This window comes from candidate division KSB1 bacterium (assembly GCA_034506335.1).
GTDB lineage: Bacteria > Zhuqueibacterota > Zhuqueibacteria > JANLFK01 > Oleimicrobiaceae > Oleimicrobium.
On record JAPDPR010000002.1, the window covers coordinates 57,672 to 173,014 of the forward strand.

The 115,343-nt window shown below is 57.8% G+C and carries 85 protein-coding genes (2 of these 85 cut by a window edge); 63 read left to right on the plus strand and 22 right to left on the minus strand.

The genetic code is table 11. The features are described 5' to 3' along the window. The 7 genes from ONB25_01425 to ONB25_01455 all read left to right on the plus strand — a co-directional run. Positions 1-2,662 carry the 3' portion of an AsmA family protein gene (locus tag ONB25_01425; protein MDZ7391548.1) on the plus strand. 632 nt of this gene lie to the left of the window's left edge, so only the last 2,662 of its 3,294 coding nucleotides appear in the window; its start codon lies off the left edge, out of view; it ends in the stop codon at positions 2,660-2,662. Positions 2,663-2,691: 29 nt separating this feature from the next. After that, entirely contained in the window at positions 2,692-3,273 is a 582-nt protein-coding gene (locus ONB25_01430; GenBank protein ID MDZ7391549.1) for a YdbL family protein, read from the plus strand. A gap of 9 nt (positions 3,274-3,282) precedes the next feature. Beyond that, complete coding sequence (locus ONB25_01435) at positions 3,283-11,541, plus strand: CHAT domain-containing protein (protein ID MDZ7391550.1); 8,259 nt, start codon at positions 3,283-3,285, stop codon at positions 11,539-11,541. Further along, on the plus strand, positions 11,538-12,854 hold the full coding sequence (gene dgt, locus ONB25_01440) for a dNTP triphosphohydrolase (GenBank protein ID MDZ7391551.1): 1,317 nt from the start codon (positions 11,538-11,540) through the stop codon (positions 12,852-12,854). Before ONB25_01435 ends, dgt begins: the two co-directional genes overlap by 4 nt. Continuing rightward, positions 12,851-13,696 carry an ATP-binding cassette domain-containing protein gene (locus ONB25_01445; GenBank protein ID MDZ7391552.1) on the plus strand — a complete coding sequence of 282 codons (846 nt, stop codon included), beginning with the start codon at positions 12,851-12,853 and terminating at the stop codon, positions 13,694-13,696. Before dgt ends, ONB25_01445 begins: the two co-directional genes overlap by 4 nt. 324 nt (positions 13,697-14,020) lie before the next feature. Next, positions 14,021-15,112, plus strand: coding sequence for a sigma-54 dependent transcriptional regulator (locus tag ONB25_01450; protein ID MDZ7391553.1), 1,092 nt, complete (start codon positions 14,021-14,023; stop codon positions 15,110-15,112). A gap of 4 nt (positions 15,113-15,116) precedes the next feature. Continuing rightward, on the plus strand, positions 15,117-15,725 hold the full coding sequence (locus ONB25_01455; protein MDZ7391554.1) for a hypothetical protein: 609 nt from the start codon (positions 15,117-15,119) through the stop codon (positions 15,723-15,725). 4 nt (positions 15,726-15,729) lie between these two features. Here ONB25_01455 and ONB25_01460 read toward each other — a convergent pair whose 3' ends face one another. The 5 genes from ONB25_01460 to ONB25_01480 form a co-directional block, all read right to left on the minus strand. Further along, a complete protein-coding gene (locus ONB25_01460; GenBank protein MDZ7391555.1) occupies positions 15,730-17,946 on the minus strand; it encodes a hypothetical protein in 2,217 nt (738 codons plus the stop codon). After that, positions 17,939-18,934 (minus strand): hypothetical protein, encoded by a 996-nt coding sequence (locus ONB25_01465; protein MDZ7391556.1) that lies wholly within the window; start codon positions 18,932-18,934, stop codon positions 17,939-17,941. Before ONB25_01465 ends, ONB25_01460 begins: the two co-directional genes overlap by 8 nt. A 233-nt stretch (positions 18,935-19,167) precedes the next feature. Beyond that, positions 19,168-20,907: an NAD+ synthase gene (locus ONB25_01470; GenBank protein MDZ7391557.1), complete on the minus strand. Its 1,740-nt coding sequence runs from the start codon at positions 20,905-20,907 to the stop codon at positions 19,168-19,170. Beyond that, the gene (locus ONB25_01475; protein MDZ7391558.1) at positions 20,904-21,857 is read right to left on the minus strand and encodes an SDR family oxidoreductase; all 954 of its coding nucleotides are present in this window, start codon (positions 21,855-21,857) and stop codon (positions 20,904-20,906) included. The genes ONB25_01470 and ONB25_01475 overlap by 4 nt, the downstream gene beginning before the upstream one ends. A gap of 7 nt (positions 21,858-21,864) precedes the next feature. Then, a complete protein-coding gene (locus ONB25_01480; protein MDZ7391559.1) occupies positions 21,865-22,083 on the minus strand; it encodes a hypothetical protein in 219 nt (72 codons plus the stop codon). A gap of 149 nt (positions 22,084-22,232) precedes the next feature. On the opposite strand from ONB25_01480, the gene ONB25_01485 reads away from it, so the two are divergent. Continuing rightward, entirely contained in the window at positions 22,233-22,685 is a 453-nt protein-coding gene (locus ONB25_01485) for a 23S rRNA (pseudouridine(1915)-N(3))-methyltransferase RlmH (GenBank protein MDZ7391560.1), read from the plus strand. 134 nt (positions 22,686-22,819) lie between these two features. On the opposite strand, the gene ONB25_01490 is transcribed toward ONB25_01485, so the two are convergent. Continuing rightward, a complete protein-coding gene (locus tag ONB25_01490; protein ID MDZ7391561.1) occupies positions 22,820-23,050 on the minus strand; it encodes a KH domain-containing protein in 231 nt (76 codons plus the stop codon). A 472-nt stretch (positions 23,051-23,522) separates the two neighbouring features. On the opposite strand from ONB25_01490, the gene groES reads away from it, so the two are divergent. The 43 genes from groES (at position 23,523) to ONB25_01705 (ending at position 73,257) form a co-directional block, all read left to right on the plus strand. Then, complete coding sequence (gene groES, locus ONB25_01495; protein ID MDZ7391562.1) at positions 23,523-23,807, plus strand: co-chaperone GroES; 285 nt, start codon at positions 23,523-23,525, stop codon at positions 23,805-23,807. 56 nt (positions 23,808-23,863) lie between these two features. Continuing rightward, a complete protein-coding gene (gene groL, locus ONB25_01500) occupies positions 23,864-25,483 on the plus strand; it encodes a chaperonin GroEL (GenBank protein ID MDZ7391563.1) in 1,620 nt (539 codons plus the stop codon). Between the two features lie 171 nt (positions 25,484-25,654). Next, positions 25,655-26,011 (plus strand): dihydroneopterin aldolase, encoded by a 357-nt coding sequence (gene folB, locus ONB25_01505; protein ID MDZ7391564.1) that lies wholly within the window; start codon positions 25,655-25,657, stop codon positions 26,009-26,011. Beyond that, positions 25,995-26,546 carry a 2-amino-4-hydroxy-6-hydroxymethyldihydropteridine diphosphokinase gene (gene folK, locus ONB25_01510; GenBank protein MDZ7391565.1) on the plus strand — a complete coding sequence of 184 codons (552 nt, stop codon included), beginning with the start codon at positions 25,995-25,997 and terminating at the stop codon, positions 26,544-26,546. Before folB ends, folK begins: the two co-directional genes overlap by 17 nt. Then, complete coding sequence (locus ONB25_01515; protein ID MDZ7391566.1) at positions 26,543-27,178, plus strand: deoxynucleoside kinase; 636 nt, start codon at positions 26,543-26,545, stop codon at positions 27,176-27,178. The genes folK and ONB25_01515 overlap by 4 nt, the downstream gene beginning before the upstream one ends. A 4-nt stretch (positions 27,179-27,182) precedes the next feature. Then, the gene (locus tag ONB25_01520; GenBank protein MDZ7391567.1) at positions 27,183-27,389 is read left to right on the plus strand and encodes a hypothetical protein; all 207 of its coding nucleotides are present in this window, start codon (positions 27,183-27,185) and stop codon (positions 27,387-27,389) included. Between the two features lie 57 nt (positions 27,390-27,446). Continuing rightward, positions 27,447-29,300 carry an ABC transporter ATP-binding protein/permease gene (locus ONB25_01525; protein MDZ7391568.1) on the plus strand — a complete coding sequence of 618 codons (1,854 nt, stop codon included), beginning with the start codon at positions 27,447-27,449 and terminating at the stop codon, positions 29,298-29,300. Next, complete coding sequence (locus ONB25_01530; GenBank protein ID MDZ7391569.1) at positions 29,297-30,511, plus strand: O-antigen ligase family protein; 1,215 nt, start codon at positions 29,297-29,299, stop codon at positions 30,509-30,511. Before ONB25_01525 ends, ONB25_01530 begins: the two co-directional genes overlap by 4 nt. 143 nt (positions 30,512-30,654) lie before the next feature. Then, complete coding sequence (locus tag ONB25_01535; GenBank protein MDZ7391570.1) at positions 30,655-31,038, plus strand: RidA family protein; 384 nt, start codon at positions 30,655-30,657, stop codon at positions 31,036-31,038. Then, positions 31,031-31,543, plus strand: coding sequence for a DUF5683 domain-containing protein (locus ONB25_01540; GenBank protein MDZ7391571.1), 513 nt, complete (start codon positions 31,031-31,033; stop codon positions 31,541-31,543). The genes ONB25_01535 and ONB25_01540 overlap by 8 nt, the downstream gene beginning before the upstream one ends. Before the next feature lie 35 nt (positions 31,544-31,578). Further along, positions 31,579-33,138, plus strand: a complete 1,560-nt coding sequence (locus tag ONB25_01545; GenBank protein ID MDZ7391572.1) for a sodium-dependent transporter — start codon at positions 31,579-31,581, stop codon at positions 33,136-33,138. A 7-nt stretch (positions 33,139-33,145) separates the two neighbouring features. Continuing rightward, positions 33,146-33,694 (plus strand): HDIG domain-containing protein, encoded by a 549-nt coding sequence (locus tag ONB25_01550; GenBank protein MDZ7391573.1) that lies wholly within the window; start codon positions 33,146-33,148, stop codon positions 33,692-33,694. After that, positions 33,695-34,087: a hypothetical protein gene (locus ONB25_01555; GenBank protein MDZ7391574.1), complete on the plus strand. Its 393-nt coding sequence runs from the start codon at positions 33,695-33,697 to the stop codon at positions 34,085-34,087. A 12-nt stretch (positions 34,088-34,099) separates the two neighbouring features. Further along, positions 34,100-35,524: an amidophosphoribosyltransferase gene (purF, locus tag ONB25_01560; protein MDZ7391575.1), complete on the plus strand. Its 1,425-nt coding sequence runs from the start codon at positions 34,100-34,102 to the stop codon at positions 35,522-35,524. A 32-nt stretch (positions 35,525-35,556) separates the two neighbouring features. After that, the gene (locus tag ONB25_01565; GenBank protein ID MDZ7391576.1) at positions 35,557-36,504 is read left to right on the plus strand and encodes a UbiA family prenyltransferase; all 948 of its coding nucleotides are present in this window, start codon (positions 35,557-35,559) and stop codon (positions 36,502-36,504) included. A 5-nt stretch (positions 36,505-36,509) separates the two neighbouring features. Further along, positions 36,510-36,707 carry a 4Fe-4S binding protein gene (locus ONB25_01570; GenBank protein ID MDZ7391577.1) on the plus strand — a complete coding sequence of 66 codons (198 nt, stop codon included), beginning with the start codon at positions 36,510-36,512 and terminating at the stop codon, positions 36,705-36,707. After that, complete coding sequence (locus tag ONB25_01575; GenBank protein ID MDZ7391578.1) at positions 36,691-37,860, plus strand: NAD(P)/FAD-dependent oxidoreductase; 1,170 nt, start codon at positions 36,691-36,693, stop codon at positions 37,858-37,860. The genes ONB25_01570 and ONB25_01575 overlap by 17 nt, the downstream gene beginning before the upstream one ends. A gap of 13 nt (positions 37,861-37,873) precedes the next feature. Then, positions 37,874-38,482 carry a CDP-alcohol phosphatidyltransferase family protein gene (locus ONB25_01580; GenBank protein MDZ7391579.1) on the plus strand — a complete coding sequence of 203 codons (609 nt, stop codon included), beginning with the start codon at positions 37,874-37,876 and terminating at the stop codon, positions 38,480-38,482. Beyond that, positions 38,479-39,393: a signal recognition particle-docking protein FtsY gene (ftsY, locus tag ONB25_01585; GenBank protein ID MDZ7391580.1), complete on the plus strand. Its 915-nt coding sequence runs from the start codon at positions 38,479-38,481 to the stop codon at positions 39,391-39,393. The genes ONB25_01580 and ftsY overlap by 4 nt, the downstream gene beginning before the upstream one ends. Next, a complete protein-coding gene (rimO, locus tag ONB25_01590) occupies positions 39,390-40,745 on the plus strand; it encodes a 30S ribosomal protein S12 methylthiotransferase RimO (protein MDZ7391581.1) in 1,356 nt (451 codons plus the stop codon). The genes ftsY and rimO overlap by 4 nt, the downstream gene beginning before the upstream one ends. A gap of 82 nt (positions 40,746-40,827) precedes the next feature. Further along, positions 40,828-42,126, plus strand: coding sequence for a GWxTD domain-containing protein (locus ONB25_01595; protein ID MDZ7391582.1), 1,299 nt, complete (start codon positions 40,828-40,830; stop codon positions 42,124-42,126). A gap of 13 nt (positions 42,127-42,139) precedes the next feature. Further along, positions 42,140-43,093: an LD-carboxypeptidase gene (locus ONB25_01600; GenBank protein ID MDZ7391583.1), complete on the plus strand. Its 954-nt coding sequence runs from the start codon at positions 42,140-42,142 to the stop codon at positions 43,091-43,093. A gap of 20 nt (positions 43,094-43,113) precedes the next feature. Continuing rightward, positions 43,114-43,752: a phosphoribosylglycinamide formyltransferase gene (purN, locus tag ONB25_01605; GenBank protein ID MDZ7391584.1), complete on the plus strand. Its 639-nt coding sequence runs from the start codon at positions 43,114-43,116 to the stop codon at positions 43,750-43,752. Between the two features lies 1 nt (position 43,753). Beyond that, positions 43,754-44,425, plus strand: coding sequence for a D-alanyl-D-alanine dipeptidase (gene ddpX / locus ONB25_01610; protein MDZ7391585.1), 672 nt, complete (start codon positions 43,754-43,756; stop codon positions 44,423-44,425). Then, the gene (purH, locus tag ONB25_01615; GenBank protein MDZ7391586.1) at positions 44,422-45,972 is read left to right on the plus strand and encodes a bifunctional phosphoribosylaminoimidazolecarboxamide formyltransferase/IMP cyclohydrolase; all 1,551 of its coding nucleotides are present in this window, start codon (positions 44,422-44,424) and stop codon (positions 45,970-45,972) included. The genes ddpX and purH overlap by 4 nt, the downstream gene beginning before the upstream one ends. 64 nt (positions 45,973-46,036) lie before the next feature. Then, positions 46,037-47,053, plus strand: a complete 1,017-nt coding sequence (locus ONB25_01620) for a rod shape-determining protein (protein MDZ7391587.1) — start codon at positions 46,037-46,039, stop codon at positions 47,051-47,053. A 27-nt stretch (positions 47,054-47,080) separates the two neighbouring features. Beyond that, a complete protein-coding gene (gene mreC, locus ONB25_01625; GenBank protein MDZ7391588.1) occupies positions 47,081-47,893 on the plus strand; it encodes a rod shape-determining protein MreC in 813 nt (270 codons plus the stop codon). After that, on the plus strand, positions 47,890-48,396 hold the full coding sequence (mreD, locus tag ONB25_01630; protein ID MDZ7391589.1) for a rod shape-determining protein MreD: 507 nt from the start codon (positions 47,890-47,892) through the stop codon (positions 48,394-48,396). Before mreC ends, mreD begins: the two co-directional genes overlap by 4 nt. Before the next feature lie 2 nt (positions 48,397-48,398). Continuing rightward, complete coding sequence (gene mrdA, locus ONB25_01635) at positions 48,399-50,219, plus strand: penicillin-binding protein 2 (protein ID MDZ7391590.1); 1,821 nt, start codon at positions 48,399-48,401, stop codon at positions 50,217-50,219. 2 nt (positions 50,220-50,221) lie between these two features. Then, a complete protein-coding gene (gene rodA / locus ONB25_01640; GenBank protein MDZ7391591.1) occupies positions 50,222-51,427 on the plus strand; it encodes a rod shape-determining protein RodA in 1,206 nt (401 codons plus the stop codon). A gap of 19 nt (positions 51,428-51,446) precedes the next feature. Further along, on the plus strand, positions 51,447-52,262 hold the full coding sequence (lgt, locus tag ONB25_01645) for a prolipoprotein diacylglyceryl transferase (protein ID MDZ7391592.1): 816 nt from the start codon (positions 51,447-51,449) through the stop codon (positions 52,260-52,262). Between the two features lie 649 nt (positions 52,263-52,911). After that, the gene (locus ONB25_01650; GenBank protein MDZ7391593.1) at positions 52,912-58,827 is read left to right on the plus strand and encodes a fibronectin type III domain-containing protein; all 5,916 of its coding nucleotides are present in this window, start codon (positions 52,912-52,914) and stop codon (positions 58,825-58,827) included. Between the two features lie 351 nt (positions 58,828-59,178). Continuing rightward, positions 59,179-61,128, plus strand: a complete 1,950-nt coding sequence (locus tag ONB25_01655; protein ID MDZ7391594.1) for an SLBB domain-containing protein — start codon at positions 59,179-59,181, stop codon at positions 61,126-61,128. Then, on the plus strand, positions 61,125-62,435 hold the full coding sequence (locus ONB25_01660) for a Wzz/FepE/Etk N-terminal domain-containing protein (GenBank protein MDZ7391595.1): 1,311 nt from the start codon (positions 61,125-61,127) through the stop codon (positions 62,433-62,435). The genes ONB25_01655 and ONB25_01660 overlap by 4 nt, the downstream gene beginning before the upstream one ends. Positions 62,436-62,446: 11 nt before the next feature. Continuing rightward, positions 62,447-63,535 carry a UDP-N-acetylglucosamine 2-epimerase (non-hydrolyzing) gene (gene wecB, locus ONB25_01665; protein ID MDZ7391596.1) on the plus strand — a complete coding sequence of 363 codons (1,089 nt, stop codon included), beginning with the start codon at positions 62,447-62,449 and terminating at the stop codon, positions 63,533-63,535. Then, complete coding sequence (locus ONB25_01670) at positions 63,513-65,261, plus strand: capsule assembly Wzi family protein (protein ID MDZ7391597.1); 1,749 nt, start codon at positions 63,513-63,515, stop codon at positions 65,259-65,261. The genes wecB and ONB25_01670 overlap by 23 nt, the downstream gene beginning before the upstream one ends. Beyond that, the gene (locus ONB25_01675; protein MDZ7391598.1) at positions 65,258-66,547 is read left to right on the plus strand and encodes an oligosaccharide flippase family protein; all 1,290 of its coding nucleotides are present in this window, start codon (positions 65,258-65,260) and stop codon (positions 66,545-66,547) included. Before ONB25_01670 ends, ONB25_01675 begins: the two co-directional genes overlap by 4 nt. 2 nt (positions 66,548-66,549) lie before the next feature. Then, the gene (locus tag ONB25_01680) at positions 66,550-67,632 is read left to right on the plus strand and encodes a glycosyltransferase family 4 protein (protein MDZ7391599.1); all 1,083 of its coding nucleotides are present in this window, start codon (positions 66,550-66,552) and stop codon (positions 67,630-67,632) included. Continuing rightward, positions 67,629-68,786: an O-antigen ligase family protein gene (locus ONB25_01685; protein ID MDZ7391600.1), complete on the plus strand. Its 1,158-nt coding sequence runs from the start codon at positions 67,629-67,631 to the stop codon at positions 68,784-68,786. Before ONB25_01680 ends, ONB25_01685 begins: the two co-directional genes overlap by 4 nt. Further along, a complete protein-coding gene (locus ONB25_01690) occupies positions 68,779-69,765 on the plus strand; it encodes a glycosyltransferase family 2 protein (protein ID MDZ7391601.1) in 987 nt (328 codons plus the stop codon). Before ONB25_01685 ends, ONB25_01690 begins: the two co-directional genes overlap by 8 nt. After that, a complete protein-coding gene (locus ONB25_01695) occupies positions 69,762-70,913 on the plus strand; it encodes a glycosyltransferase family 4 protein (GenBank protein ID MDZ7391602.1) in 1,152 nt (383 codons plus the stop codon). The genes ONB25_01690 and ONB25_01695 overlap by 4 nt, the downstream gene beginning before the upstream one ends. A gap of 3 nt (positions 70,914-70,916) precedes the next feature. After that, the gene (locus ONB25_01700) at positions 70,917-72,095 is read left to right on the plus strand and encodes a glycosyltransferase family 4 protein (protein MDZ7391603.1); all 1,179 of its coding nucleotides are present in this window, start codon (positions 70,917-70,919) and stop codon (positions 72,093-72,095) included. A 181-nt stretch (positions 72,096-72,276) separates the two neighbouring features. Then, complete coding sequence (locus ONB25_01705; protein MDZ7391604.1) at positions 72,277-73,257, plus strand: undecaprenyl/decaprenyl-phosphate alpha-N-acetylglucosaminyl 1-phosphate transferase; 981 nt, start codon at positions 72,277-72,279, stop codon at positions 73,255-73,257. Positions 73,258-73,547: 290 nt separating this feature from the next. Here the strand turns inward: ONB25_01705 and ONB25_01710 are convergent, their stop codons facing one another. Beyond that, a complete protein-coding gene (locus ONB25_01710; GenBank protein MDZ7391605.1) occupies positions 73,548-73,739 on the minus strand; it encodes a hypothetical protein in 192 nt (63 codons plus the stop codon). Positions 73,740-74,301: 562 nt separating this feature from the next. Here ONB25_01710 and ONB25_01715 point away from each other — a divergent pair. The 4 genes from ONB25_01715 to ONB25_01730 all read left to right on the plus strand — a co-directional run bounded on the left by ONB25_01715 (position 74,302) and on the right by ONB25_01730 (position 80,344). Continuing rightward, positions 74,302-75,471: a T9SS type A sorting domain-containing protein gene (locus ONB25_01715; GenBank protein MDZ7391606.1), complete on the plus strand. Its 1,170-nt coding sequence runs from the start codon at positions 74,302-74,304 to the stop codon at positions 75,469-75,471. 92 nt (positions 75,472-75,563) lie between these two features. Continuing rightward, on the plus strand, positions 75,564-77,636 hold the full coding sequence (locus ONB25_01720; protein MDZ7391607.1) for a T9SS type A sorting domain-containing protein: 2,073 nt from the start codon (positions 75,564-75,566) through the stop codon (positions 77,634-77,636). 448 nt (positions 77,637-78,084) lie between these two features. Continuing rightward, positions 78,085-79,647, plus strand: coding sequence for a T9SS type A sorting domain-containing protein (locus ONB25_01725; protein ID MDZ7391608.1), 1,563 nt, complete (start codon positions 78,085-78,087; stop codon positions 79,645-79,647). Between the two features lie 61 nt (positions 79,648-79,708). Continuing rightward, positions 79,709-80,344: a hypothetical protein gene (locus ONB25_01730; protein ID MDZ7391609.1), complete on the plus strand. Its 636-nt coding sequence runs from the start codon at positions 79,709-79,711 to the stop codon at positions 80,342-80,344. Between the two features lie 486 nt (positions 80,345-80,830). Here ONB25_01730 and ONB25_01735 read toward each other — a convergent pair whose 3' ends face one another. Beyond that, the gene (locus ONB25_01735; protein MDZ7391610.1) at positions 80,831-81,868 is read right to left on the minus strand and encodes a transposase; all 1,038 of its coding nucleotides are present in this window, start codon (positions 81,866-81,868) and stop codon (positions 80,831-80,833) included. A 1,180-nt stretch (positions 81,869-83,048) separates the two neighbouring features. On the opposite strand from ONB25_01735, the gene ONB25_01740 reads away from it, so the two are divergent. Beyond that, entirely contained in the window at positions 83,049-86,216 is a 3,168-nt protein-coding gene (locus ONB25_01740) for a tetratricopeptide repeat protein (protein MDZ7391611.1), read from the plus strand. A 31-nt stretch (positions 86,217-86,247) separates the two neighbouring features. Here ONB25_01740 and ONB25_01745 read toward each other — a convergent pair whose 3' ends face one another. From ONB25_01745 to ONB25_01755, 3 genes are all read right to left on the minus strand, one after another. Further along, complete coding sequence (locus tag ONB25_01745) at positions 86,248-86,628, minus strand: four helix bundle protein (protein ID MDZ7391612.1); 381 nt, start codon at positions 86,626-86,628, stop codon at positions 86,248-86,250. A gap of 201 nt (positions 86,629-86,829) precedes the next feature. Beyond that, positions 86,830-87,621, minus strand: coding sequence for a zf-HC2 domain-containing protein (locus ONB25_01750; protein MDZ7391613.1), 792 nt, complete (start codon positions 87,619-87,621; stop codon positions 86,830-86,832). Between the two features lie 110 nt (positions 87,622-87,731). Further along, positions 87,732-88,322 carry a sigma-70 family RNA polymerase sigma factor gene (locus ONB25_01755; GenBank protein ID MDZ7391614.1) on the minus strand — a complete coding sequence of 197 codons (591 nt, stop codon included), beginning with the start codon at positions 88,320-88,322 and terminating at the stop codon, positions 87,732-87,734. Between the two features lie 308 nt (positions 88,323-88,630). On the opposite strand from ONB25_01755, the gene ONB25_01760 reads away from it, so the two are divergent. The 6 genes from ONB25_01760 to ONB25_01785 all read left to right on the plus strand — a co-directional run bounded on the left by ONB25_01760 (position 88,631) and on the right by ONB25_01785 (position 102,930). Beyond that, complete coding sequence (locus ONB25_01760) at positions 88,631-90,370, plus strand: tail fiber domain-containing protein (protein MDZ7391615.1); 1,740 nt, start codon at positions 88,631-88,633, stop codon at positions 90,368-90,370. 107 nt (positions 90,371-90,477) lie between these two features. Then, entirely contained in the window at positions 90,478-91,785 is a 1,308-nt protein-coding gene (locus ONB25_01765) for a right-handed parallel beta-helix repeat-containing protein (protein MDZ7391616.1), read from the plus strand. 233 nt (positions 91,786-92,018) lie between these two features. Then, positions 92,019-94,406, plus strand: a complete 2,388-nt coding sequence (locus tag ONB25_01770; GenBank protein MDZ7391617.1) for a T9SS type A sorting domain-containing protein — start codon at positions 92,019-92,021, stop codon at positions 94,404-94,406. 26 nt (positions 94,407-94,432) lie between these two features. Next, positions 94,433-96,577: a T9SS type A sorting domain-containing protein gene (locus tag ONB25_01775; protein MDZ7391618.1), complete on the plus strand. Its 2,145-nt coding sequence runs from the start codon at positions 94,433-94,435 to the stop codon at positions 96,575-96,577. 315 nt (positions 96,578-96,892) lie between these two features. Then, positions 96,893-99,343, plus strand: a complete 2,451-nt coding sequence (locus ONB25_01780; GenBank protein MDZ7391619.1) for a hypothetical protein — start codon at positions 96,893-96,895, stop codon at positions 99,341-99,343. A gap of 17 nt (positions 99,344-99,360) precedes the next feature. Beyond that, positions 99,361-102,930 (plus strand): PQQ-binding-like beta-propeller repeat protein, encoded by a 3,570-nt coding sequence (locus ONB25_01785; protein ID MDZ7391620.1) that lies wholly within the window; start codon positions 99,361-99,363, stop codon positions 102,928-102,930. Between the two features lie 169 nt (positions 102,931-103,099). Here ONB25_01785 and ONB25_01790 read toward each other — a convergent pair whose 3' ends face one another. Both ONB25_01790 and ONB25_01795 read right to left on the minus strand, forming a co-directional pair. Next, on the minus strand, positions 103,100-103,624 hold the full coding sequence (locus ONB25_01790; protein ID MDZ7391621.1) for a hypothetical protein: 525 nt from the start codon (positions 103,622-103,624) through the stop codon (positions 103,100-103,102). A gap of 12 nt (positions 103,625-103,636) precedes the next feature. Continuing rightward, positions 103,637-103,987 carry a hypothetical protein gene (locus ONB25_01795; protein ID MDZ7391622.1) on the minus strand — a complete coding sequence of 117 codons (351 nt, stop codon included), beginning with the start codon at positions 103,985-103,987 and terminating at the stop codon, positions 103,637-103,639. A 424-nt stretch (positions 103,988-104,411) separates the two neighbouring features. Here ONB25_01795 and rpsT point away from each other — a divergent pair, with 424 nt between their 5' ends. Further along, positions 104,412-104,666, plus strand: coding sequence for a 30S ribosomal protein S20 (gene rpsT / locus ONB25_01800; protein ID MDZ7391623.1), 255 nt, complete (start codon positions 104,412-104,414; stop codon positions 104,664-104,666). Between the two features lie 92 nt (positions 104,667-104,758). Here the strand turns inward: rpsT and guaB are convergent, their stop codons facing one another. The 9 genes from guaB to ONB25_01845 all read right to left on the minus strand — a co-directional run. Continuing rightward, the gene (gene guaB / locus ONB25_01805; GenBank protein MDZ7391624.1) at positions 104,759-106,228 is read right to left on the minus strand and encodes an IMP dehydrogenase; all 1,470 of its coding nucleotides are present in this window, start codon (positions 106,226-106,228) and stop codon (positions 104,759-104,761) included. A 23-nt stretch (positions 106,229-106,251) separates the two neighbouring features. Further along, positions 106,252-107,781, minus strand: a complete 1,530-nt coding sequence (hutH, locus tag ONB25_01810) for a histidine ammonia-lyase (GenBank protein MDZ7391625.1) — start codon at positions 107,779-107,781, stop codon at positions 106,252-106,254. Positions 107,782-107,904: 123 nt separating this feature from the next. After that, positions 107,905-109,437 (minus strand): hypothetical protein, encoded by a 1,533-nt coding sequence (locus ONB25_01815; protein MDZ7391626.1) that lies wholly within the window; start codon positions 109,435-109,437, stop codon positions 107,905-107,907. Positions 109,438-109,440: 3 nt separating this feature from the next. Next, positions 109,441-110,157 carry a lytic transglycosylase domain-containing protein gene (locus tag ONB25_01820; GenBank protein MDZ7391627.1) on the minus strand — a complete coding sequence of 239 codons (717 nt, stop codon included), beginning with the start codon at positions 110,155-110,157 and terminating at the stop codon, positions 109,441-109,443. Between the two features lie 4 nt (positions 110,158-110,161). Next, positions 110,162-110,638, minus strand: a complete 477-nt coding sequence (locus tag ONB25_01825; protein MDZ7391628.1) for a response regulator — start codon at positions 110,636-110,638, stop codon at positions 110,162-110,164. A 319-nt stretch (positions 110,639-110,957) separates the two neighbouring features. After that, a complete protein-coding gene (locus ONB25_01830) occupies positions 110,958-112,319 on the minus strand; it encodes a sigma-54 dependent transcriptional regulator (protein ID MDZ7391629.1) in 1,362 nt (453 codons plus the stop codon). Positions 112,320-112,325: 6 nt separating this feature from the next. Next, positions 112,326-114,260, minus strand: coding sequence for a PAS domain S-box protein (locus tag ONB25_01835; GenBank protein ID MDZ7391630.1), 1,935 nt, complete (start codon positions 114,258-114,260; stop codon positions 112,326-112,328). 56 nt (positions 114,261-114,316) lie between these two features. Further along, positions 114,317-114,982, minus strand: a complete 666-nt coding sequence (locus ONB25_01840) for a response regulator (GenBank protein ID MDZ7391631.1) — start codon at positions 114,980-114,982, stop codon at positions 114,317-114,319. A gap of 65 nt (positions 114,983-115,047) precedes the next feature. Then, positions 115,048-115,343, minus strand: the 3' end of a protein-coding gene (locus ONB25_01845; GenBank protein ID MDZ7391632.1) for a cell wall metabolism sensor histidine kinase WalK. The gene runs 1,174 nt beyond the window's last position; only the last 296 of its 1,470 coding nucleotides appear in the window; its start codon lies off the right edge, out of view; its stop codon occupies positions 115,048-115,050.

Here is a 115,343-nt window from a genome sequence, read left to right on the forward strand (position 1 = left end):
GGGGGACCCTTGGGGCGCTGCCGAAGGGCGCGCGCAACTGAAATGCACAAGGGCCCCTGTCTTCTTTCGCCAAAGTGGCCGCACTTCCACGCCGATTGCGGCGAGCGGTGCACTTGATTTCGAGCTGACCGCGGAAGCACACACGCTTGCCGACGTCGAAGCTACGCTGGACATAGGCGTGCACCGGGCAAGGCTTAGTATTCCCGCCGAGGAGGGCTCGCTGCTCGCAGGCCTTATGGAACGCCAGCTCCCCTCCGTGGAGCTCCGCGCGCAGGCGAGGGGCGACGTGCTCGGCGGCAACTACGCCCTCCAACGACTGAGCTTGAGCCTGGCCAGGCAGCAGTTGCTCGCATTGAGCGGCGCACTGCACGACCTCGGAGGACGGCCGGCGATTGAAGTAGCCGTAGAAGAGGGCGAGATTTCGCTGGGGCGCCTCATTGAAACGCTGCGCCCTCTCTTTGCCAACACCGATCTTTCCTCACGGTTGCCGTCGCAACTCTCGGGAAGACTGTCTCTTGCCGGTACGGGACTACGAGGAAAACTCCCCTCGGCCTCTGCCCGCCACTCACTTGAAGCAGTGGGGCGAGTCCACCTGGGCGGTCTCACCTTTAGCCTTCCCACCGTGGCGGAAGCGGATAGCCTCACGTTCTCTGTCGAAGGCACAGGCCGGCTCGACAGCGCCGGACTACGGGAGGCAGCCGCGATCTGCAATCTCTGGTGCCGTCGTGCGGTTTACCGAAGCCCAGGGCTGCCAATCGCGCTAAAGGGGACGAGGCTCGCGTTGGAAACGCGGGTGCCGAGGGACGCACAGCTGCTGCGCGTGAACGCGGATCTGCAGGCAGATAGCGCGTTGGGCGGGTCGCTCGCCAGCAAGGTCCACATCTCCGCGGGTCGGACCAGCGCCGACTGGCAGGGGACGGTGCAGGTGGAGGTCACGGCTCTCCCCCTGGCCCAACTCTCGACGGGTCAACTGGAGGGACAGGCGACCGCCTCCTTTGCCGCCGAACTCCGCACACTGAAAGATATCGCGTTGCATACACGGGTGGTGCTGGAGTCCCTCGCTGCAAAGCTCAACGGTGGTATGCAACCGTTACCCCCCTTGGAGCTGGTAGCAGCAGGGAAGGCGCGGATCACTCCGTGGTCGACATTTGCCCTGGATTCCCTGCTGGTGGAGTTGCCGGACTTTGCCTCTGTGCGTCTGGTTGGAGAGTTTGAGACACGCAAGCAACAGGCCAGCGTGATTCTGCAGGACCTCGCGATTAGCCACCATGCATTGCCCCGACTTCTGCCCCAGGATTTGCAGGACGAGTTGGGTGAGCTATGGCTCAGTGGTGAGACCCATTTGCGCTCCCACGGTTTTGCGCGGCTTGGGCCCGGCCAGCCTAGGTTTGATGCTCGAGGCCAACTTTCGATTATGCTCGCGGGCGAATTCCCCACGTTCGGCGTCGAAGTCTCGGGCGTCCGCGTGGGCGCGGACTTTGACCTGACGCCGGACCTCGGCAGGACACAGGTGGATCTGCAGGTTGACACGCTCGTATTCGCGGCGCTGGGCGCCGCTCCTGTGACCGGTACCAGCGCGCACTTTGAGCTGCTCCTTCCGGAGCTCAGACGATTAGTTCTTGCGCAAGGTCATGTCGCGGTGCCCATTGTTGCGGCCCGTGCCGACCTGACCGGCACAATGGAGCTGCATACTGATGGCCCGCGCGCGTTTTTGGAAGCAGACCTGCACGTGCAGGCCACGGACACCGTGCGTTTCATGGACACTATCAAGTTTGTAGGCGAGGTCCATGCCCCTGCCGCCCTGCGCATGAATGGGTCTGTAGTGAACATCAACGGGAGTCTGGTCATTCCGGCTGCGGCAGTCGTTTTGCCGGGTGGTGTGTCCTTGCGAGGCATCCGAGCTGACATTCCGTTCGCGCACGCATTCGACTTGTCGACGATGCAAGTCTTGAGCGCCTCCGAGGAGCGCTTCGCCTTTGCCGGACCAGCCGGCCGCTACCCGGAACTTTTTGTCCCCCACTTCACTCAGACCCTTCCTGAGCAGGGGTGGCTAACCGTGGAGCGATTGTCCTTCGCCGGGTATGGTGCAAGCAACCTGCGCATGAGCACGTTTATCGGCGGAGGAAAAGTGCTGGTGCCAAGTCTTCTGATTGATGCATACGATGGCAATTTCGGGGGAAGCGTTGCCGCGGAACTGCCGACGGTCGACCTTGCGGATGCCACCTATCGCATTGCAGGACACCTCTCCGGCGTGAATTCGGCCCTGCTCGCCGCTCGAAGCGGTCAGCCTCCGGAAAAGGGGATCATTAATGCCAATTTCTTCTTTGCGGGCAGAGGTCTGGACGTTGCCAAGGGGATCGAGGTGGAAGGTTCCTTCCGCATCACCGAGATCGGACCCCGGGTGGCCGACAATTTGCTCCGCGCTCTGGACCCACAGGGGGTTGACGCCGGCATCCGCAGCGCGCGGTTTTTCATTAACCACGGCTTCAAGCCGCGGCTTATCAACTTTGACCTGCGTCACGGGCACCTTTACCCTTCGATCCGCCTATCGCAGCCGTGGTACTTTCCCGTACGCATTGGGGGAGGACGCGTGGAACTGGCGCGCATCCCACTGGCGTTTTTCCTGCAGATGCTCAAGCAGGAGACTTTACCAGCATATTGACCCCGGACAACATACAAGGAGGCGGGCTCATGAGAAAGTACGCAGCATCGATACTACTGGTCACCTGCCTTGTGGCCGGCTGTAGTGTGCGGGCGCCCGAGGTCCAGGTGACCGGGGAGAAGACTGCGCTGGAAAACCAGGTCATCGGCACCTACCAGCAGGTAGCGGACGAAAGCTGGATGATTGCCTCCACGCGCGCAGCCGACAGTGGCCAGAAGGCGCAGATGGCCACGGAGAAGAAGGAAGTGTTGGAGGCAGTGCAGAACCGCAAGTTCAACAAGGACGACATCGACGAGTTCAAACGCGAGGGAGCTCTTGGCGAGAACAACCAGGGTTTTCTGGAGCTCCGTCCTTTGCCGCGACTGGAGGAGGATGCCGAGTATCGGAGCCTTGTCCTCCGCATCATGAACGAGGAAAACCGCGACCGCAAGATCATCTACGATCGCGTGCTTGAGCTCAACCCCAACGCCAGCCGTGCTGGAGCCTCCGCCGTCTACGCCGTATTCGCCAAGATGAACATAGAAGAGTCCGCTCCAGGTACGTGGGTCCAGGACGAGGACGGCACTTGGCGCCGCAAGGGCAAGGAGTCCGGGCCGGGCACGAAAAAGTAAACGACGCTCATGCGCTGGTGCTGCCGTCACATTGCATTTACGTTCCTGCTCGCCGCGGCGTGGGCCCTTTACGCCGAAACGCTCACGACTACGGGGGCACTGCTCCCTCACCAGGTGACTACCCATCTGGCAGATGACCTTCAACCGGCGCTCTCTCCGGACGGCAAGTGGATTGCCTTCACCTCGCGCCGCAGCGGCAACCAGGACATCTGGGTGCGACCAGTGCACGGGGGCAGGGCATACCGAATCACCACCCATGAGGCCGACGACTACTCCCCAACGTGGAGTCCTAACGGCAATCTTCTGGCCTTCGTGTCGAAGCGCTCCGATGCCGCAGGTGACATATGGCTGGTCAAGGTGCGCCGCACCAGCCAGGCAGTCCTGCCGAGCGGCGCTCCGGTCAGACTCACCGATTACCTGGGCGAGGACAGCGCGCCGTGTTTTTCCCCCGATGGCGCAGAGGTGGCTTTTTGTTCGGACCGTAGCGGTAGAAGGGAGATTTGGGTCCTCACCCTGAAGAGTAAAGCGGTGCAGAGAATAACCACCAAGGGCGGTCTTGAGCCGAGCTGGTCGCCGGACGGCGTGTGGGTGGCATACACCAGTTGGGACACCGCTGCAGTACGAAGCGCTATCGCCCTTACGCCTGCCAACCCGGAGGCTCACTCCGACCTGCCCCGGGAGGTGCGCATCACGGACGGCAGCACCCTGGACTGCCAGCCCGCCTGGTCACCAACAGGACAGGAGCTAGTCTTCTGCCGCTTCCCTTACGACACCAACGGTGACGGCCGCATCACCCCTGATGATCACCCCGTGATTGTTCGGGCGCCGGTCAGTCTGCCAACCTCAGCAGGGCAACTGCCCTCAGCGCCGGTGGACGTGCAGATGTGGCTGACCAGCGGAGCGCACTTTGACTTTGCGCCCTGCTGGCAGGCAGGTGAGTTGGTGTGTTTCACTTCCGATCGAGGGGGCAACTTGGACATTTGGGCCATCCCACCGCAAGGGCTCATTCCGAGAATGGCTTCCGCCTCTGAGCAGCTGGACTACGCGCGTCAGCACTTTCCCTTGGCCCCTCTGGGGTATGGTGACCCCACCTCCGCATCGCGCGAGGCCATGTACGAGCGCCTGCTGGCGCTGCGCCGGGTGCGGGACTTTTTCCCTACAGAGCAAAAGTGGGTGGCGCTGGCGCTTGTGGAAATGGCGCGAACTTGTCGGGCTCTTGGCCACCGGGGTTTAGCCGAACGCGCGCTCCAGGAGGTAGAAAGGGGGCTTTCGCAACAGCGGGACGCCTTTGCTTTAGCTGCTGCCGAGCATGTCGACCTGGCCTTAGCCACCGGGCAAACGGACTCGCTCAGCGCTGTGAAGAGGCTACAAGAAATTCTGGCTGCTCACCGCGATCTGCCCGGAGTAACCGCGCAGATTGCCTTGCGCTTGGGCGCCTTGCAGCTGGCCACCGGACACCCCCTGGAGGCCCTGAGCACGTATGGCCAACTCCTTGCTAAACAGGGATTGGAGCAGAGGGTAGCAGCCGAGAGTCAGCTGCGCGTGGGTGACTGCCTTGCGGCTCTGGGCACCCCGGAAGAGGCCGAACGCGCCTACGCCTTGGTGGTAGAGCACTTCCCGAACCAGGAGGAGCACGTGAGGACGGCGATGGGGCGCCTTTTGGGCGAAGAAGCCCTGGGCGGCGATCCCAATGCCCTTGTGCGCCGCTGTCGGCACGTGGCTGGCACCTACCGCGCGCGCTCCCCGCGGGTGGCAGCCATGGCCCAGCTCCGTGGTGCAGAAGTGCTGCTCTCAACTGGCCAGTTCGAAGCTGCTCGCATGGAGCTCGAGCCCATAGCCGAGCAGAACCCTGAGGAACCGGCGGTGGTGGCCCGCGCCCGCCTTCTTTTGGCCGAGGCCTATCGCAAAGGCGGTGACTGGCGAAAGGCGGTATCCCTGCTCGAACAAACAGAAGCCGAATTCGACACCTTAGCAAATGGTCGCTGGGCCGCCATGGCTCGTCGCGAGCGCTTCCGGGCCCTTGTCCAATCCGCAGACCAGCTCTTCCAGGCGGGGTATTTCCCTCTGGCGGCGGCGCGCTACCGCCAAGCCCTCGCCCTGGAACCGGCAGACATCGCGGCCCATCGTGGCTACATCCAGGCCCAGTACTACGCGCGCGCCATCCACCAGACCACGCGCGAGTATGAGGCCATGGTGGCGCACAGGCCCGATGACCCCGTGCGCCTCTATGCCCTGGGCCTCTGCCTCTCCTTCAAGGCCACCGAAGAGGCGGAACTGCAAGGAAGACCCGGCAGGATCGACCCGGCTCTCCTTGCACGCTCCAACACCATCCTGGACAAGGCGTTGGAACGCGACTACCGAATGGTCTACGCCTATCTGACCAAGAGCTATAACTATGAGATGCTGGAGACTTATGACCGCATCCAGCGCAGCCGACCGCAGAGCATCCCCCGTCGGCTATTGGAGGCCGTGACTGCACCTATCCTTTCGGTGCTGCGGACGATCACCATGGCGGGCGAGCAAGGCCCTGTGCGCAACTACGAACGGGCCATTGATGCGCTCGCTGTCGCCCTCAGCCTCAATGATGAGACGCAGGACCCAAAACTGGAGGCACGTCTGTGCCGCAACCTCGCCAACAACTACTACCACCTGGCCGAGTTCGGCTTTCAGAAGGCGTACGAATACTACCATCTGGCTTTGCGTTACGATTCCACCTTCGCGAGCCGGCGCGACGAAGCTGTGATCATGGAGCGCATGGGCCACTGCGCACTAGTGGTGGAGGACTTTGACCGAGGCCCGAGCTATCTCCAGCGCGCCATTGCCCTGTACCGCGACTTGGGCAAGGACGACATGGTCATCCTCAACATCAAGAGGCTCGCCGTCCTGTATCAACTGGCTGAGGACTATTTGTCGGCAGCCGAGTACTTTGAGCAGGCGCTGACCATGGAAATGCAGCAGAGGAACCTGGAGGAGGTACAGCGTCTCCATCGCAACCTTGCCTACAACTACTGGTTGCTGGGCGAGCCTGCCGATGCATTGGCGCACGCGACGCGCGCACGTGAGCTCTTGGAAAGCGGCAAGCTTAAGGAGCTGAAGGGATCTTCGTCGCGCATTCAGGTGGGCCTGCTGGGCTGGTATGTGCCGATTCCTTTCATTGACCTCAGTAAGATGGGGGCTTTGGGCGGCAGCGCAGCATTCGGCTTTACCACCGAGGAAGAGCGCGCCTTGGTGTATACGATCCTGGCAAACATCCTGGTTGAGGAGAAGCGCTACGAGGACGCGATCCGCTACAACGAGCAGAAATTGGCCCTCTACCGAAGGCGAAAAGACCGACGCGCTGAGGGCGCGGTGCTCAACAACCTGGGCTATCTCCACTTGCTGCGTGGAGACGTGGCTACGGCGTGGCGGCATTTCGAGCTGAGTTATCGCCTGTGCGAGAGGGAGAACATCGTTGCCGGCATCGTGGTGAACGCGATCAATTTGGCGCAGCTGGCACTCTTGACGGGCGACCCTTTACTGCAGGACGCGGCCGCCACTCGAGTCGACGGAGCTTTGAGCCACGCGGAGGGGGCATCCCGCTTCTTGGTCCAGCGCCGCGCGCAGCTTCTCAACCTCCTGGGCACCCTGACGTTGGAGCACGACAGCCAAAGGCTTCATGCAGGCAGCCTCGAGGAAACGGTGCGTCATACCGCAGAGCTCTTTCAGCGCGCCGAGTACGCTCGGACATATTTTGAAGAGGCCTTGCGTCTCAGTGTGGAGCGCCGTTTGCCCCGCGAAGAAGTGGTCAGCAGAATGAACCTTGCCCGTTCGTGGTTCCTGTTGGGCGAATGGGACCAGGCGGCGCGGGCGCTGCTGCAGGCCCGTCGCGTTTGCCTGCTCAAAGGCTACAGCGACCTCTCATGGCAAGTCAATCAGCGCCTGGCTGAATTGGCAGACCGGGTCGACGAAGGTACACGCAGTGTGCTCAGGCTCAGCGCCCCCAAGGCCTATTTCGATGAAGCCCTGGCGGAGCTCCGGGCGATGAGCGAGGCTTCAATCTCTCGCGGTGTGCTCCCGCTGGAGCGGGCCCGCCACCGTCAGCTTTACGAACAGTACATTTTCCACCTTGCCGCGGTCGGGGACACCATTGGCGCGCTACAGGCCAGTGAGCAATGGCGAAGCCATGCGTTTCTGGACGCCGTCTCGGGCGAGCCTCTCCGCCTGAGCAGTCCCACGCGCACGAATCTTTTGAACTGGGTCCGCACCTTCCGCGAAGAGCTCACCTCTACCGAGCTACGGATGAGGCGACTTGCGGCGGTGCTGCATCGTAACGCCCCCGAGCTGGTCCAGCTGCGTGCGAGGCAAGACAGCCTGCGCCGGGAATACACCCAGGCGCTATCCCAGCTGCGCGCCGTGACGCCCGAACTGGAGTCGTTGGTCACTATTCAAACCCCGCCTGTGTCCGGCGTGCGACAGGCACTCGACACAGCTGAGGTGGCGCTTTCCTACTTGGTGGGCCCACACTCCACTCTGTTGTGGGTCATCACCCCAGAGCGCATAGCGATGTTCCGTTTGGATCTCGGCAGCGAGAAGGTCGAAGCGCTCGTTCGGCCTTTTGCCTCACGGCCCGATGAGCGTTCCGGTGAGGAGGCAACAAGCCTTTTCCTTCCGGCGATCCCCTGGCTGCGCCACGCTCGGAGAGCGGTTATCGTGCCCGACGGCCCGCTGTTTCAGCTGCCGATGCAGGCCGCCCTCATTCAATGCCTGGGCGCAGATGCCCCCGCGGTGACCGTATGTTCGAGTTTCGCCAGCTATCTGCTTGCCCGAGGCCGTCGCAGTGCTGGCGGTCCGATGTTGGTGCTCACCGATCCGGGACTTCGCGAGCCCTTGCAGCAGCTTGGGTATGAGGTGGAACTGCTGCAGCCGATCCCCGATCAATCTGTCGCGGCGCAGCAGCTCGCACATGCGGTATTGGGGAGCAACATCATCCATTTGCACGCCACTTGGCAAGGGCAGGAGAGTGCCCCCCTGCACTCCGCCCTCCGCTTTGCCGGCACTAAGGATGGGTCATCCCTACGTCTCGTGGACCTTCTGGAACTTGGGTCCAACGCTATCTTGTGCGTCATAGAGCTGTTAGATTCCACTGCCTGCGATTTCCCCCGTTCTTTGTTGGATCGATTATTCGCCTTGAATGGAACCGGTGCGGTGCTCGTGTTGCAGGATCACGAGAAGAGCTCAGGACGGCTGCGCTTCCTTCAGACTTTCTATCGGTCCTTGATGGAAATGCCCCCTGCGGAGGCCCTTCGTGCGACGTTAGTGTCTCTGTCGCAGCAAGACACCGTCGGCGTGCGTGCCCAACTGCTGGGGTATGGCGGCATGAGCAGAGTCGAGGCGGCCACGTATGCGGAGCGCGCCTTGGCAGGAAGGGTGCGCATGGGCATGCAGGCAGAACAGGAGAAGGACTGGACCGAAGCTGTTCGTTACTATGAAGAAGCCATGGCCATGGCGGCTGCGCGGCAGGATACGCTCACCATGCAGCGGCTGCGGCTGCTGATTGTGCGTGCCGCGGCCAACGGCGGCTTATTGCGCAAGAGCATTCAGTACCAGCGCCAGTTGCTCGAGGAGGCACACGCCAGAGGCGATATACCGCTGCAGATGCGGCGGGCGCGCAACCTCGCCTCCCTGTATGCCGAAGTGGGTGACTTTTCCCCGGCGATTCAGACACTGTCAGGGGTCATTGCACTGGCAGAACAACATCAGCCGGAACTGTTGGCTGAACTCCATCGCGAGCTGGGCATCCTCCACGAGCGAGCCGGCGACTACCAGGCGGCCCTCTACCAGTACGAGACGGCACGCGCCCGCTCCGAACAGGTGCATGACGTGGTGGGGGTTGCCACCAACCTCACCGACATGGGACGCGTGGCTATCCGCCACCTCGAAGATGGAGCGCTCGCGGTCCGCACCCTGCGCGCCGCAGTGGCGCTTTTGCAACAGCACCCCACGCCAGGGCTGGTGGATGCCCTCCACAACCTTGGCCTGGCCTACGAAATGCTTGCCGACTACCAGAGCGCTCTCGAAACCCAGCAGCAGGCTCGAGCTGAGGCCGAAAAGCTCGCGCTGCCGGAGAAAGTAGCCCTCTCGGACCACTACCTTGCCAACCTCTTCTGGAAAACAGGCGACTATTACCGCGCACTGCGGCACAACGAGCGGGCGTTGCAGGCATTTGAAAAGCAAGGGGACAAGACCCTACTGGGGTTAGCATTAGCCACGCGCGGATTAGTCCACCTGAGCACGGGCAATGCCCCACAGGCACTCCGGGACGAACATGCCGCGTTGCAGCTTGCCGTGCGTGGCGGGGATCTCCTGGACCAGGCGACCATTCGCATGAACATAGGTCTTGTTCATGTGGTTCTTGGGCAGCACGATGCGGCGCTTGCCGAGTTCTCCGCTGCAGCGCATCTGGACAGTACGATCGGTTCGCAGAGAGGCGTCTCCTATGCTTTGCGCAACATGGGAAGTGTGCTTGTGCACAAGGGACGCCTTGCCGAGGCCGAGGCACACCTGCTCAAGGCGCTTCAGTTCAGTCGCGCAACTGGTGACCGTCGCAATGAGGCGCAGTGCCTCTACCATTTGGGCGCCGTACGACGTGCGCAGCGCGATCGCGAGCAGGCCGCACGCCTCTTGCAGCAAGCCGTTGAGCTATCCCGCAACCTCTTTGTGCCGGAAGTGGAGTGGCGCGCGTTGCATGAGCTCGGTTTGCTGGCTCGCGAGGAACGCCAGTACGAGCAAAGCCGTGCCCACCTGATGCAGGCGGTGGAGGTTATTGAACAGATGCGCGCCCGCATTAGAGTAGCCGAGTACCAGGCGGGATTTATCAACGATAAACAGGAGGTGTACGCTGACCTCATTGACCTGCTCGTGGCTATGGGGCGCGATGAGGAGGCATTTGCTGTAGCCGAACGCGCACGTGCGCGCGGCTTTTTGGACTTGCTGAGCAACCGGCAGATCCCCGTGGGCGACCGGGCAGGCTCTGAAGCCTATCAAGCCCTCTCGACGCTGGAATCCCAAATCCGCGCCGCCCAGGAGGAGGTGGCCCGCTTGCGGAGCCTGGACCAAGAGACTATCACCGCCGATCAGAGGCAGCGCCTGCAGCAGCTGACCGACCAGCTCGTCACCATGCGCAGCGCGTTTCAAGCCCAGCTTGTCAAACTGAAGGAGGCCGACCCCCGCCTGGCCGACATGGTCAGTGTGGAACCTTGGCCCGTAGACCGCCTCCAGGCGCTCTTGCCCGTCGACGTGGCAATTGTGGAGTTCTTTGCCACCAAGGAACGGCTTTACATCTGGCTTTTGACGTCAAGGTCACTTAGGACGTATGTGGTGCCAGTGGGCCGCGACGAATTGGCCGCGCAGGTGGGTGAGCTCCGCCAGGCCATGGCGCAGCTGATGGCAGTGCGACCACATTGCACTCGCCTCTGGCAGATGCTTCAGGCGCCAGTTGCCCAGTCGCTGGAGGGGGCGAGCACACTGGTCTTCATCCCTCACGGCCCGCTGCACTATGTGCCCTTCTCGTGCCTGATGGACCCGCAAGGCCAGTACCTAATCGAGCGCTTCGCCATCGCCACCGCTCCCAGCGCCACAGTGCTTGGGATGTGCATGCAGAGTGGAAAGCATTTTCTATCTGTGCCCCGAGGGCAGTTTCGGGTCCTCGCCCTTGGTGACCCAGCGCTGCCGGACCAGACGCGCCGACTGCCCATGGCCATAAAGGAAGTGGAAAGCGTCTCCCGGAGCTTCCGGGACGTGCACCCCCTCTTGGGCTCGGCGGCCACCGAGACAGCACTCAAGCGGGCCGGGAACCTCTTTGACCTTTACCTTTTCAGCTGCCATGGGGAGTACGACGCGGTCAATCCTATGTTCTCCTGTCTCCTGTTGGCTCCAGACGGGGAGAACGACGGGAGACTGGAGGCGCATGAAATCTTTGCTTTGCGCATGGACAGCTACCTGGTAGCCATGAGCGCCTGCGAAACCGGGCTCAGCGCGCTCGCCGGTGGTGATGAAATCGTAGGGCTGACCCGCAGCCTCATGTTCGCCGGGGCCACTTCGCTCTTTGCCAGCCTCTGGAAGGTTGACGACTTGGCGACCGCTGTCATGGTCAAACGCTTCATGCGATACCTCGCAGAGGGAGAGACGCGCGCCAAGGCCCTGCAAAGGGCTCAGCTCTTGGTCATGCGTGAAGTCTATGCCCATCCAGCCTATTGGGCAGCCTTTCAGATCACGGGCGATTTTCGATGAAACACGACCAGAACCACACGCAGCAGTCCGAACAGGGGCACGCTTTTCTGCGCACACGCGCCTATCTGGAAGCTTTGGAAGACCAGGTGTTGGCCCCGTACGCCTGCCGATCTGCTCTTGCCGAAACCACAAGGGGCCGCTCCGAGCAACCGCACGCGTACCGGACCGCGTTCCAGCGCGACCGCGACCGCCTGGTCCACTCGCGCGCATTCCGTCGGCTAAAACACAAGCGGCAGGTCTTTCTCACCGACGAGGGCGACCACTACCGCACGCGGCTCACCCACACGCTAGAGGTTTCGCAGCTTGCCCGGACGGTGGCAAAAGCTCTAGGCCTCAATGAGGAGTTGGTGGAGGCCATCGCTCTCGGCCACGATCTGGGACATACGCCGTTCGGCCACATTGGGGAGGTCGTACTAGGCAAGATCATGTCGGGCAAGGACACCCTGGATGGCCTCCTGCCCGCCCAGTCCTTCGGCGGTTTCAAGCACAACTATCAGAGTTTGCGGGTGGTGGACCATATCGAGCGAAAATACGCACGACCAGGTCTTAACCTCACGGCGGCCGTTCGGGAGGGGATTTTGAAGCACACTCGACTTCAGGAAGGTGTCGCGTACCCTGACTTTGACCCGCAGGGGCTCCACTTGGAGCAGGAGGTCCCGACTACCCTGGAGGGGCAGGTAGTGGCCATCTGCGACGAAATCGCTCAACACACGCACGACCTTGAGGATGGCATCCGTGCCAACTTTGTGGCCCTGGACCAGGTACGGCGGGTGACCATCGTGCGACAGCTAGAACGCGAACTTGGCCTGGAAACATTTTGGAAGGAAGACCCCTTTCTCTACCGAAATCTTCTGATCAAAGGGCTCATCAATGCGCTCATTTCGGACCTCCTCCGCACCACTGCGAGTAACTTGGCGCGTCTGGCGCGGCCGTTCCCTCCGCGCGGACCATTTGCCCACATTGTGGTCCATTTTAGCGCCGAACTGGAACCCCTCCACCGGGAGCTTGACCAGTTCATCGACGATGAAATCATATATCACGCCTCCATTTACCGTGCCGACGACCTGGCGGTGCGCATCATCCGCGAGCTGTTCAAGTTCTACCTGCGTTTTCCCTCCCAGATGCCCGAATACGTGCTCGGTCGGATCGCGTCGCCAGGCGAGCTTCCGCAGCTGGTGCGGGCCATTTGCGACCACATCGCCGGCATGAGCGACAACTACGCCGAAACAGAGTGGACGCGAGTTGAGCAGATCGTCCGCAGCTTGGCCGAAGGACAACCGGGACAGCGCAGTTCGCCTGGGGAGTCAGCATGAGGGTGACGTTCGAGCAGGTCTGCTACCGATACCGGCAGACAGTGCCCGAGGGGCGGCTCGCGCTGGACCATGTGAGTTTGGAGATAGGAGACCAGGAGTTTGTGGCGCTCGTCGGACCCAGCGGCTCCGGCAAGACCACACTCATCCAGCACTTTACCGGCCTCCTGCGCCCCACCAGTGGACGGGTCTTGGTGGATGGCCGACCTTTTCCGGCGCGCGGCCCTGAGCTGACGGCCCTGCGCCGGCGTATCGGCCTTGTGTTTCAATTCCCCGAATTCCAGCTCTTCGAGGAGACCGTCGAGGCTGACGTTGCCTTCGGCCCCCGGAACCTCGGCCTGGCCGAACAGGAAGTCAGAGCACGCGTGGAACGTGCCTTGCGCACCGTGGGTCTCAACCCCGCATCAGTGGCGCTGCGCTCCCCGCACAGGCTCAGCGAGGGTGAAAAACGGCGTGTGGCATTGGCCGGCGTTTTGGCCATGGACCCAGAGATGCTTGTCCTGGATGAGCCGACCGCAGGCCTAGACCCTGCCGGTGTGCGCCGCATAGCCCAAATCTTAGCCGACTTCCATCAGGCGGGGAAGACGATCGTGCTGGTCTCCCATAATATCGACCTCGTCTACACCCTGGCCCGTCGGGTGATCGTGCTGGCCGAGGGGAAGATCCGATTTGACGGCTCCAGGGAAGAGCTTCTCCACCATGAGGAGCTCCTTCTGCGCCACGGCCTAATGTTGCCGCGCTTGGTCCGCGTGCTGAGAAAGAGCCCTCCTCCGGTGCGGCCGAGGGAAGGCGAAATGTTCCTGTCGCTCAGGCAAGTGGAGGAATACCTCCACCAGCGCGGCTGACCGATTACCCGCCACATGGACCAGGAGCTGTTCAGAAACGCAACATTGAAGCCGGGTAATTACGGATTTGAAATTGTGATTTGGCGCACACTTCAAGATGTGAAGAAAATGACAAAGGTCGCAACAACGGGGCGCTGCCGCGGCTCCTCATGGGCGACAGGTAACCGACTTGTTTTTCAAAGCATTGCGATGACAGCGAAAACCCTTGGGAACACCTTGCCTCATTCCTCGTGCCGTCGCGATGGTCGATTTTTTGCACAGTTTGGCGCGGCCTTGGGTATGCCCAGGCCAGGGCAAGCTGAACCACAACGAGGTGTGCGAGGTATGAGGGACGAACTGGTGGACACCCTTCCCGAGGCGTCAGCGGTGGGGTGCGACTTTCCAGAGGTGGCGGAACGGAGTGGCAGCAATGCCTTCGGGTTCGATTACTACTATCCCATGGTGAGCCACAACCCGCAGATTCGCCAGATGCTATCGCTTATCAAGAAGGTGGCGCGCAGCAATGCCACCGTGCTCATCCAGGGCGAGACAGGAACCGGTAAGGAGATGATGGCCGGGCTGATCCAATTACTCAGCCTGCGGGCGGACAAACCCTACATCCAGGTCAACTGCGCCGCGCTGCCGGACCAGCTGCTGGAAAGTGAGCTCTTTGGCCACGAGCGCGGCGCCTACACCGGAGCCTACACCACACGCATAGGGAAGTTCGAGCTGGCCGATAAAGGCACACTGTTCTTGGACGAGGTGGGCGATATGGCCCTCCCCACGCAGGCCAAGATCCTGCGCGTGCTTCAGGAGCAGCGTTTCAGCCGGCTTGGTGGCAACCGGCTTATCAACGTAGACGTGCGCCTTATTGCCGCCACAAACAAGGACCTGGAGCGCGAAATCGAGCTGGGCAACTTCCGGCTGGACCTCTACTACCGGCTGAACGTGGTGCAGATCAACATCCCGCCGCTGCGGGAGCGCCGAGAGGATATCCCTATCCTGGCAGAGTATTTCCGACGCAAGTTCGCATCGGAAATGAAAAAGGAAGTGGGCGGATTTACCCAAGAGACGATGCGCCTCCTCCAGAACCATTCCTGGCCGGGGAACATTCGCGAGCTCAGGAACTTGGTCGAACGCGCGGTAATCGTCGTTGGCGAAGGGAAGCCCATAACCCCCAACGAACTCTCCCTTTCGGGTAGGGACTATTTCGCTGCGGGTGGGCAGAACCGCCGCCGCTCTGAGAGCACTGGGGGCGGAAGCCTGAGCACTCTGAACTTGGCGGAACTAGAGCGCACAGCGATTCTGCAGGCTCTGGAAAGGACAGGATGGGTACAGAAGGAGGCCGCGCAACTGCTCGGCATTTCGCCGCGCGCCCTCAATTACAAGATCGCTCTCCACAATATCACTCATCAGTCGTGGAAAAAGCATGTGTGAGGCAATGGGAAAGAAAGCTACAGAGAAGCTTTTGCTTGTGGCGTTTTGGGCGTTGCTGCAAGTGACCTCCGGAGAGGCCGGTGACTTGGTCGTCGTGTGGGAACCCAACAGCGAACCCGACGTGGCCGGGTATATCCTCCACTACGGCACGCGCCCGGGGTTCTATCAGGTCTCTCTTGACGTAGGCCCACGCACGCGCGTAAGAGTGGGGCCGCTGCAAGACAGCGTCCGCTACTACTTCGCCGTGTCTGCGTATGACTGCTGGAGTAATGAGAGCAAGCTCTCCCGGGAAGTAGCCGGTGTCCCCGGCGAGGGGGAGTTATTGCCCTCTGAGTTCAGGTTGTACCCGTGCTTCCCCAATCCCTTTACCCGAACCACGACGCTCACGTTTGACCTGCCCGAGCCGACACCACTTGAGTTTCGCATCTACGACCTGCGCGGCAAGCTAATCAAGAGCTTACGGCCGCAGAGGGTTAATGCGGGGGCAAATCCACCCGTCGTCTGGGACGGCTCGGACGAGAACAATCGGCCAGTACCCGCCGGGATCTACTACTGCCAAGGTATTGCGCCCGGTTTTCGCAGTCGACCGGTGGCAATCATCCGCGTGCGATAGGACTCTATCTCACTACCGCCACTGGCACTGTCGTTCGCCCGTCCGCGGATGAAACCCGAAAGAGGTAACGGCCGCTGGGCACTGCCGTTCCCCAGCAATCTTTTCCATCCCAAATGAGAGTATGCCAGCCGCCCGGCTGCACCCCCTGTTCGAAGCGTCGCACCTCCCGGCCTGCCCCATCGAACAGCTCAACGACCACCGGGCCACTAGTGCGCACCTGGTAGTGCAGTGCAGTGTGCTCGTTGCAGGGGTTGGGAAGACAGTAGCCGGGACTATGTGGGACAAGGTCTGCCTCTCTCCTCGTCTGCATCACCGCAGTTTGGGCAAAGAAAAAGTCGCACAGCCTTGCGCACAGGGTTGCGAGGGTTTCCTCGCCTGCTACTGTCTCCAACGGTATTGCCACAAAGACTACCTTGCCAGGCTGAGTACCGTCAGGGAAGAACCCAGAAAACTGCACGCCCGCAACCAGCTCCGTCTCCCCATACAGTAAACAAGGTGCACCACCATCGACGGGCACGATTACATCTCCGCCCCTCTCCGGGTACGGTCTTGTGCCATATTCAAAACGCGTGCCTTCCCACACCGACCAGGGCGCGCCCACTGCCTCATTGGTACCGGCGCTGTCCTGTACCCAATCCGCCTTCAAGAAAAGACGAAGAAACTCCTCTCCCATACCGCCCGACTCCGCGTCCAAGGCAGAAGCCACGTTGGAGCCGCAAAGAAGAAGATTGCCGCCGCCACGGAGATAGTTCTTCAAGGCCTCCTGTTCAATGTCCGTCAACGGTCGGTCCTCGGCACCCGCGTCCCCCACAAACCACAAGACCGCCTCATAATCGGGTAGTTGAATGCTCCGGTCAGCTATCGCGTCGTCGCTGCACGTGTGAAAGTGCGCGCCCGCTGCGGCAAGGGCCTGACCGTAGATGAAAGCAAACCAGTGAGCGGGCAAGGACCAGACGCTACCTGGGCCCCAACGGTCAAAGCCATCGACGATGAGCCAGCGCGGCGGTGGACCATGATAAAGCCCGTACACATCCGAGGGAACACTGGCGTTCCTCTGTGGCGAGTTGTCGAGCGCGATGAGGCGGAAATAAAGCGGACGCGAAACCGTCGCCGAAAAAAGCCTTGCCTGTGCCTGATGCCCCAGCGAACTCTCCGTATCTAAGAGCCGCCACTCGGCGTTGTCGAAGGAATAGAACAGGCGGTATCCAAGGAGGTCTTCAGCCAAACTGGGGTACCAGGAGACCTCGATTCCCTGGTTGGTGTGGCGCACGGCCCGGAGACTGGGCACTGCTGGCGGAAGGGTATCTTGTGGCAGCACCTCCACGCTCACAGCCGCGGTGGCCTGGTTGCCGCGGGTATCTTCGGTGAAAACCATAACCTGATACAGGCCAGGAGCCACTTGCGCCGTGTTCCAGTAACCATTGGTGTTCACTGCGTTGGTGACAATGTAGACATGGCTGGAGGTGGTCGAGAGGCCTTTGAAATAAACGTTGTGCACAAAGCTGTCGTCAGGTTTCTGGTCGAACTGAAACCGCACACCGTCATTGGTCGGTTCGTAGACCACCGCGCTTCCGTCGGCCGTCAGAATGCGGTAACCGATCTTGTACGTGCCATTGTTTCTCCGCGAAACAGGGGAATCTGGCGGGCCGTTTTGCTCATCTACTTTGGCGACAATATCCACCAGCCCGCACACCCGCCGGTCCACAAACTCCCGGTCGCTGCCGTCCGCAAAGAGCCGCACAAAGCGAATAATGGGCGGGTAAGGGTCCACATACGGTGTCAGTCCGCCGCTCGCCCGCAAGGGGTTAATCTCCGAACCTGAGTAGCCATCGATGAAATGGACATGCCCCATGCCCGTGAGGATGATGCCTAACACCGTCTGGCTTTGCCACACTTGGTCACCCACTTCTAGGGCGGGGTTCGGCTGGATGTGCACGTAGGCGTATTCCCTAACCCGCACGTAGGCGTTGGAACCAGTTGCGCTGAGAGAGGTGATGCGCTGGCTTTGCACTGGGTAGACAGGGGTACCGTCGGGCTTGGGGATGTCCACACCGTTGTGAAAGTGGTCGGCCGGATCGGTGTCCCTAAATTCGCAAAAGGTACCCGTAATCTCTTGACTTGCCGTAAACGGCGTCACCGGCCACGGGTACTGTGCCTGCGCGGTGCCAACCGCGTGCATGGCTGCAACCAGCACTAAGCCTACGCAGCGTCTGCTATTCATCACAGCGCCTAAGCACTACGTAGTGGTTAGAGAATCCGACTGCTATGGTCTTCAGATCGCGCGTGGCATGGACCACCGGCACAAGTGCTTCTTGCCCGGAGAATGTGTGCCGGTCTAAAACCTCTCCCCGGTGATCAAGGATTGCCATCTCCATGTCGGCATGCACAAAATGCGCATCCTTCAGCCGGGCGGCGGCGGCGACTACTGCACAGGTGTCCAGGGATGCCGTGGCAGCCACTGCCGCCACAAAATGTTCTGCGGAAGGTAGCTCGTTCCACGTCCACTGAATGCCTCCGCTGCCCAGACTCAAGAAGGAAAGTGAGCGCTTTTCGGCTAGCAAAAGGCGGCGCCGGTCAGAGGAGAAGAGCACCTTTCGCGTCAAGAGCGGAAAGGTCCCTAGCCTCTCTCCCTTGACATCGAACACTTCCGTGAATCGAAGCAGGCGCGTGTGGTGGCTTTGCCACGTATAGCTGGAAGCCACGATTAGTGCGCCCCACGGGGCAACCGCGATGCTGGCCGCCATCTCTCCAGCAAGCGGTCGGCGCCACTTCTCCTGGCCTTCCGGGGAAAACACGACGGCAGTGGCATGGTTCGTGTCCGCAAGTCCATGGCCGGCTTGTACATAGCATTGGGTCACCACCGCTACGCAGGAGCCATGGGCGTCGGTGGCCATGGCAAGCGGGCGCTCCTGACACAGTGGAGCATCCGGAAAGAGGTTCACCGTGCGGCGGCCGCCCCTGGCGGTGTGAAACTCGATCCGGGCATCCGCAGCCCACCCGAACACCACACCCTCGCTACCAACCAGAACTGCCCCTGGATATTGCTCCGCCAGTTTCCCTTGGGTTTCATAAGAGCCACGTTCTTGACCACGCGCATCGTAGACCTGGACTCGTGTGACCGGCTTTTCCGGTGGTCCGAGCGTATGCATCACACCCAGCAATCCGCTTTCAGCTTCCGTCAGCACTGAGGAACCACGAGGTCGCATCATGACCTTTCGGAGTTCTCCCCTCTCGTCCAGAAAGCGAACGGCCTCTGGCGTAATTGCCGCTGTCGGGCAGACGGTGGCGGGTCCACTCCATAGCCATTGGACCACTGGCTGAGACCACCTCGCCGGAACAGGTTCCTCGCGCCAGCGCCAAGGTCCGGATGCTCGCTGTTCTTTCGCACCAGAAGCGAAAAGCAGTGGCATCAGGACCAGCCACAAGCTGCACCTGGCCATGTCTATTCCTCGCGATACCGATTGGTGATGGGCATGCGCCTGTCCTTGCCAAACGCGCGGGGAGTGATCTTGATGCCTGGCGCCGCTTGCCGGCGTTTGTACTCGCTCTTTTCCACCATGCGCACCACCCGCCGCACGGTCTCTGGCTCGAAGCCCAGGGCCACGATCTCAGCAATGCTGAGGTCCCGCTCCACGTAGGCCTCCAGGATGGGATCTAACACCGCATAGGGTGGCAAGGAGTCTTCGTCCTTCTGGTTCGGCCGCAACTCGGCTGTGGGCGGCCGCTGTAGTACTGACTCGGGAATGATCTCTCGCCGCCTCGATGCATTGAGGTAACGAGCCAGTCGGTAGACCATCGTCTTGGGGACGTCCTTCAAAACCGCGAACCCACCCACCATATCGCCGTAGATGGTGCAATACCCTACGCCAAGCTCGCTCTTGTTACCAGTAGCCAGGACCAGCCAGTTGAACTTGTTCGCAAGGGCCATGAGGATGTTGCCGCGAATGCGCGCCTGAATGTTCTCCTCGGTAACATCCTCGGGCAAACCACGGAACTGGTCAGCCAGCATCTCGCGGTAGCACGCCACAGTTTTGTGTATCGGCACGACCTTCAATTCGATGCCCAGATTGTGCGCCAGCCGCTCGGCATCAACTAAGCTCCTCTCGCTGGTGTAGATTGATGGCATGCTAACCCCGGTTACGTGCTCGGCCCCCAGCGCATCCGCAGCTACAGCAGCCACCAGTGCAGAATCGATCCCTCCGCTCAATCCAAGGACTACATGGGCAAAACCGTTTTTTCGCACATAGTCAGCCGTGCCCAGCACCAGCGCCCGCCAAATCTCTTCTTCCACAGTCAAGGATTCTTCCTGCCGTTCTGGCAATGGCGCACGTGCTCCCTGAGGAAGATCTGGCAAGCGCAGGCGACGCTTACGGTACGGCGAGCGGAAGGAGCGCCTCCGCGCCGCAAATTCGGCATCCTTCCGCCGCAGGCGCGCGACCTCAGCCACATCAAGATCCACGACGATCATATCTTCCTGAAACGCCTTGCCCCGCGCGAGGACTTCGCCGGTGGGCGCAATTACCAAGCTCCGCCCGTCGAATACCAACTCGTCTTGCCCCCCCACCACATTGCAGTATGCAAGGAAAATCCTGCAGTGACGGGCGCGCTCCGTCATCATTTCTTCTCGCTCCCTCCCCTTCAGAGCATGGAACGGGGAACAGGAGATGTTGACCACTACTTGGGCTCCACCGCTAAAAGCGAGGGTTTCTACCACACCATCCTGGACCCAGAGGTCCTCGCACACGGAGACGCCTAACCGCACCGAATCTATATCGATCAACAAGACCTCGCGGCCGGGAACAAAGTACCGCTTTTCGTCAAACACCCCGTAGTTGGGTAGACAAATTTTGTAGTACTGTGCTGCCAGCTTACAATCAGCGATCACGGCGGCAGTGTTGTACAGCCCGGCCTGGTCGCGGTGCGGAAACCCTACCACCGCGACCAGACCCCGACATGCAGCGACTATGCCTTGCAGCGCCGCTTCGCTGTCCTCCACAAACTTCGGACGGAGCAGAAGGTCTTCGGGGGGGTAACCGGTCACCACCAGCTCCGGGAAAAGCGCCACTCTTGCCCCCGCCTCCCGGGCGCGATCAAGACTCTCAATTACCAAGTGGGCGTTTCCCGCCAAGTCCCCGACCGTGGGGTTCAGTTGAAAAAGGGCTATTCTCAGCGTTTCGTTCATGCCGTAGGTGTAGGGTCGGTTCGTCCTTCCTCTAGAGCCTGCACCGGTCCTCCTTCAGTAATCATTAGCTGTAGGCCTCGCTCAATGCCGTGAAAAGGGGTGGACAGGAGGGTTCGGGCCAGCTCTGTGCGCAGGCTCACGTCTCGCGGCCGCGGTGCCACCTGATGATGGTGGGCCATCGCACGCATTTGGAGAAGCGACTCTTCAAACCTCAAAAGGCGGGCAAGCTGCACACCAAAGGTAAAGCGGTCCACTCTCTCCGGCCCTGCCAGGTGTACGACGCCCACCCAGGAATGCGCGCATAGTTCGAGCAGAGCCGCGGCCAACTCTGAGACCAAAATTGGGGTGCGGAACTGGTCGGTAAACAGCGGCACCGGTTGCGCCGCTGCCAAGCGCTGCTCAATCCACGTGGAGAAAGAGGAGCCCCCGGTCCGAGGCCGACCGTAGATGAGTGCGGACCGTGCGATCACATAGTTGGCACAGTGTGCGCGCACCACCTCCTCCCCTTCCACCTTTGTCGCCCCGTACACGTTGATTGGATTTACGGGATCGCTCTCGGCATAGTGGCCCTTGGACCCGTCGAAAACCATGTCCGAGGATACGAACACGAAGCGGAGGCCGCGGTCACCGCACCACTGCGCCAGCAGCTGCGCTGCCCGGACGTTCACCACCTGCGCCTCTTCAGCATGCGTCTCGCAGTAGTCCAGATCGGTCAGAGCCGCACAATGCACGATGATATGGGGCATAACCTCATCGAGGATGCGTCTCAGGGCCTGCGGGTCGCAAAGATCCAGCCGTACTGCGCGCACGCCCGGCAGGTGAAAAGCCTGACTGTGCCACGTGCCGTACACCTGCCACCACCTCGTCGCCAGGGCAGCCACATGCCCGCCCAAGAAGCCACTCGCCCCGGTGACCAGCAGGCGCGGCGCCTCACTTCGCGCCCCTTGCATCAGCCAGTCACAGGTTGGCCTTGGGGCGACGCCTGCCGAACTGGACCGCGCAGGGCGCGTTCTTGGGGACCAGCGCCTGCACCTGTGCACACCACAGCGCGGCAAAGGTTCGACAACTCCGCGCGCCGTCCACTGCCTCCTCCTTAGGGAAGGAGGCATATTGGCACCGCAGGTCACAAAACTTGATGCGCGCAGTGGTTACACCCGCATTGTCATCATCTGGCATCTGTGTAGCTCCAACTTCCTTGCAGCGAAGGGCTCGCTTCTCCCCCCTCTAAGCGATGGCCCCCGGAAATGTGTTGATGGTGTGGCCAGAGTTTCGTATAATCCAACAGCACTACCCATCTTGTCCGCCTAAGGAGGCAAGGGAACTCTATGCGTCTGAAACTCATAGTGGTCGGGGTGCCGAAAAACAGCCATATACGTGCCCTGGCGCAGGACTACCTGGAGCGACTTGGACGCTATGCCACCACCCAGGTGGTGTACGTCAAAGACCAGCCGGGCGCTCATGCCGCGGCTCGCCTGGAAGAACGACTCCTGGAACGGTTGGGCCCCCATGAGTACCTGGTGGCACTCGATGCTGGAGGGCGAATGTTATCCTCGCCCGAGCTGGCCGCCTTCCTGGGTACCCATGCGACGACTGGTGTCCGAACACTCACCTTCCTCATCGGAGGACCTGTCGGGCTCGGAGAGCGGGTCAAAAAGCGGGCCGACTTGGTCTTGTCGCTCTCACCCATGACCTTCCCGCACGAACTCTGCCTGGTTTTGCTCCTGGAGCAACTCTACCGGGGCATGAGTATCTTGCGGGGCGAGCCGTACCACAAGTGAATCACTTGAGTCAGCGTGAAAAGGCCGTCGGCTCTGGGGCGCTGTTGCGCGTGAGTAGTGCACTTCCTGCCACGGCCCACTTGCTCGGTACCGTGCACTGCGCCGGCGGGTGGAACCTCTGGGGAGCACCGGCGCTACTCAAGGATTTCCAAGGTTGCATGTTTGCCGGATTTGCGGGCTACGGCGCTCAGCAACACGCGGATAGCGTGCGCGGTGCGGCCATTTTTGCCGATGACCTTGCCCATGTCCTGCCGAGCCACACGCAGCTCGTACACGATCGTCGTCTCCCCGTAGACCTCCGACACCTTGACCTGGTCCGGATCGTCCACCAGATGTTTGACGATGTACTCCAGGAACTCCTTCATGGCTATCCCCTTCCTTTTCGACAAGTCCGTTCCGCGATAGCCGGCGAACCCCAGAGTCGGGCGAAGTGGTACCTGGTGCGCATGCCTCTGCACATCGTCGCGTTCACGACGGCCTCTGTCGCGGGTACCTCTGAGCATAATATACCCCACCGCGTGCACATTGTCAAGGAAAAAAGTGTATCAGTTTCCAGGTGCTGTGAGAAGTAAACGAAGGAAATGACGGTGAAACTCAAACGTCAGCGCCAAAACCACCGCGGATTGACGATTGTTGCCATAATTGGCCATTCTCGGGCCGGATGTTGAACGCTCTATCACTATTGCGGTACATGGCTTTTGATCTCTTAGCATCGTCTCTTGACTTTTGGCAGGATAGCGCTATATTTTGTCCCGTTGTTAGCACTCTTCATAAGAGAGTGCTAACAGCTCGAGGTGGACGGTACACATGGAACAAGGTAGCAAAGGAGGAGCAGCTATGAACATCAAGCCGTTAGCTGACCGTGTGGTGATCAAGCCTCTGGAGCCCGAGGAAAAGAAACAAGGGGGGATTATCATCCCCGACACGGCGAAAGAGAAGCCGCAGCAGGGCGAGGTGATTGCCGTGGGGCCAGGCAAGGTGAGCGAGTCCGGACAGAAGATCCCCATGGAAGTGAAGAAAGGCGATCGCGTGCTTTATGGTAAGTACTCAGGCACAGAAGTGACCGTAGATGGCGAGGAACTGCTCATCATGCGCGAGAGCGACATCCTTGCGATCATCTAATAATGAGCTTTTCTCGGGTTCAGACAGCTTCGTAAGAATTGACGGGAGGTAGAGCAATGCCAAAGATCATCAGTTTCGATGCCGAAGCGCGAGCAGCAATCAAGCGCGGTGTAGACAAACTGGCCGATGCGGTGCGTGTGACCCTGGGTCCGAAGGGGCGCAATGTCGTAATCGACAAGAAGTTTGGCGCTCCCACCAGCACCAAGGACGGTGTGACCGTTGCAAAGGAGATTGAACTGGAAGATCCCTTCGAGAACATGGGTGCCCAGTTGGTGCGGGAAGTGGCTTCTAAGACCAGCGACGTGGCCGGCGATGGCACCACAACGGCGACGATCTTCGCCCAGGGCATTTTCCACGAGGGCATGAAGAATGTAACCGCCGGCGCCAACCCTGCGCACTTGAAGCGCGGTATTGATATGGCGGTGGCCGCCGTGGTTGAGGAGATCAAGCGTCTGAGCAAGCCCCTGCCGGGCAAGACCGAAATCGCCCAGGTCGGCGCCATCTCTGCAAACAACGACAAGAGCATCGGCGACCTCATTGCTGACGCCATGGAGAAGGTGGGCAAGGACGGCGTGATCACCGTCGAAGAAGCCAAGTCCACCGAGACTACGCTCGAGGTCGTCGAGGGCATGCAGTTCGACCGCGGCTACATCTCTCCGTATTTCGTCACCGACCCTGACAACATGGAGGCGGTGCTGGAAGAGCCGCTGATCCTCATCCACGACAAGAAGATCAGCGTAATGAAGGACCTGCTGCCCATTCTGGAGAAGGTCGCGCAGATGGGTCGCTCCCTGTTGGTCATCGCCGAGGATGTGGAAGGCGAAGCCCTGGCTACCCTGGTGGTGAACAAGCTGCGTGGCACTCTCAAGGTGGCGGCGGTGAAGGCGCCCGGCTTTGGCGATCGCCGCAAGGCCATGCTGGAGGACATCGCCATCCTCACCGGTGGCCGCGTGATCTCCGAGGAAGCAGGCTTCAAATTGGAGAATGCCACCACTGGTGACCTCGGTCGGGCCAAGCGGGTGACCATTGACAAGGACAATACCACCATCGTCGAAGGTGGCGGCGATCCTGCTGCCATCAAGGGGCGTATTGCCCAGATCAAGAAGCAGATTGAAACCACCACGTCTGATTACGATCGGGAGAAGTTGCAGGAGCGCCTAGCCAAGTTGGCCGGTGGTGTGGCCGTGCTGAACGTCGGTGCTGCCACGGAAGTGGAGATGAAGGAGAAGAAGGCGCGCGTGGAGGACGCATTGCACGCAACCAGGGCGGCCGTCGAGGAGGGGATCGTACCGGGTGGCGGTGTTGTGTTCATCCGCGCCCTTCCGGCCCTGGACAAGCTGAAAGTGGAAGGCGATGAGAAAGTGGGCGTGGACATCGTCCGCCGCGTCCTTGAGGAGCCGGTACGGCAGATTGCCGAAAACGCCGGTTGGGAAGGTTCCATCGTCGTCCAGAAGGTGAAGGATGGCGAGGGCGCCTTTGGGTTCAACGCCGAAACCGAGAAGTTCGAAGACCTGATGAAGGCCGGCGTGATTGACCCCACCAAAGTGGCGCGCGTTGCACTGCAAAACGCTGCCAGCGTGGCAGGCCTCATGCTTATGACCGAGGCCCTCATCGCGGAAAAGCCGGAGAAAGAGAAATCCACGCCGTCGATGCCGCCAGGCAGTGACATGTATTGATGACGGGCACAACCCTAAACCCCCGCAGCGTGCTGCGGGGGTTTTTTGTTTTGCCAAGGGGAATTTGCCTTGACTTTGTACTATTATTTTGATAAATTGAAAGCCCCAAAAAAACAATAGCTCGGGCGTCTGTGCAGCAGCGGTCAATGCCTTGTGGAGTCGACTCTTCGCTTGGACGTTATTAGGTTGAGCAACATGGTTTTCTACGCCTACCACGGCGTGGACGAGGGCGAACGCGATGCTGGTCAGCGCTTCGAAGTGGACGTGGAACTGGCTGCTGACCTCCGCCTGCCAGGACGAACTGACCGCCTGCGCGACACTATCGACGCCAGACAGGTTTACCGTGTGGTGGAGGAAGTGGTCATTCAAGGGGATTTTCGGCTGGTCGAGGCCCTGGCAGAAAACATTGCCGCGGCGCTGTTGGAACATTTCCCGGTGCAGGGGGTAGTAGTGCGGGTCCGTAAGCCCTTTGCCCCAATTCCAGGGGTGTGCGATGGCATCGAGGTGGAAATTGCCCGCGAAGCGTAACCCCTGCAAGAGAGCAGAGGTCTATCTCAGCCTGGGCAGCAACATGGGCGATCGATTGCGCAACCTCACTTTGGGACTGCAAGGTATAGCGGCTTTGCCGGGGACCTCTCTTTGCGCTGTTTCTTCTTTGTATGAGACGGAGCCTCTCGGCCTCGAGGAACAGCCGATGTTCTTGAACCTGGTGTGCAAAGTGACCACCTCATTGCCTCCCCGCGAGCTGCTGCGACTGCTGCAGGCGATCGAAGACCGCCTTGGCCGACAACGAACACAGAGATGGGGGCCGCGCACCCTGGATATCGATATCGTGCTCTACGATCGGTTGACCTACTCGGACGCCGATCTCTCTATTCCACATCCGCGCTATGCCGAGCGGCGCTTCGTCCTGGTCCCGCTGGCGGAACTGGCACCCTCGCTTCGGCCTCCAGGAGCAGGCGGCAAGAAGGTCCTCCAGCTGCTTGCTGACTGCAGAGACACCAGTGTGGTACAACGCACCACGCAAATCGGCAGCATGGCCATACCCTGGGGTGAAGTGTGAAACGCGACTACATTGCCATCGAAGGTGTTATCGGGGTCGGAAAAACCAGTCTGGCCACCAAACTGGGGGAACGCTATAACGCACGTGTCATCTACGAGAAGCACGAAGAAAATCCCTTTCTGGCGGATTTTTATCGCGATCCACGGCGTTATGCGTTCCAGACGCAGATGTTTTTCTTGCTCAGTAGATACAGGCAACAGCAGGAGATCCCGCAGCGCGATCTGTTCCACGAAATGGTCGTCGCCGATTATCTCTTTGCCAAAGACCGGATCTTCGCGCACCTAACTCTTGAAGACAGAGAACTGTGGCTCTATGACCACATCGCCTCCGTGCTTGAGCAAGATATCCCCAAACCAGACCTGGTCATTTATCTACAAAGCACTCTGGAGCGACTGATGCAGAACATTCGCAAGCGGGGGCGCGCATATGAGCGGAACATATCTGAGGAGTACTTGCGCTCGCTCAATGACGCGTACAACCAGTTTTTTTTCCACTATGATGCCACACCGCTCCTGGTGGTGAATACCACGCAGATCGATTTTGTCAACAATGAGGAGCACTTCGAAGACCTGGTGCGCCAGATCGAACGGCCCCTCTCCGGGACCGAATACTACTCCCCTTCGCCCTGGTGAACTCATGCTTTTCCGTGTACTTCTCCTTGCCCTCCTTGCCTATTTGGCCCTAAGAGTGTGGAGGTTGCTGGCTGGTTTCTTCACCTCACAACGGCCCCCTGTGAAAGGGGCAGGCCGGCAGCCCAATCCGCCCCTTGACCTGGAAGGAAAGGATGTGGAAGAGGCAAAGTATCGCGAAGTGAATGACGACTCAGCGGGCAGGGATCAATAATGGAGAGCTCGAGGGATTGCACAAAGGACGCCCGAGCGCGGGAGCAGGGCAACTGAGATGCGTGTCTATCGACGAGTGATCAAATACGTGCTGCGCTACTGGAAGGAGCTGGTCGCTTCCTGTCTCTGTATGGTCTTTTTTGTTGCCTTCAGCACTGTGTCCGTTGGTCTGGTCATGCCCTTTGTCAACCTGCTCTTCGGGGCTCAGGAGCAGCAGGCCGCGGTCGCAAGCTCCGGTGCCGCGGGGTTGTCCCTCTCTGATGTGCAAAGGCCAGTGCCCAACCTCCGTCAGCAACTGGAATCACGGCTACAAGGGATCTTTTCGCGCTACAGCCGGCCCCACGCCTTGCGCCTTCTGTGTGTGGTCATGCTCGTCGGCTTTTTTCTGAAGAACCTCTTTCGCTTTGGCCAAACCTACTTCATGGCGCCGGTGGAGCAAGGGGTCATTCGCGATCTGCGCAATGACCTGTATCGCCATTTTCAGCGCCTTTCACTGGACTTCTTCCACGGCGAAAAGGCTGGACAGCTGATCTCCCGCGTCACGTACGATGTCACGGTGATCAATGCCTCCATTACGGCGGCCATCAATAGCATTTTCCGCGACCCGCTGATGATTCTTATCTACCTAGGCGTGATGTTAGTTTTGAGCTGGAAATTGACGTTGGTGGCGGCTTTGGTCTTTCCCGGGGCGGGTTACTTTATCGCGAAATTCGGTAACAAACTCAAGCGGGATAGCCTCCGCCAACAGGAGCGCATTGCCGACCTGACCTCTATTATCCAAGAGGGCATCTACGGGGCGCGCGTCATCAAGGCGTTCGCGCGGGAGCAGTACGAGATCCGTCGATTCGAGCGTGAGAATCAGCGCTTTTTCGACACAGTGGTGCGCATGACGCGCATACGCAAGCTGGGCCCCTGTGTGACCGAGTACATCGGGGTCATTGTGGGCGTCCTGGTACTGTACGTCGGAGGCATGGAGGCCCTGCGCGCCCACGGCTCTCTGTCGCCAGGCGCCTTTGTGCTGTTCCTCGGCGCCCTGTTTTCCATCATGGAGCCCTTGAAACTCCTGGGGCAGGTGCACAATGCCTTGAAGGAAGGCGTAGTTGCGGCGCAACGCGTCTTTTCCGTTCTCGACACGCCGCCACAAGTGGCGGACAGACCAGGCGCAGTGGTCCTTCCGGATTTCCGCCACGAGATCGTGTTCGACAACGTTTCCTTTGCCTATGACCGAGACACTGAGGTCCTGCGCGAGGTTTCCTTGCGCATCAAACGGGGCGAAGTGGTAGCCATTGTCGGCCCCTCCGGTGGAGGGAAGTCGACATTGGTTGACCTCTTGATTAGGTTCTACGACCCCACTTCGGGCCGCATTCTGATTGACGGCCACGACCTACGCGATGTGACGCTCGAATCCCTTCGGCGGCTCTTAGGCATCGTCACCCAGGAGACCATCCTTTTCAATGACACGGTGCGGAACAACATTGCATATGGCCTGGATGGAGTCCCTATGGAGAAGGTGATTGCCGCAGCCAAGGCGGCAAACGCCCACGACTTTATCTTGGAAATGCCCCAGGGGTATGACACTGTTATTGGCGACCGTGGCGTGAAGGTTTCCGGCGGCCAGCGCCAGCGACTGGCGATTGCGCGCGCCATTCTCCGTGACCCACCCATCCTGGTATTCGATGAGGCCACCTCAGCGTTGGACACCGAGTCGGAAATGCTGGTGCAGCAGGCGATCGCCAACCTCTTGCATGGACGCACTTCGCTCGTCATTGCGCATCGCCTCTCCACCGTGAGGAATGCCGACCGCATCGTCGTTTTGGACCAGGGGAGAGTAGTGGAGGCGGGAACCCACGAGGAGCTCATGCGTACCAGTGGCCTTTATCGCAAGCTATACGAAATGCAATTCAGCGTATGAGAGAAGGCAGCATCGACACCACAGGCAGCCTGGACCGAACGTTGGCGGCCATTACACGTGGCGCGCTCTACGTAACCGTGGCCGCCATGCCGTTTAGCATCGCGGTGACGCAGACGGCGCTGGCCGTCGCCGTGCTCGCCTGGTTATCTCGAATGGCGGTGCAAAGACGTCTCCTTCTGCAGCGCACGTCCTTAGAACTGGCTTTTGTTCTCTACGTGGCGGCCGAACTTGTCGCCCTAGTCTTCTCCGTGAACGTGCCCAATGCGGTCGTGTATCTTAAGCGGCTGCTGCTCATCGCCACCGTGTACGTGGTGGGGAGCAACGTGGAAAGCGAGCGCACCCTGCAGCGCCTGATGGCTACCTTTCTCCTCGCAATGTCGTTGTACTCACTGTGGGGCGTGGGTTCGTTTGTGGTGAACCCGTCAGTGCGAGTGCGGCACATTCAGAATTCTATGACCGCCGGTGGCCTGACCATGATGGCGACCGTTGTGGCCGCAGCGGTAGCCTGCGAACAGAAGGAGACAAGAGTCCGACTTTTGGCCCTGGCAGCGGCGATTGCCAACGGTGTGTGCCTTTTCTTGACTAACACTCGCGGCTCATGGCTGGGTCTGGCAGTTGCGCTGGTGGTCATGGCCTCGCTTGTCGACTGGCGCCTGGTGGTGGTCGTGCCGGTTTTGGCCATTCTGGCGTATCTTGCCGTGCCAGGCGAGTACAAGGCTCGGGTCTCTCACTTTTTCGACCCGCACTACCGGACCAACGCCTACCGTATCACTTGGTGGAAGACCGGGTGGCGCATCTTCAAGGACCATCCGGTTACAGGCGTGGGCGATATCGATACAGGCGCTATCTACCGGCAGTACATGGGGCCCGAGGAGACGCAAGCGGTGGGGCATTTTCACAACAACTTTGTGCACATTGCGGTGACTTTGGGCGCTCTCGGTCTTGCGGCGTTCACCTTCCTGATGGTCCGCATCTTGCTTTTGCTGGTGGCGGCGCGGCGAGCAGCGCGCTCACCGGCCCTGCGAGAAGTCACATTAGCCGGTCTGTGCGGCTTTGTCGCCTTTCTCGTCAATGGCCTTTTCGAGTGGAACTACGGGGACGCCGAAGTGGCTACACTTTTGTGGTGGCTGGTGGGAATGGTGGTAGCGGCTGTCGTACTCACTCGACGCTCGCTGGCTGTGGGCGCGATGGTAGTGGAAGTTCCTGGATGAGATCGCCCACGAGGCGCACCTGCCCGCATTGGTCCAGGTGCGCCTCATGGGGCCTGCACCTTGCTGAGTTTCCTTATACAGGGCGTCACCCATCCATGGCGCAGAGTGGATGGAAAGGATGTCTTTCCCTTCGGGAGGGAGAAATGAAAACTGTCGTGGCAACAGGTGATGCACCCAAGGCCATTGGACCATATAGTCAGGCAGTCCTCGCGGGGACTGGTCTGGTATTCACGGCAGGTCAGTTGGGTCTGGACCCTCGCACCGGCGAGCTGGTCGGGCCAGGCATAAAAGAGCAGACGCAGCAGGCTTTGACCAACTTAGCCGCAGTGCTCAGGGCTGCCGGATCCAGCCTGGAGCGCGTAGTCAAGACCACGGTGTTCCTTGCGGATCTGAACGACTTTGCGGCGATGAACGAGGTGTACGCGCAGTTTTTCCCGACCGACCCACCGGCGCGCTCGGCGGTGCAAGTGGCGCGATTGCCTAAGGACGCTCGCGTCGAGATCGAGGCAGTGGCTGAACGTGCGTAATGCTGGAAGTCTCATACTGGGCTGGCTTTGTCTGCTGAGCACGGCGGTCCAACCATTAGAGGCAGGGGCGCCTACAGCACCTTCCTTTGCCTTTCCGGTGGCAGCTGCCAGCGACTCACAAGCCACGCAGCGGCGCTCGCCGACTGGTGCGATGGTGCGCTCCTTACTCGTGCCGGGGTGGGGCCAATGGTACAACGGAAAGAAATGGAAGGCAGCCCTGGTAGTGACCACCGAACTCTCTTTGGCGGGGCAGGCCATATGGCAGAACCAGCTCTTGCAACGTGCCACCGACCCTGCCACACGCGAGTATCATCTGACTAACCGCAACACTGCAAACTGGTTGCTGGCCCTGGCGGTCTTGCTCAGCATGCTCGATGCGTACGTGGATGGACATTTCTCCGACTTTGACGAGAGTCCTGATCTCGCCCATGCGCAACGGTGCTGGTCAGAGGTCGGTGGATTGGCACCTGGCGCCGCACACATTCGCATAGCGGTGAGACTCTGAGCGGATGGCGTGGATAGTGGATACGGGAGGTCCATGTGACAGAAGGGCACACAGAACGAGGCACGTGGGGCTCATCGGTGGGTTTCATTCTTGCTGCTGCCGGATCGGCCGTCGGCCTTGGCAATATCTGGCGTTTTCCGTACGTCGTAGGGGAAAACGGCGGTGGCGCCTTCGTACTGCTCTACATCCTGTGCGTGGTGTTTATCTGCGCACCGGTCATGATCGCCGAATTGGCGCTGGGCCGCCACACGCAACGTAATCCCGTCGGGGCATTTCGCACGCTTGTCCCTGGAAGTCCATGGAAGGTAATTGGGGCACTGGGGGTACTTACTGGCGTCGGTATCCTCTCATTCTATTCCGTAGTGGCTGGGTGGACATTGCAGTACGCCGTGCGTTCCGTTGTGACTCCCAACTACATTCGCTATAGCCAAGAAGAAGCAGAGAGGGTATGGACCGACTTTAGCAGTGACCCAGAAAACCTTCGCCGCGCTCTGGCAGAGGAGGGCATAATCACTCAGGACGCCGGCAGCCCGTCTGATGAGCAAGTACGGACCATCTGGCAGCAGTTTACGAGCGAGCCCCGCTTTGGAGTGTTCAGAGAGAAGATGTTGGGCCGTCTGCATAATCGCGCCTTGTTCGAGCAATTCGCCTCCCACCCGTTTCTGCCGACAGTATATCTGCTGATGTTCATCCTGCTCACCGGAGCGGTTGTCGCCGGGGGCGTGGGCGCCGGCATCGAGCGTTGGTCGCGGATTCTTATGCCCATCCTCTTCGTGCTTCTGCTTGTGCTGGCCGTCCGAGCTGTGACTCTGCCCGGCGCCTCAAGAGGGCTAGCGTTCTATCTCAAGCCAGAGCTTAGTAAACTCTCCGTGGAAGCGTTTGCCAGGGCTTTGGGCCAAGCCTTCTTTTCCTTGAGCCTTGGTATGGGCACGATACTCACTTACGGCAGCTATCTATCCAGGCGGGAGAACATTATTCGCTCGGCAGGATGGATCTGTCTTTCTGACACGTTGGTTGCGTTTATCGCTGGTCTGGTCATTTTCCCCACACTCTTTGCCATGGGTTTCCGTCCCGACGCTGGTGTGAGTCTGGCCTTCGTGGTATTGCCGTCAATCTTTGCCCACATGCCAGCCGGAGCCCTATTTGGCGCGGCCTTTTTCCTGTTGCTCTGCGTGGCCGCGCTGACCTCCACCATCTCGCTCCTCGAGGTGCCCGTTGCTTACCTGGTGGATGAACACCACTGGGGTCGCAAATCGGCAGTGGTCGCGACCTGTGCGGTGGCTTTTCTGCTGGGCATTGGCTCGGCTTTGTCCACCGGCGCCGTTCCCGTGCTGACGCGGATACCAGGCGTAGGCGTTGGGGTTCTGGAGTTCCTTAATGCCCTGTTCGGCAACTACGCCCTCTCGGTAGGCGCTCTGGGCATCGCCCTCTTTGTGGGCTATCGCTGGGGGATAAGAGCCGTCGCTGCCGAGATCGAACAGCACGGCAACAAGTTCCTCTTCCGGGGCATCTGGTCAGTACTTATTCGCTATGTATCTCCCTTGGGTATCGCCATTGTGCTGGCGTACATCTTGATCACGGGCAAATACTTTTGAGGCCACGATGCTGACACGAGAAGAAGCGTATCGTTTAGCCGAATCGCGCTTCACCAATCGCAACCTCTTCAAACACGTGCTAGCGGTGGAAGCTGTGATGCGGGAACTCGCTGCCCACTTTGGGCAAGACGTGGAGCAGTGGGGCCTTGCCGGTCTGCTGCATGACCTGGACTATGAAGAGACCGCTCAGTCACCCGAAAGACATGGATTGCGTACGGTGGAACTCTTGGCAGGGTATGATGTGGATGAGGAAGTCATTCACGCCATCAAAAGCCACAACAATCACGCTCCGCGCGAAACCCTGATGGACAAAGCGATGTACGCGTCGGACCCCGTGACGGGGCTGATAGTGGCAGCGGCGCTCATGCATCCCAGCAAGAAGTTGGCTGCTGTGGATGTGCCCTTTATCCTGCGGCGCTTTAAGGAGAAAGCCTTTGCCAAGGGGGCCAATAGGGAGCAGATCAAGACCTGCGAGGAGTTTGGGCTCCAGTTAGATGAGTTCTTGGGCCTTGCGCTCAAAGCCATGCAGGGCATTCACGCGGAATTGGGGCTGTAGATGCGACTTTGGCTTGTACTTGGGCTGGTGGGCGTGGTGTCAGTATCGCCGCTTCTTGCGCAGGCGGCCCTCACTGCTGCAGGTGACACCCTTGCCAAGCCTCCGGTCCGGGTGACAGTTCTTAAGCGGGATCCCCTCCTCGGCGAGGACAAGGTTCACCATGCCCTCGTCAGCGCCTTCCTTGCCGTGGCGGCCTACTACGGTGCGCACGACGAGAGCCGGTGGTCACGAGGGCATGCACTCGTTTTTGCGACCTCGTTCTCCCTGAGCTGGGGGGTGGGCAAAGAGATCTACGACAAGCGAAGCGGACGTGGCCATGCCAGTGTAGCCGATCTGGTCGCGGATGTGGCCGGAACGGCGCTGGGGTTGGCTCTTTTTGCAGGGCAGTTTTGACTGGAAGCAGCCGTGGTAACGACCTGGACAGACAAACCGTTGTGCAACTGTGGCGTCGTGGGTGTGTATGGCCATCCCGAGGCGGCGCGATTGGTGTACCTCTGCCTCTATGCGCTCCAGCATCGCGGACAGGAGAGCGCCGGCATTGTCGCCAGTGACTTTGTGCACATGCAGCGCCATGCTGGCTTGGGGCTCGTGGCGGACGTCTTTTCCGATGCGGCCACACTGACGCGCCTGGCCGGGTCTATGGCCATCGGCCACAACCGCTATTCCACAACCGGGTCTCCGCACCTGGCCAATTCCCAGCCCATCATGGTGAATGCGCAGGACGGACCGCTGGCTATCGCCCACAACGGCAACTTAGTTAATTCCGGCTCATGCCGCCGCCGCTTGGTGAGTGATGGGGCGATCTTCCAGACAAGCACAGACACCGAGGTCATCCTCCACCTCATCGCGCGCTCCAAGCGCGCAACGCTGGTAGAACGACTGATGGAGGCTCTGACCCAGGTCCAGGGCGCTTACTCGCTTGTGCTCATGAGTCGCACCCAGCTCATTGCAGTGCGCGACCCCCGGGGCTTCAGGCCCCTGTCTTTGGGGCGCAAAGACGGCGCCTACGTGATCGCCTCCGAAACGTGTGCCATGGACCTCATCGATGCCGAGTACCTCCGGGAGGTGGAGCCTGGCGAGGTGCTGGTCATCGACGACAACGGCCTGCGTAGCGAGCGCCTGCCGGAACAGGCCCCGCGCGCCGCTTGCATCTTCGAGTTCATCTACTTCTCGCGTCCTGATAGCAAGATCTTCGGTGAGAACGTGGACAAGTGCCGGCGCAAGTTGGGCAAGACGCTGGCGCTGGAGCACCCCACTGAGGGCGACATCGTCATCTCGGTGCCCGATTCCAGCAACACGGCAGCGGTAGGATTTTCGCGGCGCTCAGGTATCAAGTTCGAGCTGGGACTTATTCGCAACCACTACATCGGGCGTACGTTTATCCACCCGGACCAGGACGTCCGCGATTTTAGCGTGCGCGTCAAGTTCAATCCGGTCCGCGGGGTGCTGGCAGACCGACGCGTGGTGGTGGTGGAGGACTCCATCGTCCGGGGTACGACTCTGCGCCATCTGGTGCGGATGATTCGCGCAGCAGGTGCAAAGGAGGTGCATGTACGGGTCAGCTCCCCACCCATCATCTCCCCCTGCTACTACGGCATGGACTTCCCCACCAGGGATGAGCTTATTGCCTGCTCCCGGAGCGTTGAGGAGATCCGTCAGTTCATCGGGGCGGACACGCTGGCGTACCTTTCCATGGAGGGCATGCTGGCCTCCGTACCGCAGGACCGGGGCGGGTATTGCCATGCCTGTTTCGACGGCAACTATCCGTTGCCTCCCGAACGGGCGAGTAAATTCCAGCATGAACAGGCATACTGGGTGCCACATCAGTAACGGGGCGAGGCCCTTTTCGGCTGGGGGTCGCGATGAGTCGATTGCTTCGTCTGTGGGACTATGTCTTCGTGTTGCGGCCGACGCTGCTTTTTCCTGTGTGGACGGTCTTCCTTGCCGGTCACTCGGCCCAACTCCGTTTTGGCCACTCGCTGGCCCGTATCTCATGGCGAGGGGCATGGGACTTTGATTACATCCTCGTGGCCTTGCTCGTGACTCTGTGTCTCGGCGCCACGTTCGTGCTGAACCAGGTGGCAGACATGGAGAGCGACCGGCTCAACAGGAAGCTATTCCTTCTCGCCACGGGAGAGCTGAGTGCCGGAAGTGCGGCCGTGGAGGTAGGACTTCTTGGTTTGACATCCATCGGGCTTGGCTTTGTCCTCAAGCCGGCATTGGGGGTAGCGCTCTTGGCCTGCTTCCTGATTGCAGGGGTGCTGTACAGCTGTCCGCCCTTTGTGTGCAAGGATCGGCCTTACGCAGGGCTGTTGTGCAATGGTCTGGGAGCGCTGGCTGTTTTTGCCTGCGGATGGCTTGTGCGCGGGAAGGTGCATTCCGGGATGTGGTTTCACGCGTTGCCCTTCGTGTTCGCGCTGTGGTCCCTCTACTTTTTCACCACCCTGCCGGATGTGGAGGGCGACCGCGCCGCCGGCAAGATAACCATCGGCGTGCTCTTCGGACCCCGTGTCAGCGCACGGTTGGCCCTGGTGGCAGAAGTGGGCACTTTGGTCAGTTCTTTCTTGTTGCGCGATTGGTTCATCTTTGCTCCTGCCCTGACCGCGTTGCCTTTGTTCATCATCGCGGCCCTCAAGGGCACCGTGGCAGCGGGTGTGCGCACCACGAAGTTCGGCCTGCTCTTTGTCGCGCTCGCCTATTGTTACCTGTTCCCTGGCTTCCTCGTGGTGCTGGCGCTGGTCTTCTTGGCTTGTAAGATTTACTATCGGCGCCGCTTTCAGATTAACTACCCAAGCTTCGACGTAGGTTAGGAGGCATGAAGCAGAAGACTCTTCTCCTGAAAGATGACTTGTGTGACTTGTGCGGCACATGTGTGGCGGTCTGCCCAGTAGATGCCCTGGAGCTGAGCGAGCTCCGTTTGCTCATAGATGGGAAACGGTGCACGCTGTGCATGAATTGCGTGCACGCCTGCCCCTTCGCCTGCCTGGAGGTGCGTGATGAAGTCCCGGTATGACGTGGTGGTGGTAGGTGCAGGCCCGGCGGGCTCCACGGCTGCGCGCTTTGCCGCTCTGGGGGGCGCCAGCGTGCTCCTGCTGGAGAAGGACCGGGAAGTAGGCATCCCCGTGCGGTGTGCGGAAGGCGTAGGGCAGAAAGGCCTAGCCCAGGTGGTCGAGGCCCAGGAGCGCTGGATCGACCGCGTCATCCGCGGCGCCTTCCTCTACGCGCCCAACGGAATGCGTGTCTGCCTGGAGACAAGCGACCTCGGCTACATTCTCAATCGTAAGCTTTTTGACTACGACCTGGCGCGCTTGGCGGCAGAGGCAGGGGCCGAGGTGCTGACCAAAGCAAACGTGACCGGCCTGATTCTGCGCGACGGTGTGGTACACGGGGTACAGCTAATGCACCTTGGCCGGGCGTACACCGTGCAATGCTCAATCGTTATCGGTGCCGATGGCGTGGAGTCGCGCGTGGGGCGATGGGCAGGTTTGCGCACACATGTGAGCTTGCACGACATCGAAAGTTGCGCCCAGGTGACGGCTAGCAACGTGGAGATCGAAGACACGCATTGCCACTTTTACTTTGGACGCGAGGTCGCTCCAGGTGGCTATGCCTGGGTCTTCCCCAAGGGCAACGGAGTGGCGAACATCGGCCTCGGGGTTTCCGGCGACTGCGCGCGAACCAAGCCGGCGTGGGTGTATCTGGAGCAGTTCCTGGCCGCACGCTTCCCACGCGTCTCGGTGCTCACGACCGTAGCAGGAGGCGTACCAGTTGCCCGCCCCTTGAAGCGAATGGTAAGTCACGGGCTCATGTTAGTGGGCGACGCCGCACGCCAGGCCAATCCGGTCTCCGGCGGCGGCATTGTGTCCGGGATGATTGCCGCCAAAATCGCCGGCGAGGTGGCAGCCCAGGCCATTAAAGAGAGCGACGTGTCCCAACAACGACTCCAGGAGTACGCGGACCGGTGGCATGACCAGGAAGGGAAGGCTCACGAGCGTTTCTATCGGTTGAAAGAGGCCATCTGGCGACTGACGGACGAAGACCTCAACCGTACCGCCGAGGCCTATTTGCGCACTGCGCCTGAGAAGCGCTCGCTCCTCAACTTGTTCGCCACCGCCTTGGTCAATCAGCCAAAGCTCATAGTCGAAGCAGCAAAGGTCTTTGTCTGAGGGAGTACCCCGAATGCCCGAGCTTTGCGACCCACAAGAAAGGCGCGTGCTCACCATACCCAATGCACTGTCTGTGGCGCGCCTTTGCCTACTGCCCTTCATCTATGGCTTGCTCCGGCAGGAGACGCGGCAGGCGGACCTTGTTGCCGCCGCGCTGATGGCTGCGGGCGCCGCCACCGACTTTTTGGACGGAGTACTGGCCAGACTGTTGCGGCAAACATCCAATGTGGGTCGGATTCTTGACCCACTGGCTGACAAGATCTTTGCCATATTCATCCTTCTCGTGCTAGTGGGTCTGGGAAGACTGCCCAGCTGGTACGCGGCGGCCGTAGTGGCGCGCGACCTGATCATCGTCCTGGGAGGTGCATACCTGGTTTTGGGCAAACGTTTTGTCTCGGAGTCAAATCGCGCAGGCAAGTGGGCAGCCTTTTCGATAGTGGTAGTCATCCTTGTGCACACGCTTCGCATACAGAGCATGGCCGCGCCCGTGAGGTGGCTCTCGTTACTGCTCTTGCTTACCTCGGTGGTCAGTTACGCCACGGTGTTTGCGCGCATCCTGCAGAGACGGACACTTGTTTCGGCGAACGCGGTTGCAGACCAGGCAATGAAGAGGGAAGCATGAGCGGCGTGATGGGGCGTCTGCGCTCAGGCCTTGTCAAAACGAGGCAGGCGCTGAGTGAACGGTTGGCCCGGGTGGTAGGGGCAGCAAGGCGCGCTGACCCAGAGTTCCTCGCGGAGCTTGAAGAGGCGCTCATCGCTGCTGATGTGGGCGTCATGGGAGCCGAGGCGGTAGTACAACGGCTGGGCGAACTTTTGGCCACAAGGCCCGGGGCGGATTCAGCCCAGGTGCTGGCTTTGCTGAAGGAGGAAATGGTCAGCCTGCTGAACCGAAGCGACAACTCTCCTTTTCTCGCTGGTGAGAAGCCGCATGTGGTGCTGGTCGTGGGCGTCAACGGTACCGGCAAGACCACGACCATTGGCAAGCTTGCGTACCATTACCGCCAACAGGGCAAGAAGGTGCTTTTGGCTGCAGCGGACACGTTTCGCGCCGCTGCCAGCGAGCAATTGGCAATCTGGGCGGAGCGCGCGGGGGCAGATCTGGTGAGCACCAAGCCGGGCGCCGATCCGGCCGCAGTGGCCTTCGACGCCCTAAACGCTGCTTTGGCCCGCGGAGTAGATGTGTTGATCGTTGATACCGCCGGCCGCCTGCACACAAAAGTCAACCTGATGGAGGAGGTGCGAAAGATCCGCCGGGTCCTCGAGCGGCGGCTTCCCGGAGCTCCGCATGAGGTGCTCCTCGTCATCGATGCCACCACAGGCCAGAATGGCCTCTCGCAAGCCAGACAATTTACGCAGGCCACTGGGGTGAGCGGTATTGTGCTCACCAAACTGGACGGCACGGCCAAAGGAGGCATCGCCGTGGCTATCTGCCAGGAGTTGGGCGTGCCGGTGCGCTGGGTAGGCGTGGGCGAAGACATCGACGATCTGGCACCGTTCGATGCCCGCGAGTTCGTGGAGGGGCTCTTCGCATGAAGATCGCTGTGGTGCCCCTCGGCTGCCCCAAGAACACCGTGGACCTGGAGTGGGTGCTGGGGGCTCTGCTTGGACCAGGCGTGCAGCTAGTGAGCCGGGCAAGGACGGCGGACGCAGTGATCGTGCACACCTGCGCCTTCATCCGCCCCGCTGTCGAGGAAGCGATAGAAACAATTGTTGAAGTCTCGCGGTTGAAAGAAGCGGGCAAAGCCAAGGTAATCGTGACCGGCTGCCTGCCCCAGCGATTTGGCCGACGTGTGGCGGCGCTTCTGCCCGCCGTGGACCTGGTGGTGAGCGAGCGTGAGCCGCGACGGATTGCTGCCCGAGTGCGAGGCCTCCTCGGGCTCCCTGCTTCGCCGTGCTCTGCCGAGCGATGGAGCCTTGGGCCTGCCCACTATGCGTACCTGAAGATTGCCGAAGGGTGCGATAATCGCTGCGCGTACTGCACCATCCCGATCATCAAGGGGAAGTATCGGAGCAGACCTATAGAAGCCATTGTCAAGGAGGCACGCGGCCTGGCGGAGCGGGGCGTCCAGGAGCTCATTGTTGTGGCGCAGGACACCACATACTTCGGAGGCGAGACAGGTGGCGCCTCCTCGCTTCCTGCGCTGTTGCGCGCCTTGTCCTCTATCGATGGACCCCGCTGGATCCGGCTTATGTACACCCATCCGGCCCGCGTGGACGACCGGCTCATCGAGGTCCTGGCAGAGGAAGAGCGCTTGTGCAAGTACCTGGATATTCCGATCCAGCATGCCTCTGACCGCATTTTGGCTGCTATGGGAAGGCGGACCACGCGTGCCCAGCTCGAGCAGGTGCTGCAGCGCCTCCGCGACCGTATTCCTGGCCTCGCCCTTCGCTCAACCGTCATGGTGGGATTCCCAGGGGAGACTGAGGAGGACTTTCAGACGTTACTGGACTTTTTGCAGGATGCGCGTTTTGAGCACCTTGGGGTCTTCACGTATTACCCGGAGCAGGGTACGCGGGCGGCGCGCATGCGAGGGCAGCTCTCCGACGAGGAAAAACAGCTACGTCACGCCGAGGTGCTCGACCTCCAGGCCAGACTGAGTGCCGCGCGCACCGCGGCGATGGTGGGAAAAACTGTCCAAGTGCTGGTAGACGAAGCGGATGCAGCCACCAGTCTCTCCCTGGGTAGGACAGAATGGGACGCACCAGACGTGGACTGTCAGGTGCATATCCAGGGCGCCATGGAGCCGGGCACGTTCCGGGCTGTCCATATCACCGATTCAGACGGGTTCGACCTGTACGGCACCCCGGCGACGCACGAAGGCCGAAGTGCTCGGTCGGGCCGCCACAGGCATTCAAAAGTTCCGAGGGAACTCTCTCGTGTTTGAAAAGGAGCTATACACACCATGCACGACGCGTGAGGCACTGCCCTTTTCCTCACACCGACGAGTCCCCCGGTGGGAGGTTGTTATGAAAGTCTGTAAGATTCTCAGGCCAACCATGTTGCTCATCGCAGGCCTTGCCCTGCCCGGGTCAGGCCTGCACGCCCAGGTCGAGATGAGCCAGGACGTCAGCGAACTGGGGCCCCAGTTCCACTACGACGTCTCCGTAACCGCCTCGCCTCTGGACTCTACCACAAGTCGCGTGCACGTATACGTCAAAATCACATTTGACGAAATCCAATTCGTGCGCAGCGACTCGACCTTCCGCGGCTCCTATGAAGTCACGGCTGTCGTGCTTGACAAGAACAACGACCAAGTGGCGGGCAAGGTCTGGCGGGACGAGATGGCTACCGAACGGTACGAGCGGACCAGTTCCCGTGTGGATTACAACACCAGCTACGCAGCGTTTGACGTGGCTCCTGGAGATTACACGCTCACCCTGGGGGTAACGGACTTGGAGACGCGCGAACGGCGCCGGATCACCCGGCCCCTCCGCGTCCGAGACTATCGCAGAGAAAAGCTGGCGGTAAGTGACATCACCTTTGCCGCGGCGGTGGAGTACGATTCCCTCGGGCTCAGGTCAATGCGGCCAGACGTATCAGACAACACCATTGGCGTGAGTCGCAATCTGTTCGCTTGCTTTGAAATCTATACCCAACGGCCGCCGCAGCAGGCAAAAATCTCTTACCGCGTCCTTAATGCTCGCAACAAGGTAGTTTTCTCCCGCACCTACCACCGTCACTTACCCGCGTGGCGCACGCTGGAGTTTTTCCAGCTCGAGCCTGACAGCCTGGGCTACGGAAAATACACGCTGAGCCTGGACGTGTCAGCCGACGGCCTGCATGACCAGGTAGAGAAGGCGTTCAACGTCCGCTGGAGCGGTTTGCCAGCCACTGCCGCAGACCTCGACATGGCCATTGAACAGGTCAAGTACGTGGCTGACAAGAAAGAGTACGACGCGCTTCGCCGCGCGCAAGGGGACAGGAAACTGGCGGAGTTTATGCGGTTTTGGAAGCGTCGCGATCCTACCCCTGGCACAGAAGAAAACGAAGCTATGGACGAGCACTACCGCCGCGTGGAGTATGCCAACGAACGCTTCACCGTGTTCCGCGAGGGGTGGAAGACCGACATGGGGATGGTGTACATCATCCTCGGACCGCCAAATGACATCGAACGGCATCCATATCCGCCGGGCGACAAGCCCTATGAGATTTGGTATTACTACCGCATCAATCGCCAGTTCGTGTTCTACGATCCCACAGGCTTCGGCGAGTACCGACTGCTCAATCCCTACTCGATCTATGACCTCAACCGGATTCGCCAGTGACGCAGGAGGAGGCGTGAACAGACCAGGAGTCAATCCCATCAAACCGCGACGTCTGCACCCAGGCGACACCATTGGCATCGTGACCCCGGCCAGCCCCATGATTCCCGAGAGGCTTGCGAACGGGATTGCCTATCTCCGCGCCCGGGGGTACAACGTGGTGGAAGGACAGCATGTTTACGCGCAGCGCGGCTATCTGGCCGGCACCGATGCGGAACGGGCCGCAGACCTGAATCGGATGTTTGCCGATCCGGATATCAAGGCAGTGATCTGCTCTCGGGGCGGCTACGGTGTGTCACGCCTCCTGGATCAGATCGATTACGAGGCCCTACGCCAGCACCCGAAGATTTTCGTGGGGTATAGCGACCTTACCGCACTGCAACTGGCAATTTGGCAGCGCATCGGCCTGGTGACCTTTTCCGGGCCCATGGTGGCCGTGGAAATGGGCAAGGGCATCCACCCCTTCACGGAAGGGCACTTCTGGCGGATGTTGACAAGCGACAACCTCTCCGGTCCATTGCCGCATCCGGAGGGGAAAGCCCTGCAATGCCTTCGTCCCGGAAAGGCGCGGGGAAGATTGCTCGGCGGGTGTCTCTCCCTGATTGCCCCCCTCATGGGCACGCCGTTCATGCCCGCTCTTGACGGAGCAATCTTGGTCCTGGAGGACATCGACGAGGAGGTCTATCGTATCGACCGGTACTTCGCCCAGTTCCGCTCTGCGGGCATTCTCGACAAGATCGCGGGATTGGTCTTTGGCACGTTCATCAACTGGGAACCGAGTGAGCCGGACAAACCTTACTTGACCCTTGAGCAAGTGATTGACGACTATGTGAGCGATTTGCCGATTCCGGTTGCCACAGGTTTGGCATACGGTCATGGAGAAGCCAAGATCACCTTGCCCATTGGTCTGGAGGCAGAGCTGGATGCCGATGCGGGTACCTTGGCCATACTGGAGCCTGCGGTGGTGTAAGGTCTGAGAGGGGAGCCATTATGCCTCATCTGCGTCTTGCGGTTTTGGCCTCGGGAAGGGGCTCCAACTTGGAAGCCATTCTGCGTGCCATCGACCGCGGCGAACTAGACGCCGAGGTGGTGGTGGTGATAAGCAACAAGTCCACTGCCGGAGCGCTGGAGATTGCCCGCGCGCGAGGCATCGCGGCTGTGCATCTGTCCGCGCTGCAGTTTCAGTCGCAAGAAGAGTTCGACCAGGCCCTCTTGCAGCTGCTGGAGCGCCACCAGGTCAACTTTGTTGCCCTTGCTGGCTACCTCAAGATGCTCAGCCCGACCATCGTGCGTGCGTATCGGCATCGCATCTTGAACATTCACCCTGCGCTGCTGCCTTCTTTCGGCGGCAAGGGCCTTTACGGCCACCATGTGCATGAGGCGGTCTTGGCGTACGGTTGCAAGGTGTCCGGCGCCACGGTCCATTTGGTGGATGAGGAGTACGACACCGGACCGCCTGTGATTCAGGAGTGTGTGCCGGTGCTCGAGGATGATACGCCGGAAACCTTGGCAGCGCGGGTGCTGACGGTTGAGCATCGCATCTATGCGCAGGCGCTCCAGCTTTTCGCCGAGGATCGCATTGTGGTCGAGGGGCGGCGCGTCCGCGTGTTGCCACCTAAGGAGACGTGAGGTGGCGCGCAGGTGGCTTCACCTCGGCCTGCTCTTGCTTCTGGCGGCAGCCCTCAGCCGCTGCTTTCAAGCGCCGTCCACCGAGCTGCTCGACATCAGGGCCTTGGACTCAACCATCGTGGTGGAGCTCAAGTATGCCACATCCGACAACTTTGTCGGGCAGCCACTCTATGGGGCTAACGTGTGTTATCTTCGGCGGCCCACGGCAGAACGTCTGGCACGTGTGCAACAGCGCCTGCGCGCTCAAGGGCTGGGCCTGAAGGTCTATGACTGCTACCGGCCCCTCTCTGTGCAGTGGCGCATGTGGGAGCTTGTGCCTGATACCCGCTATGTGGCCGATCCTCGCAAAGGCTCGCGCCACAACCGCGGCGCTGCTGTAGATGTCACCCTGGTAGATACCGCTGGGCACGAGTTGCTCATGCCCAGCGCGTTCGACGATTTTAGCGAAAAGGCCAGCCGCAGCTACGCGCAGGCCCCGCCCGAGGCGCTACGCCATAGGGCGCTGCTCGAGGAAGCCATGACCGCTGAGGGGTTCATCCCGTTGGCCTCCGAGTGGTGGCACTTTGACGACCCTCAGTGGGAGCGCTATTCCGTTTTGGACATCCCTTTGGAGAAGCTCGCGGGCAACCAGCGCCCGCCGAACGAGACAGAAAGGAAACGCGAAATTCGATGAGACGACGAGCACTGATGAGCGTCTACGACAAGACCGGGATAGTTGCCTTCGCCCGCGGTGTGCACGAGCTGGGCTATGAGATTGTTTCTACCGGCGGAACGGAGAGGGTACTCCGCGAGGCGGGCGTGCCGGTCACCCCTGTGACGCAGGTTACTGGCTTTCCAGAGATTCTCTCCGGCCGAGTCAAGACCCTCCATCCTTCTGTGTTCGGTGGCATTTTGGCCCTGCGCGGCGACAAAAGCCATATGGCCGAGCTCGAAGAGCAGAAGATTGTGCCTGTCGACCTTGTGGTCGTCAACCTTTACCCGTTTGCGGCGACGGTTGCGCGGCAGGGGGTTGCGCTGAGCGAGGCCCTGGAGAACATCGACATCGGCGGGCCGGCCATGATTCGGGCCGCGGCAAAAAACTTTACCCACGTGGCGGTGGTCACCAGCCCCCAACAGTACAGCTGGGTGCTGGAGGAGATGCGCGCGCGCCAGGGGCTCCTTTCCGAGGAGTCACGACGGAAGCTGGCTGTGGAGGCCTTTGCCCTTACCGCCCGCTACGACGCGGCCATCGAGACCTTCTTGCGCACACTCGCCGACGATGATGCCACTTTGCCGGGCCGTATCTGGCTCTCCTTGGACAGGGTTGCGGGGCTCCGCTACGGCGAAAACCCGCACCAGCGTGCTGCCCTCTACGCACACGCCGATGCCGCGCCTGCCGGCCTCCTCGCGGCTAAGCAGCTGCAGGGCAAGGAGCTCTCGTTCAACAACTACCTCGATGCTCATGCCGCGCTTGGCCTCTTGGCAGAGTTTGACGAGCCCTGTGCGGTCATCCTCAAACACAACAACCCCTGTGGCGCCGCAGTGGCCGACGATGTGCTGGCTGCCTATCGCAAGGCACTGGCAACCGACCCAGTCTCCGCCTTTGGCGGCATCGTGGGGGTAAACAGACCCGTTACGGCAGAGCTGGCCCAAGAACTGAGCACGCTGTTCCTGGAGGTGGTGCTGGCCCCCCACTTTACGCCCGAAGCACAGCAAATCCTGGGGAGGAAGAAGAACCTTCGGCTCCTGCAACTCGACGACCGCAAGGAAACTGGCAGTGACAGCCTCGACATAAAGTGCATTGCCGGCGGCTACCTGGTGCAGGAACGGGACTATGAACCTGCTCCATCGCTCAAGGTAGTCACCAAACGCCAACCGTCCGCGGCGGAGTGGCAGGCGCTGCGATTTGGTTGGAAGGTAGTCAAGTGGGTCAAGTCCAATGCCGTGGTGTTCGTGGGCGCAGACCGCACGTTGGGCATTGGTGCCGGACAGATGTCAAGGGTTGACTCTTCCCGCATAGCGGTGATGAAGGCGGAGGCAGCAGGTCTATCCCTTCACGGCTCGGTGGTGGCCTCAGACGCCTTTTTCCCCTTCAGGGACGGCGTGGATGCGGCAGCCGAAGCCGGAGCTACGGCGGTCATCCAGCCCGGCGGCTCGGTTCGAGACGATGAGGTCATCGCTGCCGCTGAGGAACACGACATGGCCATGGTCTTTACGGGTGTGCGCCACTTCCGGCATTGAAGGCAGCGGTTGCAGGAACAAGGACTTTTGCATTTAACTCAAACAAACAGGATCTGGTACAACTATGGGACTCTTCTCAAGTGACATTGCAATTGACCTCGGCACGGCCAACACTCTGGTCGCAGTCAAGGGGCGGGGTATTGTAGTCAACGAACCTTCGGTTGTCGCGGTCCGTCGTGATGACCAAGAGATTGTCGCCTTCGGCGCGGCGGCTAAGGAGATGGTGGGGCGCACCCCGCGGGAGATCGTGACCGTACGCCCTCTGCGCGACGGCGTGATCGCCGACTTTGAACTGGCCGAGCGGATGATTCGCTACTTCATTCGCAAAGCACAGTCACCTTTTCTCATCAGGCCGCGCATGGCCATCTGCGTTCCCTCTGGCGTCACCGAGGTGGAGAAACGCGCTGTGCGCGATTCGGCCGAACAAGCTGGGGCTCGGCAGGTCTTCCTCATCGAGGAGCCTATGGCTGCAGCCATAGGGGTGGGTCTGCCGGTGGAAGACGCGGTGGGAAGCATGATCATCGACATCGGCGGGGGCACCACCGAGATGGCCGTCATCGCCATGAACGGCATCGTCAGTTCCGTGTCCATTCGTGTGGCTGGCGATGAGATGACCGAGGCCATCATCCAGTACTACAAGAAAAACTATAACCTCCTCCTCGGCGAAAATACGGCAGAATACATCAAGTGTACAATCGGCTCTGCTGCGCCTTATGAGGAGCGGGGCAGTCTTACCGTCAAAGGTCGGGATCTTGTCAGCGGCATCCCCAAGACCGTCGAGGCACGAGGACCTGAAGTGCAGGAGGCTCTGGCCGAGTCGGTTACGCTCATTGTCGAATCGACCAAGAAGTGCCTCGATCAGACCCCGCCGGAACTTGCGGCGGATCTAGTCGACCGTGGCATCCTGCTTTCAGGAGGGGGCGCCCTGCTCAAAGGCCTAGACGAACGCCTCCGGCAGGAGACCAACCTTCCCGTCATTGTGGCCGAAGACCCGATGACGTGCGTAGTCCGCGGCACCAGCAAGATCCTGGAAGACTTGCCGCGCTACGAAAAGGTGCTCAGCCGCGCCAAACGCTATTGACCACCTCTGGACCAGCAGGTAGTTCCCATGCGACGGCGTCTGCCCGCTCTGTTGCCACCTCACGAGTATAGCATCCTCGCGGTCCTGGTCTTCTTGGCAGTGGCTCTTGCCGCTTCCAGCACACGTACGACCATGGATACGCCGCGCCTGGCAGTGTTGGCGCTGGTGGCCAAAGCATCGCGACCCTTTGCAGCGCTGGAACGCTGGCGCGAGCTGGGAAGAGAGAACGAGTTGTTGCGCCGGGCTAACGCCCAGCTGGTGCTAGAAAACGCCTTGTTGGCCGAGGCCAGAGCCGAGAACGAACGCCTGCGCAATTTGCTTGGTTTTTCAAGCCAGTTACCCCTGGAGTTTGTTCCCGCACGGGTGATTGGTACCTCTACCCAAGGCTCGGTGCAGGCAGTCATCTTGGACGTTGGCAACAACAGAGGGCTGCGCAAGAACATGCCGGTGGTCTGTGCCGAGGGGTTGGTGGGCAAACTCTATGTGGTCGGCAGCGACCATGCTCTGGCTCAATTACTCATCGACCGGAACGCGCGAGTGAGCGCCAGGGTGCAGCGCAGTCGAGTGACGGGCATCGTGCGCAGTCTGCAAGCCAACCGCTTGTTGCTGGAGCAGGTGCCAAAACGAGCGGACGTGCAGGTGGGCGATGTGGTGGTAACCTCGGGTCTCACCCCAATGTTTCCTCCTGGACTGAAGATTGGTACGGTAACCGACGTCTCCGAGCAAAACCCAGGGCTGTTCATGTCAATCTCCATTGTCCCGGCTGCCGATTTTGGCCGTCTCGAAGAGGTCCTGGTTGTCCGTGGCTGGAGCAGCCAACCGGCACGGGGGCAGCCATGAGATACCTTTCTTACGCATTGCTGCTCGGAATCGGTCTTGTGCTCCAGGTGGGGCTCCTAAGGTTCGCCACGATTCTCGGTGTGGCCCCTGATCTGCTACTGGTGGCCACGGTGGTCGTTGCGCTCCGTCGTGGTCAGGTAGCGGGTATGGTCTTCGGCTTCTTGGCTGGGCTGGGCGTTGATCTGGCCACCTCCAGCGTTGTGGGGCTGTCAGCGCTGAGCAAGACCGTCGTGGGGTTTGTGGCAGGCTTGTGGTCCAGCGACGCGGTGGGCTTGAGCCGGAGTGCCTCAGTGCTGCTTTTGCTCCTCTGTGCGACACTCCACGAGCTTCTCATGGCTGCGGCTCTGGCCCTTACGCCCGGCGCAGGGTTCGGTTTCTTGCTGTTGCGCTGGGCCTTACCACGCACGGTATACACCCTGGTGGTGGGGCTGGTGGTCTTTCTCCTTCTCCCAGAGAAGGTTTGGCACGGTCGTGCCACCACCCTGTTTAGGGGTGCCCTGTAGATATGGTGCCAGCTGATGTCAGTCGCAATCGTCTTTTTTTCCGGGTAGCGCTCTACGTTGCTTTTGGCGCCCTCGCGTTGCGCCTTTTTCAATTGCAGGTGCTCTCTGCCGAACACTACGCACGCGAATCGGAGCGTAACCGCATTCGAGCCGTACCCATCGAGGCTACCCGCGGCCTCATCTACGATGTCAATGGCACGGTTCTGGTGGAAAATCACCCCGCCTATTCGGTCTCGGTAATCCCGGCCGAGGTAACCGGGCGCGACTCGGTGCTAAGTCTGCTGGGGGAGATACTGGGCCTATCCCGCGAGGAGCTAGCTTTACGCATTCAAAGGAATCGCTCCGGAAGCTTTATTCCTGCGAAGATCGCTCATCAGATTAGCGAACTGGCCCTGGCACAACTGGAGGAGTACCGCCTGGACCTGCCCGGTGTCATCTTCGAGGTGGAACCACATCGCTCTTATCCCCTTAGCCCTCTGGCACCCCACGCGTTGGGTTACCTGGGGGAGATCTCCCCAGCAGAGCTTAGTGTCCTGCGCGAAGCTGGCTATACAATGGGAGACCTGGTGGGCAAGAAGGGCTTAGAGAAACAGTATGATCGCCTACTACGCGGCAAAAGGGGCTTTCTGTACGTGGAGGTAGACGCACTGGGCAGGGAGATTCGCGCCCTGGAGCGACCGGCCCCGGCTCCTCCGCAAGAGGGCCAGGGCCTGCTCACCGGGATTGACGCGGACATGCAGGCCGCTCTCGTCCAAGCAATGGCCGGCAAAAAAGGTGGCGCGGTCTTTCTGAATTGTCGCAATGGCGAAGTCCTTGCCATTGGCAGCTTCCCCCCGTTCGATTTGGAGGAGCTGTCAGGGGTGCTCGCCCCCCAAACCTGGGCGGCCATCCTCAATCATCCGGAGAAGCCTTTGTTCGACCGCGCCGTGCAGGGAGCCTACCCTGCCGGTTCCACCTTTAAGCTGGTCATTGCCGCAGCCGCACTCGAGACCAAGGCTCTTAGCCCGGAGTTTGCTGTGACCTGCCACGGCTCTTTGCGCCTGGGTACCCGCACCTTCGATTGCTGGAAAAGCGGAGGACACGGCCACCTGCGAATGCTGGACGCCATCGAGCAGTCCTGTAACGTCTACTTCTACAACGTCGGCCTTCAGGTAGATGTCGATACGTGGGCTCGCTTTGCCAAAGCCTTTGGATTTGGCCAGCCAACAGGGATCGACCTGCCCAATGAGAGCCCCGGCAACATACCTGACCGCGCGTTCTTGGACGCGCGCTATGGAAAGGATGCCTGGACGCGTGGGATGATGCTCAATCTTGCTGTGGGACAAGGGGACCTGTTGGTTACCCCGCTGCAGATGGCCCAGCTGGCCATGGCGATAGCGAACGAAGGCACTTTCTACCGCCCCCACATCGTGCGCGGTATCCTGGAGCCCTCTGACCGCAGCGTCACCTGGATACGTGTGGAGGCACGCCATGTGGGCGTCGTGTCCCGTGAGACCTATGCCGTGCTGAAACAGGGGATGTGGCGCGTGGTCCAAGGCACCCACGGCACAGGGGCCGCGTGTCGCCTCCCCGGCGTGGAGGTAGCAGGCAAAACAGGCACGGCCCAGAACCCCCATGGCGACGACCATGCATGGTTCGTTGGCTTCGCGCCATTTGCGGCGCCCGAAGTGGCATTTGCCGTCTTTGTCGAGAACGGCGGCAAAGGGGGAGCTGTTGCCGCCCCCGTGGCCCGACGGGTACTAGAAGTCTACTTCAACAAACGCATGTCCCCAGCTGAGGTCGCGGCAGCTCCTGTGGGCTCACGTTCAGCGGATAGCCATTAGCCATGTTTACGCGTTTTGACACGCCCATTCTCGTCTGCGCGGTCCTTCTGATGGCCGTGGGTCTGGTTGCCATCTACAGCGCCACTGCCCAGCAGGAGTCCCCTTCTGTCAAGGGGAGCTTCGCACGGCAGGGCATCTGGGTGCTCACAGGTGTGGTGGTTGGAGCGGTTGCCACCATTTTGCCCTTCCGCGTGTTTGAGCGACTGGCCTACGTCGCCTACGGGCTTGCGCTCCTTGCACTAGTTGCGGTGCTTTTCCTCGGTCAGGGAACTAATGCGCGCTGGTTCGCTTTCGGGCCGGCTCGCCTTCAACCATCCGAGTTCGCAAAGGTCGCGGTTGTTCTTGCCCTGGCACGCTTCCTGAGTGGCCACCGTACAGATGTCAACAGCCCGAAGGATATTCTTCTGGCCACGGGTCTCGTAGCACTTCCCACCCTCCTCGTACTGAAGCAACCAGACATGGGAACCGCTCTGGTGTTTATGGGGATGCTTTTGCCGCTCCTCTATTGGGCAGGACTGAGGAGTTTCACTCTCTTCCTCATCGTTGCCCCCGCTATCACCGCGCTGGCTTCCTTTCAGTTTTGGACCTTCTTGCTTGCCATGCTTGGACTGGCCACCGTGCTCTACTTCTCCCGCCGGGGCCGAAGGGTGCTCATTTTCAATCTTCTGCTCAACTTGGCGGTTGGCATTCTCGCGCCCCTTGTGTGGAGTCGATTGGCCCCTTATCAGCAGAACCGCATCCTCGCCTTTCTTGGGCTTCATTCTGACCCACGAGGTGTCGGTTACCAGGTCATCCAGTCAAAAGTCGCCATCGGTTCCGGCGGACTGCTCGGAAAAGGGTTTATGCAGGGTTCTCAGACCCAGTTGCGCTTTCTCCCCGAGCAACATACCGACTTTATCTTCTCGGTGATAGGAGAGGAGTTTGGCCTTGTGGGTTCGCTGTTTGTGTTGACGCTCTTTTTTGTCCTTCTCACGCGGGCGCTCCGCATCGCGGCCACTGCCCGCAACCCGTTCACCAGCATGGTAGTGGCCGGTGCCGTCACTGTCCTGGGCATTCACGTCATCGTCAACATCGGCGTGACCTTGGGCATTATGCCTGTTACCGGCTTGCCGCTTCCCTTTGTCAGCTATGGCGGCTCTTCGCTCTGGACGTTTGCGATTCTGGTGGGGCTTGTACTCAACGGTTCCCTCCACCGCCTAGATTACTAGCCAAAGAAAGGAGTCGAACGTGCATCCGGTGTTGTTTAAGCTTGGCCCACTGCAGATTCACGCTTACGGTCTCATGCTAGCCACCTCCTTTGTCTTGGGCATCTTGCTGGCAGCCCGCCGTGCCAAGAAGGTCGGCATCGATCCCAATCGCATCATGGACCTCGGCGTTGTGGTGGCGGTGAGCGCCATCGTAGGAGCCCGACTATTCTACGTCGTGCGCCACCTGGACGAATTCCGCGGCCACTGGGCGGACACGTTTAATCCCTTCCAGAGCACGGGCCAGGTGGGTATCGGCGGACTCACTTTGCTGGGCGGTGTCATTTTGGCTCTCGTCACCAGCTACATCTACCTGCGCGCCAAAGGGCTGCCATTCCTGCGGGTCGCGGACATGGTTGCGCCTTCTCTGGGACTGGGGATTTTTTTGACCCGCATCGGATGTTTTCTCAACGGCTGCTGCTACGGCGTGCCCACAAAATTGCCATGGGGCGTCTCCTTTCCAGAAGGGTGCGCCGCTCACTGGCAATACGGCAGCGTGCCCATTCACCCCACACAATTGTATTCCTCCCTGGGCGGTCTAATAATCTTCCTCGCTCTCTTGGCACTCGACCGGCGCCGAGCATTTGACGGCTACCTCTTTTACTTCTTCCTGATCTTCTATGGTCTGGGGCGCTTTCTCGTGGACTTTGTTAGGTACTATGAACCGAGCATGGTACTCATGCGCCTCGGCTCGGTAGCGATATCCTACAACCAGGCCATAAGCCTGTTGATGTTGTTGGCAGGAGCGCTGGGTTTGTTTCTTGGGGCGAGAAAGAGCCGCGTGCCGCAAACCTCATAAGCGAGCATACTCCGCCACCAGCCGGCTGGCGCAGCGAACCAGGCAGGCTCTTACGGTCTTGCATGGGCTCTTGTTCGGCCCCCGTCGGGTCGGGCCAACAATTTTCGACATTGAGCCGGCCACATGCGACCCGCTACAAAAAGGCTGTGCAGAACTTGGTTCGCCGTTGTTTTGCCTAGTCGGTGACCAAGTATCAGCCATTTCCACCTAGGCGGGAGGCATTCGAGTAGTGAAGTCGTGATTTGAAAACGAGTGCCTTTTCTCAAGTACCCCTCCTCGGTGCCACCACGCGTAACCCCTCGCTCTGGTGACATCCGTGTACGAATGACTCTCGCTGGGCTCTGATCATGTCCGAACAGGGGCGTTGGGTGCGGAAGGCTCATTCCACCCAGTACCTTCCTGGTTTGCCGCCCTTCAGCCTCCCGCGTGCCATCAGCGGATCCGCTCCCGGTGGGGCAATTACAAATCGGGAATCGCGCTCTCCTTTCACCGCTCACTTCTGTAACTGGGCAACCCTGATGAATCAAGAACCAAGTTGGTTAATCTTTTGTTTTAGCTATGATTAATCTCCTACCAACTGGCTGGCACGGCCCTTGTCATTTGTTCCTCCGGCAAACTGTCCATGGAAGGAAAGGCGGAGGGACGAGACATGGGATCATCAGCTAAGGGAAGGGGGACAAGGTTCATCTTCGCATTGGTGGTGATGCTGAGTGGTCGCCTGTGGGCGGAGTCGATCACCGTGAGCTGGAACCGCAACACCGAGCCAGATCTTGCTGGGTATAAGGTGTACTACGGCACGTCCTCTGGCCACCACTCCGAGGTAATAGACGTAGGGCTAGTGACACGGTGGGTAGTCGACGGTCTGCAGCCCACCACGAAGTACTACTTCGTCGTCACGGCCTACGATAGCTCGGGCAACGAGAGCGAACCTTCGGAAGAGGTCTCTGCGGTTACCCTGGACCGGACGCCCCCGGCTCTCGTGGCAGTCACTGTCCGCAGCGCTACTGAGGCACTTGTGACTTTCTCAGAGCCGGTTGAACCTAACTCGGCTCAAAACCCTGCCAACTATCGCATCGACGGGGGCGTGATGGTCACTCAAGCCCTCCTCACCACCGACCCACGCATTGTGTTACTGCGCACCAGCGCCCACACGAACGGCCGCGCCTACACTCTGGCTGTCTCCAATGTCGCAGACTTGGCAACCCCACCGAACGTCATCCCCAGCAACAGCACCATTCAGTACCGGTGTGAATATCAGGACGTTACGCCCCCCCAATTGGTGAGCGCCACGCTGGTCGACCCCACCACGCTCAGGGTGCAATTTAGCGAGCCGGTCGACCGCGCTATTGCCGAAAATGTCTCGAACTATGCCATAAACAATGGCATTCAGATCTCCGTTGCCACTCTGAACGCCATGGGCGATATTGTCACTCTTTCCACTTCGCCACATCGTGCTGGTGTGGTGTACGTCCTGACGGTCAACAACATCATTGACCGTGCACCGACACCAAATTTCATTGCTCCCAACTCCACAGTGTTTTACACCTACGACCCAGGGGACACACAGGGGCCGCGCATCGTCACCGTGACGCTGCCCGAGGCGACGCAAGTGGTAGTCCAGTTCGACGAGCCGCTGGAGCCGGCCTCAGCGCAACTTGCCGGCAACTATGCCATTACCGGCGGAATTGTCGTATTCAACGCTTCGCTCGACAGCACGGGATGCGTGGTCAGGCTGACCACCTCCTCGCATGTTCCCGGCGTGCCGTACGTGTTGACAGTGAACAACGTGAGAGATCGCGCTCCTCAAGCCAATCTCATCAGTCCAAACACCGCCTTCGGCTATCTCTACGATCCAGGCGACATTGACCCGCCAACGCTGATAGCTGCGTCGCTTCTGGATCCGACCCACCTCCTGATAACCTTCAGCGAACCGGTGCAGCAGGTCAGTGCAGAAATGCCCTTCAACTACACCATCAACAACGGCATCGGGGTGCGCTCGGCAACCCTCCTGCCTGACGGCCGCACGGTGCGTCTGGAGACTTCTCCGCACGGGACCTCTGCAACCTACATTGTGACGGTAAACAACGTGGCGGACCGCGCCTCCCGACCCAATTTTATCGCGGCCAACAGCTCGATTACCTATGTCTATGCCCCCCAAGACCTCACAGGGCCCACCATTCGCATGGTGACCGTGCACAGCACCACGGAGATAGAGGTCTCCTTTAGTGAGCAAGTCGACAGCGTCAGCGCCGAAGACCCAGCGAACTACTCCATCAGCAACGGGATCACGGTGCTGGCGGCACGGCGGACGTCTTCCGGTTACGGCGTACGCCTGACCACGACCGAGCATGCCACCAATCAAATCTACATCCTTCTGGTAAGCAACGTCACCGACACCGCCGATCCACCGAATGCCATTTTGCCCAACAGTCCATACTCGTATCTGATCCGCGCTCTCGACGAGGTGCCTCCTACCATTGTTTCTGTTACTATCCAAAACCAGACGACGCTGGATATCCTCTTCAGCGAAGAGGTGGAGCGGGTTTCGGCTGAACAGGCCAGCAACTATGTAATCAGCAACGGCGTGCAAGTCAGAAGCGCGCACCTGGACAATTCAGGCCGCGTGGTGCGCTTGACCACCTCGGCCCACGAGTTCGGAATGGTGTACATTCTGCTTGTCAGCAATGTGGCCGATTGCGCAACGCCGGCAAATATGATTTTGCCGCACTCTGCGTACGCCTACGCGTTGTCGCCCGGCGATCAGACACCGCCCACAATTGCCAGCGTTCGCACGCTCAGTGCTACCACCTTGGAAGTGACATTCAGCAAGCCTGTGGACCCCACTTCTGCCCAGGACGCGTCCCATTACCGCATCAACAACGCGGTGCAAGTGCAGAGCGCAGTGCTGGACAGCAGTGGCCAAGTGGTGAGACTGGAGACAACTATGCACCAACCGGAACGGGTTCACGTGCTCCTGGTAAGCGACATCTATGACCGGGCGGTGCCGCCAAATGTGATTGCCCCGAATAGCTCTTTCACCTACGTGTACCACGCACCGGATGAAACCCCGCCCACGATCGTCCTGGTGAGGGCGACGGGCCTGACGGAGGTGGAGGTGCTGTTCAGCGAGCCTGTGGCCCGCCGCGAGGCGGAGAACCCAGTGCACTATGTGATAAACAATGGGCTACAGGTACTCGCCGCCGAACTGGACGCATCGGCGCAGGTGGTGCGTCTGAGCACGACCCCACACACACCCAATCGGCTCTACGTTCTTGTGGTCAACGGCATCGCTGATGTGGCGTTGCCACCTAACGTGCTGGCCCCCAATACATCCTATTCCTACACCTATGAACCACCCCCAGTGCTGGCGCCCACTGTTTCATCGGCGCGACTTGTGGACAGCCAGACTCTGGAGGTCACTTTCAACAAGCCCGTGGAGCAGGCGACAGCGGAGGACCCAGCTAATTATTCCATCAGCAACGGCATTACCGTGTTCAGCGCGAGCCTGGGAGGTCTCGGCAACGTTGTCCGGCTGTACACTTCGCCCCACGTGCCTAACACTTTGTACATCCTGCTCATCAATGGCATCAGGGACTGCGAGCTCATTCCCACCACCATTGCGCCCAACACCCCGTGTGTGTACACCTACCAGCCCGAGGACCAGGAGGCGCCGTATATTGTGGCTGTGCGCGTGGTGGAGGCCTCTCGGCTTGATGTCGAATTCAGCGAGGAAGTGGACCGCTCGTCCGCAGAGACTACGGGCAACTACACGATCAACAATGGGGTGCAAGTTTTGGGGGCAGTGCTGGCCACAGATGGGCGGGTAGTCCATCTCACTACCTCCCCGCACGTGCCTGACCGCATCTACGTACTGCTGGTCCGAGGGGTCGTCGATACCGCACCCTTTCCCAACGGTGTGGCGCCTAACACGGCTTATACCTACATCTATAGCCCCCCTGATCGCACTGGGCCAACGATCCGCTTGGTCACTGTGCGCAGCGCAACAGAAGTGGACGTCCTCTTCAGCGAACCTGTAGAGCGAAATGGAGCCGAGACTAGCAGCAACTATGCGATTAGCCATGGAGTGCAGGTAATAGCGTCACACCTGGACAGCTCCGGCACAAGAGTAACCCTTAGTACCACACCCCACACACCGCGGGTGGTGCACATTCTTATGGTCAGTAACATCACCGACCTGTCGCCCGCGCACAATGTGATTGTGGCCAACAGTCCATATTCCTATGTGTTTACACCTGCGGATCAGACCGAGCCTACCATCGTGATGGTGACGCCAATTGACCAATCTCACTTGGACGTCCACTTTAGTGAGGCGGTGGAGCGGTCTTCGGCCGAAGATGAGTCAAACTATCAGATCAGCGGCTTGGCGGTGCAAGAGGCCACATTGGACGCCAGTGCTGTCATCGTGCGGTTGACCATTACACCCTGCGTGCCCGGTCAAGTGTACGTGCTGCTCGTAAGCAATGTGAAGGACCGAGCAACCCCACCTAATACTATTCGGCAGAACAGCCCCTACGCATTCACCTTTAGGCCGGCTGATACCACTCCACCCACCATCGCCGCGGTGCGAGTCCTTGATGCCACGTCGGTGGAAGTGACGTATAGCAAGCCAGTGGACCGAGTATCCGCGACGCAAACTGCAAACTATGTCATCAGCAACGGAGTACGGGTTTTGACCGCCAGTCTTGACCATTCACACCTGCTGGTGCGCCTGACGACCAGTACCCACGAACCAGATCTCGTGCATTTGCTCATGGTGAGCAATGTAACCGACACCTGCCACCCGGCGAACGTCATTCTACCCAACAGCTCGTACGCGTACGTGTACCAGCAGGCTGACAGGACTGCCCCGACCGTCGTAATGGCGTCCCTGCGGGACGCGAGCCACCTGGCGGTGGTATTCAGCGAAGCGGTCGACGAGCTCACTGCGGTGCAGACGGAGAATTATCGCCTGAACAACGGCACCCGAGTGCTCTCCGCGATCCTTGAGAACACTACTACTGTGCTTCTCAGCACCACACCTCACGAACCCGGCAAAATCTATATCTTGATGGTCAGCGGAGTCGCGGATCGCGCTCCCGTACCCAATGTCATTGCCAGCAACACGCCCTACTCGTACGTGTTTACCCCTGCTGACCTGACCGCGCCGGTCATTACTGCGGTGAACGCAGTGGACGAAACACATGTGGAAGTGAGTTTCAGCAAACAGCTAGAGCTCTCCTCGGCTGAGACGGCTGACAACTATCGCATCAGCGGTGGCGTAGAGGTGCGATCGGCAAAATTAGATCCTGCTGGCACTATGGTGCTTCTCAGCACCTCCGCCCATACGCCCGGCAAGCTCTACATCTTGACTGTGAGCAACGTACGTGACAGGGCATCTATCCCTAATCAGATCGCGCCGAACAGTCCTTACCTCTATACCTACGATCCGCTGGAACGCACCACGCTGGCGGTGAGCAACGTCGAGGTAATGGAGGAGACGTTGCTGAGGGTCACCTTCACCACGCAGGTCGATCCCCTCACTGCCGCCGATCCCCGCAACTACGGCATAAACAACGGCATTGTGGTGGTGCGCGCTGAGCCCTCGCCGGATGGTCTGAGCGTTTTTCTGGTAACTACGCCTCATACCAATGGTGGGACCTACACCCTCACGGTTTCAAACATCAAGAACAGAGCAGCCGTGCCCCAAACCATTCGGCCGTTGAGCACTTTCACGTATTCCTACATCCCCGAGCTACGCGTAGTCATCCTAAGCACCAACGAGTGCGAAAAGTCCTTTATCGCCGTGGGCAAAGAATACTACGTGGACCGACACTACTTCATTACCTCCTTTCCTGAAGGGATGGAAGGCGCGCTCATGCTCAAGATGGCCAACGGGGACAAGGGGCGAGCAGAATCCGAGTTCTTGCGCTTTGAAGTGGACCGGGACGTAGTAGTCTCTGTGGCGTACGACAGTAGAGCTACTACCTTCCCCAGCTGGCTCACCAAGCGCTTTGCCCGCACCAACCAGTTCATCGGTGTAACTGACGGCGCAAAGAGGCTTGATCTCTGGGTACAGCGTTTCAAGAAGGGGGTTATCGCCCTCGGGGCCAATATGGCGGCCGGTGCAGTGGAGCCACGCAGCATGTACCTGGTAGTCGTGCAGACTGACGGCGCCTCCGGACGGGAAACAGGTGGGGATGGTCACAACACCGAAGGAGCCCAGCCCTACGGGACCGGTGGGGTGCCGCGCCAGTACTCCTTGCAACAGAACTTCCCCAATCCGTTCAACCCGGATACGGAAATCAGATACCAGCTACCGCGCGCAGCAAAAGTCAAGATGACTGTCTACAACATTCTTGGCCGGCGGGTAAAGACCCTGTTTGAGGGCGAGCGAGAGCCAGGCTACTATCGCGCTTACTGGAACGCTGTCGACGATGATGGCTTTCCAGTAGCCACCGGGTTGTACCTCTGCCGCATCGAATGTCGCACGGAGAAGGAACGCAACGGGGTCACGGTGGAGGTTGTCGATTATGCGAACACCATCAAACTGATGTACATGAAGTAGCACCGTCGTCCCTCACCCCGCCACAGATGGCCAGGAGAGCTCCCTACGCTTTCCTGGCCATCGACTTTACACTGGCGGGCATCCGGCGCGAGTCCGAGTCTACGAGGACAGACGCGGCGAATACGTCGGAGCGATCTCGAATATTTGCGCTGGCGTCAGGGCGGGCCTGGGCCATGGCCGGGACCTGATCGTTGGCCGCGCGAAGCTCTCAGATGCGGCAAAAAAATGCGTTGATTGGCTGCTGATATTTCTGTATATTACCCGCGCCTGGGATCAGTCTTCGCCGAATATGCTCCGCGCTTGTCTCTACTTCCATGCTGCCAGGCGCCTCCAGTTAAGACAAAGGTAGAAATGAGACCAGTGCTCGCATTCATTGTCCTTGGCGCTCTGCTGTCTTCAGGCGGCGCACAAGAGCGTACCCGCCCTTCGGGATTACCCGCAACTTTTCCCTACCAGGAGCTGAGGCATGCGCTGCAAACGGTCCCTGCAGAAAACTTGACGGCGCCGTCCACAGGAGACGGGGGACAAGAATACGCCATTTTCGGACACGAGTTTTTCCTCGGCGCACGCCAACTGGCTCTCAGCGCTGGAACGCTCCCTCGGGGATACACCTTAGGACCAGGGGACCGCTTGGGTGTGTTCCTCACGGGTAAGATCCAGAAGGAACTGGACGTCACGGTGAACGCGGAGGGGAAAATCTATGTGCCCCCTGCCGGCGTGGTGACCGTAGAGGGGTTGAGCCTGGATGGTTTGCAACAACTGCTGCAGCGCATCATGAGCCGGTTTTTCCAGAACTTTTCCCTGCAGGTGATGCTCATCGCCCCCAAGCAGGTGCAGGTGACGGTGGTGGGAGAGGTGCAGCAGCCTGGCCGCTATCAACTCACCGCCCTGAACACGGTGTTTGACGCTCTGTCGGCGGCTGGCGGCCCTACGCCCCGTGGCTCGTTGCGCGCGATCCAGGTCTACCGCGGCGACTCACTCTTTGCCACCGTTGACCTTTACGGACTGTTGACGAACCGTGATCCCGCGCAGGACATCTTGTTGCACGGTGGGGACCGGCTGTATGTGCCTGTCTTGAATAAAGTGGCAGTGGTCGTGGGCGAAGTGAAACGTCCTGGCGCCTATGAGCTGCGCCCTGACAGCAGCGAGTCCCTCAAAGAGCTCCTGGAACTAGCCGGTGGGCTCACTGACTATGCGCTCCGCGCTCGCATCGAAGTAAGTCGCCTCCTTCCCAGTGGCGAGCGCATCCTGCACTTCGTGAATCTGGACACCGTGGCGAATCCTGGCCCCTTGCGACTGCAAAACAACGACCGCGTGCGCGTGTTTTCCAAGCTCGACCTGCTCCATGAGCGCGTGGTGACCATCTCCGGCGCAGTCAACCGCCCTGGCCAATACCTGCTCGAAGAAAACATGCATCTGAGCGACCTGATTCTGAAAGCCGGCAATGTGACCCGGAGGGCGGACCTGCTGCAAGCCGAAGTTGCCAAAATCGATCCCAAGCAACCGCCTTCGTTTGTTAGAGTGAACCTGAGACGCCTTTTGCTGGAAGGCGACAGGACAGAGGATGTGCTCCTGGAGGAGGACGATCAGGTCTTTGTCCGCGAGATCCCCAAGTGGCAGGTGGGCCCCACCGTGGAGGTACGCGGCGAGGTCATGTACCCGGGCATCTATGCGATCGTCAAGGACAGTACTACCCTGAGCCAGGTCATGGCAAAGTGTGGCGGCTTCACCGATGAGGCACTGATTCGTGAGGCCCGTCTCATCCGCAAGAGCACTCCCCCTCTCTTGGACAAGGAATATGAGCGGCTCAAAAGCATGACGCGCGACCAGATGACCGACCTCGAATACGACTACCTGGTCATGAAAGAAAACTCACGTGAGATTGGACGCATCGTGGTGGACTTTTACAAGCTGGTGGTCAAACATGACCTGCGCGAGGATGTCGTCCTCGAGGATGGGGACGTCATCGAGGTGCCGAAGGCGCCGGTGGTGGTAGGTGTGACCGGCAGGGTGGCAAGACCGGGCGGCATCGTCCACGTACCAAGGGCCAAGGTGGGTTATTACATTGCCCAGGCGGGCGGCTTTGCCTGGGATGCCAACAAGCGCAAGACCAAGGTCATCAAAGTGACCGGCGAAGTGTTGGACGATGAGGACGTCAAGGAACTAGTCCCGGGCGACATTATCTACGTGCCCAGGCGGAGGCCACGCGACTATTGGGGACTGTTCCGCGACGTGATGCTGGTGGCCTCGCAAATCGCCACCGTCGCCCTCGTGATAGACAATGTGGTGAATCGGCGATGAGCAGCGAAGCTATTCACCGGGCGCCTTCTGCACAGGAGTTGAACCTGGTCGAGCTACTAAGCAGGCTGGTCGCCAGCCGCTGGCTGATTCTCCGCAATGTCCTCGTCGCGGCAATCGCCACCGGTGTCTTGAGCTTCCTCTTGCCCAGGCGTTACACTGCAGTGACCACCTTGCTGCCACCGGCTGAGGCGCAGCAGACTGCGTTGCAGGGAATGTTGGCGGAGCTGCCTGCGGTACCCTTGGGTTTTCCGAAAGCCGGTTCGCCGGCCGCACTCTTCGTGGAGATCCTCAAGAGTCGTTCTGTGCGGGAAATGGTACTGCAGCGCACCTTTTCCCGCAAGAAAGCTCAGGCGCCGCTCTTGCAACTGCTGCGGGCCAAGTCCTTAGAAAGCGGCCTGGATCGCTTGGCTCGTTGCACCACCGTGTATGCCTCTGACCAGGGGATTATATCCATCAAAGTGGAGATGCCAGAGGCGCAACTTGCTGCGGACGTGGCCAATGCCATGGTCGACGCTCTGGATCAAGTAAACCGAGAAAAGAGCGTCTCGCGAGCCAAGAACTCGCGCCTATACATCGAGCAACAGCTCGCCCAGACGGAGGTGAAACTGCGCGAAGCCAGTAAGGCCCTGGCTGAATTTCAGGAGACACACAAAGCCATCGCGCTGGAGGAACAGACAAAGGCCGCCATCGAGAGCGCAGGCGACCTGAAAGGGCGCATCATCGCCAAACAAGTGGAGCTGGGCACGTTGCGCCTCACCATGCGCCCGGACAATCCCCAGGTAATCCTGGCGCAACGCGAACTAGAGGAGATGCAAGCCCGCTACAACGCACTCCAATTCGGCGAAGACTCCTCCTCCGGCGGGAACAAGGAATTCTACATTCCCATCGCTGAGCTCCCTGAGGTGGCGCGCCAGCTGGCAGAGCTCATCCGCGAGGTGAAGGTACAAGAGACCGTATGGGAGCTCTTGAACCAGCAGTACTACCAAGCAAAGATCCAGGAAGCACGCGATACGCCAACTGTGCAACAACTGGATCGGGCAGTGCCGCCGGAACGCGCGAGCAAACCCAGACGGATGGTGCTCGTGGTCATCGCCGGGGTGCTCACCGGCGTGCTAAGCGCTCTGTGGGTGCTCGTGGTGCCGCTTGTTTCGCTCGCCCCAATGGATAGGGAGAGGCTGCAGGGCATGGGCAAGGAACTTGCCGGCGACTGGCAACGGCTCAGACGGAATGTTGGAGAAATCGCCAAGCTTCTGAAACGACCACGTGGACTGAGGCGTCGCCCCCGAAGGCGCGCCCGTAAGCAATAGGGCTGCAAGCGGTGAAAGTCATCTCAATCGTCGGCGCGCGCCCCCAGTTCATCAAGGCCGCGCTTCTTTGTAAGCTCCTGCGGGAAAGGCATCAGGAGGTGCTGGTCCACACCGGCCAGCACTATGACGAGAACATGTCGGACGTCTTTTTCCGCGAAATGGACATCCCAGAGCCGGAATACAACCTTGAGGTAGGCTCCGGGCCTCACGGTCAACAGACTGCGGAGATGCTGGTGGGGATTGAACGCGTGCTGGTGGCCGAGAAGCCGGACCTCGTGCTCATCTACGGCGACACCAACTCCACTCTTGCAGGCGCATTAGCAGCAGTCAAGCTATGCATCCCTGTTGCCCACGTGGAAGCCGGCTTGCGTAGCTTCAATCGCACCATGCCCGAGGAGATTAATCGTGTGCTGGCGGACCGGGCCTCGGACCTGCTTTTCTGCCCGACGGTGACTGCGGTGGAAAATCTGCGGCGCGAAGGTATCACCAGGGGCGTGCATCTGGTGGGCGACGTGATGTACGACGCGGCTCTGTACTTCGGACAGTTGGCCGAAGAACGCTCCACTATTCTGAACCGCCTAGGGCTCCAAGGCCGCGCCTACCTTCTGGCAACTGTGCACCGCCCGCACAGTACCGACGACGCGGCCCATCTCAAGGGAATCCTCACTGCCTTTGGCTCCGCCTCCGAGCCCATCGTCTTCCCTGTGCACCCCCGGACAAGGCGTTTTGTCAAGGAGCATGGGCTCGAACCCTTGCTCACCGCGGCGCGGAACCTGCTGGCCATCGATCCGGTGAGCTACCTGGACATGCTGCAATTGGAAAAGCATGCGCGCGCCATCCTGACCGACTCCGGCGGGGTGCAAAAGGAAGCCTACTTCTTCGGCGTGCCGTGCATTACCATGCGCACGGAGACCGAATGGGTGGAGACCGTGGCCGACGGCTGGAATTGCCTGGTAGGCACCGACGCCAAGGCCATTGCCGAGGCCATCCGCTCGTTCGCGCCCAAGGGGCCGCGGAACAATCATTACGGCGACGGCACGGCCTGCGAGAAGATTGTGGCCATAGTGGAACAGTTTCATGCCCAGCGCAAGAGTGAGTAAGACCACCAGGCCCAAAGGAGTGTCCTGTTCCTATCTTGCCGCACTGGGAGGCGCAGTCCTCATCCTCGGGATCACCTTGACGCGCAACGTCCAGGCGCAAACAGTGTACGTGCCAGTTCGACACTGGGTCTACGACTTCTTGGAGCGAATGGAGACAAAGGGCCTTCTCCCTCATCTCTTGGGCAACACTAAACCCCTCACCAGGATGGAGGTGGCCTTGTCCGTGGCTGCGCTCAGCGAGGGTCTGCGCCAGGGCACACGGCTCACTGCCGCTGAAACCGAAGCCGTGCGCTTTTTGGAGCAAGAGTTTCGTGAGGAGCTGACTAGGCTAGGCACTTCGCCGAATTCCGACCCCACGCGCCTGGAGCGACTGGTGCATAGCCGCTTGCTGGATCGTTTCCTCCCCGATCTGATCTACGCCAATGGGCGGAACTTTTTGCATATTTCCAGTGCGCCGTTCACGATCTACTGGGACCCTATCCTGGTTCGTCGCCGGCTGATAGCTCACGCTGATACGCTAAGAAAAACCGAGCGCGTCTTCGAGAATACGAACGGCTTCGTGCTCTGGGGCTTCGTGGACAGGCACTTGGGCTTTTTCGTAGATGTGCGCGATTCCCGGCAGTGGGGCACCAGGACCTATCCGGTAGCCGGCACCAACTATACGTTGGAGGGCCTTGGCTTCGTGCGCAGCGCCGGCTCCTCCATTGACCACGACGAGACCTGCGCCTCCCTCGTGTTTCGCTGGTCGTTTCTCACTCTCCAGTATGGGAAGGACAGTAACCGCTGGGGGCCAGGGCGCCGGGGACAACTGGGTCTCTCGGATCGACCAACGTCCTACGACCTCGTGAAGGTGCAACTCGCTGGCAAGCGCATCAAATTGACCACCATGCTGGCGTGGCTGCAGCACTATGTGCCTGATTTTTTCCGTGGTGGTCACCAAGAAAAGGCGCTGGCAGCGCATCGCCTGGAGTTCTCCCTGAGTAAAGTCTTCGACATCGCCGTATATGAGACAGTTCTTTTTGCCGGCCGCCGCTTTGAACCGACCTACTTCAATCCGGTAATGTTCTTTCGCTCCGCGGAACACTACCTCGGCGACCGCGATAACGCCACCATGGGCCTGGATGTGGAATGCAAGCCGATGGCAGGACTCCGCCTGTACGGCGAGCTCTTTATCGACGACCTGAGCACGAGCAAGCTCGGCACAGGTTTCTACGGCAACAAGACGGCGTTTCTGCTCGGCGCGCATACGGTCGATCCGTGCGGCCTCGCCGATGTTGAGGCGCGTGTGGAATACGCACGCGTCCGGCCTTATACCTACTCGCACGCGTACGACGTTACTCGGTACACGCACTATGCGACTACCCTCGGGCACTGGATCGGCCCCAATGCGGACGATCTCTACGCCGAACTCGCTTATCGCCCCTCGTTCTGGTGGGAACTGCGGCTATGGGGCGAGGCGCGGCGGCATGGGGCGAATCCCGAGGGCCAGAATGTTGGCGGTGATGCATCTCTGCCTCATGCGTACCCGCGCGACCCTGAGTACGTCCGGTTCTTGGCGGGAGTGCGCGAGCGGACCTCCACTGTGGGCGTTGCCACCAGCTACCAAGTGGTCCGCAACGCCTTCGTGGCGCTCGCTTACACCTACAGCTGGGCGCGGACAGGGTGCATAGGTGGGGGTCTCATCAAACGCGGCGACATCGATATTGTTTTGAGTTTGAATCTGTGAACGACGGGCAGGGCAGCGTGCAAGAGGCCGAATTGTTCGCCAGGCGCCCGCTTTATGGTGACATTCTCCTATCCGTTGGGGGACGCACGGTTGCCGCCGCCCTGACCTTTGTCAAGACGGTGGTGCTGGTACGACTACTCGCACCGCCGGTGTACGGGCAGGTGGCAGTACTTCTTGCGTGGGGGTACATCGCTTCCGGCGCCACCGAATTGGGGTGTGGTGCCGCCTTCATCGTGCTGGAAAGCGGAGCGCCGCTTGACCAGCAGCACCGCCGGTTCTGGAGGTTTGTCCGAACCAGGCTATTGGTGAGCGCGACTCTCATGGGCGCCTGGGTCTGCACCACTCTGCTGGGCGTGCCTCCACGGTCCGCCCTCACCGGCGCGGCGCTGCTCTTTGGCTTAGGACAAAACGTCTGTCACACGCCGGAGTTTCTCTACCAGGTGCAGCGGCGATTCGCGCCTTACGCGCGGTTCGTGGTATGGGTGGCGCTCGTGCAGCTGGCATGGAGCACAGGTGCCCTGGCGGCCTATCGCGTTTGGCACCTCAGCGATGAGACGCTGTGGTGGCTTCTTGCGCTGGCGCCCTGGAGTGCCAACCTCGTGGGGCTGGTTCCGCTCGCGCTCCAGGACCGCAGGCTTCTGGCGCCGCAAATAGGAGAAGATTGGGCTTATCTGAAGACCATGGTGGCATTTGGCAAGTGGGTGGCTTTGTGCGGCTTGCTTGCTTACGTGTACCAACGATGGGCGGTGATTGCCTTAGGAAAAACGGGTAACCCCGAGGCAGCGGGGGCCTACGACGTCGCGTTGACATGCGGGCAGGTAGTCAATATGTTGACTCTGGCGGCCGTCAGCGCCCTTTCTCCGCGCTTTGCCGCCACCCATGAGCGGGCCGCCGTCCGCCGGGGGTTAGTGCGCCTGTTTACCCGCGGCGGACCTGTGGTTGCTTTGGTGCTCGTTGTCTACTACCTCGTGCGTCGCACCGTCATTGGGACCGTGTTTGGGCCGCACTACCTGGCCAGCATTGTACCGTTAGATGCCTTGATGCCGAGTTTTGTGCTGACGCTCTTGACCTTACCGATGGTCGCCTACACCACTTACGGCCTGCGCGCTCCCCAGGTGGTGTTCTGGGTCGCTCTTGGCCGAACTGCCCTGCTCGTGCTCGGTGCATATCCGGCGACGCAGCACTACGGCGTGCTGGGGCTGGCCGTGCTGCAATCTGCCCTCGGGATTGGCGAGCATCTCTTGGTCACACTCTATGCGCTTTACGCGCCGAGGAGGAGCCGTTGAGGGTGACGTTCGTCCTCCCTTTCACCAGTTTGAGTGGCGGGGTAAAAGTGGTCTTTGAGCACGCCAACTGGCTGGTGGACCATGGCCACAAGGTGACGATCGTGTATCCCTTGGTCCCCTACCGCTTCGGCGACGGCTTGGCCAATACGCGCAGGACGTGGCAGCAGCTCCGCGGCCTGGCAGCCAATGTGCTCCACCACAATACGGTGCCTTGGTTCCCCGTTCGTGCAACTCTACGGCCAGTACCTGCAGTCCGCGATCCTTTTGTCCCCGACGGCGACGCCGTGATCGCCACTGCCTGGCCGACCGCGTACTCTGTGGCTGCCCTTCCCCCACGCAAAGGCGAAAAGTTTTACTTCATCCAGCACTATGAGACCTGGCATGGCTCACGGCAAGCGATCGACGACTCGTACCGTCTCCCCCTGAAGCACATCGTGGTGTCCACGTGGCTGGAGCGTCTGATGCGAGAACGGTTTGGCGCCACTGTGGTGGGGAAGGTGCTGAACGGCGTCGATCACAGAGTGTTCTACAATCCGCACAAGCGCTTCCATAAGCCACGGCGGGTCCTTTTGCCCTATAGCCGTCTCCCGTGGAAAGGCACTACCGATGGTTTGGCCGCAATGGAGCTGGTTCGGCGCACTCACCCCAATGTGCAGCTGGTCATGTACGGGCTGGAGCGCGGTCAGGATGTCCCTCCAGACATTGAGTTCCACCTGCGTCCCATCGGCGAGCGCCTGCGCCGGCTCTACTGCTCGTGCGACATTCTCTTGTCTCCAAGCCACTCTGAAGGCTTCGGCCTGCCGCCGCTTGAGGCCATGGCATGCAAGTGCGCAGTGGTGGCCACCAGGGTTGGCGCAATTCTGGAGTATGCCATCGAAGGCGAAACAGTGCTCACCGCACCTCCCGGTGATGTGGAGGGCTTGGCTGCTCAGGTCCGAAGGCTATTGGATGACCCACAGCTCCTGGAGAGCTTGTCACTTGCGGCCGGCAGCTATGTCGCTCAGTTTTCGTCCGAACAGGCTTCCGCGCGGTTTGCCCATGTTCTGATGGCCAATGTGCCAGCTGGAGGGAGCCAGCCTTTATGATCGTTCGCATTGCGGGCACATATGTCCACGTGTTGGAACTCCCTCTCCTGGTCTTCCTCCTCCTGGCCGTCACGGTGCGTTTGGCGAGAAATGGATTTCGTCTTAAGGCCACCGATGTAAGATTGCCCATGCTCCTGCTGCTCTCACTCGTGCTTTACACCTGCGCCATTGCCCTTTCCGCATGGAACGCGGTGGACCTTGGGCGTGTGGCCAAATCTGCGCTCAAATGGGCAGAAGTCGTGGTACTTGTGGCGCTGGTTTTCGCCTGGGTGGAGAGGAAAAAAGAGTTTGCCCTCGTCTACTGGACGCTTGCTCTGTCAGGAACCTTGGCGGTTTTCCACGTATTGGTGCTGGTCGCGGTGGGCCGGTTGCCTTTGCTCGGCTACCGCCTCTTCCCCGGCATCGAGGCCCTTTTGGCCCTTGCCCTCCTGCTGCCGTTTTTGCGCAAGAGCAACCTGCTAATCGTGGTATTGGCAGCCGTCTGTGTCCTTTCCACCGTGCTCTCCATGTCCCGCACGGCGTGGATAGCTCTGCCGCTTCTGCTTTTCTTTGATTACAAGCGAAGTCTGCTTAGCGGCGCGCTCGTGCGCTCCGCCCTTGGCGGCATTGCGGTGGTCCTCATCGCCGTTTACCTCCTCGATCCCAATTTGCTTCTATATCGATGGACGGAGCTCTTTTCTGTTACTCACGTATCCAACCTTGAACGCTGGACACTTCTCAAGACCGCGCTCACTTTGTTTCTGCGTCATCCCCTCACAGGTGTGGGTTCCTTGAACTTCCCTCGCGTGCTTCAGCAACAAGGCCCCATCTTGGCGATTGTCGCGCCGGACCCAGACCTGTTGGAGCCACACAATGCCTTCCTGCAGGTTCTTGCCGAAGAGGGTTTCATCGGCTTCAGTTTCTTCCTGCTGTCCTTGGGGGCGTGTTGGCTCCTGTTGCGCGCTGCCTCACGTGGTTCAGGCTTATCTGCGCCCTATCGTGTCGGGCTGGAGGGATTTTTCCTGGTCATGGCAATCTATCTCATGTTTGGCTTCATCTCAGCCCAATTTCGCTTCTTCCTGGCGCTTGGCTTTGGACTCGCCGCCGCAACGACAAAGGTGCTGCCAGGTGATTCTTCGACCCTTTCCCCAACGAAAAGGCATGAGGGTGAGTGAGCACACAATAACCTCGGCCATCATTGTGAGTTGGAACACGCGCGACCTTACACTGGACTGTATTGGGTCTTTTTTGGCGAGGAATCGGCAGACCCAGGCTGAGGTCATTGTCGTGGACAATGCCTCTACCGACGGCACACCAGAAGCGGTGCGCCGCCGTTTCCCTTCTGTGCGCATTCTGGCTAACAGGGAAAACATGGGGTTTGCACGCGCGGTGAACTTGGGCCTCGCCGCAGCACATGGGGACCCGCTCCTCATCATGAATGCCGACACCCTTCTTCTCAGCGACGAGCCGATAGCCCGCATAAGCTCGTTTCTTTCGGCCCGGCCGCGCGCAGGCATCGTCGGGGCCACGCTGCTTTTCCCCGATGGTAGGGTACAGTCCTGTGGTAGGCGCTTCCAGAGTCTGCAAACCCTCATCAAGATGCACTTGCTGTTCGCCGACGCGCCGCTCTTTGCCACCGACCACCCACGCTTAGCACTCCAGCCCAGACGGGTGGACTATGTGGATGGGGCCTTTATGGCAATCAGGCGGAAGGTAGTCGACGAAATCGGGCCGATGGACGAACGGCATTTTCTCTATGCCGAGGACATGGAGTGGTGTTGGCGCGCCCACAAGGCGGGTTGGGAGGTCGTCGTGCTCCCTGATATCAAGGTGCGGCACTTGCAGGGGAGCGGTGCCAGACACGACTTGGTGCGGGCATTGTGTCACAATGCGGTGAACGTGAGCCATATGGTCGGGATTATGCAGGGATGGCGCCACGCGCGATGGGCGTGGCGCGTGATCCTTATGGGCATGCTCCTCCGCGTCCCCCTGGCCGTGCTCCGCCGCTCCGGTCAGAGCGCCGACTACTGGCGCGCTCTCCGCCGCTGCCTGTCGCTCTCGCCCAACCTGCGAACCGTGCTCAAAGAGCAGTGGCCCGATGCATTGCTGGCTTCGGAAAAAAGATGGCAGGCCATGCATTCGGAGGCTTCATGAAGCGGGTGGGGATTAATGCCGTCTTTCTGAACCAGTGGAGCGGCGGCCTGGGCGTATACCTGCGCCACCTCATCGACTATCTCCTTGCCGAGCCCGTGGATTTTCGGCCGGTCGTCTTTGTCGCCTCCGATTTCCAGCCGCCTGCGACATGGCAGGAGTCCGGTGCGCTGGTCACTCTTCCAGTTGAGTCCTTCCGTCCGGTGGCGCGCATTGCGCTGGAAGCACTCCGCTGGCCGGGGGTACTGGCGCACCACAAAATCGACCTCTTGCACTCGGCCATCTCCTACATTCCGTTCGGAGTGAACGTGCCCACCGCGGTGACCATCCACGACTTGCGCTGGTTCCACCTGCCGCGCGTCTGTGGCCGCCTCAGGCAGGCCTATCTGCGCGCCATGATTCGCCGCAGTGCCCAGCGCGCCTGCCACATCTTCACCGTCTCCCAGTTTAGCCGCATGGACATCGTGAACACCTTGGGCGTGCCGGAACAGCGGGTGTCTGCTATCTACGAAGGGTTCGACGCAGAGCCATTCTCTCGGCCGGGGTCTCCTGCACAGTGGACCAGTGTGCGCGAGCGCTACAGACTAGCTGAACCCTACATCCTTTCGGTGGGCCACTTGGAACCACATAAGAACCTTGTGCGATTGCTCCAGGCGTTTCGGCTCTTGGTGGATCAGGGCAGGGAATCCTTCACGCTGGTGCTTGTGGGCAAGAAAAGCTGGGGTGCTGCTGAGGTGCACGAGGCAGTGGAACAGTTGCGGTTGAGCGGTCGCGTCGTAGTCACTGGCTTTGTGCAGCCTGATGAGCTGCCGCTCATTTATCGCCACGCCCGGCTTTTCATCGCGCCGTCTCTTTTTGAGGGGTTTGGCTTCACGCCGCTGGAGAGCATGGCGGCAGGGGTGCCAGTGGCCGCGGCGCGCTGCACCTCTCTGCCAGAGGTGGTCGGCGATGCAGCCCTGCTTTTTGACCCCTACGACGCGCACGAAATGATGCAGGCCATGCTGCGCCTGCTGGACGACGAAGACTTGCGGCGCACCCTAGTGGCACGCGGCTATCAGAACTTGCGACGCTTCGATTGGCGCACCAGTTGTGCGCGCACAGCCGAGGTCTTGGCGCGCATCGTCCACGGCCTAGCAGCAGGGGGCAAGTAATCGATGGGCAGGAGGATTCGCATCTGTCACCTGCAGCTGCTCCCGCTGATGACAGGCGTGCAGCGGGCCATGCTGGAACTCCTCAAGCGTCTGGACACCAGTCGCTTTGACTGCTGGGTGGTCTGCAAACAGCACGGACCGCTTACGGCCGAACTGGCGGAGATAGGCGTGAAGGTTCTTGTGGTCCCCGCTTTGGTGCGGCAAATTGTCCCTTGGCAGGACCTGCGGGCTCTTGTTACACTAGTGCGGCTATTCAAACACCATCGTTTCCAGATCGCTCACACGCACTCTTCGAAAACCGGTGCTCTGGGGAGGCTGGCCGCACGCCTGGCCGGATGCGACCTTGTGTTTCACACGGTCCATGGGCTTCCCTTCCACGAGTTCTCTCCCAAGCGCGAGCGTTTCTGGTATGGGTTGGTGGAAAGAATGGCCGGGCTATACACTGACCATGTCATCTTTGTCAATCACGAGGAGCGCAAGCTGGCCATCGAGCGACACCTCGTGCGGGCTGCGCGCGCGTCGACAGCCTACAATGGCGTCGACCTTGCCCAAGTCAAGCGCGCAAACACCCAGGAGGCCCGCATGTCGTTCCGTCGGACCTGGGGCATTTCTGAGGACGCATTCGTGGTGGCCTACGTGGGCCGCCTCTGGGAGCAAAAGGACCCGACCACCCTGGCGGCCATTGTGGACCAGTGCGCTGCTCTACCGGTGCATTTCCTCATTGTCGGCGAAGGCCCCTATCAACCCTATTTTGCGGCGCGATTTGCTGGTCAGCGGCACGTCACCATGACCGGCTGGATCGCGGACCCTATGACCATTTACCCGGCTATCGACGTGTTGGTTTTGCCCTCTCTCTGGGAGGGTCTATCCATGACGCTGATCGAGGCGATGGCCTTTGGCAAGCCCCTAGTGGCCAGCAACATCAAGGGCAATCGCGAGTGCGTGCGCCACGGCTACAACGGCTTCCTGTGCACACCGCGCCGGCCGCAGGAATTCGTCGCGGCAATAGGCACACTGCGGCGCGAGAAAGATCTTTACCATCAGATGGAGCACAACTGCTTGGCCATGAGCAAGGAATTCTTCGATATTGAGGTCAATGTGGCCTCCGTGATTCGGCTGTATGAGGAGGCGTGGCTCCGTTTGTGTGCCTCAGGCTCAGCCGAGCCTGGCCCCCTGAGCTAGCGGGTTTCCGCCAATAACAGAGTTCGGCGCCCAGGATCTGGCAAGGTAGTTGCACTTTTTCATACTCTGGTGCCCGCAAGGGGAGCGTAGAGGATTCTTGTACTGTCCTGAACCACGTGGTGAGCGGATATCGTCCGGAAGCGGTCAGTCACCTGCAAATTGAGCGCGGAAAACAGTGCTGATGGCACCTTTCACAATCCTCGTGGCCTTTGCCTTTCTCCTGGCCCTGGCGGCGACGCCGATGTGTCGTCGGCTCGCTTTGCGTCACGGCGTGGTGGCTCGCCATAACCATCGCACCGTGCACACGGGCCGAGTGCCAAAGCTGGGAGGTGGGGCCATCTTTGCCGCGGTGGTGGTGCCGCTGGTGGTGATGGCCGCCACTGGGCACCCATTGTCCAGGGAAGTCATAGGCCTGCTGCTGGGCGGGACCGTCCTCTTCCTTGTGGGGGCAGCCGACGATGTGCGCGGCCTAGGGTGCAATTTCAAGCTCGCTTTGCAGTCGTTCGGTGCACTGGTGCTGGTCTGGTCCGGCTTTAGAATCGAGGTCATCGTTCTACCAGGCTTTGGGAGCTTCCCCTTAGGATGGGGCAGTATTCCCTTCACCCTGCTCTGGGTAGTAGGTATCACCAATGCCATCAACCTCATCGATGGGTTGGACGGCTTGGCCACTGGTGTAGTCATGTCCGCAGTAGCTGTGGCCGCGGTGCTCGGCTGTGCCCACGGGCACGCCCTCGTGGTCCTCGTTGCCGCCGTAGTCTTTGGCGCCTTGGCCGGTTTCCTACCCTATAACCTTCACCCGGCTGCGATTTTCATGGGCGACTCCGGCAGTCTTTTCCTGGGCTTTGTGGTTGCCTGGCTGGCGGCCGCCGGGGCACAACTTGAACCAGGAACCGTCCCCATAGCGGTACCGCTCCTCTCCCTCCTTCTGCCAGTCACCGACACCTCGCTGGCCATAATCAGACGCCTGCGGCGTGGCATCCACCCCTTTGTGGCCGACCGCGAGCACATCCACCACCGCCTTCTTAACGCCGGCCTTTCCCATGGAAATGCCACCTTGCTCATGTGCGCGGTGAGCCTGGCGTTGGCTGGGGCAGCGCTGCTCTTGGCAGGGCTTGGCGCGAAATGGCTGCCGCCTCTGTGCTCATTGTGCCTGTCCCAGTGAGGCTCCGTGCCAATCCACCTCCAGCCATTTGCAGTCGCCTGAAGGAGATCCCTGCGCGCGACAAGTCCCCGGCGGATCGCGTCGCTGTATACGCGAGAACGGCACCTTGCGGGGTGACGGGAGTTGGGCCATATCTATTGCGAAAGAAAATCTCAATTTGGGGCTTGACATTTTCGCTATATTTGGTTAAATTTTTGCGTCCATTGCCAAAGCATCGTTCTAACCTCCTCAGTTCCTTCACAGTTGGGCGATCGACCTGTTGTTGTGCAAATTCCTCCACCGTGAGGGAGTCAAAGCTTCAAGACCCTCTCCGTGGCGCGCTTCGCACCCAGCGCTACGCCGTAATAAAGGAGAAGGCGTAGCCGTTCCACCTCCGGTAAACTGGCATCTCTCAGGGGGTAACGCGCCGCCGAGGCACGTGGGGTGCCACCACGTAGTGCTCCCCAGCGGTCGGCGAGAAGATGACGGGTATATCTTGCCATGTCATTCTCCTTGTGCATTGAGGTCCAGGCTCCTTTGTACCAGCCACAGCGGGTACCCTGTCCGTTAGGGGGCACCTGCGGGCTCCCCCCGCCCCATCCCTTAGGGCCGATCACGCCCTCGCCCACGCTCATGTCTTCCATTCATCAACAAGCAGCGCTTCCCAACCCCCAGGCGTGGCCCCCATGCGCTGAATTTGATGTGGCCTCTCCACTCACTGCGTACTGGAGGAGCATGCCGGTCCGGGCCCGCTCCGCTCGGCTCCAGACGCGTCTATGGACGCCCCTGTGGGTCTGCGGCGACCGGCGAAAGGTAGCAGGGCGAGCTCCAAGGCTTCGCAACCGGTGTCAGGTTTTCGATCGTGCAGCGACCAGGACGCGCCGCGTTGACCATGACCACACGGAGTATGTTCTCGTCTGCTGGAAAGCAAGTGGAACGACAGTCTTCTCAATAGCAAGTTCAAAAACATGCCTGGGTCTCCACACCTCCCGCATTGACGAGTGGCTGGTAGTTTACAGTCGTTACTCACTGACGGAGGGGACGGTTGAGCTCTGGGGAGTGCGGGTGCGTGAGGCACACGGTGTTCATTTGGACACGTGGGGACGGCCGGTGCCGGAGGGCTCCTTGCAAAAGGCCGGCGCTGCGCACGCCCCACCATGGCTGCCTGAGTTTCCCATCAGCGCCTCCCAGAGCTGCGGCGGGAGGGTGGCAAGCGCCCCACCAGCACTGATGGGCGCTTCCTACCGCGGCTCCCCCCATGTGGCCGCCAACGACGAAACCTATGAAACGCCCCAGCCGCACACCCGCCGCCACATGAACACACCGCCCGAATGCATGGTTGTCTGCACGGAATACCCCGGGTACACCGCAGACATCATGGGCCAGTGGGCGAGCTATCTCCCCGACATAACAGCGTTCCGCCGAGGTTGCAAATACCAGCGCGAAGCCGACTCGCACTACACGGTGGTGCTCTTTGACCAGCAGGGCACACCACCCGCGGTCCCCACAGCATGGAAAACCTGGGACGACTTCCAGATTTGCACCGACCCCTACCACCAGGATGAGCCGGACTACAATCAGCAGGACGGTACGTTCCTGGCGGTGTGGAATCACTGGCGCAGGAACCTGTGGGACGGCTCCTACGGCAGTGAACCGGGGTGGCAGGTCCCTCCATCGGATATTTTTGGCCAGCGGCTGCGCGTGCTGCCAGGGGACACGCTTTTTGCCCTGCTCGACGGAGCGGGCCAGTCGCTTGCCTGTCCTCTTGTCAACGCCCCTATTGCCTGCACTGAGGCATACGAAGGTATGAGGTCCTATCCGCCGCCCACATATGGAATCAAGCGGAACGAATTCCTCGTTGCCTATCGCTACGCCGCAACGCTTGGACAAAACGACATTCACGCGTCACTGTACAACGGGACCTGGACTCTTTTAGAGCCTGACTTCTCCGTGGCCGCCACAGGGCACCAGAACTCTTGTGCCCTGCACCAGAACTACCCGAACCCTTTCGACTCGGTGACCACGATCGAATATACTGTCAAAGACCCGCGTGGGATCATCCTTGAGGTTGTGGACGTGCGCGGCAGAACAGTCGGTCGGCTCTCTGACCAAGTTCAGCAGCCAGGCGCCTATCGTGTGCGCTTCGACACCCGGGAGCTGGCCTCGGGCATCTTTTTCTACCAAATTCGCGTGGGGGATTTTCAGGGCGCAAAGAAGATGGTCTTGCTGAAGTAACAGTCCTCGCACTGTCGAGGCACTGGAAAGAACACGGCATCTGTTGTGAACTGATCTGACAGGCCCTCAACTCATCAGGAAAGGAGTAGGCTATGAAAAGGTCCTGCGTACTACTCGCGTCTTTGCTCGCAACCACGCTGGCGTGGGCGGACGTTGCCGTTTTTACCAATATGTCCGGCGACGGCAATTGGCACAATCCGGCCAATTGGAGCACCAATCGTGTTCCCGGCGTCAACGATCATGTTGTCATTCCTGAAGGAAAGCGGTGTTTATTTTCCGGAGCGGCTATATCGTGGACAATCACCGTTCAAGGAGAATTGCACGCTCTTCAGGGCGGCAGCTTTTTTACCACAGAATTCAAAGTGAGCAAGGGCGCAGAAGTTCTCACAGGCAAAACTCTGCGCATTGATGGCGTTGGAGTTTTGGTGAGCAAGGTGACGGTGCAGAATGAAGGGACTATACAGGGAACTACAAAAGAAGCCAATCTTACGATCGGGCCTTGCTTTATTCCTGAACTTAGTCCGGAAGAAGTCGTTTTCAACAATGTGGGTGGCAGTGTAAAGGATATCGATTGGTTTGTTTTCAGGGGGCATGAATTCAATATGGAAGGGGGATTTTTGAGAGTGGGAATGTTGGGGGTCAACACTGATCTTTTCAAGATGCATAACGGAAGCAGCATCCTGTCACTTTTCTATTCCGAATCGTCCTACTTAACAACCGGAGTCCGCATCCGAGCAGCAAACTTTGAAATCGGCCCTGATTGCAGAATAACAACCGGCAATACGCCCACGGATGGGCTGTATTACGCGGGAGATATTGTTATTGCTGCCGACCAATTTCTTAACAAGGGAGGGCTTTTCCCAGGACTTGGTACTTTGCAAAACGGACGGCTTAAAATTCAAGGGCAAAAGGTAACCAACAACGGCAGCATGGGCAACCAGTCCGGACTCGGCAAAGCATCCTTGGCGCACAACTTTAACAGCGTAACTCTCCGCGCTGATACGGTACTCATCGAACGGGTCGACGGCATGATCACTGCCGACACGCTGCGCGTCTATGGTCGGCAGATCATTGTGAAAATCCAGAACGGCGTCGGCATCGGCCTCATGACCGGCGTGGATTTTTATACCACTGTGGACGGGACGATCGACTTTACCCAGACGACCTACTTTAACGCCATCGCCGGCGGCTACATTAAGCGGATATTCAGTAACCATGTCATTCCCTCCGAACAGTGGAGGCTGCAATCTGTATTCGGCGGGCCGGTATCGGTTTTCCCTGCAGACGCCACTCTTCTGCAGGCATCCGCAACGCTTGCACCATCCTTCGGCTACGCCGGAACCCGCGATACGCTGCAGCTTTATCTCCAGAACCAAAGTATGACCGCCGTTCGACTTGCCTATACAGTCAGCTCCAATTTGGGCTGGGCGCCGGCTTTGAATGACAGCACCACCCAATTGGCGCCTTTTGCATCGGTTGCGATTGCCATCCCTTTTGCCATCCCTCCGGGAACATCCCGCGGCACGGCGGATACGGTGAAAGTGACGGTCACCATCGGCCGTCTGGTCGTCGCAAAAGCCTCGGCCGCCATCTCCTGCTTGAGCCGGTCTTCTGAACCATGGACGGTGTCGCAGGTAGTGGTAAAGCCCGATCAGGTGAACTTGGTGGTCGGCCAACAGCAGCAGTTCACAGCGGTGGGGATGAATGCCGACGGGGATACACTGTACTTTGAGCCGGAGTGGTCGGCCACGGGTGGCACCATTGACTCCACCGGGCTCTATACCGCCACTCAAGCGGGGGATTTTTCCGTCACCTGCACGGATAAGCTCTCCGGCGCAAGTGCCAGCGCGGCGGTGCATGTCGGCGCTACGGAGGTATGTTCAGAGAGCGCAATGGCGCCGCAAGAGTTTGAGTTGCGGCAAAACTATCCCAACCCCTTCAATCCGGTCACAACCATCGCCTACGAGGTCAAGGAGAGGTGCCGGGTGATCTTGAAGATCGTGGACGTGCGGGGCAAGGCGGTAGCGCTTTTGGTGGACCAGATGCAACAGCCTGGCCTCTACACAGTCCGCTTCGATGCCCGCGAGCTGGCGTCCGGTATTTATTTTTACCAGATTCAGATGGCGGCTTTTAACGCGGTGAAAAAGATGGTAGTAGTGAAGTAGAGTAGGATAAGGCGATCAAAAAACCAAACTTTTTGGGGGTGTCCCATGAAATCGCAAAAGCAATTGTGCGCATTCAGGGGGAGGATTGTTTTGTGCCTGTCGCTTTTGTGGGCTCAAACCCTTTTGCAGGCCCAATGGGTGCAGACCAATGGCCCGTACGGCGCTCGGGTATCCTGTCTTGCGGTTGCCGACAGCTTTCTTCTTGCCGGAACCTATATGTCCGGCGTATTTCGTTCTGCAGACAACGGCGCGAGCTGGACCCAGGTGAACGACGGCCTGACATCTCTGTATGTTTATGACATGGTGGTGAACGGGAACAATCTTTTTGCCGCGACTGTTGGAGGCGGTGTGTTTTATTCTGCAGACAATGGTGCTAACTGGAGTGCGGTTAACAACGGATTGACAAACAAGAATATTTACGCACTTGTATTTAGCGGGACAGATCTCTTTGCCGGAACCGACGGTGGCGGGGTTTTTTCGCTCCACGGACAATGGCGCAAGCTGGACCGAGGTCAACAACGGTTTGACGAGCCTACGGGTCTATGCTTTGGGTACAGACGACCAGTACCTCTATGCTGGCACAATTGGAGCCTGCGTGTTTCGATCCGCGGACAAGGGCCAGAGCTGGACCCAGGTCAAGCAGGGTTTTGGGAGTGCATTTGTTTCCGGTTTTGCAGCTATCGGCACCCATCTTTTTGCCGCCACGTATAACGGAGTCTTTCGTTCCACGGATCATGGGGACCATTGGACTGCGGTCAATAACGGCTTGACATCGCTTAATACATCTCCTTTCTGTGTTTGGGGTACGGACCTTTTTGTCGGTACTAACGAGAGAGGAGTCTTTCGTTCTACGGATTATGGCGCCAATTGGACTGAGGTGAGTGCCGGTTTGACAAACCCTGTTGCTCGTGATTTTGCCGTGAGCAGTCAAAATCTCTTTGCCGGGACCTATGGTGGCGTATTTCTTTCCACAGACAATGGCGCAACTTGGAACGCGGTCAATACCGGCATGATCGGTACGCATGTTCGGGCCTTTGCCGCCAATGGGCCGATGCTCTTTGCTGGGACCTATGGCAACGGCGTGTGTGTTTCCCCGGATTACGGTGAAAGCTGGAGTGAAGTCAATCAGGGTTTAACAAACATGGATGTCGATGCGTTTGCCCTAAAGGGGCCGCTTGTTTTTGCCGGCACTTGGAGAGGCGGTGTATTCTGTTCCTCGGACAACGATACAAGCTGGACAGAAGTAAACACTGGTTTGACGAACAAACGAGTTTATGCGCTTGCTGTCAGCGACACGCTTCTTTTTGCCGGGACCGACGGCGGCGGGGTGTTTCGTTCCACGGACAATGGCGCCAGCTGGACCGAAGCCAACACCGGCTTGACGGATATGTATGTTAATGCTCTCGTTGTCTGTGGCACACATCTTTTTGCCGGCACCTGGGGCGGTCTATTTCGTTCCACGGACAATGGCAATACCTGGGAGCCAATCAATATGGGTTTGACAAATGCGAATGTAAGAGCGCTTGCAGTCAGCGGCCAGAATCTTTTTGTCGGCACCTCTAAGCCCGGCAATGTGTCTCTTTCCACTGATAGCGGAGAAACCTGGACGGATATGGGAGCAGGATTGAGGGCTGGAGGAGAGGTCTATGCGCTTGCTGTTTTCCACGATCAGGTCTTCGCCGGAACCAGAGGCTGGGGCGTGTGGCGACGGCCGTTGAGCGAGATGGTCACATCGGTCGAAGAATTTTCAGAGGCAGCACCGAAGCACTTCGTTCTTGAACAGAACTACCCCAATCCCTTCAATGCAGAGACGGTCATTGGCTATCGCGTCGAGAAGGCTTGGCGAGTGACTCTGGAGGTCGTGGATGTACGTGGCAAGATGGTAGCGCTCTTGGTGGATCAAATGCACCAGCCCGGCGTCTATACGGTTCGTTTCGATGCCCGTCATTTGCCTTCGGGGATTTATTTCTGCCGTATCCAAATGGGGGGTCTCATGCGGTGCGGAAAATGATTTCTCCAAAGTAAGGAAAGGAGACAATTCAAGATATCAACGAAACACAAACGGCAAGGGGGTGTCCTCTAAAATCGCTGAAGCCAATTGTGCTTATTTAGGGAACGTACTTTCTTTTGGTTGTCGCTTTTCTGGAAAAGTCGCCTTGCAGGCTCATTCGGCACGTACCAATGCGCCCTTTGGCGGTGTAGTATCTTGTTCTACGGTTTCTGGAGAAAAGCTCTCCACCGGAACTTTGGCTGGGGTCTTCCTTTCCACCGACCACGGGGCGGGCTGGGCCGAGGGCAATAACGGTTTGACCAATACTTCTGTCCAAACCCTTGCCGTCTCGGGCGCCCTTCTCTTTGCCGGGACTTGGGATGATAACTGGGTATGGAAAAGACCTTTATCGGAGATGATCGCCTCTGTGGAAAGGCTGCAAACCGAGCCGCCTGCCCGTTTCGCTCTTTGCCAAAACGACCCCAACCCCTTCAATGCCGGCACGACCATCCGCTTTTCTCTGCCGCAGGTGGGAGTTGTGTCTCCGAAGATTGTCAACAGCAAGGGCGAAGAGGTTGCGAGGCTGATAAAAGGTGCGCTACAATCCGGCAACTATGAGGTGTCTTGGCATGCAGCAAATGTTCCCAGCGGTACTTGTTTTTACCGATTGAGCATGGGCAATTGGGTTGAGAGGAGGAAACTGGTGCTGTTGCGATAATCGGACCGCACTGCAGGAAGAACGGTTGACCCCTCCAAGGGTGACCGATAAAGCGTTGATGCGACCACCCCAGGGATGATATCCGTTCCTGTTCGGCTGCTTAACGCGGTTAGGCCGACTCTGCCGAAGGCCAGGGCCGCCGCGCCTAAGGCTAAAAATAGTATCTTGCATAGCTGTCATTAGAGCGATTCTGCAAACGGCCACGGCGTGGTTATCTCCCGCTGTTATGAAACTCGGAGTGAAGCCGATGAGTCACCCCCTTTGGTCGACCGCATGCACCAGCTTTGCTGCTATATGGTCGATTGCGCTGGTTAACGATCGAACAAGAATCTGCCAACTGTTATCATGCACCGGTTATGCTGCTTAACTCTCCGCTTCGATCCCGGCAAGTTGGCGTCCAGTATTCATTTTTATCAAATCCAGATCGGGGCTTTTCAAGCGGTGAAAAAGATGGCGGCGGTGAGGTAGGAAGAACTAAAACCCGAGTCAACCACCAACTAAAGGGCTCCTAACGCGAATTCGTGCACGAGAGGCTGCCTTGCGAGGATACCGAGAAAGAGAAGCAGCACGGTGGAGAAGACCCCCCCGCCAGCGGTAGCCTCGTGCCCTCATGCTTATCGCCTTGGCACTGCCGTTCATGGCTCCTACGACATGATTGTCAACGGGCAGCTCCATGTATCCCAGAACCCCGTCGCCATGCCTGGAAAGCAGAGAGGCGAACTGTCCCACGGGTCCAAGTCCGTAATTGAAAGCCCATTCGAGCCAATAGCTTAACAAGCGCTCGGCCTCCTGTTCAGTCGCCCGCTGCCACCGCTCACGGAAGTGCTCCCTGAGCAGATAGGCGCGGAAGATGCCCCGATTCAACCTCTCCAGGTAGTCCAATCGTTGCCGCTCCTGGGGTCTCAGATTCCAGGGGCTCTTCAGCCCCAGGGAGCGGGTGCCTTTCAGCGGCTCTGGGTTGAGGCGGCGCACCCGGTGGGGCTCCGGGCGTCTGACCTGATCGACGGCCGGCAGCAGCTGACGCCCGGGAGGAAACCGGCCAAAGACCACCAGCGCCCGGAGCACATACTCCTTGATTACCTCTATGTAGTGGATCCACATAGAGCAGCCCCGCTCCCTTCCCGAATTGCGGAGGGTGAGATGACCGTGAAGAGGCTTCCGCGCCCCGCTACCCAGCAAGTGCGGCGCCGCGACATACCGCCTCGGTTTGCAGGAGGCTATCCCCACCGCACCCCAGGGAAAACTCCCGCAGTGCAGGCCGTCTCTGCCTGGCACACTGGCCAAAAGCACCTTCCCCAAGTCATAGACCTGCGTGCGGTCGATGTGCCCCCGCCTGCGGCTTATCTCGTCGATACATGCCATCATCACACCGGTTTTGCTTCGGCACTGAAGGCCACAACTTGCTACCCGCTTCACTACCGCATTGGGCGCCTGCCAAGACACCCGGAACAGCCGTGTCACGGTCTGCATGGGCGACAGAGGGGACCACTGGGCCAACGCCACAAGCAGCGCCTGACTCAGCAAGCTTTTCCCGTTGCTCCGCCGGATACGCGCCATCGTGACCCGGAAGCGGGGATACTTGACCCGCACCGGTTAATAGCAGATCAACACCGGAATACTCCACACGGGCACGAGCTTCCAGGTGCGCTCATGCAGTCGATCCTGCACCGGGAACATTCGCGGCACCGGCCAACAATCACCGGCAAACGGACAATCAGGCCGCCACTCCCCCTCCGACTCACCAGGCGATGCTTCTAAGTTTCCACCGTCCATTCTACTACCTTTGCAGTAGGCATGTGGGAGACCTCTCCCTACCTTGGCCCACTCTCCAACACCGAAAGTTGCAAACATCTCTCATGCCTTTCAAGTATTTATCTCAGCGAGACCCCGCACAAATTCTCACAAGGAGCCTGTTAATAATCCCGGCTGGTCCCAATCGGGCAACCAGCATTCGAACCCATTGGAACCACCGAATGCCACCTGAACTGTTCATCGAAAACTATGGTTATCTTGCACTTTTCGCCGGAAGGATAGTCGAAGGAGAAACCGTCGTCGTGTTCGCCGGTTTCCGTGCCTGCCGCCCAGGGCCATTCACATTGGTATTTGGTCATATTGATTGCTTTCCTAGGAACGACTCTAACGGATCATACCATCTTCTTTCTGTTCGCATGCGTGTCAAGACTATTTGGTTTTGGGCTCCCCATTCTAATGCGCCATGCGGAGGATTGCTGAATTTGCCATCGGGACCAGTCAGACAGAAATCCACCCCTCTCTCATGCTAAATGTTATCAGTACACTTTTCTGAGCTGCAATTTACGCTTTTGTAGGATACATGTTTTGGCAAGCACTGGCGGGATTGCTGGGCTATATTCGACGTCGCCAATTCAACTTTATGATGGAAATAACTGTCACGGCATTTAGTCGCTGGATACACCGGCGCATAAAGAAGACGAAGGCTTGTTCGAACTGAAGCTTGCACTTTACGTGTTTCGGAGTTAGCAATTCTGGTTCTCGACTGTGAAGCGAAATTTTTCTGGCCAGCATGAAACAATTGGCTCCTGATCTGTCAAAGATGTTCTCTTGACATAGTAATATTACGATTTTATTGGAAGATTGAATCCTTTCGCTACAGGGAATATCGAAATTTCATTTGCATTTGTGAATATTATTTTTATGTTTATGACAAAGAGTGAGGACATATCCGATGACTGAGGAGTCCGCAGTGACACCTTTGTATTTGATCATCATTCTATCGTTTCTTGCTGCTCCATGCTTTTCCCAGATCGATGCCGTGGCCACTCTGGCGGACACGGCCATCGCCTGCCAATACACCCAAAAAGCCAAAACCTTTGCCCAAAAGGCACAGTTCGATAGCTCCGGCTTTTATCATGAAAAGGCGCTCGCCATTTATGGACCGATCAGCCAGCATTTTTCGACACCTCGCTTATGGAAGAATTATGTGGACGCCCTGATGGATATTGCCCTAAGTTTCTATAAGCAGGCTGATTATCGACGCTCGCTGGAGCGTTTGCAGGAAGCTTTGGCGATTGGATTGGAACATTTGGGCGAAAATCATGAAGCGGTTATCCAGGTCTATAACATGTTGGGCATGGTATATTATTCGAAGGCTGATTACGCGCGTGCGCTCGATTACTATGACCTGGCGTTGGCCAAAACATTGGCACTATTCGGCAGCGAGCATCCTCAAACTGCCGACAGCTACAACCACCTGGCAACGATCTATGGCAGCAAAGGTGATTATCGCAAGGCGCTTGATTATTTCCAAAGTGCCATTGCCATTTTTCGTCGACATTTTGGTGAAAAGCATGTTCAAGTGGCCTGCGCCTATCACAATATGGGAGTAGTCTATCGCAAAATGGCAGACTATGATCGTGCGCTGGATTTCTTTCATAAATCGCTGGCCATCGACCTCCAGCTCTCGGGGGAACGCAGTCCTGATGTGGCCATGGATTACAATCGGATCGGGACAATTTATGGCATGATTGGCGACTATGATCGGGCGTTGGAATACTTGCAGAAATCATTATCCATCTGCGTCGACGTATTTGGTGAGAAACATCCTCAGGTGGCCAGCAACTACAACGATTTGGGAGTCACCTACCAAAAGAAAGGGGACTATCCACGGGCACTGGAATTCTTTAGTAAATCGGTAGCGGTCACGGCGCAGACCGTTGGTGAAAACCATCCGAAGCGGGCGGTCGGTTATGGTAATTTGGGCGTCATTTATCGTGAACTGGGACATTATGATCAGGCGATTGAATATCATCAGAAAGCCCTGGCCATCCATCTCAGGTCTCTGCCAGAAAAACATGATTTTGCATCAAACTGCTATCGTAATTTGGGAGTGGCTTATCATCTCAAAGGTGATGATGAAAAAGCGATCCACAATTATCACAAGTCGTTGGCCATTCAACAAGAATTGTGTGGCGCAAAACATTCGCAGGTGGCAGACTTGCATCAACTTTTCGGTGAGTTATACTTGAAGAAAGAATATTTCCAGCAAGCGCTGAGGCACAGCCAGCAGGCGATTATCGCCGTCACACCCAATTTCAGCGATACCAATATCTACAGCAATCCGCCGCTACCAGACCTAAGACTGGAGGAGCAAACCATCATCGCCTTAGAGCTAAAAGCAGATGCCTTGCAACGATATTATTCGGAAGTGTCCTCAGATCTGAAAGACCTGGAGGTGGCTTTTCAGACGTATCAACTCACCTCAGATCTAATCGACAGGGTGTGCCATCGTTATCAGTCCGAGGGATCAAAAATATTTTTACAGGAAAAAACATCGAAAATTTTCGCTGCCGCTATTGGAACAGCATTGCAGCTTTTTGACCGCACGCAGAATCGGGATTATCGAGAGGCTGCGTTTTTGTTGGCCGAAAAGGCGAAGGCTATGGTCTTGCTGGCAGCCCTACAGGATGCCAGAGCTAAACGATTCGCTGACCTCCCTGATAGCTTGTTAGAGCAGGAACGGCAGTTGAAAATCGACCTGGCTTGCTACGACGCACAATTGCAAAAGGAGCTACAGAAAAAAACGGATCAGGATAGTGTGATGATTAAAGAGTTTCAATCGAGGCTGTTTCGGCTCAATTCGGCAGCTCAGCAATTAGTCGAACAGTTAGAGACCAACTATCCCCAATATTATCAACTGAAATATCAGACACCATCAATCTCCATCGCTGATCTTCAAGTGGCTTTGCCTCCTGATGCCGCTTTGATCGAATACCTGACCGGGGAGGAAATGATCCATATTTTTGTCATCACCAAAGATAACTTCGACGTTGTATCTGTGGCTCAAGAAGGAAACTTTGCTAGCGCTGTCGAGTTGTTGGTTCGTTCCATCAAGAAGGCGGATATAGCCAATTTTGTGGTATCGAGTCAGCAGATTTATCTTCGCCTTGTTCAGCCCATTGAGCAGCTTCTGATTTCCCAGAAGAGGTTGATCGTTATTCCTGATGGCATCCTGTATAGGATTCCATTTGAGACATTGCTCGCCAGCGAGCCTGATAGCGAAGCCGACTTAACTCGATTCGATTATCTGATCAAAAGGTTTGAAATTTCTTATCACTATTCGGCGAGACTGTACTTGAATACGCTGAAAAAAGCAACTGAGGAACACGAGCGGTGTTTGCCTGGCGCTTTCATCGGTTTTGCGCCTGTTTTCAATAAAGCCAAACGCAACGGATATATTCTCGCCAGCAATCTTCCTGTGTTCACGCTCGCTACCGCTGAGCCAGACGCCGATGCTCGGACGATCCACCTAGATGAAAACCGGATTCACGAATTACCCCATTCTGAACAAGAGGTGATCAGGATCATCAAAGGATTTGAAGCAAGCGGAAAAAGAGCTATCGGCTATTTTCATGCGGATGCCTCTGAAGAGAACTTCAAGCTCGAGAGCAACAAGTACCAAATCGTGCATATTGCCACGCATGGCATCATCAACGAGGAGCGACCACAACTGTCAGGCATTGTCTTCTCCCAGCCTCAGGATACAGCTTTCAGCGACGATGGCATCTTGTATGCGGGAGAAGCTTATAATCTCAATCTCCAAGCCGACCTGCTTGTCTTGGGCAGCTGCGAGAGTGGACTCGGCAAGCTGGTGCCGGGCGAAGGGATGATGGCGTTGACCAGGGGCTTCCTGTACTCGGGTGTATCTAATATCCTCGTTTCTTTGTGGAAAGTATCCGATAGATACACCAGTCAGATGATGGTCGACTTTTATGCGAATATTCTCAACGGAAAGAGTTATGCGGCCGCAATTCGGGAGGCGAAAATCAATCTGATCAGGAATTCAGCCACAGCATTGCCGAAGACGTGGGGAGGATTTGTACTGATTGGGGGGTAGAGAGGGGGCAGAAGGTAAGGATATAAGGCCATTAGAACATTAGGGGATAGAGGAATGAAGGACTGGAACAAATTGACAAGCTACAGAAAATCACACATGTACCCCCTATACCTCTTATATCTCGGTGGCACTGCTCCCTTTTCCGCTTCCTAACAGAATTGCTATAGCCATTGAGAGTTACGTTGGCATATTCTGGTGAATCCAGGGTTCCATCTACGAAATCCCTGGAGACATATTGAAGCTCTTGGCAACTGATTAAATGATCTCTTAGCTCATGAAGTGAGCCTCTGGCGATTCGATAGAATTGAATACCTTCTTGGTAATGGAAGCGACGATAGCCTTCAGTGATGTTGGCCGTCGAGCTGCTTGACGCTTTTCTAATCCGAGTATCTAGTTTTTCACCCTTGGGCAACCGAGGTAAAATCTTTTTAGAAAATCAACTTTACTTCTCTGGCTTTCTTCCAGGCTTCCAGCGTTGTGAAGTCTCTCGACGTTATAAAATGCAGGCGGTTGATTTGCGCTTAATGGACTACTTTCCTGTGAATCATGATGATATTCAGCCATCATCCTTTCCAAGCACCTTCTGCCTCCATAATTTTAATACCCTATACCCCTATTCTACCAAGAACTTCCCCACATACACCACCTCCTCTTTACTCTCCAGCTTCCAATAATATAGTCCTGGCGCTAATCTCTCTTTGAATATGAATTGATTCTGCTCTGGTTCAGTGGCAAAGATTTCAGCCCCTCGATTATTGAGGATCTTTAGAGAAGCGACATTGGCGCTATCACCTGCCCAACGAAAAAGAATATTACCACTTAGCTTCTCATTGATTCTCGGAGAGAGTACGGTGAGCGAAAACGAGCGAGTGACATCGTCGATCATGGCTTCGAGATAGGGCAACGGCCGGAAATTCATCGCATAAGCCTGGCTCATCTCTGTCTTGGGTTCTGCACGTTTCGCGAGTACTGCTGGCTCACTGGTTTGAGCGGTATTACTTTCTTGTTCAATAATTGCAGTATTATCTCCAATGACAATTTGCGATTGCTGCTCTGCTTGCACAAATAACTTTTTGTAGCTAAAAAGCACAACCAAGAAGATTATCCCCACTGTGGCTGTCGCATAAATCCATCGTCTACCCTGCTGGACCAAAAGCCTCTCATTCATTTTCTTGAATAAATAAGCGATTCCCTTTTCAGCTCTTTGTCTTGCTAGATAATCGGCAAAAAGGCCGGCCCCTTCCTTTCTTATCAATGCAACACACAGCCCACGGAACCGCAGCTCTTGAAAACAGACATCACAGTTAAAACAATGCTCTTCGAATTTTTCCCGCTCCGCAGGCGAAAGCTCTCCCGCCAAATAATAATCGATCAACTGGTCCCGATTTTCGATCTCACATTTCATCAAAACTCACCTTTTGCCCAAAACGAACGTCGTCCTTCCTACAATACCCGTGTAGCCTTATACCTCTATACGCCATAGTATGCATTTTCACCCATCCACTTATCCCCCAATTATGCAATCCACTGAATACAGATTAACAGAAACCACTCGAATATTGAAAAAAAATCCTCCTTTTTACACTGCTCCCTCAACAGCTTCAGGGCATAATGAATTCGCTCGCTGACTCGCCTCGGCGGCAGCTTAATCTCTTGGCTGATCTGAGTGATCGAATATTCCTTGAAATATCTCAAATAGAGGACCTCTCTATATTTGAGTTTGAGTCTTGCCAGGCCACCTCTCAAGAATGTTTTCAATTCCTGGTGCTCAAGTGAATCCTCTTCTTCGACGACCATGTCATTTTCGGAGCCGGGGTCAGCAATGACCGTTTGTTCTTTCTTATGTTGCTTGAAATAATCTCGAATTTTGTTCATAGTGATGGCATAGACGTACGATCCTAGCGGGACGCCTTTGCTCACATCAAAACGTCCGTGCCGCAGGCTGCTCAGCAGTGCCAATTGGACCTCGCTGACGACATCCTCCCAGTCCTTATTACTCAGGCCCAAGCTAAAACGGACCTTGTGGATTATTCTCTGCCTAAAATGCAATAGGAGTTCACTTTCAGCCTGCAGACTTCCAGCCTGAATAGCCTCGATAAGATCCATTTGTCGGTTATCATCCATAACAAGAATTTAGCGATTCTTGATTTTTAATGCAAGAGAAAAAGTTTTTTTCAATATTTTGAGCTCATTTCCTAATACTATTTTGTAAGGTTACTCAAGTACACCTTTGCGCGTCATTTCGAGCGGGGCGAGAAATCTGTTGATTCTGAAGTCATCAATGAAATATGAACCCTTCACTTCCCCGCCAATTGACGGATATGTTCGGAATGACTCATCATCTTCTGGTATGACCAAGTAGAGCTAGTACTCATATAAGAAGGCCTTCGACTCAGATTGGGAAGGAGATTATCGTGTCGAAAAAGTCGTTCTTCTTCAGTTTGCTCGTTTTGGCGCCACTGTTGACTACTCAGGCACAGGTGCCACAGTTGATCAACTATCAGGCGATTCTGACCAATCCCGATGGCGAAATGATTGATGGCGCTCGCTCGATTCAGTTCAGCATCTATGCTGCCGAAACAGGTGGAACTGCCTTATGGTCGGAAACCCAAAACGTAACAGTTGCCAATGGCCTCTTTAGTGTTCTTCTGGGCTCGGTCACGCCGATCCCTTATACAGTTTTTGATCGAACCGAAACCTATCTTGAATTAAAAGTCGGCAGCGACCCTGCTATGACGCCGCGCAAGCGGTTGGTCACTGTGCCCTATGCCATGCGAGCTAATAGTGCGGATAACATCGGCGGACATGCGGCCGGCGCCTTTGTGAGAAGTCTGCAAAATGTTGCCCCCAATAGCAGCGGCAATATCGATCTGGCGGAAGGCTCGAATGTTTCGATTACAGCCAATCCTGGTTCCAATCAGATTACCATTTCGGCGTCGGGCGGACCCGGCGGCGGCGATATTTCAGCAGTTTATGCAGGCAATGGCTTGACAGGTGGCGGTACCACGGCCGACGTAACGCTCCACGTGGGCGCTGGCGATGGCATTACCGTATCCGCCGATGCGGTTGCGCTGAACACAACTTTTGCTGATAATCGCTATGTCAACGAAGGGCAAGCCAGCAGCATCGCCACCGCCATGATTCAAGCCAATGCCATCACTGCCGATAAAATTTCACCCAATATTGTCAGCAGCGTTGATGGAGTATCGAACGATGGCGGCAATATCGATCTGGTGGCGGGTAGCAATATTACAATAACGCCCGACGATGCCAATAAAAGAATTACTATAGCTGCAACTGGCGGTGGTACTGGCGATAACCTGGGCAACCATACTGCAACACAAAATATCCGATTGGGAAATTACTGGCTTTCCAGCGACGGCGACAATGAAGGTATTCAGGTGAGCAGTTCGGGAGCGATTAATATTCCAGGAAGTGTGACATGTCATAACACGCTAAATGTGGTGGGTACCATCCAGTCCAATAGTGATTTGATCGCCGTATCTAATGTCCAGGCCAATGGTGGTTATATTCGGGCAGGCACACCAAGCATGAGTTACGGCAGCGGTGATATTGTGGCTACCGATAATCTGATCAGCGATGAAAATGCCTATATTGGCAATAATCTCTGCGTCTGGAAGCATGCAGGGATCAATATGAATGGTGGCTATAGCACCATTTACCCTCTGCAGGTCAATGGCGACGCCTATATCACCGCTGATATCAGGGCTGGCAACCACATAACTACTGGTGGTCATGTGGGCATTAATTTTGGTGGTTACAGTACCACGTATGCCCTACGAGTCGATGGAAACGCTTATGCGACTGGCTCCTGGCTCAGCTCGGATATCAAATTGAAAAAAAATATTGCCACCGTCAAAAACCCGCTACCAAACTTGATGCAGCTTAGGGGAGTATCTTTCGAGTGGAATTCAGAGTCTTATCCCAATCGAGAATTCTTTGCTGGCCTGCATTACGGTTTTATTGCCCAGGAAGTGGAGCAGGTATTGCCAGAGATTGTCAAAACGGATGAGAATAATGAAAAGAGTATCGCTTACACGGAACTCATACCGTTGCTGCTTGAAGCGATTAAACAACAACAAAGAGCCATCGAAGAATTGCAGCAGCAAGTCAATCAACTCATGAATAGGTAATCCTGAATGATGCTAATGCACAGCAGAGTTTTGGCGGAAAGGTCAAGCAATAAATTAGTGGCCTGAAAGAAGATTCTTGTCATGGGCTCATAAAGGACAAATTAAAGATGAAAATAGAATTAAAAGCGATTATTGGCCTACTCATTTTCTCCTCCGTCGTAATATTAGGATCGATAGAAAAAGCGTATGGCCAGTCCAGCACCAATTATCGAGTTGTAAAATATGTGATCGCTTCGGGAGGCAGTACCCCCCAATCAACTCAGTATCTGGTGAGAGAAGTCATTGGACAGCCACTGAATGTGGGCGTCTCCCAGAGTTCGCAACATACCTCCTCCTCAGGTTTTTTGGCGCAGGGCAGAACAGTCCCCCTAGCCACCACACTATTGGTGCCAGAAATGTATGCCACCATCACCGAAGCCATGGTTGCCGCCGATTCAGGTTATATCATTTCAGTAGCGGCAGGTACCTACCGTGAGTTTTTCAAAATGAAGAAAGGGGTGATTCTACTGAGCCGATCGGGCCCCATGGAGACGATCATCTCTCGGAATGGTGTTAGAGATTTGATCCTAACAGCACAGGATGCCGTGATCAAGGGTTTTACCATTGCCGATAACGATAATGGTGTGAGCCAGCCTGGCAACGGCATCTTCTCGGATGGTGATAATGCGTTGATCTGCTATTGCATACTTAGAAACAATAGCGTGGGTATCTATCTACACAATGGCTCCCAGGCAACCCTTTATAACAACACCATCGCTCATAACCGTACGGGAATTTACATGCAGATTAATCCTGCACCGAAAATTTATAACAACATCATCAGCCATAATAGCGAAAGCGGTATGTATCGGAATACCGCGCATTCACTCGGAAATCCGATGATTCAATATAATGACTACTATGGGAATACTGCCGATTTCGGATTTTATGGCACCGCTTGGACGCCGCAGCCTGGTACGGGTGATCTTTATCTTGATCCGCTGCTTGTGGGTGGTAGTCCCGTCGATTATCATCTTACTCCTAACTCGCCCTGTATCGATGCAGGCGATCCATTGTCGTTGCTCGATCCCGATGGCACTCGAGCCGATATAGGCGCCTTGTTTTATGATCAAGCGACAGGAATTGAACTCACACCAAACGCAGAACTGCCCGGCGAGTTTTACCTTTATCCAGCCTATCCCAACCCCTTCAATCCGGCGACCACGGTACGGTTCAGTGTCCCTGAACCCGCTCATCTGACGTTGACCGTATATGATCTTTTGGGACAACGAGTTTCGCAATTGGCGAAAGGATATTTTCAGCCAGGTTTGTATCAATTTCAGTTCGATGCGACGGGATTGGCTTCGGGGATCTATTTTTACCAGCTTCAGATGGGGAGCTATCGCGCGGTGCGGAAGATGGTGCTGTTGGAGTGAGTTGTTGGAGGATAAAGCATAGGGGTATAGGGGTATAGGGGGATGAGGTGATAAGTTGAGATGTTCCTCAATCTCTATCCCTTATCCCTTATACCTTATGCCTTATACCCCTATGCTTCACTTACACCTATTCTTTCTAAATAGCAAAGCCAATTTCATTCAGCCTGAAAGGCTAAAGTTTATCGACCTGGATAACTACCCTATTTTTGAAAAAGTTGAAAGGAAGAGCAAGAATGAGAAAACATGTCTTTTCGACAGTATTTATCGCCATCATTTTCTTTTTCCCGCTTCTGAGCAGCGCCCAGAGAATCCTTCTCGTTAAGTACGGCAGCTCTGCGGCAACAAATTCTTTTGGACTGACAGGCTGGACTACCGTCTTGAAAAGCAACAACCTCAGCTATACCTCCATGGGAAATGGCGGCTTGATCGTTAATTCGGAGATAGGGGAATATGATGATTACCGCGGCATTCGTGGGACGCCGCGCAAATTTTCAGTGGGGGAGCAGATTGTCGTCACCTGGTATAATCATTCCGATGAAGTATTCTTTTTTACAGCGCGGATAAGTTTTACCGATGATGATGAGCCTGATGTCGTCACACCGGATGGCAATTGGTACACCATGCGTAGCTTCAGCGATTATCGTTACACCTATTCGGAGATTCAGCCACATTCGTATGCAAAGACGGTTTTTAATATCACCGATACCGGCGTTCATAGCACTGATGCCACCTATTCGCTGGTAAACATTAACATCTCCGTGGAATGGTCTTCCACCTATCAAAAGCAGTTCTTGGTGTGTGATAAGATTGAGCTGTTTTCGGATGCAGATACTCTCGCGCCAGAGGCTCCCACTGGGCTGGCAGCAAACGCTGTCTCTGATTCCAAAATTCAATTAAGCTGGAATCCGGCTTCAGATAATGTGGCAGTTGTGGAATACCTGATTTACATGAACGGCGCCGTCGAAGGCTACTCCCGTTCCAATGAATATACCTGCGTTTTCCTTGAGCCCGCAAGACAGTATAGTTTTTCGGTAACTGCGCTGGATGCAACGGGAAATGAAAGCGTGCCATCAAAAACCGCAACAGCAACAACACAGCCTTACCAGGGGGCAGGCAGCTTAATCAGTCCTTCTGGTTTCGAGTATCTCGGAGCATTTGCTTTGCCGGAGGATTTTAGCTGGGGCGGAGACGCCATTGCTTACTATCGTGATGGCGATGGTGGACAAAGTGGCGCGACTGATGGTTTTCCCGGTTCACTTTTCATTTCCAATCTCAATCAGCCGGAGAACGGGCTGGTGGGTGAAGTCAATATCCCAATTCCGAACATTTCACCTCAAAAGAATGTTGAGCAGCTCAATCAGTCTGCCATCCTCACCCAGCCGGTAAATATCCGACCGTCCAATGTGAACAACTGGGACTTTGTTGATGTCTGGCGCTCCGCATTGGAATATGTACCGGAAGAAAGCCGGCTGTATAGCGCCTGGAGCTATTACTATACAGTCACCGGCGAAAAACATGTGTGTATCAGTTGTTGCGACGCCGCGAATTTATCAGGAAGCACGAAGTATGGCGCCTGGTATGTGGGGAATGCTGCTCAACCGCCGATAGATGCCATGATCAGCGATTGGCTGTTTTCTGCGCCGCAATCATGGGCTGACGCCAATTCCTCGGGCCGAAATCTTATTACAGGAAGATACCGCGAGGGGGGGTTAAGCGGACTTGGTCCCACGATGTATGCGTTTTCCCGTGTGGGATCGACTCCGCCGGCAGCCAATAGCGCCTTGCCAATTACCACGCTCCTCGAATATGGCTCAGTGGAAGGCGTGGATGATTATACTTTCCCCAACGCCATTGATGGCTATAAGCACAGCGATGATTGGCGGGAGGCACTGTGGCTGACGGCAGAACAACAACAGGCGGTCGTCATCATCGGTAATAAGGCGCTGGGGCATAACTGGTACGGTTACCACGGTGAACAGATGCGCCATGATTGGGTCATCGCCGATGTGCCCTATCCTGACTTTTGGGAAACAGATCCCGACGGCAAAGGCTGGCGCGCTCACGTTAAACAGCCTATGATCATTTTCTATAACCCCGATGATCTCGCAAAAGTAGCCAAAGGTCAAATGAATAGTTATGAGCCTCAGCCGTACGCGGCGTTACGATTTTCCAGAGATATCTTTTTTGGCAAAGATCAGGAAATTGTTTCGGCGACGTGTGACCCACAAAACAGGCTGCTTTATGTGACTGAATTTGTGCGGGAGTTAGAAGGCCGGCTGATCATTCATGCATGGCGATTCAATCCGGTCACCGTTTCAGTGGACTTCGAAGAACAAGTCCCATTGGAATTCAGGCTCAATCAGAATTATCCCAATCCGTTTAATCCGAAGACAACAATTCGCTATCAGCTTCCAGTCGTCAGCCAGGTTCAATTGAAAATCTATAATCTACGGGGACAGGAAATCAAGACACTGGTGGATGAATTTCAAGCGCCGGGAATAAAATCGGTGAGTTGGGATGGATTTGATGCACAAGGCAAAAGAGCAGCCTCGGGGATTTATGTGTATCGGCTGAGGGCGGGTCAGTTTTCAATGTCAAAAACAATGCTGTTCATTCAGTAGCCAAGCACCTTATGGGAGAACCGAACATGAACAGATACCTCATTACCATAGTCATACTTCTCATGGTTATCGCGCCAGTCCGGGCGCAGGGCAGCCAAAATTGCACCCTCATCGGTCGCTGGGCAAAGGGACCATGCGAAGCCATAGCAGTGGTGGACAATATTGCCTATTTCGGAAATGGCGGGTATCTGGAGATTGTGGATTTCACCAATCCGCAAAGCCCGCTGGAATTATCACGCCTACTTATGCCATCAGCGGTTGAAGGCATCGTCGTCAAAGACAACTATGCTCTCATCGCCACTATGCATGGCGGATTGCGAATAATTGATGTGACAAATCCTTCACAGGCAACCGAAATCGGGTTTCTAGGAGTAGAGGGTATCGTATGGAAAGTCGCGGTGAGCGGCGATTATGCTTATGTCGCCAATCATGGTCTGGGACTGCGCATCATCGACATATCCGACCCTGCCCATCCGCTTGAAGTAACGTCATTTGAGACTCATTCCCTGGCAAGAGATGTGGCTGTACAAGGAAATTATGTATACGTGGCGGATGGCTCCGCCGGGCTCGTGGTGATCGATGTGTCAAATCCTGTCAGCCCATTAGAAGTTGGTCAGCTAAGAACAAATTATGCCCATGGCGTTGTTGTGAAGGATACCTTAGCCTTTATTGCCGATGCTACAGAGGGATTAAAGATCATCAACATCAAAAATCCTGCCAACTTATCCCAGATCAGCTCGTTCGATACTTGGTGGGCGTCTGACATTGCACTAAACGGGAATTTAGCGTATGTGGCAGATAGTGATAGCGGCGTGAGGATAATTGACATTTCCAATCCCGCCAATTTGACGGAAGTCGGTTCTTTTAACAACTTGGCCCGTGCCTATGACGTCGCAGTAACTAATGGACGTGCGTATGTGGCGAATGATTATCAGGGTCTGCGGGTACTGAATGTCACCGATCCGGCACACCTATCAGAAATGGGCTATTTCGACACGGGCAGCGAGGCTTTTGACGTCGTCGTGGACGGTGATTACGCTTACGTGGCTGATTATCGCGATGGCTTATATATCATTGATATTTCCGATCGCACCAAGCCGATGGATGTTGGTTCTTTGCAAATGAGTTCTTACTGTTTTGGTATTGCCAAAAAAGGCGACTATGTTTATATCGCTAACTATGCCAACGGATTACGAGTGGTCGATGTTTCAAATCCGCGTAGCCCATTCGAAATCGGCGCTTTTGATACCCAAGGTTACACTCAGAGAGTCACCATCAGCGGCGATTACGCTTATGTGGCAGACTGGAGCAACGGCATGCGGATCATCGATATCACTAATCCCGCCAGTCCTGCGGAAATTGGTTTTTTTGATACCAACGGCAACGCTCAAAATATTACCGTAAGCGATTCCATTGCCTACATTGCCGATCAGCAGGAGGGCGTTCGCATTGTCGATATATCCAATCCTGCGCTTCCTTTTGAAGTTGGCTTCTTTAATACAGCGGGCTATACACATGAAGTCGCCGTGAAGGATAATTATGCCTATGTCGCTGATGGATATGGTAGAAACGGTGGTTTCCGGGTACTCGACATTTCCAATATCGCAAATCCTACTGAAGTGGCTTTCTGGAAAACCGACAACAACACAGTTGGCATCGCACTTTCTGGCCATTACGTCTATCTGGCGGATCTTTCAGGCGGACTGCGAATCTTTGATGTAGCGAATCCATTGAATCCGCTGGAGGTGGGCTATTACCAGACAGGTGTCGCTGTCAACGACGTTAAAATCGATGATAACTATATCTACCTTGCCGATAGCAACGATGGGCTCTACATTATCCGCTTTAACGCACCGACGGCGGTGAAAGAAAATGCCACCTCGATTGCACCGGCTGAATTTGTATTACAGCAGAATTATCCCAATCCATTTAATCCGAAGACAACAATTCGCTTTCAGCTTCCAGCCCTCAGCCAGGTTCAATTGAAAATCTATAATCTACAGGGACAGGAAATCAAGACGCTGGTCGATGAAGTTCAAACGGCGGGCATGAGGACGGTTGTCTGGGATGGATTGGATGCACAGGGCAAAAGAGCGACCTCGGGCATTTATGTGTGTCGCTTGACAGCCGGTCAATTTTCGACGGTAAAAAAGATGCTATTAATCCAGTGAGAAAAAGCAGCAAAGAAACCTGGCCAAGGCCGCAGATCCGTTTTCGGCCGATTTAAGATCCTTGCCAGGCTAATCCTTGGGACATTTTTCATAGCCAAGCTTCCGAGTGTGGTTAAGTAAATAAAATGGACACAGAAGCAGAACTCTTACAGAAATCGATTAAAAGACTCTTTTGTGAGCGTTCAACTTATGGGAGCGAGAATTTTTGCTTCAGAGGCAGGTATGTTTAACCAGTTCATGTTAACAAAATCACCGTTAGGCCGGGCACATTACTCAGTTCCAGTGTGAGTATCTCCCTGAGCCAAAACCATTATCGTGAAAAAAACAACTAAGCCGATGATCAATGACTCAAAAATAGACGATGATACGGGCACTGAAGATCAGGAACCGCCCGCGATAGCCATGAATAAGTATGGGTATGCAGTCCCCTGCCGGCAGGATCATCGGAATGGCAATTCTGATATTTACGCCCAGATAATTGGTCCTAACGCCTTGTCAAAGGAGATGTTAAGGTTAATGCTGATGATGGTACCGAATCTCAGACGCATCCTGATGTTGCCGTTGACAGTCAGGGAACATTTTGTCATCGTCTGGGAAGATTATCGTCATGGCTACGATGACGTCGATATTTACGCCCAACGCTTCGAAGCCAATGGTCAAGCGATTGGCGCAAGTTTTGAGGTCTGGGCCGATACCGGAGAAACGAGACAGCATTTTGCAGCAATTGCCATGGACGGAAAGGGTACCTTTATCGTCTGCTGGCAAAACAATAGCTACCCCTATGGTGTTTGTCATCAACCATTCGATCGGCAAGCAAATCGAGAGCACATTGAAGATTCAATGGTAACTGAAGTTTCAGGTAGCTATCATGATGCAACAGTTGACATGAATGAACACGGAAATTTTGTGATTTGTTGGGTGGACGATCGCTCCATGGATGAAGTTTATGCGCAGCGCTTTGATAGGAGCGGTACAAAGCTGGGCGGCGATTCTGAGGTGAGCACCCATCCGGCACAAGATCGCAATACTAGTAATCCGGCTGTTGTACTTCAAATCAATGGCGATTCCATGATCTGCTGGAATTATCTGGGAGATCAGAACATTCATGGACAACTATATGATAAGAACGGCGCAGCGATCCGAGAGGTAGTCCGGGTGAATAGTACTGCTGGCTCTTCTGAATATCATAATCAACCAGCCATCGCGGCTACTTCAAACAATGGTCATAGCATTGTCTGGGAGACGAGCCGAGGAGGTGATTGGGACATCTATCGTCAGAATTTTGATAGCGCGGGAAATCCTATTGGCAGTAACTTTGGAGTTAGTGATCCAACACGCGGACAACAAAACGCTTGTATTGCTCGCGATGAACGGGGTATTGCTATCATTGCCTGGCAGGATGAGCGCAATGACAATAAAGATATTTATGCGACTGCCAGTTTTCCAGCTACGCGACTGAATCTCACAGCTGGCAGCGCTTTTCTTAGCATCGTACCGCTAAGCTGGGATAGTATTTATGCCACCACTGGGGTTACGGCTTATAGTATCTATCGCAGCATTGTTTCTGATGGACCTTATACCCTGCTGACCTCAGTAAATGTCGCTGACCGTGGGCCTCTCGACACACTTATGCGCGATTGGATTGATACCAGCCTCACCAACGAAGCCACTTTCTATTATTTGGTTCGAACTGTGGCTTTGGGTTGGGAGGGTCCATTTTCAAAAGAAGCCAGAGCCACACCGTCAAGCTCGGGATTTGTTATTCACTCATCATGGGCAAGAACCCTGCCCACCATGGATGGGCAGATGACCGCTGGCGAATGGGATGAGGCATCGGGAACTAATACCGCTAATGCGTTAACTCCGGCGGCTATCGCCCTTCATGTTGAAAATGGTGACGCTCACCTCTATTTGGCAATTTATGATTCCAACGCTGACGACCTGAATCTCGGTACTATGGTGAGGACTCTATTTGATGAAGAGCATAATAAGACCTGGGATGAAGCCAGTCCCAGCAAAGAAGGAGCAATCACCATCGGCGAGACCACAGATTATTCTCTCGGCTATTGGGGGACTTATCCCAATAGCATCAGCGTAGATAACCCGGTATTAGCCGATGGGATTGAAAAGGGCGGCTCTGACGACCTCGACCATGGGCAATATGAAGTCGCCTTTGATTTAACGACCAGTCCTATAAATGCAGCACCAGGCGCTACTATCGGTTTTGCCATCTGGATTGTTGCTCCCGGCAATTTCTATGCTTATCAATACGGTAATGCCGCCGGTTGGCCTGCAGGGGCGCTCTGGGAATCAGCTGCCACCTTGGGCGATCTAGCACTGGCGGACAACACTGATGTTCAGGAACGTCACGGCTCAACAGCATTACCATTCGCATTGCGGAAGAATTACCCCAATCCTTTCAATTCCGAAACCGTGGTTGAATACCAATTGCCGCGAGCCTTGGAGGTGGAGATCAGTATCTTCTATCTCCAAGGGCAAGAGGTGGTCACATTGACACAAGATTATCAAACCACTGGCTATCACAAAGTAAAATGGGACGGAATAGACGAAGCAGGTCAGCCTGTAGCCAGTAGCTTGTATTTGTCTCGGTTGCAGGCTGGTAACTTTGCACAAGTAAATAAACTGATGCTCCTACCCTCTAAGATCATTGACACGTCAGCCTTTGGTTCTGCCGGGACCCAGATCCGTTCCTTAACCTCGGCTTTTCGTAAGACTTTGCATGGCTATCTATGGGACAAGGAATAACCATGAGGAGCTATACCATGAAAGTGATAACCAGCACCATCTCCATTCTTCCATTGGTCTGCCTTTTGGAGGCGCATCTTGTTTTCGCTCGCTCCAATCCTGATTCTTATACAAGAAAAGATCGGGCAGAAACTTCCAAAGCAATGCTCAATGATTTTAGAATCAATGATGACACCGGTGCGGCGGTGCAGGAGCGGCCGGCGCTGGCGATGACGCCGGGTGGCTACGCTGTCGCCTGCTGGTGCGACAAGCGCAATGGCAACGAAGACATCTATTTCCAAATCGCTGACAACGTCGGCCGTCCGGTGAAGGATAATCAGCTGGCCAACGACGATGGCGGTAGTAGCTCTCAGCGGGCGCCGGATATCGCTGTTAATAAGCTGGGACAATTTGTAATCGTCTGGCAGGACAGCCGCAACGGCAACAGTGACATCTATGGCCGGCGCTTCGCCGCCAACGGCACGGCCCTCGGCGCCAGTTTCAAGGTCAATGACGATGCGACCATCCAGTCGCAGAACGAACCCGCCGTGGCTATGGATAGCGTGGGCAATTTTATCGTTTGCTGGGCGGATAACCGCAGCGGCAGCGGCTCATTCTTGATTTATGCCCAGCGCTACGACTCTACCGGCGCCGCGCTTGGTACAAACTTTCAGGTCGCTCCGCTTCATGGTGTTCTTCAGGTAAGACCAGCGGTAGCCATGAATCCCGGCGGCGATTTCGTCATCGCCTGGATGGAATCAATGACTGCAGCGGTGTACGATGTTTTTGCGGCGACTTTCAATCGCGACGGCTCCAGGCACTATGATGCGTTCGAGGTCAGCACGCACCCCGATCAGGCAACCTGGGCCGAAGCGCCGGCCGTAGCTCTTAAAGATGATGGCGAGTTCATGATCTGCTGGCACTACGCGGTCAGCGGCGGCCACAATAATGTCTACGGCCGCGCCTATCGCAACACCGCCACGGCTTACGGCGATCCATTCATGGTAAATCAAAGCGACCTGTTCGAAGAGAATTATCATCCAGCCGTAGTTGCTATTAATCGTATGGACTTGTATCTCGTGGTGTGGAACAGCACGCACGAAGGCACGTCGGATATCTACGGCCGGTATTTCGATTCCAGTGGCGTCCCCCGATACATTGGCTATCGCATCAACGACGTTACCGGTTCGCAGCGGAACGCAGCCCCAGCTTTTGACGAACGCGGCATTATGCTTTTTGTCTGGGAAGATGACCGCCGCGGCAATGCGGACATCTATGGCTGCTGGATCGGGACGAATATGCCGCTCAATTTTACAGTCGGCAGCGGTTTTGATGGCTGTGTGCCCATTTCGTGGAGTCATTCGTATGCGGATGAGAGGGTTGTTTCCTACCGCATTTTACGAAGCCTGACTTACACCGGCGGCTACGAGCCAATCGCGGTCATCGCTCCAGCCACGCGGCCATTTCCAAAGTTGATGCTGGATTACATCGACACGGATGTGGAAAATGGCACCACGTACTATTATATAGTCACTGCGGAAGTTGCAGGCGGGGAATTCAGCGAGCGACAGGCGGCCACGCCGTCTGCGGCCGGCCATACGATCCGCGCCCGCTGGGCCTACAATGCCGTCACCATCGATGGGCAGATCGCATCCGGGGAATGGAACGATGCCCGGGCCGTCAACATCGCCAATCCCGACGCGCCGAAACCGATTTTTCTCTACCTGAAAAACGACCATACTAGGTTGTACCTGGCCGTCGACGATCCCAACGATGTCATCGTCGATCCAGCCAACATCCTGTACTTCGTTTTCGATCAGGACAACGACAATCGCTGGGACCCTAGCGGCATGGTCACTGAAGGCGCAATCGCCTTCAACAGCAGCGCGGTCGCCTATTCCAGTTATGGCGGTGACTATCCCGAAACGTTCACCATGGCTGCAGCGAGCGTACCTACGGGCGTTGCTGGCGTTCTCTCTGCTGCTAGCGGCCACGTGCAGTACGAACTGAGCCTCGATCTGACCACCAGCCCGTTGACGGCCGGGCCGGGTGAGACGATTGGCGCCTTCATCTGGGTTGACGATCCCGGCGCGTTTTATCCTTACCATGTCGGCAACGCCGGCGAATGGCCGGCTGGCGCGTTATGGGATGCGGCGACGTCGCTCGGCAATCTCACGCTCGCCAGAGAGCCGGGGCCGGTGGTCACCAATTTTGACTGGCCGATGGTCAATGGCGGGCCACTGCGATGGTCCTGGGCCGTTGGTGAAACACAGCTGTATCCGCCGTTTGGGTATACCGCTGACTTTTCCATTGGCTCCGCCACTGCCGCCTATCCCGTCTATTTTGACAATACGCTGTACGCCAGTCTCGATGGATTTCCCAATCGGCTGATCGCGTATGACGTGAAATCACAAACCGAATTATGGCATTTCGATATTCCATACAGCGACGGCGACTGTTTGTGTACGCCAGCCGTGAATGATTGCACCGTCTTTATTGGGGGCCAATTGGGGCGCGGGTTGTACGCGCTCAATCGCTGGACGGGTGAACAAAAGTGGCTGAAAGAAATTGGCTCCTTATTTCGCCATCACCCCATCGTCGATGAAACGTTTGTCTATGTCCTGTGTCATGATTCCCTGTATTGCCTGCGGGCGGATCATGGCCGGACGGTTTGGTCTTACCCGGCCGCTGTCGCAACGAATTCATCCTACACGCCGCTGGTCGACGGACAGCAGGTGTACGCTGTAATCAATGGTGAATTGTGGGCGTTTGAAAAACAGACCGGTGCCCCCCGTTGGCATGTTCCCAATGATTATGGCTCGCTGGTCGCCGATGCCGACCTGATCTACTCAATCCACGGAAATCAAGTAATGGCGCGAACCAAAACTACAGGCACACTGTTCTGGGCTTACACCTTTCCGGATGCGCTTATTGAGCATGTCGGTAGCGTGTTAGCTCTCTCCGATGACGCGCTCTGTTTCGCTCTTGAGCGGAATAACAGCAATAGCAAGGCGGAGTTGTATGTGCTAGACAAAGCCACGGGTGCGTATCGCTGGCATTATACTTTTTCCGGCAGAGGCAATTTTTTCCCCACTATTGCGAATGATATCGTGTACGGCGTGCTTGGCGCTTATGGCGAGAATGGCGATGGCTCATTGTGGGGATTTGACATCAACACCGGCGGCGTGGTGTTTTATGATCATTCCGTTCGTTATGCTCGGCAACCGATTGTCGCCGGGCATACCCTGTTTGTCCCCTCGGCCGGGGTGATAAAGGCATTCGGCAATCAACCAGTTACGGTGCGCCAGACAGACTCCACCGTTCAGCCACAACGGTTCGCGCTGGCACAGAATTATCCCAACCCGTTTAATCCGGAAACCGTCATTAGCTATGTATTGCCCACCGCAGTAGACGTGAAATTGACGATATGTAACCCGTTAGGACAGGTAATTGCGGCATTAGTTGATGAAAGGCAAGTTGCCGGCAATTATCGCATCACTTGGAACGGTCTCGATCAAACTGGGGCTCCAGCATCTTCAGGGCTTTATTTCTGCATATTAAGATGCGGCGATCAAATTCAGAGTAGGAAAATCCTACTCCTAAAGTAAGGTCGAACCTCAGAGGTCCTGGAGACCCCTGAGGTGTTCACAAGAGTTTCTGAGCGCAGAGCCCATTTGACCTGAAAGTAAATGAAACAAACAAGCCGCGGAAGTTGCTCAAGCCTTGGCAATGTGGTGCATGTTGTTGCAGGTGCGTTGCATTCGATAGGAAGGCGGACTAACATCGTAACCCCTTTTGTGACCGAGGGTGGACGGGAAGAGATAATCCAGGAAAACAGAAGGGAGTAAGGGCAGCTAGGGCCTGGCATGGGGATCTTTTTTGGATTGTTTCCCAAGGCGCGCGGTTTCCCTTGTGGGAGTCCTCGCGGGCGAGCCTAAACCACCATGCATAAGCGGCTGCTTTAGCCAGGAACTCCTGTCGGCTCCTAAAGAATTGGCTCTTGTGAAACTCACGCTCGATGAGGCGATGGACCGTTTCCACGCCGGTCTGCCAGGTATGGGCCCCCGCCGGGATGGTGGTGTGGGTGACGCCGGCAAAGGAATGCACCGTTGTGGTGAAGGGGCTTTGCTCTCTGGCGTTCCGCGCGCCGATGAACTCTGAGCCGTTGCCGGTGTGCAGGCGGCAGTTGTGGAAGCGGCCCTGGCGTGTGGTTAGACGGGCAAGGGCCAGGAGCGTAAAGAGGGCGGCATAGCACAAGGCTCGTTCCTTGGCACAGGCGATAAACTTGGTCTCACTGGTCACATCCCGGGCGGTCTACTGCACCTTGGGCAGACCGAGGGCACGCACGTGTTGCCTGTACTCGGGGATGTCAATTACGTCCTCGGTGTCCATGGAGCTGTGCTCAAACAGACGCCACTGGGCTTTGACGGCACCCAGGTCCTGCTTGGTCTTGTACTTCCTGCGTTTGCTCTTGAGCAGACCGGCTGCCCGCCAGATTCTCCGTATGGCTTTGGCGCTGAGGGAAAGCGGGAAGCGCTCCTTGATGCGGCGTGCGCCCAATGAGAAGAACATCCGCTTGAGGACCAGCACCTGTTCTTTCTGCTTTTGGGTGAGGATGGTCTTGGGGTTGTGGTGGGCTTGGGGGAGCTCTCGGAGACCTTCCAAGGAGCCCTCCGTCCAGCGCCGCAGCCACGTGCGGACGGTGGCGGGGGCAGCGTGGAAGTGGCGGGCCGCAGGTTTGCCGCGCTCTTTGGCCAACAGTACCATGCGATGGCGGTAGAGCCCTGCCTTGGGGCTTTGATGTGGCGGATCATGTCGTAATAGTCCAGGGAGCAAAGACGGAGTTTCCAGGCGGGAGATTCAAGAGCAACCCTGGCGCATAACGCTCGCCTAACGGATCGCTCTCTCCCTGGGATTGGAGGAAACCAGTGAGCAAAGAGTAGTCCTCTTCGCGAAAGATCACCAGCCCACGGAGGGGGATACGATGTGTGTTCGGTGTTCTATCTCGCACAAATTAATCGCTTGATTTTCCTGCGGGATTGTTATATATTTGCCACACAAAAACGAAAGGAGTCGGTAGATAGAGAGTATGGCACATCACCGTTCAGCATTCAAGCGAATTCGTACAAGCGCCAAGGCAGCGGCAGCAAATCGCCATTATCGCTCGATGATGCGCACGGCCATCAAGAAAGTGGTCCTGGCAACGGACAAAGTGTCCGCCGAGCAAGCGTACCGGCAGGCGTGTTCGATACTTGACAAGTTGTCCCTGCGGGGCGTCATTCACAAGAACAAAGCGGCAAATGCCAAGTCGCGCTTGGCGCGGAGGATTAACGCGTTAGCGTGAGTGGGCAATTGAGCGTGTAGCGGGCGCCGATGCCATAGCCGGTAACCCCCCTAACCCCGGCGTGGTCGGAGGCGCCCGTTATCTTTTTGGGTTCACCCTTGGGGCGGGTTGTAATTCGGAGCCTCGGTGGTGATGATGACGTCATGGGGGTGGCTCTCGCGAAGGCCGGCGTTGGTAATGCGCACGAAGCGTGCTCGCTCCTTCAGCTCGGTGATGGTACGTGCGCCGCAGTAGCCCATCGCCGCACGCAATCCGCCCACCATCTGGTAGATGCAGTCGCTCACCTTCCCACGATACGGCACGCGTCCTTCTACTCCCTCCGGAACGAGCTTCTTGACGTCCCGCACGCCTTCTTGGAAGTAGCGATCGCCGCGCCCGCCGCGCATGGCGGAAAGCGACCCCATGGCGCGGTAGACCTTGTAACTCCTTCCCTCCAGAAAGACGACTTCGCCCGGGCTTTCCTCCGTGCCGGCCAACAGATTACCGAGCATGACGCTATCGGCGCCGGCGCCAATAGCCTTGGCAATATCGCCGGTCTGCTTGATACCCCCATCGGCAATGAGGGGCACACCGTAGCGCTGACACACAGCCGCACACTGCATGATGGCCGTCAATTGCGGCACGCCCACGCCTGCTACCACGCGGGTGGTGCAGATGGAACCCGGCCCGATGCCCACCTTGACCGCATCCACACCCGCCTCGATGAGCGCCTGGGCACCCGCGGCAGTGGCCACATTACCCGCTACGATCTCCGCCTGTGGAAACGTCTTCCGCAGCTTCTTCACCGTAGTGATAACACCTTGGGAGTGACCGTGGGCCGTGTCCACCACCAGCACATCCACCCCGGCGGCCAGCAGCGCTTCGGCGCGCTCCATAGTGTCTGAGGCCACGCCCACTGCTGCACCCACCCGCAAACGGCCGTGGTCATCCTTGGCCGCATTGGGATAGCGCTTGCGACCCAAAATATCCTTGACCGTAATCAGCCCCTTGAGACGATTCTCTTCGTCGACAATCAGGAGTTTTTCCACCTTGTGCTTGCGCAGGATACGCTCCGCCTCCTCCAGGGTGGTACCAGGCGGCGCCGTAATCAGGCGCCCCTTGGTCATCACCCGGTGCACCGGCTGCGAGAGGTCGGTTTCGAACCGGAGGTCGCGGTTGGTGAGAATGCCCACGACCTTGCCGCCGTCCACGATAGGAACACCGGAGATGCGAAAGCGTTGCATGAGCTCCACGGCCTCAGAAACCTTGCGGTCGGGGGCAAGGGTGATAGGATCCAGAATCATGCCGCTTTCGTAGCGCTTGACCTTGTCCACCTCCGCAGCTTGGTCTTCAATGGGCATGTTCTTGTGAATAATGCCGATGCCACCCTCACGGGCAATGGCGATGCCCATCTCCGCTTCGGTCACCGTGTCCATGGCCGCGCTCACTAGCGGAATGTTGATCTCGATGTGACGAGAGAAACGGCTTTTGGTGTTCACCTCCCTCGGCAACACCTCGGAGTGGGCGGGAATCAACAGGACATCATCAAACGTAAGGCCTTCGTAAAGGATTTTTTCCGACATTGCCTTCTCCCTACCGAGCGAATTCACAGTGCACCCACCACCTGCTCAGCCGCCTTGACCACGCTGCCGTCGGTGATAAGCGCTTTTATGGTTTCGATGTCGCCACACAAGGGGCGATCCTTAGCGAGAAACGGCACGTGTTCGCGTACCAGGGAATGCACCGCTCCTGTGCCTGGACCTGGGCGCAATGGCCGGCGCAGGTCGATGGCCTGGCACCCACAGAGGAGTTCGATAGCCAACACGTGGCGGCAGTTTTCCACCACCTCGGCCGCCTTGCGTGCCGCCCAGGTGCCCATACTGACAAAGTTCTCCTGGTTTGCGGACGTGGGAATCGAATCCACCGAGGCTGGGTGGGCAAGGACCTTGTTCTCCGACACCAAACTGGCCGAAGTGACCTGGGCAATCATCAGACCGGAGTTGAGGCCGGGCTGAGGCGTCAAGAAAGCCGGCAGGCCACTGGCCGCTGGGTCCAGCAAGTCGTGAGTGCGTCGTTCTGCCATGTTGGCAATCTGCGCAGCGGCGATGGCTAGCGTATCGGCAGCTAGCGCAATGGGCTGACCGTGAAAGTTGCCCCCGGAAAGCACAGTTTCATCCTGCGCAAAGACCAACGGGTTATCGGTTGCCGCATTGATTTCGGCGCTCACAATCTGTCGCACAAACTGCGCCGCTTCCCGGGCCGCCCCGTGCACCTGGGGCACACAGCGGAGGCTGTACTGATCCTGGACCTTGTGACACTGGCGATGGGAGGCCACGATGGGACTATTGTGCAGCAGGCGCCACACATTGTGGGCCGAGGCCATCTGCCCGGCCAGGCCCCGCGCACGGTGGATACGCGGGTCAAACGCAGTGGCCGTGCCCAGCATCGCTTCAACGGAGATGGCAGCAGCAATGTCCGCCACCTTGAGCAGGAGCTCAAACTCCAACAGAGCCAGGGCCAGAATGGCGGTCATCACTTGCGTGCCATTAATGAGGGCCAACCCTTCCTTGGCCGCCAAGCAAAGGGGCTCGATCCCCGCGCGCGCCAGCGCCTCTTTGCCGCTCATTCGCACGTTGTCATACACTGCCTCCCCCTCCCCGATTAGCACCAGCGCCATGTGGGCCAGAGGTGCGAGGTCCCCAGAAGCCCCCACCGAACCCTTTTCGGGCATCACGGGTGTCACGCCCCGATTGACTAGCTCCACCAGGGCCTCCACCACCTGCGGCCGGCAGCCAGAGAGCCCCTTGGCCAGACTATTCGCCTTGAGCACCATGACCCCGCGCACCGTGGTCTCCGGCAGCGGATCACCAGTTCCTGTGGCATGGCTCACCAGGAGATTGTACTGCAACCGATCGATATCCTCGGGAGGGATTGTAACGGTGGCAAGTTTGCCAAAGCCGGTGGTGACACCGTAGAGCACTCGGTGCTGTTCAATCGCCTGCTCCACACACCGCCGGCTCACCCGCATGGCGGCCAGTGCCGCGCGGGCAACGCTCAACGAGGCTCGCCCCTGTGCCACCTCCTGGAACGCTTCCAGCGTCAGGGAATTGCCGTCCAGCTCTACGACTGGCCTCATACACGAGATTGATTCTGTGAGCTCCTCTGCGGCATATGGTGGCAAATAATAGGCAATATTTGCCAAATAATCAACCTGTTTTTGCTGGAACACCAGGCCAGAGAGGTAAACCTTGGCGGGCGCTTAGAGTGCTAACAGTTCCAGCGCAGACTCTTCCGCAAAAAGCTCCTGCGACGCCTCGTCCACATGCGGGACAATGGAGATCTTCTCCTCAAGGAGGGCATCTATTTCAGCGGTAAGCTCCTGCGCTGGCTCCACAGCGGTCTCCAGCTTGAGCGACACAGCCGCTACCACAGGCGGTACGCGACCGAGGAGCGCCTTTTCTTGGCGGGAAAAGAGGCGTCCCTCCTCCACAATGCGCGAAGCCATTCCATGCACTGCTCGCAAAAGGTGAGTGGCCTCGGGTGACTCAAGTGCGCGGGCCTCATCGGCTGCACACAAACGAATCAACTCCCGAACTGCGGGTTGACCGTCATCGCGCAACACGGCATCCACCGCATGGGCCAGCCTTTGCACAAAGTCCGGTTGTTCGTCCGCCGTTTGTGGCTCCGTCTCGGTGGAACACAGCATGCGGTACTTGGTTACGAACTCCGGCTCGCGCACTTCGAACAGCGGTTCCTCTTCGATGACAGGGGAATCGTCATTTTCGGCCTGAGGAGTAATGGACTCCCGTTCCTCTGTCGTGGACAAAAGCATCGCGCACGCGATCCCGAAGAACCGCGTGCCTCCGTCCCCGTCTTGCCGGTGGGTGACCGTGAGCTGGACTTCCTCGGGGAGCTGGGCGCGCGCCGCAGCAGCTATCTGCTGCGCACGCTGCGCCAGGTCCTGCCCATAGCCTTCAAGGTGCACCAGGAGGGCGCCCTTTACTCCAGCGCCCTCTGCTACCATTTCTGGCCACACCGTCTTGGCCAGCTCTGTCTGGAACTCTTGTGAGGCGCCCGCTTCGGCCACGAGTGCACGCGCCCACCCCCTGGGCATCGCTTGGATGGCTCGGAGCAAGGGGCTTTCCTCACAGGCACGCGGTTGGAGGGCCCGCACGAACGCGGCCAGCACCGTCTCCAGCTCAGGCTCCCTTGCGTTGCCTGGTGCGTGTGCCCTCACCGGCTCCACCAGCACGAGCAGATGGACGTTCTCCAACAGCCGACCGTGCGGGGTTTCAGGAGCGGGGCGTTCCAGCTTGCAAGGCCCCTCCTGGGCGGGCGCCACGGCTATGACGACAGCACCATGCTCCTTGGCCACTTCCGCTATCACCGGCGCCGCCCCAGCGCCTGTGCCGCCCTGCAGGCCGCAGACCAGCACGAGCTGCTCCACCCCCTGGCAGATGCTGCGGATCTCTTCCGCGCTCTCCATCGCTGCGGCCTTGCCGATGAGTGGCTCCCCTCCCGTCCCCTGTCCGGCGGCAGCCTGCTCGCCCAACAACACCTTGCGATGCGCCAGACAGTTCGCCAGTGCGTCCATGTCGGTGTCCGCTGCCACCAGTTCCACGTCGGAAGGATTGTCCGCAGCAAGCTGGGACACGCACCGGCAGCCCAACCCACCCACTCCGATCACCGCCACGCGCGGCTCGGTGAGAAACGTCAAGCAGGAAATTCCTTCCTCTTGTTCAGGCAGCGTCTCCCATAGGCTGCCGCAGCCGTGTCGAGTATCTCCGGTCATGGCTCAGAGTACGCCTTCCGAATTCTTGAACTGGTCGTACAAACGGAGTACCGCAGGAATGTAGCCGCGGGTTTCGCGGTACAGTATCTTGTTGTTCCTATTGCTTGCCAGCCACATCTCCGCCCGCTTCGGCCCGCTGTTGTATGCGGCAAGGCCTCCATCGACCTCGTAGGCCTCGATGAGCATGGAGAGGTATCGACACCCGAGGCGTATGTTGTAGATAGGGTTGAAAAGAATCTCCTCGGCCGTGGTCCACTCAATGCCCTCCAGCTCGGCCAAGTAAGCGCCGGTTGCCGGCATGATCTGCATCAGGCCCATAGCCCCGGCAGGTGAAACTACCGTGGAGTCCCACGTCCGCGCACTCTCGTGGGTGATCGTCGCGCAGATCAGATCCGGGTCAAGATTATCGTACTTAAGGCTCATATCATAGATTTCCCGGCTAATGGCTCGCACCCTCTCAGGTGGCAGCTTGGGATTGTAGCGGCGGACAATCGCGGCGATCTTTTGGACGTTCATTTCGTGTTTAGCATGCACCTGCGCCAATGCGCGCGCCTGGGCAACCTGCGCCGGCATGGTTACTTCCACCTTCCGTACCGGGCGCACGATGCGCCCAGAAAAACCTACCATGCAGGAAGAGGTAAGAACAATCCCCGCAATGAGGAGAAGCCTCTTCCGAGCCGCTCCCCCCTCATGCTTTACTCTGTTCTCTCCGGTTGCCATATGCCTATGCCTCACTTTCTCCCAACGACCCCAAGGATGCATGACGGGTCTGACCTGAGGCCCCGCCTAGGCGCAGAGCCCCCGAGGGTTGTTCTCTACGGGCGGTACGGAGCACGCGCCTCACCTCTTGGTGCAACAGCTGCAAATCAAAGGGCTTTTCGAGCAGGCCGTCTGCCCCCAGTCGCCGCGCGTGGAGCCTAATGTGCTCGCTCGCGAAAGCAGTCATCATTAGCACCCGGGTCGGCGATTGCGCCTGCCGGACCCGCGATAGGAGTTCCAGCCCGTCCATTCCTTTCAGCCGTACGTCGCACAGCACCAGTGCGTACGATCGTCTACGGAGCTCCTCCAGGGCCAACTCTGCTGACTCCGTGATCTTCACCGATCGCACGCCTTCCAGCCGCCGCAGAGAACCTGCCAGGCCCGCTGCAACATCCGCTTCATCCTCTACAACTAGAATATCCACTGAATCTCGCCTCACCATTGTTCCTTTCTTCTTCCGCGGCTCTTGTTGCAACCAACGTGCCACAAAGGCACTGAGAGCCCCGACGGGGCACTTTTTGCCCCGAATTGGGAGGCGATAGTGTGCTAATTTTGCGCACCTTAGGAGCTCGAACACTCGGGGTGTTCGTTGCTTTTTCGTCACAGAGGGGGGGAGAGGCGGGAAGTGGCCGAAATTGTCCCATCTGGGCCACACTCTGGGGCCAAATGGGCGGAAACGAGACAGGGCGAACGCAATAGGGGAGAGGTGCTACCTGAAAGGTGAGCGGAAGAACTCTACGCCACGGAGAGCTGCAGGCGAGTTACTCTATGCCGTAACTCTTGAGTTTTTCGCGCAAAGTGGAGCGGGAGATATTGAGGGCGCGAGCGGCCATGGATTTGTTGCCGCCGTACTTTTCCAGCACTTGCAGGATGTGCCGTTTCTCCACCTCATCAAGCGCGTCGGGCGTCTCCTGAGAAATCGACGGCGGCGCTAATTCCTTGGGGGCAAAGGGGAGCGGCCCCAAGTGTAGAAGATCAGGCGTGATCAGGTCCCCTTGACAAAGAATGACGGCGCGCTCGATCACATTCTTCAGCTCGCGCACATTGCCAGGCCAAGGATACTCCAAGAGCAGCCGCTGTGCCTCCTTGTCGATGCCACGGATGTGCTTGTTGAACTCGCGGTTGTCAGCTTCCAAGAAGATCTTGGCCAACGGGAGGATGTCCTCCGGGTGCTGTCGCAGCGGCGGCAAATCGATGACCATCACCTTCAGGCGGAAGTAGAGGTCCTCGCGGAACGACCCCTCGCGCACGCATTGCGCCAGATCGCGATTGGTGGCCGCGATGATGCGCACATCCACCTCAATGTCGGTGGTGCCCCCCACCCGGCGGAAGCTGCCGCTCTCCAACACCCGCAACAGCTTGGGCTGCAGAGCCGGGCTCATGGATGATATTTCGTCGAGAAAAATGGTGCCGCCGTGAGCCAGCTCAAAGATTCCCTTCTTAGTCGTTTTCGCGTCCGTGAACGCGCCTCGTTCATGGCCGAAGAGCTCGCTTTCCAGGAGGTTCTCTGGGATAGCCGCGCAGTTGACCTTCACCAACGGCTTGTCCGCCCGCACGCTGTTGCGATGGATAGCGTCCGCAACTAACTCCTTACCTGTGCCGCTTTCCCCCTGGATGAGGACCGAGGTCTTGGGTGTCTGACTGACAATTTCGATGAGGCGCCGGACCTCCTGCATCTGAGGACTGTCGCCGTAAAGCTCGGTCAATGGCGAGCGGAGCCGCTGCTGGGCCTTCAGGTGAGACACTTCGAGCTTGAGTCGAATAGTCTCCAGGGCCTTGGCCACCACCAGCTTCAGTTCGTCCAATTCGAAGGGCTTGTTCAGATAGTCGTACGCCCCCGCCTTCATGGCAGCCACTGCTGGTCGCGGGTCCGACACGGCGGTGATCATGATCACCAACACGTCCGGGTCAACCTCCTTGATGTGGGCCAATACCTGCAGGCCGTCCATCTTTGGCAGCCGCAAGTCCAGCAGCACCAGGTCTACCGGGTACTTTTCCAGGATCTCAATAGCTTCCTCGCCGGAGAAAGCCGTGCGCACACTGTAGCCCTCTCGGCGCATCACATCGGCCAGGGTCTGGCACATATCCCGGTTGTCTTCGACTATGAGCAGGTGGGCGCGCATCGGCAATCAACCCTCCGTAGGGATAAGCAGGGTAAAGGTACTACCCTTGCCCTTCTCGCTCTCGACGCTGATTTCGCCCCCGTGGTCGCTCATGATGCGGTAGACGATGGACAGCCCGAGCCCGGTCCCTTCCGGCTTGGTGGTGAAGAACGGGTCGAAAATACGGCTCACGTGCTCGCAATCGATTCCGCACCCTGTGTCGGCCACCGTCACTTCCACAAACAGGCTCTCCTGCAGCAGGGTGGGCAGCATCCCACGCCTGCGGTCCACTGCGCGCAGCGTCGTCCACACCGGTCGGGCAGAGATCTGAATTGTGCCCCGCTCCTCGATGGCATCTATCGCGTTGAGCAACAGATTAAGAAAGACCTGCTGAATCTGATCAAAGTCTACAAAGACCGCGGGCAAGTCTTCGGCATAGGAGGTGATAAGTTCGATGCCCTTACTCCTCAGCTTCTGCCCCACCAGCGCAACGACTTCCTGAATGATGTGTTCCAGCCGGTGCTTCCTGCGCACAGGCTGTTGCGGACGGGCAAAGGAGAAAAACGTCCTCAGCAGCCCATCCAGCCGGTCCACTTGGCGCACGATCCGCTCCAGATACTCTCGCCGGTGGTCATCGGTGTCCGTCTCCTCCTGGAGCGACTGCGCCATGGTCTTGATGCCGGCAAGAGGATTCTTGATCTCGTGGGCGATGCCGGAGGCCAGGACGCCCAACGAGGCCAGCCGGTCCATCTTGATCATTTCCGCTTGCAAACGCTTGATCTCGGAGATGTCGCGAAAAGAGATAATAGTGCCCACGCGCTGGTTTTTGTCATCCAGCCGCGGGGCCACGGAAAAGCCGATGTGGACCGGCTTGCCACTTTTGGTGGGAATGATGAGCTCGCGGTTCAGGAGCGCGTGCCCAGGGGCAACAACATTCGGCAAGATCTTCTGGCAGTCCTCCTTGGGCAGCACTGCCTCCAAAGGCAGGCCAGTGACTTCTCGGGCCTTGTAGCCCAGAATCTCCTCCGCCGCCGGGTTGAAAGAGGTGATGCGGTTCTGCAGGTCTAAGGTAATCAGCCCGGCCTGCATACTTTGGATGATGCTCTCGTTGAAATTCTTGAGCTCGACAATCTCTTGCTCAAGCAATTTCCGCTGCGTGATATCGCGGGCAATGCCAGCGATACCGGCGATCTGCCCTTTTTCGAAGATCGGGTTGATGTTGGCCGAGAAGTAGCGCACTTGGCCGTCGGCGCAGCGGACGCGCATTTCAAAGATTTTGGCCCGCCCTTGCAGCGTCTCCTCCAGGTTGCGCATCACCTCCGGCTGATCCTCAGGCACCACCACCTGTGTCAATTGTTGCCCTAACCAGTCCTCGCGGTGGAATCCAGTGAGTGCGGTCACCTGGCGGTTCAGGAAGCGAAAACGCCCCTCGTGGTCCAGGGTGAAGATCAAGTCGTTGACGCTCTCGATCAGCTCCTGATACTCGTACTGAGTGCGCCGGAGGCGGCGTTGCATCCCCTGGGCGCGGGACTCCGCCCGCCGCGATTGCAGCACCTGCTGTACCACGGTCTGCAGCTCTCGCCGGCCGACCCCTTCAGGCAAAATGGCATCGGCCCCGGCAGCCACCAGGGCTTCTCGGTCCTCCCGAGCAAGGTGCGGGCTCCCGAGAACGATGAGGGCACTGTGCGCACCATCGCCGTGACGGAGCTGGGCGAGGAGCTCTCCAGTCGCAGCGGCCGTGGTCGCCTCCACCAGGATCACGGCTGGTTTCTGATGCCGCGCGGCCGCAAGGCATTCCTCCACCTGCTCACAGCAGTTGACAGTGCCGCCCAAAAGCTCCGCCAGCCGGCATAAGCCCTGGCGCGAGGAGAGGACAATGACGCTGTCCTCCCTGCTCAAGGGCCTGGCGGCAGATTCTTCCGTCGCCGCAGCAAGAGAACTGTGGTGGAAGTCTTGCGTCATTTTCTTTCCCGCCCCGCCGCACTATCACCCGGTTTCCAGCTTGGCACGGGCCGCAATCATGAGGTCTCCCCTGCCATGCCCAAACCGAATGGGGTTCTCCCCTGCCCACCGTTGCCGCCCTGGTCGGCAGCCATCATGCGCAGCAAGCTGCGGCAGCGATTGTAGATGGCCGACAAGTCAAGGCGTTGGTCTTCGGACAACCCACATGGTTGGCGTTCCAGGACCGCCTTGGTCAAGCCGGCGATGGTGCTAATGGACTCTTCCAGCTCTTGAGCCGGCACCGGCGAAACAGTGCGCGCAGGTGCTTGTGGTCCCGACCCAAAGCGCTTCTCATACCGGCTGCGACGAATGAGGTTATCGACGATGTTCAACAGCTCGTGGCGGCCAAATGGTTTAACAAGGAAGGCCAGCACCCCCATGCCGAAGAACCGCTCGGCCCGGCCATAGAACTCGGCACGCGCCGTCAGCATAAGGATGGGCACGGCACTCCATTTGGCATAGTTGGGGTCATAGCGAACGATCTCCACAAACTCCTCGCCATCGAAATCCGGCAGGGCAAAGTCCAGGATGATGATGTCAGGATTGACCTCGCGCAGCCTGCGCAGCCCCTCCTGTCCGGTCTCGGCGATGCGCAGGTCATAGACCGGTTCGCCAAACACCCGCTTTGCCAGTCGCTGCATTTCCGGATCGTCATCGATAAGGAGGACAGTGTCTTTTCCCATGTGCGCCTCTCTCCCTGGTGAGCTTGCCAGAAAGAGATCCTCCCGCGCCCATCACCCAATCCGTCTCACTCTTTCTGTTCCACAGCAGATGCCTGTGTCGCCCCCGTCACAGGAAACGTCACCACAAAGGTTGTTCCTTCCCCCACCTTGCTACTCACCGCTATAGTGCCACCGTGCACGTCCACAATCTGTTTGACCAGTGACAGGCCTAGTCCCGAACCCGTCACTTCTCTTACCCGTTCGTCGTCGGTCACGCGATAAAACTTGTCGAATATGTGCGGAAGGGCCTTCTCCGGGATACCGTAGCCGTGGTCGACGACGGTCAGTTGCACGCCCCGTGGGGTGGCGGTCACGCGCACCT

What these genes read in the sequence shown, in the direction of transcription:
- ONB25_01530 (MDZ7391569.1), top strand. Translation starts at nt 29,297, where the DNA reads ATGAGAGAAGGCAGCATCGACACCACAGGCAGCCTGGACCGAACGTTG.
- ONB25_01520 (MDZ7391567.1), top strand. Translation starts at nt 27,183, where the DNA reads ATGCTTTTCCGTGTACTTCTCCTTGCCCTCCTTGCCTATTTGGCCCTA.
- ONB25_01570 (MDZ7391577.1), top strand. Translation starts at nt 36,510, where the DNA reads ATGAAGCAGAAGACTCTTCTCCTGAAAGATGACTTGTGTGACTTGTGC.
- ONB25_01815 (MDZ7391626.1), bottom strand. Translation starts at nt 109,437, where the DNA reads ATGACCGGAGATACTCGACACGGCTGCGGCAGCCTATGGGAGACGCTG.
- ONB25_01460 (MDZ7391555.1), bottom strand. Translation starts at nt 17,946, where the DNA reads ATGAATAGCAGACGCTGCGTAGGCTTAGTGCTGGTTGCAGCCATGCAC.
- ONB25_01700 (MDZ7391603.1), top strand. Translation starts at nt 70,917, where the DNA reads ATGGGCAGGAGGATTCGCATCTGTCACCTGCAGCTGCTCCCGCTGATG.
- mreD (MDZ7391589.1), top strand. Translation starts at nt 47,890, where the DNA reads ATGAGATACCTTTCTTACGCATTGCTGCTCGGAATCGGTCTTGTGCTC.
- ONB25_01650 (MDZ7391593.1), top strand. Translation starts at nt 52,912, where the DNA reads ATGGGATCATCAGCTAAGGGAAGGGGGACAAGGTTCATCTTCGCATTG.
- ftsY (MDZ7391580.1), top strand. Translation starts at nt 38,479, where the DNA reads ATGAGCGGCGTGATGGGGCGTCTGCGCTCAGGCCTTGTCAAAACGAGG.
- ONB25_01455 (MDZ7391554.1), top strand. Translation starts at nt 15,117, where the DNA reads ATGGGAAAGAAAGCTACAGAGAAGCTTTTGCTTGTGGCGTTTTGGGCG.
- ONB25_01835 (MDZ7391630.1), bottom strand. Translation starts at nt 114,260, where the DNA reads ATGACGCAAGACTTCCACCACAGTTCTCTTGCTGCGGCGACGGAAGAA.
- ONB25_01825 (MDZ7391628.1), bottom strand. Translation starts at nt 110,638, where the DNA reads ATGGTGAGGCGAGATTCAGTGGATATTCTAGTTGTAGAGGATGAAGCG.
- ONB25_01770 (MDZ7391617.1), top strand. Translation starts at nt 92,019, where the DNA reads ATGAGAAAACATGTCTTTTCGACAGTATTTATCGCCATCATTTTCTTT.
- groES (MDZ7391562.1), top strand. Translation starts at nt 23,523, where the DNA reads ATGAACATCAAGCCGTTAGCTGACCGTGTGGTGATCAAGCCTCTGGAG.
- rimO (MDZ7391581.1), top strand. Translation starts at nt 39,390, where the DNA reads ATGAAGATCGCTGTGGTGCCCCTCGGCTGCCCCAAGAACACCGTGGAC.
- ONB25_01785 (MDZ7391620.1), top strand. Translation starts at nt 99,361, where the DNA reads ATGAAAGTGATAACCAGCACCATCTCCATTCTTCCATTGGTCTGCCTT.
- ONB25_01565 (MDZ7391576.1), top strand. Translation starts at nt 35,557, where the DNA reads ATGAGTCGATTGCTTCGTCTGTGGGACTATGTCTTCGTGTTGCGGCCG.
- ONB25_01475 (MDZ7391558.1), bottom strand. Translation starts at nt 21,857, where the DNA reads ATGCAAGGGGCGCGAAGTGAGGCGCCGCGCCTGCTGGTCACCGGGGCG.
- ONB25_01750 (MDZ7391613.1), bottom strand. Translation starts at nt 87,621, where the DNA reads ATGAAATGTGAGATCGAAAATCGGGACCAGTTGATCGATTATTATTTG.
- ONB25_01485 (MDZ7391560.1), top strand. Translation starts at nt 22,233, where the DNA reads ATGCGTCTGAAACTCATAGTGGTCGGGGTGCCGAAAAACAGCCATATA.
- ONB25_01470 (MDZ7391557.1), bottom strand. Translation starts at nt 20,907, where the DNA reads ATGAACGAAACGCTGAGAATAGCCCTTTTTCAACTGAACCCCACGGTC.
- ONB25_01575 (MDZ7391578.1), top strand. Translation starts at nt 36,691, where the DNA reads ATGAAGTCCCGGTATGACGTGGTGGTGGTAGGTGCAGGCCCGGCGGGC.
- ONB25_01820 (MDZ7391627.1), bottom strand. Translation starts at nt 110,157, where the DNA reads ATGGCAACCGGAGAGAACAGAGTAAAGCATGAGGGGGGAGCGGCTCGG.
- ONB25_01755 (MDZ7391614.1), bottom strand. Translation starts at nt 88,322, where the DNA reads ATGGATCTTATCGAGGCTATTCAGGCTGGAAGTCTGCAGGCTGAAAGT.
- ONB25_01550 (MDZ7391573.1), top strand. Translation starts at nt 33,146, where the DNA reads ATGCTGACACGAGAAGAAGCGTATCGTTTAGCCGAATCGCGCTTCACC.
- ONB25_01695 (MDZ7391602.1), top strand. Translation starts at nt 69,762, where the DNA reads ATGAAGCGGGTGGGGATTAATGCCGTCTTTCTGAACCAGTGGAGCGGC.
- ONB25_01655 (MDZ7391594.1), top strand. Translation starts at nt 59,179, where the DNA reads ATGAGACCAGTGCTCGCATTCATTGTCCTTGGCGCTCTGCTGTCTTCA.
- ONB25_01660 (MDZ7391595.1), top strand. Translation starts at nt 61,125, where the DNA reads ATGAGCAGCGAAGCTATTCACCGGGCGCCTTCTGCACAGGAGTTGAAC.
- ONB25_01525 (MDZ7391568.1), top strand. Translation starts at nt 27,447, where the DNA reads ATGCGTGTCTATCGACGAGTGATCAAATACGTGCTGCGCTACTGGAAG.
- ONB25_01465 (MDZ7391556.1), bottom strand. Translation starts at nt 18,934, where the DNA reads ATGATGCGACCTCGTGGTTCCTCAGTGCTGACGGAAGCTGAAAGCGGA.
- ONB25_01830 (MDZ7391629.1), bottom strand. Translation starts at nt 112,319, where the DNA reads ATGCGCGCCCACCTGCTCATAGTCGAAGACAACCGGGATATGTGCCAG.
- ONB25_01490 (MDZ7391561.1), bottom strand. Translation starts at nt 23,050, where the DNA reads ATGAAGGAGTTCCTGGAGTACATCGTCAAACATCTGGTGGACGATCCG.
- ONB25_01430 (MDZ7391549.1), top strand. Translation starts at nt 2,692, where the DNA reads ATGAGAAAGTACGCAGCATCGATACTACTGGTCACCTGCCTTGTGGCC.
- groL (MDZ7391563.1), top strand. Translation starts at nt 23,864, where the DNA reads ATGCCAAAGATCATCAGTTTCGATGCCGAAGCGCGAGCAGCAATCAAG.
- ONB25_01775 (MDZ7391618.1), top strand. Translation starts at nt 94,433, where the DNA reads ATGAACAGATACCTCATTACCATAGTCATACTTCTCATGGTTATCGCG.
- ONB25_01450 (MDZ7391553.1), top strand. Translation starts at nt 14,021, where the DNA reads ATGAGGGACGAACTGGTGGACACCCTTCCCGAGGCGTCAGCGGTGGGG.
- ONB25_01720 (MDZ7391607.1), top strand. Translation starts at nt 75,564, where the DNA reads ATGAAAAGGTCCTGCGTACTACTCGCGTCTTTGCTCGCAACCACGCTG.
- rodA (MDZ7391591.1), top strand. Translation starts at nt 50,222, where the DNA reads ATGTTTACGCGTTTTGACACGCCCATTCTCGTCTGCGCGGTCCTTCTG.
- ONB25_01710 (MDZ7391605.1), bottom strand. Translation starts at nt 73,739, where the DNA reads ATGGCAAGATATACCCGTCATCTTCTCGCCGACCGCTGGGGAGCACTA.
- ONB25_01580 (MDZ7391579.1), top strand. Translation starts at nt 37,874, where the DNA reads ATGCCCGAGCTTTGCGACCCACAAGAAAGGCGCGTGCTCACCATACCC.
- purN (MDZ7391584.1), top strand. Translation starts at nt 43,114, where the DNA reads ATGCCTCATCTGCGTCTTGCGGTTTTGGCCTCGGGAAGGGGCTCCAAC.
- hutH (MDZ7391625.1), bottom strand. Translation starts at nt 107,781, where the DNA reads ATGAGGCCAGTCGTAGAGCTGGACGGCAATTCCCTGACGCTGGAAGCG.
- ONB25_01740 (MDZ7391611.1), top strand. Translation starts at nt 83,049, where the DNA reads ATGACTGAGGAGTCCGCAGTGACACCTTTGTATTTGATCATCATTCTA.
- ONB25_01705 (MDZ7391604.1), top strand. Translation starts at nt 72,277, where the DNA reads ATGGCACCTTTCACAATCCTCGTGGCCTTTGCCTTTCTCCTGGCCCTG.
- mreC (MDZ7391588.1), top strand. Translation starts at nt 47,081, where the DNA reads ATGCGACGGCGTCTGCCCGCTCTGTTGCCACCTCACGAGTATAGCATC.
- guaB (MDZ7391624.1), bottom strand. Translation starts at nt 106,228, where the DNA reads ATGTCGGAAAAAATCCTTTACGAAGGCCTTACGTTTGATGATGTCCTG.
- ONB25_01445 (MDZ7391552.1), top strand. Translation starts at nt 12,851, where the DNA reads ATGAGGGTGACGTTCGAGCAGGTCTGCTACCGATACCGGCAGACAGTG.
- ONB25_01555 (MDZ7391574.1), top strand. Translation starts at nt 33,695, where the DNA reads ATGCGACTTTGGCTTGTACTTGGGCTGGTGGGCGTGGTGTCAGTATCG.
- ONB25_01535 (MDZ7391570.1), top strand. Translation starts at nt 30,655, where the DNA reads ATGAAAACTGTCGTGGCAACAGGTGATGCACCCAAGGCCATTGGACCA.
- ONB25_01620 (MDZ7391587.1), top strand. Translation starts at nt 46,037, where the DNA reads ATGGGACTCTTCTCAAGTGACATTGCAATTGACCTCGGCACGGCCAAC.
- ONB25_01840 (MDZ7391631.1), bottom strand. Translation starts at nt 114,982, where the DNA reads ATGGGAAAAGACACTGTCCTCCTTATCGATGACGATCCGGAAATGCAG.
- ONB25_01595 (MDZ7391582.1), top strand. Translation starts at nt 40,828, where the DNA reads ATGAAAGTCTGTAAGATTCTCAGGCCAACCATGTTGCTCATCGCAGGC.
- rpsT (MDZ7391623.1), top strand. Translation starts at nt 104,412, where the DNA reads ATGGCACATCACCGTTCAGCATTCAAGCGAATTCGTACAAGCGCCAAG.
- ONB25_01480 (MDZ7391559.1), bottom strand. Translation starts at nt 22,083, where the DNA reads ATGCCAGATGATGACAATGCGGGTGTAACCACTGCGCGCATCAAGTTT.
- ONB25_01435 (MDZ7391550.1), top strand. Translation starts at nt 3,283, where the DNA reads ATGCGCTGGTGCTGCCGTCACATTGCATTTACGTTCCTGCTCGCCGCG.
- ONB25_01765 (MDZ7391616.1), top strand. Translation starts at nt 90,478, where the DNA reads ATGAAAATAGAATTAAAAGCGATTATTGGCCTACTCATTTTCTCCTCC.
- mrdA (MDZ7391590.1), top strand. Translation starts at nt 48,399, where the DNA reads ATGGTGCCAGCTGATGTCAGTCGCAATCGTCTTTTTTTCCGGGTAGCG.
- ONB25_01685 (MDZ7391600.1), top strand. Translation starts at nt 67,629, where the DNA reads ATGATCGTTCGCATTGCGGGCACATATGTCCACGTGTTGGAACTCCCT.
- ONB25_01670 (MDZ7391597.1), top strand. Translation starts at nt 63,513, where the DNA reads ATGCCCAGCGCAAGAGTGAGTAAGACCACCAGGCCCAAAGGAGTGTCC.
- purH (MDZ7391586.1), top strand. Translation starts at nt 44,422, where the DNA reads ATGAGACGACGAGCACTGATGAGCGTCTACGACAAGACCGGGATAGTT.
- dgt (MDZ7391551.1), top strand. Translation starts at nt 11,538, where the DNA reads ATGAAACACGACCAGAACCACACGCAGCAGTCCGAACAGGGGCACGCT.